We start from the raw sequence: 115,343 nt of genomic DNA on the forward strand, positions 1-115,343 counted from the left end.
AGGATGCGCTGGAACTAGCGGAGCATACAGAGATTTGAGCGAGTGCGGTCCCGCAACCAGCGGGGCCGTGCCTCTTGGGGAAAATGTTCCTGGTTCTTGGAGTTCGATCGAGCGGCTATGCGCCTTCTTCCCAGCCGCCGATCGGTCCGAGAGGCGCCCCCCAAACTGGTCGTGCATTCATTCGGGTTGTCAAAACAGGCGAGCCAACCCCTTTGGCGTTCATCCTTACCCGGTTATTTCGTGAATGAGGTCGATGAGCGCGCGCAGCCGAGCCGGAATATGCCTCCGGCCGGCGAAATAGAGGCAAAGGCCCGGATAGGCCGGCGTCCAGTCGCCGAGCACCTCCAGCAGGCGCCCGTCACGCAGATGCTCGGCGACCGAAAACTCGGACACATAGGCGAGGCCGGCACCGCCGAGCGCCGCGTCGACCATCAGGCCGCTTTCGTCGAGCGTCAGGATGCCGGGCGCATCGATCGTCATGCTTTCCCCGCGCCGCTCGAATTCCCAGTGATAGAGCTTGCCGCTTGCCATACGCGCGCGGATGCATCGGTGGCGCGCCAGATCGGTCGGCACGACGGGCGGCGGATGATCAGCGAAATAGGCGGGCGAGCCGACCACGATCGAGCGGATCGAAGGGATGATCGGGATCGCGATCATGTCGGGCGGAACGGCTTCGGCGATCCGGATGCCGGCATCGAAGCCCTGGCCCATGACGTCGACCAGGGCGCCCTCGGTGGCGATCTCCAGCTCGACCCTGGGATAACGCCGGCCATATTCGAGGATGAGCGGCCGCAGCAGCATCCGGGCGGCGCCGAGCGAAGTGTTGAGCCGGAGCGTGCCGGTCGGTTCGCCGCCATGCTCGCCCGCGGTTTCCACGGCTGCATCGATGGCGGCCAGTGCGGGCGTCACCTGGGCGAGGAACTGCTCACCCGCAGCGGTCAGCGCCACGCTCCGCGTCGTACGATTGAAGAGCCGGACGCCAATGCGCGCTTCGAGCCCGGCAATGGCGTGGCTGACGGCTGAGCTGGTCAATCCGAGCTCGCGTGCGGCCGAGCGGAAGCCACCGCTGCGGGCAACCGTCGCGACCGCCTCAAGCTCGATCATGCTCGCTTTGGGCATTGAATAATTTTTCTCACCAGACTGTGCAGGATTGAGTAGCTTATCAGATCAAGTGTGCCGGCGTATATCCCTGTTCCAACGTATCGACGGAGCACCCCCAATGCGTGACATCGACACCATCTACATCAACGGCGCTTTCGTGACACCCCATGGACAGGAGCGAGCGCTTCTCTTCAATCCCTCGACTGAGGAGCAGATCGGAACCGTCCGTCTGGGTGACGAGCAGGACGTGGACGTAGCGGTCGCGGCAGCCAAGCGCGCCTTCCCTGCCTTTTCGCGCACGACCAAGGCCGAGCGCATCGCGATGCTGGAGCGGCTGGCGGCGGCCGTGACCGCCCGGGCCGGCGATCTCACCGCGGCGATGGCCGAGGAATATGGCGCGCCGGTCATTTTCACCGACTTCTCCGTGCCGCACGCTGCGTCGGTCTTCCTCGCCATGGCGAAGACGCTCGACGAATATGAATTCCGCCGGACCATCGGGCGCGCCGAAGTCGAGATGAAGCCGGCAGGGGTCGCGGTCGCGATCACCCCGTGGAACAGCAATATCGGTTTCATCGCTTCGAAGCTCGCCACCGCAATCGCAGCCGGGACGACGATCGTCATCAAGCCCTCGGAAATGAGCGCGATCCAGACGCAGGTGTTGACCGAATGCCTGCATGCGGCCGGCCTGCCCGTCGGTGTGTTCAGCATCGTCAACGGCACCGGCGCCGTGGTGGGCGCGGCGCTCAGCGCTAATCCCGACATCGCCAAGATCAGCTTCACCGGCTCCACCACGACCGGTCGCGCGATCCTCGCGGCCGCCGCGCAGCGCCTGGCGCGCGTGACGCTGGAGCTGGGCGGCAAAAGCCCCTCGATCATCCTCGACGACGCGGATCTCGACACCGTCATCCCGCAGGCGTTGACGACCGGCTTCATGAACAGCGGACAGGCCTGCGTCGCGGGCACGCGGCTGCTGGTCCCGGCTACGCGCATGGAAGGGGTCGCCGAGCGCATCAAGGCGGCGGTCGTTGGGCTGAAGGTGGGGGCGCCGACCGATCCTGAAGCGATGATCGGCCCGATGGTGAGCCGGAAGCAGTGGGATCGTGTCCAGTCCTATATCCGCCTCGGCCAAGAGGAAGGCGCGACCTTGCTGGCCGGGGGCGAAGGCCGTCCGGAGGGCCTCGCCCAGGGCTGGTTCGTGCGGCCGACTGTCTTCAGCGGCGTGAGCAACCGGATGCGCATCGCGCGCGAGGAGATATTCGGCCCCGTCCTGTGCCTGATCCCCTACCGCGACGAGGCGGAGGCGATCGCAATCGCCAACGACACCGATTACGGCCTTTCGAGCTATGTCTTCGGCGCCGACACCAAGCGCGCGCGGCGGATCGCCGAGCAGTTGGAAGCGGGCCGCGTCGTTATCAACGGCGCACCGCACGAGCCGCTCGCGCCGTTCGGTGGTTTCAAACAGTCGGGGATCGGCCGGGAATTTGGCGTGTTCGGGCTCGAGTCCTTCCTCGAACCGCGTGCTGTCCTGATCTGAGGGCGGCGGATAGTGGGGCCGGCGCGCGAATGCTCGCCCGCCCCGATACGCATCGGATCTGTGACCCCCGGGCTGCGTGAAAGTCGGGGCACGCCAATGGCTGCTGTCGTCGATCCCGATCCTGAAAGCCGCTGGGCCACTTGCGGCCTCTCAGTGGCATCTCAAAGTTCTACACCGCAAATTCTATGAGTATAAAAACGCCTATGGTGCTAGGTGGTGATGCGGGGCCGTCTAGTCGAGGTCGGTCTGGATCCAATGCGGCGAATGGTGGACGTCTATAGTCTGTAAGCGCCCTGGTCCGAGATTTTCGAACCGGTGTGGGGTGCCAGCCGGGCCAAACACAACCTGACCGGCAGTCGCGTCGAGAACGGTGTCTCCAACGAAAAAGCGGGCCCGCCCCTCGATCACGACAAACACCTCATCATAGGGATGCACGTGAAGACGTGGGCCTTCGCCAGTGCGGTTAGTGCCGTAAGCGAGCACGGTCACCGGTGCTCCGAGTGCGTCACCCGGCAAAGAGCCACGCCAGGGACCTTCAGCACCTGGATCAAAAAGCGTTGCCTGAGCAGGCGCGCTGCCGCTTGGCCTGACCGAATTGACGTCGAAATCTTTGCGCGTCATGTCATCTCTCGCGAATTGTCCATCTCTGTGTCTCGCAGTTCAGTATGAAGCCCGCCGGCGTATCCAGGGCCGCAACCGAATTGCCCTGCATCGCGGTTCCAATCTCCGGAAATCTGGCGCAGCAAAGTGCGCTACGTGATCGTCCCTTCCTTACGTCGGTGGAGCCGCTCATGCGCTGTTCAGATGGAGGATGTTGCCGTCAGGATCCTTGAACCAGACCATCTTAAACCCGTTCGCATCGTGGAGCCCGTCCTTGTATGACACGCCCTCCATCTCATAGCGCTCGAACGTCACACCCTTGGAACCCAAGTCGGCAACGATGGCGTCGATGTCTGGTCCGCAGTCCCACACCACGGCATTGGCCTTGTTGGTGCCAGCAAATTCCGAAGGGTAGACGACGAGATACGTCGCACCCGTCTTGTAGACCAGCACGCCTTCCATGCCTTCGTCGTTGAGTTCAAGCCCCAGTATATCACTGTAGAAACGCCTCGCCCGATCGATGTCGCTCACCGCGACAATGGCCGAGGAAGACTTGTCGTTGAGTGCGTTCATGGAATGTCTCCTTGATTGACGTCCAAAGGACGCATGACCTGCTTCGGTTCCGACACCGAAGAGGCAGGTCTCGGCAAATATGCAGAAAGTCACACAAACAAACGAGGCTGCATCGGAGATGCCAAATGTCCGCTATTCGCCTCCCGGCCCCGAAAGCTGACGGTCAACTTACGGCCCCGAACACGACGCTAGAGGTCTCGATTGGCAACAACCGCTGCTGGCGCACTTTACTCGTTCCATGGACGGGTCGAACGGCAAAGTTCGCCCCTGAGACGATCGGAAGCCGCCAACATGACGCGGTGCTCCGCCCTCCGCGTGCCCCCCAAATGAGAATTCCGCGTGCCACGAGGTCGTTGATGTCGCGCAGTGCGGTGTCCGGTGAGGTCTGCGTTAGTTTGGCCCGCTTGGATGATCCTCAACGCCCTCGAGAGTCGATTAAGGACCTTGCGCTGACCCCCAGAAGCGCGCCTTGCGGAGCACATTGGCGAGAATTTTTTCCGCCCCGTCAAAGGCGCGATTGAGACAGCCAAGAAACCACAGAATCCAGCCGGTGAAGGCGAAAGGCCGCGAACCTGACGCAAGCGGACGTCGGCACAGCGGATCGACCAACCGCAAACCTGCCTCCAATTTTGAGCTCGAAGATCGTCGCCTAGACGCAGCCTTTTAGACGTCCAGAAAACCTTGCTCTCTGCGATAAATCGTAATAATTGAAGTTACATGAAACACGATAGTCGCCTCTCTTCAGTCCTCCATGCGCTCCTTCACATGGCCGAGCGCGAAGGCTCCATGACTTCGGAAGCGCTGGCGCAGTGCATGAACACCAATCCCGTCGTCGTGCGCCGCACGATGGGACTCCTGCGACAGGCAGGACTCGTCGCCTCCGCACGCGGGCCTGCCGGGGGCTGGACCATCACCGCCGATCTCGGCACCGTCACACTGCGCCAATTGCATGAGGTGTTGGGAGAGCCTGCCATCTTCGCCATCGGCAACCGGAACGAAACGCCGGATTGTCTCGTCGAGCAATCGGTGAACGCCGCGCTCGACGCCGCCTTCGCAGACGCAGAAGCGCTTCTGCTCGACCGTTTTGCCCATGTCACCCTGGCCGACCTCGCCGCCGACTTTGCCCGTCGGCACGCAGAGCGGCGCGCCAGATCACGATGATTCTAATAGTTGAGAGCGGGATGCGGGCGGAAAACCGCAAACCGTTTTCCTCATCCCGCGCGAGAAAGGAACAATCCATGCAGCATGACGTGATCATCGTCGGCGGCAGCTACGCCGGAATGGCCGCCGCCCTCCAGCTTCTGCGCGCCCGTCGCACGGTCCTGGTGATCGACGCGGGGCTCCGGCGCAACCGCTTCGCCAGCCATTCCCACGGATTTCTCGGGCAGGACGGCGTGGACCCGGCCGAAATTGCCGCGAAGGCGCGAGCGCAACTCTTCGCCTATCCGACGCTGACATGGATCGACGGCCGCGCAGAAGCCGCCAAGGGGGTCAAGGACGCCTTCAGCATCACGACCGCGGATGGCAACCGGCATGACGCGCGGCGGCTGCTGTTTGCCGTCGGCGTGACCGACCGTCTGCCTGAGATCGACGGCATGGCGGAACGCTGGGGGAGAAGCATTTTTCATTGCCCCTATTGCCACGGCTACGAACTGGAACGGGGTCGGATCGGGGTGATCGCGACGGGGCCGATGTCGGTGCATCAAGCGCAGCTCATTCCCGAATGGGGCGAGGTGACCTTTTTCACCAATGGTGCGCTGACGCTCGACGACGATGCCCGCGCCGACCTGAACTCACGGGGCGTCACGATAGAGGATAGGCCGATCGGGCGGATCGACGGCCATGCCGAGGTGCTTCTTGCGGACGGACGGGCCTTCTCGTTTGCCGGGCTCTTTACTGCTTCGCGCAACGCCCCTGCGACGCCGATCGCCGGAACGCTCGGTTGCGAGATCGAAGAAACACCATTCGGCACGCAGATCCGCACCGACGCCACGAAGGAAACCACGGTCTCCGGCGCTTTCGCCTGTGGCGACGCGGCGCGAATGCCCCATTCGGTCTCGCTCGCCGTCGCCGACGGAGCCTGGGCGGGCGCGCAGTTGCATCGTTCGCTGGTCTTTTGACAAAAGTCGACCCTGGAGTAAGCGGCAGTTCGGGACCCTTTGTTGACGATGCACGGCGCCCCGATGCGACCGCCATTTTCGGGAAGTCGACTGCGCATCCCTCGCCTTGATGGAAGCAGCACTGCAGACCCCGATGGGGTCCAGATTGCGCATTCCTCTCCTGTGACACGCAGACTGAACACCGTCCAGGACGAGTTTTTTGTTACATCGCCATCGGCTGATTGCTGCCTGCCTGAGTGAAGGATATCTTGAAGCATCCGCATATGGCGAGTTACTGAAAAGAATGAATGACGCGCAAGATTTTCAGCACTCTCGACTGCAGCGCATTCCAGTCGATGACGATTGGTTCGACGTTCTGAAGATCTTCGACCATCTGTTCGCAATTTCCGAGCCTCGTCATTACGAGCACACCGTCATTTATCTGGTGCTCGGCAGCGACCGTGCCGTGCTGATCGACACCGGCTGCGGTATTGGAAACCTGCGCCGCGTTGTAGAGCAACTGACCACACTTCCGATCACCGTCGTCAACACACATTCTCATCTGGACCATCTCGGCAGCAACCAGCAGTTTGCAGAGATTTTCATGTTCGATCATCCGCGCTCGCGCGATATATCGCGCTACGGCGCTCCACCTGAAGTCTTGCTGTGGGAGCTTCATAGGCAAGAGCTCGTGATACCGCCCTGGCCGCATGGCTTTCAGGGGGGAGCACTCCCGCCCTTCAATGTATCGCGGTGGCTCAAGCATGATGATGTTGTGGAGCGTGGCGGTCTTCGCTTGAGGGTACTGCATACGCCCGGCGAAGCGCCGGATCACATCTGCCTGCTCGATCAAACGCATCGAATCTTATTTAGCGGCGATATCCTGTTAAATGGCCCGGTATGGTCCCACCTGGATGGTGGCGATGTCGGCCAATTGTATCAGAGCTACGAGTTTCTGATGCGCCACTACGATGAGTTTGACCTTATCATGCCGAGCCATAATGCGCCGTGCCAGCACAAAGATCTTTTGCCGGTCGCATTGGCCGCATCGAAAGACGTGCTTTCCGGGAAAGCGCAAACCCAAGCCGGAATTGACCCGTGGGGCCGACATTACAAGAGGTATGATTTCAATAGGATATCGATCCTTTCAAAGTAGGCGCACTCTTTCGCTTCAGATCATGAACAAGATGTGGAATCAAACCACCGGCGCTGCCATTTTGCGGTCACACCTTCCTGAGATTCGAACCGGAGGTCCGTTTAGGAAACTGTCGAGTCTCCGGGAATGGTCAATCGCCGGGCTTCGGGAGAATTGAATGAAGCTTTTTTGGGCTGCAGCTGGGTAATGACTCGCCTTATGACGACTCTTGTCCCTGCACCAGATAGTAGTTACACCTCCTTACTTCAGAGCTGAAGGAACGAATCCGAGCCGCCCGGCTCAAGGCGGCTGTTGCCGTCAACCGAGAGCCGATCCTCCTCTATTGGAGCATCGGCCGCGACATCCTCGCCCGCCAGACGCGGAGGGATGGGGAGCTCGCGTGATCGATCGGCTGGCAGCAGACCTTCGACGCGATTTTCCCGAAATGACGGGCCTTTCGCCTCGAAACCTCAAATATATGCGTGCCTTTGCTGAGGCATTCCCTGACGAAGAAATCGTGCAACAGCTTGTTGCACACTTGCCCTGGGGCCATAACGTCTTGTGCCAGGCGGGATCAAGGGCAATGGCTTGGCGAGGGAAAACGGGTCGATGATGAAGCGGCCAAGGCCGCTGAAGCCGGCGTGCGCTTGGTCCCATTCAGCGAATTGCTCTTCAGCTTCCGCTCTCGACCCGTTCCGGAATTTCGGGTCGAGTGCACTACGCCGGAAGTCGGTCCCATTGCAGACGTTCCCGGACCGACTTCCCTCCTAAAGCCCGACATTGAATGCGACCAACTCTCATGACCCGATTCGGACCTCCTAATGGGCGAGATCACCGGTCTCAATGAGGTTTCACCCGCTGGGACAGACATGGACAAAGCTGCCGACCGATGCCACTAATACACGAGCTGTGGCTCTCGATCACGCTAACCTACCAGGGCCCGTCATGGGCGAGGGTTACCCGGCGAGGTGAACAGGATGCGGCGGCGTGAGGTTCTCGTCTTTCTCGGTAGTAGTGTCGCGTTTTGTCGCGTCGCCCCGGCTGGAGAACAAAGCCGTGTCCGTCGAATCGGCTTGTTAATGGCCAGCGCGGAGAGTGATCCAGACGGCCAAGACCGCATGAAAGCATTCCGAGATGCTCTCCAAGATTTAGGCTGGGTGGAGGGTCGCAATCTCCAACTTGATCGACGTTGGGCGGCAGGTAGCGTGGACCGTTTCCGGACGTATGCGGCTGAATTGGTCGCGCTGGCACCGGACCTAGTGCTTGGTGATGCGACACCATCTGTCGCCGCACTCCTCCGTGAGACAAAGACTATTCCAATCGTATTCTGCAGGGTTGGTGACCCGGTCGGATCGGGGTTTGTGGAAAGTTTGGCCCGACCCGGCGGGAACGTGACCGGCTTCACCGCCTTCGAGGCCTCCATGGGCCCGAAGTGGTTGGAACTCCTGAAGGACGCTTCGCCGGGTCTTGCACACGTTGCCCTCCTCTTCAATCCGAAGACAGCTCCACACGTCGAGTCGTTGTTCTTGCGCTCGATCGAGGCCGCTGCGCCTTCTCTCGGGATTGCCGCTGTGCCCGCACGTGTGCAGAGCAGCGCTGCGATTGAAGATGCGATCCGCGCCATCGGCCAAACGAACGGTGGGCTGGCTGCAATGCCGGATACGTTTTTGGTGGATCATCGTAGGCTCATCATCAAAATGGCCGCACAGCACCATGTGCCTGCGATATACACGAACCGGGTTTTTGCTGCTGAAGGCGGTCTCCTATCCTACGGATTTGATGTGCCTGACATGTATCGACGAGCTGCGTCTTATGCTGACCGGCTTCTGCGCGGCGCTCGTCCGAGTGAACTCCCAGTCCAGGCGCCCACTAGGTTTCAGCTCGTGATCAATCTCAAGACTGCGAATGCCCTTGGGCTCACAATTCCGCCGACACTCCTTGCTCGTGCCGATGAGGTGATCGAATGAGACAGCAGGGCAGGTCCTAGGCGGCCGAAGGCCGCTTGTCGAAGGATATGCCGAACACGGGCAGTTCCTCGTCATAACCCTTAAGAAGACGCGAACCGAGCGAGATCAAGGGGCGCTTGTCCCCCACGGTCTCCGCTACCTTCGCATCCATCAAGATCTCGCCGTCAGGAGCCGACGCGCACAGCCGGGCAGCCAGATTCACAACATTACCGATGGCCGTGTACTCGAACCGACTCTCATATCCAATCCGTCCAACTGTCGCCAGGCCCATCGCCATGCCCACTCCAAATCCAACTCGGTGGCCGCGCGCTCGCCAGCTGATGATGAGTTCCTGCACGCTCCTCTGCATCTCCACTGCCAAATCCACCGCCCGGAGCGCCGGCTCCCCAACCGGAACGGGCGCGTTAACGAGCACCATAAGGCCATCGCCCGAGAAGCTCGTGAGCGTCGCGGCATAGTCAGTGATGATCCTTCCGAGCGCTTGGTAGTACTCGGCGAGCACGCCGATGACCTCCTCAGGCGTGGCTCTTGCCGAGAAGGCAGTGAAGCCGCGCAAATCGCAGAACACCGCAACCACCTCGGCACGCCGGCCCTCCAGCACATCGTCGTCGCCTGTGCGGTCGACGAGCTCGGCGACCTGCGGCGCAAGAAACCGCTTGAGCTTAGCAATGCGCTCCTGGCGTTCCTGTGAGACGGCAAGTTCGGCGGCCATGGTGTTGAAACTGTCGGCGAGCAGCTGGAACTCGTCGCCCGTTCTGATTTCGATGCGGTGGTCGAACTGCCTGGCGCCAATGCGCTCGGTGCCTCGCTGGAGCAATTGGATCGGTTGGGTCATCCGGCGTGCCAAGGCGAAGGCGAGTAGGCCAGCAAGGATGCCGCCGGCCAGGAGAAGGCCTCCGGTCCGCCACAGGGCGGCATAGATAGGCCCAAAGGCCTCGGAGAGAAGCTGCTCGACGACGACCGTCCAGTCAGGTCCGGCCACCGGTGCGGCTGCGGCGGCGATGGCATTACCCTGGGCATCTTGAGCCGTTGCGACTGCCGCACCAGCGCGTACGACCGCCTCTCGGATCATCCGGAATGGTCTCAGCGTAGCCTCGTCCGCTCCCCGCAGGACAAGGCTGATGTCCGGGTGGGCAACGAGCCGGCCTGGGCCATCCAGTACAAAGGCGTAGCCTGTCTCGCCGACCTTGATGGCCGAAATCACGTCCCAGATCAGCTTCAGGTTGACCTCGGCAACAACGATTCCGACGGTCGGGCGATTCCCGGCGAGCGCGAGCGTCAGGTACGGCTCGGACCCGCGGTAGTATCTGACCTCGCCATACCAAATCCGCGCAGCACGAGCTCCCGCCACAGGCGCCTCACCGGAGCGATCCGTCCGGCTCTCGGTCCGGTTCAGACCAATTTGCGAGACGTACAGTCGCTCTCGTCCGGCATTGTCGACAAGTGTGAGACTGACAATGGCAGGTACCTGGTGGAGAAGGCGTAGGGTATCGATGCGTCGCTGCTCGTCCGGCTCCTCGCTCCAGGGGAACTGCACGAGCCAGCCGAGCTGATTGGTGATGCTTTCGAGAAATCCCTGGATTTTGGCGGAGGCTGACCTCGCCTCGATGCCGAGCAATTGGTCGAGTCTGGCGCGCTGGTCGCGATAACCGAACCAAGCCTCACTGGCGCCGTTGGCAGCGAGCGGAAGGACCACGGCGAGAAATAACACGACGAAGTACTTTTGGAACAGACCTCGGAATCGCGGACGCAGACCACTCATGGCCTGGCGCCCTTCAGCAGATCCGAATGATGCAATGCCTTTTCACACACCAACATCTCGCCACGAAGCGCCTGATGACGTCCGCACCTGGTACACGTCACATGTCGGCCTGCCATTTTGCTCGTACTACCAGCAATTATTGTAACCGTAGCATTTGCGAGATGTCGGGAACTCGGCACGACTGCGGATCGCAACATAAATAGCAGTCTGGCTGCTTCCGCACTTCGGACAACGGGTATTGGAAATCATCACCACCCTGCTTAGCACGGAAGAAAAATAGCACCATCCGATGTTGAACGCGAGTTGGTCGCATCCCACTGGCCGCGACCAGACCCCGCAGTGGGGGTGGCGAACCGGCGTGAGGGCTTCCATGAGAGCGGCCGTATACCAAGCGGCTTCCTTCACAATGGCAAGGAGATCGATGAGATCATGATGGCACGTCGCATCAGCGGCTGAAACGCGAAGCATCGTCACAGCAGGTTGATGTTTTCGCTCGGGGAACGGCAGCAACGGGTCGTCTCCTGCCGCGGGGCGAATCTCGGCTTCAGAGCAACGGTCGGAACGTCTGCAATTTGGCGTTTCGTGCTTGTACCTATCGGCGAGGCAGACGGCAAAGAACCACCCAATTTTCGAGTTCAGCGCGCCATCACAGAAGTTGTGAATGGGCTCGTTCGCGACCTCAATCCCAACAGGTTGAACGTATGCAATCGCCAATTCTGCCGAGCAGCTTGGCGCCCCCATGTCGGTCGTAGAGCTCAGCTTTGTCACTTCCCGTAAGTAGACATTGCCCGCGACGAAGCCGCAGCTCGGTTGCGGACTTCCAGACATTCGGATTCGCGATTGGTACGGACGCGTTCGACCCGAAGCGGTAGTTCGCTCAGTGAGCAGAACCGCTAGCTTGACCCCGGATCGGACGTTCAGGGGCTCTAATTCGTTTCCGGAAAGCGGACGGCTACTGAACGGTAACATTCCATCACACACACCCTTGCCGTCCCACGTGCTGTCAGCGCCGCCTAGGGTGAAACATTGCGACTCGGCTGACTAGTCGGATGACTTGGTCGTGCCGTTGAAACCGGCTGTCTCACGAAGCACCCGCTGAGCCGATTGCAGATCCGATGTCGCCAATCCCTCGGTAAATTTGTCGCAGAGTGGCGCAAGCAGATGATGAGCGTCGCCGAACCGGTTCTGCACGATCCATAGCCGTGCCAGGCTTGTCGCCGCGCGCAACTCCCACAAGCCAGCGCTTTGCCCTCGCGCCAGTTCGGCCGCTTGCTGGAGTTGTACTTCCACCTCGGCACGATCAAACGCGGGCAGCGTAAGCATCAGCTCGCCCGTCAACCGATGCAATTCCGCCTCGAACCACCGCTCGCCGGTTTCGCGCGCTCGGACCAGCGCGTCGGTCAGCAAATCCAAGCCCCGCCTTGCTCCCCCGGCATGGGTTTCGACGCTTGCGAGCAAGCTCAAAAAGAATGGAACCAGGAATCTCGCTCCAGTCATCTGCCACGACGCCAAGCCTTCTCGAACCTGCGTGATGGCCGCCGGTAATTCACCCATCTCTGCCAGCGTCCAGCCTCGAACGATCGTGCCTGCGCCGAGGAAGTGCGGAGAGCCCTGCGCTCTTGCGAGCGTGATCAGTGAATCCGCCCGATCTCGGGCTTCTCGCCAGTCGCCGCGAAGCTGCGACAGGATGCAGCCGTAAAGCAGCGCGTAACCGAGTGTGTTGCGGTGGGAAAGTTCCCTTGCGTCCGCCAATGCCTCATTGCTCCTGGCTTGGGCCTGCTCGGGATAACCAAGGGCGAAAAGGGTCCAGGAGAGGACCGACAGTCCCGCCACCCGAGGGTCCTGGGCGAACAGGAACGCGAGGGAGCGGTGTTGCTGCGGGTCATAAAGGGCGAGCGACCGTTCCAGATATTCACGGGCAGTAGCGATCTCGCCGCGAAGGAAGGCATCGGTTCCCACGATGCGGTTGCCGACGGTCTCACCGGATACCTCCCGTTCTTCCTGCGCGCGCCGGAGCAGTTCCTCTCCCGCTTTCCTCCCCGCCTCCAGTTCAGCGCGCACGACATGGAAGACCCACTCCCCGTAGAGGACAGGGAAGAGCCTGCTTTTATTCCCCATCCGCTCGCATAATTCGCGTGCTCGCGCGTTGGCCCGGCCGACCTCTGGCGCTGCCCAACCCTTGGCGGTCATCAGGGCGACGCTCAGAGCGACCTGCAATTCGAGTTCCTGCCCCCATCGTGCAGCATCATCAGGCAGTCCTTCAAGCAGCTCCAGCCCTCTTGTCAGATGGGTAATCGCTTCGGCCGTTGCGGAGCGCGCAATCTCTGCTTGCCCGGCCCTGAGCCAGTAATTAACCGCAGGTTCTAGCCGCCCCGCCTCCGCATAGTGCTGGGCTAGAAGTTCGGGCTGCGTCTGAACCGTTTCGGGGAAGCGTTGCTCGATCGCTGTGGCAATCGCCGCGTGCAACCGTTGTCGTTTCGTGCGCACAAGAGTCGCATAGGCGGCGTCGCGTACGAGCGCGTGCTTGAAGCTGTAGCTCACCTGCGGCGGAGTCCCGTGCCGGAATACCAATCCCGACGCAATGAGGTCGCCCAGTGCTTCCTCTACCTCGCTCGTCTGCAAAGGGGCGGCGGTCACGAGCAACTCATGCGAGAATTCTCGACCGATTGCGGCCGCCACCTGCGCTACCTCCCTGGCGGGCGCAAGTCGGTCGAGCCGGGCCAATAGCGACTCCTGAAGCGTAGCTGGAATTGCGATTGCCGACAGCGGGCTCGCGAGAGCGTAGTGATCACCCTCGTCTTTAAGCAAGTTGGTCTCCAAAAGCGCCCGCGTCAGCTCTTCCACGAAGAGCGGTACGCCATCTGTCTTTCCGACGATCACGTTGAGCACTTCGGTGGGCAGAGCCCTGCCGCCGGTCAGGCCCTTGACCATATCTGCGCCTTGCCGACGGCTCAAACGACCAAGCGTCAATGCTGTGACGTGGGGATAGCGTATCCACGGTGAGAGAAACTCGGAGCGGAATGTGATGAGCACCAGCACTGCCGATTCTTGCACGCGGTCAACAACAAGATCCAGCAGCTCGAGCGAAGTGGGATCTGCCCAATGCACGTCCTCGTATACTGCCAGGACCGGCCGATGTGCCGCGAGCCCGATGAGCTGATCGACGAGTACCTCCAGCGTCCGCTTCTTCTGCCGGTGCGGGCTTAACTCCAACGGCCGATAGCGATCGTCCGCTGGAACCGATAGCAACGCCGCGAGCAGCGGGGCCGCGTCGGCGACGTCTTCGGTCGACTGCGTGAGCAGCGCTTCGAGCTTGCTCAGTTTCACTTCGGGGGGATCCTCCGCCGCGAAGCCGGCTGCCCGCTCCAGAAGGCGGATAACGGGATGAAGCGGACTGGTCTGATGATAGGGCGAGCAGTAGTGACTTACAGTAGTATGCGGCTCGCCTTCCAGACGCCGCCGCAGGGCACGAACGAGGCGCGACTTGCCGATGCCGGGCTCGCCCGCTAGCAACACCACGCGGCCTTCCCCTTCCTTGACTGCTTCCCAGCGCTTCAGCAGGAGTCCGATCTCGTGCTCGCGACCGACGAGCGAGGTCAGGCTCGCCCCGTGCAGGGCTTCGAAACGGCTTTCCGCGGAGCTTTCACCGAGCACGCGCCAAGCGGGTACGGAAGCAGTAAAGCCCTTCAACGGGCGGAAGCCGAGCTCGGCGAGATCGAACAGGCCACGGATCAGCTGCCGGGTGGTGGATGCCACAACCACAGTTCCGGGCTCGGCGACACCTTGCAGTCGTGCCGCTAAATTGGGCGTCTGGCCGATTGCCGTCTCCTCACGCGCTGCACCTTCGCCAATCAGTTCGCCGACAACAACCAGGCCGGTCGCGATGCCGACGCGAGCTTGCAGCGTCTCCCCATGCGGTGGCTGCAGGTTCCGCACTGCGTCGATGGCCGCAAGCCCCGCTCGCACCGCTCGTTCGGCCTCATCCTCGTGAGCGCGCGGATAGCCAAAATAAGCGAGCACGCCATCGCCCATGTACTTAGCAATGTGGCCCTCGAATCGCGCGATAGCACCCGCCACCGCACCCTGATAGCCTCGCAGCAGTTCGCCCATCTCCTCTGGATCGAGTCGTGAGGAAAGCCTGGTCGAGTCGACAAGGTCGACGAACATCACGGTGAGCTGGCGGCGCTCCGCCTCCGGCAGGATTGAAGATGTCCCGCCAACCCCGGCTGAGCCGCTCGGCTGTTGAGCGACCTCTCGCAGTGCGGCGATGGCAGCAAGCAGTTTACGACGGTGCCCTACTGAAGCAACGCCAAGCCCAATCAGGTCCTCGGCCGTAAGATCTCTTAGGACTTCAGGATCGATGTCGTTTTGGCGGAACGTTTCTTGGTACTGTCCCAGCCCTTGATCGCGCAGCCAGGCACCGACGTCCATGGCTCCTCCTCCATCTACTCGGAGTCCAAGGTTCTTCAGCATACTCCACAAGTCTCTAAGCCGCACGACCCCAAGCAAAGAGGAACGCATGGACTGCGTCGTTCGACGGCGGGTTGAAATGGCCAACTGTGAGTCCGATGCTCGCGCGTCTATCGAGCGCGCGGCTGGTCCGAGGTGACCTTCTGGGGCGTTCGGGCATGGGGCGCGCGGCCAACGATGGATCAAGGCGTGTGGTTGGACTTTATCGATGGGATGCACCGGACGATCGATTCACGCCGTAGCAGTGAAGGTCCGGTGCAAATCAGTGCCTGGAACGGCTGCTCATGGCGCAACGTGTTCATTCTGGCAGACCAGCCGAACCGCAACTTTCCGCGCAATGCGGTCGCTCGTAGATACGGGCCGGAATTCCGGTGCCGGCCCTTCGCAGACCTTCCATCGGACCTGAGGCTAAGGCAAACTTCTGACCCAAACGGGCCGTTCCCGAACGCCTCCGGTCGCCCAGAGGAACCGGCCCCAAAGACTATCGGTCAGGCAGCACCGGTAGATGGCAGCACCTTCCATGGACGGAAGTGTTTTCGGTTTTCTTCGCCGTCTCCTTGTATTGTGCTGCGCGAGCCGCAGCGATGCTGTATGTTATTACCTTGAGGGTCGTTCTGGGAGGGGCGACGGTGAACGTCGGGTCATGGCTCGAGAGCTTGGGCTTTGGGCAGTATGCCGCAGCCTTCGACAGCAATGCCATCGACGCCGAGATGCTGCCGAAGCTCACGGCAGAAGACCTTAAAGAAATCGGCGTCAGCGCTCTCGCACACAGAAAGAAAATTCTCGAAGCAATCGCTGCACTCGGCGGTGGCCAGGCGACTGCATCCGTCATCAATCCCCCCCACCGACCGACGCCGACCCGCCCGCGCGAAGCCGAGAGACGCCAACTCACGGTAATGTTCGCCGATCTCGTCGGGTCGACAGGTCTGTCCACCCAGCTCGACCCGGAGGAAATGGGTGCATTACTGCGCCAGTTCCAAAACACAATAGCCGGCGAAGTTGTGCGTTTCGACGGATATGTCGCCAAACTGATGGGAGACGGCGTCTTAGCATATTTCGGCTGGCCGCAGGCGCATGAGGAAGATGCCGAACGCGCCGTCCGAGCAGGGCTGGCAGTCGTCGATTCCATCAAGGCGCTGTCTGAGAAGGACGGTCAGCAACTTTCTGTCCGCATCGGCATAGCGACTGGCCTGGTGGTCGTCGGGGATCTGGTCGGCGCGGGTGCCGCGCAGGAGAACGCTGTGGTCGGCGAAACACCAAATCTCGCTGCCCGCCTGCAGAAATTGGCCGAGCCGAACACGGTGGTGATTTCGGAGCTCACGTGTCGGCTGATCGGGAAGCTTTTTGAAGTGAAGCGAATCCGGCCGCAGAAGCTGCCGGGTTTCGAGACCCCCACCAGTTCGTACGTCGTCCTTGGGGAGGGCCGGGCTGAAGGCCGCTTCGAGGCTCTCCACTCCGGCGGTACAGCGCCGTTGGTGGGCCGCGATCTCGATATTGCACTGCTGATTGAACGATGGACCCTTTCTGCTTCCGGTGAAGGCCAAGTCGTCGAACTGTTCGGGGAGGCAGGAATAGGCAAGTCGCGAATTCTTCAGGAACTGCGCGAGCGGCTGAAACAGGAAGCCGTCACCTATTTGCGCTACTTCTGCTCGCCTTACCACGCGCAGAGCGCGCTTCATCCCGTCGCCGACCAGCTGCTCAGGGCCGCACGCATCGACCGAACCGACCCGCCGGACAAGCAGCTGGCATACCTGGAGGAGGTGCTTGCGGCGACGCGAGACCCGCAGGAGGCAATCCCCTTGATTGCGTCTCTGCTCTCAATCCCCACCGGTGACCGATACCCGAAGCTTGACCTGATGCCGCAGGTGCAAAAACGACGCACTTTCGAGGTGTTGATCGAACAACTTGAAGCACTGGCGAGGACCAAGCCGGTTCTCATGCTGCTTGAGGACGCCCACTATCTTGATCCGGTTTCGGCCGAACTGTTCGATATCATTGTCGATCGTATTCAACGGCTGCCCGTCATGCTGATCACCACGTCGCGTCCGGAAAGATCTCCTCGCTGGAATGGTTTCCCCCACGCCACGCTGCTGACGTTGAACCGCTTGAGCCGCTCCCAAGCGGCCTCAATCGTCACCGCGATGACTGGAGGAAAGCAGCTGCCGATATCCATGCTTGACCAAGTCCTCTCCAAGACAGAAGGCGTGCCGCTTTTTATAGAGGAGTTAACGAAGGTCGTAGTGGAATCAGGCCTGCTCAAGGAGAGCGGCCCGGATTACGTGTTGTCCGGGCCGTTGCCCCCACTTGCCGTCCCGGCGACACTGCACGACTCCTTGATGGCACGCCTCGACCGGCTCGCCTCCGTCAGGGAGGTTGCCCAGGTTGGCGCGGTCATGGGGCGGGAATTCAGTCACGAGCTGTTGGCATTGGCCGCCGGAATGGCGGAAGCCGAATTGGAGCGGGCGACGGAACAACTTGTCAATGCAGGCCTCGTGTTCCGCCGTGGAGGCGAAGGCCAAGTCACGTATGCATTTAAGCATGCTCTGGTGCGGGACGCGGCTTACGGGAGCCTGCTCTTGAGCAGGCGGCAGCAGCTGCATGCCCGCATTGCCCAGATCCTGGAAGACCGTTTCCCGGAGACGGTCGCCGCTGAACCGGAGTTGCTCGCCTATCATTTCAGCCAGGCTTCCCTCATCGAGAAGGCCGTTGAATACCACGAGCAGGCCGGACGGCGGGCACTGTCGCGTTCTGCCTTGTCGGAGGCCCTCCTGCGCTTTGAGAATGCATTGAATGGACTGGCTTCACTTCCGCCTTCTCGGCAGCGCTCGCGCCGCGAGCTTTCCCTGCAACTGGCCCTGGGCAGCGCACAAGTGGCGGCGCATGGGTTTGCAGCGCCGGAAACGGGGGCTACCTACGCAAGGGCAAAGGATCTGTGCGAGGAGTTGGGCGAAGTGCGGGAGGCGTTTCCGGTCCTCTACGGCCTTTGTTTGTACCATCTATACGCCGCCGAACTGACTGAGGCCCGTCGCGCCACCGACAGGCTGCTGGAGCTCGCCCGCAGCAGTAACGACCGGGGACTTTCCTTCTTCGCACACAGGGCCGCCGGGGTGAGCGCCGTTCCAGCCGGCGAATTTGTGCGTGCCCGTGCTCACTTGAAGGAAGCGCTGGCACTCTATGACCCGCAGGAGGATCGGTCGCCCGCATTCGTGTATGCCTTCGACCCGCGTGTCGTATGCCTGGATTATTTGGCGCGCACGCTGTTGGCACTCGGCTCGCCCGATCAGGCGCTTGCCACCAATGATGAGGCGGTGGCCGAAGCAAGAAGCATGGGGCACCGCAACAGTCTCGCCTTACCGCTGTTCTTCGGCGGTGTGATCCGCCAGATCATTGGCGACCGGGAAGCTGTGAAGCTTCGTGCCGCCGAACTATTCCAAATATCAGGAGAGGCAGGATTCCGGTTTTGGCAGGCGGGCGCGACAATCCTCCAGGCGTGGGTGGCCGCGGAGGATGGCGACATGCATTGTGCCCGGACGGAGTTGGAGAGGGGCATCGGCGGGTGGCTGGCCACCGGGGCGCGGTATATGTGCCCATACTTCGCGGCTCTTCGTGCTCAGATCGAAATGAAAGCCGAAAACCCAGAAGCGGCTCTCCGATTGCTCGAGGAAGCCGAGGAAATGATCGAGCGAACCAACGAGCGTTGGTTCGCGGCCGAAGTGTTCCGCCTTCAAGGGGAGGCGATCCTTTTAATCGGATCCGAGAAGGGAAAGGTGGCTACCGAACGCTTCCGCGACGCGCTGGCAACAGCGCGTGCACAGGGCGCACGGTTTTGGGAGCTTCGTGCAGCGATAGGACTGGCTCGCGCCGACCCTGAAGCGGATGCACGGGAAGACCTTGCCGAGATTTTGTCGAGCTTCACCGAAGGAGCAGGGTTACCGGATCTGCAAACCGCTCAAAAGCTCGTGGCAACGTTGGGGTAGTCAACATCCAGGGAGGATGTGATGTCGGAGATAGATGCCCGTGCGATTGTAAGAGCAGGTTCGCACTTCAGAAGAGTTCTTCCAGGAGCGGATCATTGCCGCCGTACAAGCCCTGCGCAGCGATGATCTTCAAAGAGTGGCGATCATGATCGAAGCTCTTGCCTCCGCGCGAAAAGACGCAGCCGGTTAGGCACGCAGTCCGGCGCAGTCTCTCTAGTTCCACACGATAGATTATGCAATAATTGTGTGCAGGGGCTATTTAGTAATGCGACAGTTGGGCCAGTTAGAGATGCGACACTCTCGCCTCTCGACGCGCTGGTCAAACGTCAACGTTGGGAGCAGGATCGCTACCTCCCGCCTAGTGCAGCATCGTCATCTTGGTACCCCAGTCGGTCGGCCAGCCGTCCATCGATTTCCAGATTCTGCGGAATGGCGAAGCGCTTGTCGTCAGCGACGCCGTTCCCGCTGCGAGGGTCGCTCTCGTGGACGAGCTACTGACCCCGGCGGCGTCCGAAAAGTGAGCATCAACACGGCCATTTAGGCGGTGTCAGCGCCGGACTTGTCCACGTCAGGTGCGATCAGTTCCACGCTGTTGTGCTGAGCCGCTATTGTGCCATGACCTAGCAGACTGTGCCCTGGATACAATCACCTCGGCTCTGGCGACGCATGGACAAGCCCGTGCGGTCAAAAACGTGCAGGCTCTCGCTGTTTACAGAGAAAGCGACTTGGGTACCGGGAGTTGGCGCTGTTGCTGCAGGCACCAATGCCCCGATTTCTCTTCCTGCGGCGTGGAAGGTTACCAGTGCGTCGTCCCCGTGGAACTCAACGAGATCGATCGCGCCGGATAACAAGTTCTCGGTCCCGACAACGTCGGGGCAGGAAACAAGTGCCGATGGACGTACGCCGAGCGTCAGATCTTGCCCGTCCCTCAGATCAAATACCTGGCGAGACGCGCGAAAGCGGAACCCGTCGCCTTCAAGCCTCCACGACTCCCCATCGGAGTGCGCCGTGACATCGAGAAAGTTCATGTTCGGCGTACCTATGAATCCCGCTACGAAAAGCGTACGCGGCCGTTCGTAGATTTCGGCGGGCGTGCCGACCTGTTCGATCGCGCCGCCCTTCATCAGGACGATGCGGTCGGCGAGCGTCATCGCCTCCAGTTGGTCATGCGTCACGTAGATCGTCGTCGTCTGCAGTTTCTGGTGCAGGCGGGCAATCTCGATGCGCATGTGGTTACGCAGCTTCGCGTCGAGGTTTGACAGGGGTTCGTCGAACAGGAACACCTTGGGCGTCTTGATCATGGCGCGGGCGATCGCCACGCGCTGCTGCTGGCCGCCGGATAGTTCTGTCGGCTTGCGTTCCAGGTACGCATCCAGGCCGAGCGTCGCCGAAACAGCGCGGATGCGCTGGTCGATCTCGACCTTCGGCACCTTCATGCGTTTCAAGCCGAAGGCGATGTTGTCGTAGATCGTCATGTGCGGGTAGAGCGCGTAATTCTGGAACACCATGGCAACGCCGCGATCACGCGGTTCCAGATCGTTGACGCGCGTTCCGCCGATCATGACGTCGCCGCCCGAGATCTCCTCGAGACCGGCGACCATGCGCAGAAGCGTGGACTTGCCGCAGCCGGACGGTCCGAGGAAGACGATGAACTCGCGATCGGCGACCTCGAGGTTGAAATCCTTGATGACGTTTATGGCGCCATAGTTCTTGTCGACGTTCGCGCAGACGATGTTCGACATCTCATTTGCCTCCACTTTCCATGAGGATCTGCAGCTTCACATCGCTGGGGATGGCAGAGGCCGCGCGCTCGAAGGCCTGGATACTGTCCTTGAAGTCATAGGTGTCGGTGATCAGCGGCTTCAGGTCTACCTTGCCGGATGCGATGAGCTGCAGGGCGCGGTCGAAGATGTTGGCGTAGCGGAACACGGTTTCGAGCCGCACTTCCTTGGCGATGGCGCCGGATACCTCGAAATTCACCGGCTCGACCGGCAGGCCGACCAGCACCAGGGTGCCGCCCGGTCGCACGAGGTCGAAGATGCCGTTATAGGCCTTGGCGCTGCCGCTGGCCTCGAACACGATGTCGGCGCCCCACATGTCGGTTTCGCGGGCAACGACGTCCTTCAGCGATTGCTCGCCGATATTGATTGGTGTGATGCCGGCATAGCCACCGGCGATCGCCAGCTTCTCGGCGCTGAAATCGGAGATGAACACGCGGCTGCAGCCGCCGGCGAGCGCGGCAAGCGCCACCATGATGCCGATCGGTCCACAGCCGATGACGACGGCGACATCGCCCGGGGCGATATGCGCCCGTGCGGCCGCCTGCATGCCGATGGCGAAGGGTTCGACCATGGCGCCTTCGGCGAAGCTGACATTATCGGGCAGCCTGTAGGTGAAGGCGGCGGGGTGAACCGTGTAGGGGGTCAGCACACCATGGATCGGCGGCGTTGCCCAGAAGCGTACGCTCGGATCGACGTTGTAGATGCCGAGCTTGGAGGCCCGCGAGGTGAGGTCTGGAATGCCAGGCTCCATGCAGACGCGGTCGCCCACGGCGAAACCCTTCACATTGCTGCCGACCTCGACGATCGTGCCTGCGGCCTCGTGGCCGAGCACCATGGGCTCGCGCACGACGAAGGGACCGATGGCGCCGTGCGTGTAATAGTGCACGTCGCTCCCGCAAACGCCGACGGTATTGATCCTGATCTTCACGTCATCGGGGCCGAGTTCGAGCGGCAGGTCGATGTCGCGCATCGAGAGGACGCCCTTTTGCTCAAGAACCAGAGCTTGCATCGAGAAATTCCTTTTTACGAAGACTTGCGCTTGAAGGCGCTGTTGAGCATTCCGCTGAGGACCCCGATGAAGAGCAGCGGAGGAATGGAGAGCAGCACGACCGAGGCGTTGAGGATGCCCCAGGGTACGTCACGGCCGAGCTGGGTTAGTTCGGAGGCGACGATCGGCAGCGTTTTGGCGTCGGAGGTCGTCAGCATCAATGCGATCAGGAATTCGTTCCAGACGAGCACGAAGGCAAAGGCCACGGCGCCGATCAGCGAGCGCGAGGCGATCGGCACCGCGATCAGGAAGAAGATCGCATAGGAGCTGTAGCCATCGACACGGGCAGCTTCCTCAACCTCCTTCGGTACGCGGGCAAAGGCCGGGACCGAAAGCCAGACGACGGTTGCAAGCGTCAGCAGCGTATAGGTGATGATAAGCGACAGCCTCGTGTCGTAAAGTTCAAGCTGCAGCCAGATCACCATCAGCGGAATGGCGATGGCAACCGGCGGCAGAAAGCGCAGCGACAGCACGAAGAACTGAATGTCCTTTGACCAACGGTTCGGATAGCGCGCGATCGCATAGGCGGCCGGCAGGCCGAGCACTGCGCCGATTACCACGGCGGCGCCCGAGGTCACCAACGAATTGAAGAGCCCGTCGAAGACGCTGTCGCGACCGAGCACGTAGGCGAAATTGTCGAGCGTCGGGGTGAAGATGAAGAGCGGCGTAGGCGTGACGATGTCCACGCGGTTCTTGAAGGCGTTGAGTGCGGTCCAGAACGCCGGGAACACGGCCGAGAGCGCTGCGAGGAAGAGGACGGCGCGGCCAACGAGGCGGCCGGTCGAACGGCGGCTCATATCTTCGCCCTCTTCCAGATGACGGTGAAGGCAATGGAGGTCGCGATCATCATCAGAACGGCCATGCCGGATGCATAGGAAATGCGGCCGGATTCGATGAAGCCTTGCGAGAATGCGTACATGTCGAGCGTCTCGGTGGAGATGCCGGGGCCGCCCCGGGTCATCACGTAGATGAGGTCGAAGGCACGCAGCGATTCGATCATCTTGACGAAGGCGAGCGAGATGAGCGGCGCCTTCAACATCGGCAGCGCCACATAGGCATAGACTTCCCAGGCGCGCGCATGGTCGAGCCGGGCGGCCTCGAACGGCTGCGGCGGCAGGGTCTCCAAAAGCTTCAGCACGATGACCGAGAAGAACAGGCCCCATTGCCAGACGTCGACGAGGGCGACCGTTCCGAGCGCTGTCAGCGGATTGGACAGGAGATCAAGCGGCTGGCCGGTGATCGCCTTGTAAGGATAGGTGGCGATGCCATAGAGCGGATGGAATGCGAACTTCCAGACGAAGGCGGCCGAGACGCGCGGCAGGATAACCGGCACGATGAACAGCACCGCCAGAATATTGCGGGTGCGCGGCGAGACGCATTCGAACAGCAGGATGCCGAGGCCGACCGCGATCAGCATGGTGAAGCCAACTGTGATGACCTCCCAGCTTAGCGAAACCGTAATGGCGTTGACGAAGCGCCGGTCCGAAAACAGCGCGAGATAGTTGTCGAAGCCGACGAAGTTTCCATCCGGTCTGCTGAGTTCGCGATCCTCGAAGGATATGACGATCGCGCAGACGGTCGGCACCAGCGCCAAGACGGCGAGCACGACCATGGCAGGCGTCAGGAACACCCAGGGCAATGTGGTTTTGTTCTTCATGAGGTCCCTCCGGCGACGCAGCGCGCGTCGCCTTGGATGGAAAGCCCCGACGCTGCCTAAGCCAGCGCCGGGACGGGAGGATATCTGTTCAGTCTGGATTACTGGCTGCGGGCGACGAGGTCGGTGGCAAAGCCGTTGAGCTCATCCAAGCCTTCCTTGATGTCCGTGCGGGTGCCGGTGATCAGTTCTTCCAGGATGATGCCCCAGCGGTCGCCCAGGTCCGGCCACGACGCGTTCTGCCAGAAGTTAACCGCCGTGACCTTGCCGGTGTCGGCGAGCGCCTTGCCGAGGTCGGGACCATAGAGCTCGGCGAACTTCGGGCTGGTCATGACGCTGGTGCGGTTGAGTTCGCTAAATTGGCCTTCTTCGAGACGGCGCTGTTCGTTTTCCTTCGAGGTTGCCCAGGCGATGAACAGGCCGGCGCACTGCTTGGCCTCTTCCGTCTTGTTCGCCTTGGTGCCGATGGCGAGGCCGTGGCCGTAGCCACCGCCGGTCAGCGGGGTCGGCGGCGGGAGGTAGCCGATCTTGTCGGCGACCTGCGAGGACTTCGGATCGAGCGCCATGCCGACCAGCGGCGTGGATTCGATGAGCAGGGCGACCTGGCCGGAGGTGAATGCGCCGACGGCCTCGTCCCAGCCGCCGGTCTGGCTGCCTGGTGCGGAATACTTGAAGATCTCGAGGTAGGTTTCGGTCGCCTTCACGGCCGCGTCGCCGTCGAAGACCGGCTTGTCCCCCTCGAACCAGTTACCACCAAAGCCCTTGAAGTAGGGCATCCAGCGCCACACATTGGCGCCCGAGCCGCGCTGGCCGCGCAGGGCGGTGCCGTAGATGCCCTTGTCGGGCTGATGCAGCGCCCTCACGGCAGCGATGTATTCGTCGAGCGTGGTCGGCGGCTTGATGCCGGCTGCTTCGAGCAGGTCCTTGCGGTAGACCATCAAGTCGCCTCCGCCGGTCAAAGGCGCGAACCAGACCTTGCCGTCATAGGTGGCGACCTTCTGGCGGCCCGGATCGAAATCGGCATAATCGTAGTCGGCCGGGTAGTAGTCGGTCAGCGGAGCGACCCAGCCGGACTTTGCGAAGAGCGCGACGTTGGCTTCGTCAATATAGTACACATTGTACTTGCCGATCGTCGATGCATCGGCCTTGGTCTTGGCCCGGCGATCGTTCTCGTTCAGATAGTCGATCTGGAAATCCGCACCGCCGGAGAGCTTGGCGAATTCATCCTTGTAGTTTTCAAGCAGCGTCAGCCCGTCTCGCGGCTGCGCGATAACCCGGATAGTGTCGGTGCATTGTGCAGCCGCAGCAATTGACGACGCCGAGCTCGCGAGAGCGCAAGCGATAGCAATGCTCGAAACGAGCGCTTTCAGGTCTTTCATGTTTTGAACCTCCCCTAAAGGTCTGCCGAGCAGGCTTCAGAATCTCCCGATTCCGCTCGCCTGCTCCTCCCGTGCGAGCTTGCTCGCTGAGGGGATCCTATGAAATACGGCGCCGTGAGCTAGCGCCCCTCATGCACCGAATCTATACTTTAATGCGAGTTGGCATGCTGGGCATCCAGTGTGCGGACCGGTCTCCTCTGTCCCGTCAACCGCCGATAGGCGGAGGGTGTCATCTTGTGATGACGCAGAAATGTGCGGTTGAAATTGGAAATGTTGAGATAGCCGACCTCGAAGCAGATGTCGGTGATCGGCATGTCGCTTTCGGCAAGCAGCTTGCAGGCCTGCCAGATGCGCAGCTTGTTGACGTGATCGGTGAAGCTGTTGCCGGTGTTCTTCTTGAAGAAGCGGGAAAACGCGCTCTCGCTCATGCCGGCGAGCGCCGCCACGTCGGCAAGGTGAATATCGGTCGCGATATGCTCGAAAATATAGATGAGCACGCGCTGCAGCACATCGAGGGTCTCTGCGTCGAGCTTCGGTGCGAATTCCGGCGACGACAGGATTTCATACTCGTGGCTGCCGGACAGGAGATCCAGGAGCTCGGCGAATGCGGCGAAGCGGGAGAAACCGCTGAGGGCGCCCATGCCCTCCATGAGCTCCGCGCCGCGCTGGCGCGTCTCGCCGTGAAAGACGAGGCCTTGTTCGGCGAGCCGGAAGAAGGCGTCGAGCTGGGCGAATTCCGGTGCCAATTTGCTGAGCTCGCCGAACCGCTCCTGGTCGAACTGGATGACGATATCGCGGCCCTCGATGATCTCGCCCGGCTCGGTGGCTGTTACCCAGTCATGCGGCAGGTTGCGGCCGACGACGGTGAGATAGCCGGGGCCGAATTCGCCTATGTAGTCACCGACAAAGGCCATGCCTGCGGCATTGCGGATCAGGTGGATTTCGATCTCGGGATGGAAGTTCCAGACATTGCGCTCCCAGGGATAGTTGTCCTTGCGCCAGAGAAAGGTCTCGTTCACGCCGGTGACGATATGCTCGAACGTCGGCGGGTTGTTGGCCATTGCCTCCGTCTTGACGCCAAGGGCCCTCCCCGCCTCCGTCCCTCTCGCATTCCGCAGCATTGTTCCTCGCAGCCTCCTTGCCGAGGGCGGATGCACCGCCATTGCAGTGTGTCTACGTTGCGGCCAGCCAAGTACTATGCCGTGCCCTTCGACGTGAGGGACGCTAGAGTCATAGACATGCAGATCATGGATTTCATGTTTAATTTGATTTGTTTTGACAAGCGGCCATCAGCCGTAGCTTCACGCCTGCGTGCTCATGTGGGCGAGCAAATCTCGCGCACCGTTGCGGCTTTCGTGAGAAAAGGCGCGAGCGATGTCCTTTGTCTATCCAAACCGCCCGCACTCGCTAAGAGCGTGCTTTTTCGTCCGGCTGCTCAGGATGGGCCTCCCAGCCAAAGATGCTGCGACCATCCCATTCGGGGGACCGGCGGAACTCCCCGGCGACAATTTCTTTTAGATCTGGGCCGGTAACGTATTTCTCCAACTGCCTGGCCTGATCGTCCAAGCGTCTCAGCGCTTGTAGCTCCTCATCACGGCCCAGCCGCGCCTTGGTCACGGCCGACTTCATGACTTGGATCGTCTGATCGTAGACTTTGAGCGGCACGGGAAACGGGTGGCGATCCTTTCCGCCGTGCGCAAGCGAGAATCGCGCGGGATCGGCAAAACGGCAGGGCGCGCCATGCACCACTTCTGCGACCATCGCGAGCGCGTTGACCGTTCGCGCACCGACGCCCGGGACGAGCAGGAGTTGTTCGAAATCTTCAGGCCCGCGGTCGGCGGCCGCTGCAAGCGTTGCATGCAACCGCTTCATGTTGATGTTTTCTTCTCTGACCTCATGATGCGCCGGCATTACAAGGTGCGGCAGCAGGGGTTGCGCGACTTCCTTCGTTCTGGCCTTCGGGTCAATCCGGACTATCTCGCGGACGATTTGGTCCGGCCCGAGCGTGGCCAGAAGGTCAAGCTGACTATCTCGCGATGCTGTGGCACGCCTGTCGGCGAGATTGACGATTTCGCCCTGGCGCTTTCCTTCTATCGCTGTATGGGGAGAATCGACGAAACTGGAAACGCCTTCCGATAGCCAATGGTAGCGCCGGGCCTGTCTTTTATCGCCATTCATGCCCTGCTGCACGACCACCCATTTGCCGTCGTCGGCCACGATGAAGCCGTGCAGGTAAAGATCGAATCCATCTTGAACCGCTGCGCTGTCAATCTTTGCGACGAGCCGGCTGGTGGTTGCAAGACGCCCGCCGTCGATGCCGACACGGTTGCCGATGTCGATCAATTCGCCAGGTGTCTGCCTCGAATTTCGCCCACGGCCTCCACACACATGAATACCTAGTTCCCGCGAAAGGGGCGCGAGACCGCGCTTCAGAGCGCCGATGACGCTGGTTGTGATTCCGGAAGAATGCCAATCCATGCCCATGACGCAGCCAAAGGACTGAAACCAGAAAGGATGCGCCAACCGCCGGAGAAACTCGTCGCGGCCATATTCGATCACGATCGCTTCAGTGATGACCGCGCCAAGCTTTGTCATACGGTCGCCCAGCCATCGGGGAACCTTGCCGCCATGAAGCGGGAGATCTGCACTGCCTGCTCTTTGAACCATGCGTTCCTTATAAACCGGCAGTCGCAGCTATGACAGGGAGAAGTTCTTCAAATGTTCTCTATTGTGCAGATTCATAAGGAACGGAACGTGCAAGTGGGTGCCTTGAAGGGGATCTATACCGACAAACAGCCAATCGAGCGCAGCGCTCCGCAAACGTTCGGGCAAGTTCCTGACTCCACTGCGGAATGCCTCGTTGTCACTTTTTGAGCGGCTGGCTTGGTGAAGCAGGTCACGCGCGTCTCGCGCCCATACATGGCGATGGTTCGACCCGGTCGGCAAGATCAGCGTGCAGGATGCCGCCCAAGCCGGCAGCCGAGACATTGTGAGTACCTTGCACCATGCACCGCCCTGCCGCCCGACGTCGTCCGACCGCCTGTCGAAACACGCTTCCTGTTTAATGGCCAGAGTGGCGACACTAGATGATCACCTGCTCGCCCATTTCGACAACGCGGTTTGCCGGAAGATGGAAGTAATCGGTCGGATCGATCGCCGATTCCGCCATGGCAATGAAAAGCTTGTCCTGCCACTTCGGCATGCCCGACTGGGGATCTGAGACTAGTTTGCGCCGTCCGAGATAGAAGGACGTCGTCATGATCTCGAACCTGAAGCCTTCCTTCCGACAGCGCGCCAGTGCCCTTGACACATTCGGATCATCCATGAATCCGAATCTGAGCTCCAGTTTGCTGAACCGATCGGTAAGCTTAGTAAGCGTGTAGCGGTTCGTTTCCGGGATATAAGGCACTTTGGCGGTCTTGATGGTTAGGATGACGTTCTGCTCATGCAGCACATGATTGTGCTTGAGGTTATGCAGGAGAACTCCTGGGGTGGTCTCAGGTGTCGCAGTGAGAAAGATCGCCGTTCCCGGTACGTCGACCGGGGCGTGCTCGGATTTTCGTTCGATCGCCGTTATGAACCGCTCGAGAGGGATGTCCTGGCGGCTCGTCTTTTCGCGAACGAGCCTAACGCCAGTTCGCCAGGTCCACATCAGCGTCATTAGCGAGCCAGCGAAGAGGATGGGCACGTAGCCCCCATGGTGGAGCTTGAACAAGTTGGCGCCGAGGAAAACCAGTTCGAGCAAGAACAGAGGAAGCAGGAAAGCGGTCGCGGCCAAAACGGGCCAGTTCCACAGATATCGGAGGAATGCGAAGGCGAGAATGGTATCGATCACCATGGCGCCGGTAATTGAGACACCATAGGCCGGGGCAAGAGCTTCGGAACTACCGAATACAAACATCAGCACAAGCACGCCGGCGAGCAGTGCGGAGTTGACCAAAGGCAGATAAATCTGCCCCGTTTGCGTCTCCGACGTGTAACAGATCTCAAATCTTGGCAGGAATCCGAGGTGGATCGCTTGCCGTACGAGTGAAAACGCTCCCGTGATCACTGACTGGCTGGCGATGATTGTTGCGGCCGTGGCGAGGATTACCACCGGCAGCAGCGCCCATTTCGGGAACATCAAGAAAAATGGATCCGAAATGGCGTCGGGATGCGACAGCACCATCGCGCCCTGTCCGAGATAGTTCAACGTCAGTGCGGGAAACACGATTGCAAACCAAGCCGCCTGGATAGGCTGGCGACCGAAGTGGCCGAGATCAGCATAAAGCGCCTCGGCTCCTGTCACTGTGAGGAAGATGGCGCCGAGCACGATGAAGCCAACAAGCCCGGCATTCCATAAAAAGGTGACAGCGTAGATAGGATTGAATGCAGCGAGGATTGCCATGTCATCACCGATATGGGCGACACCGGCGGCTCCCATGACAACAAACCAGACGAGAGTAACTGGGCCAAAGAAGCTCGAGACTGCGCCCGTACCGCGGGACTGCACTGCAAACAGCAGCACCATGATGGCGACGGAGATGAGCAGAACGTAATCTTGAAGTGTTGGCGTGACGAGTTTCAGCCCCTCAACGGCCGAGAACACTGAAAGCGCCGGAGTGATCATCGCATCGCCGATAAAAAGGGCGGCACCCAGGATACCTGCGACGAACATCCCCATCGTATGTCCTGACGCTCTTTTCATGAGCAAGGCGAGCAGGGACAGGGTACCACCCTCCCCGTCATTGTCGGCACGAAGCAGGAACAGGACATATTTGCACGTGACGATCATCGTCAGGGTCCAGATCACCAGTGAAATGAGCCCCACCACCTCATCGCGCCCCACACCGCCTGCCGCAAACGGGCGAAGCGCTTCGCGGAAGGCATAGAGCGGGCTCGTTCCAATGTCGCCGTATACCACCCCCACCGAACCGAGGACCATCGCCAGGAACTGGCGCGCATTGCTTGCCTGTGCAGGCACATGATCGAGAGAGGCGGTCATCGGTTCCCCTTTTGCCGCAGCCGGTCTGTTACAGCCCATACGCCTTTGAACGCTCAGTGTGACAGGAAGTTTCCGACTTTAAAGTGGGGCAGCCGGCTGCTGGAAAGAATTGTGCGAGATGTGCGGCGCCTCGGGCTGTGCTCGCCCGCCAAGGCCAACATGTCCGCTGGCTTGTTGACGAATGCGGTCGCTTCGGTTCCCTCCAGGGTCGGGGACAGCACAGAAAGTCAGATCAGCTGCCTGCAGCGGTTCGGGGATTGGCGGCAACGTCATGCGATCTCCCTTAGCGCCAACCGAGAACAATGAGCCGTTTGAGGCATAATGTGATTTATGCAACTAACGAGCTGATTCAGCAGACCATTTACAAGGGTGCCCTGGCTCACCGACGCCTTGAATCCTCCGCATTTGCTGCCTAGATAACCACCATCGCAGCACCAACAGGATGGTTGAACATGGATACTGCCCAGATCGCAATGCCGCTTCGCCTTGCAATCCGGGATTCTCTCCATGCCTTCCATCACCCTTGCCAATCTTTCGTGGTCAACGCCTGACGGCCGATCGCTCTTCTCAAACCTCGCTATCAGCTTCGGTCCCGAACGCACCGGGGTCGTCGGCCGCAACGGCGTCGGAAAAACGACGCTGCTGAAGCTCATTACCGGTGAACTTTCACCCGGATCCGGCACGGTGTCGGTCTCCGGCACGCTCGACGTGCTGCGCCAGAGTGTGCAGGTGGCAGCAGCCGAGACGATTGCTGACCTATTTGGAGTGCGCGACGCGCTCGCCTTGCTTTCCCGCGCCGGAAGGGGCAACGCGACGGCGCAAGAACTCGCCGATGCCGATTGGATGCTAGAAGCCCGCATAGCCGGGGCGCTGGCGCGCGCCGGGCTTGAGGCGACGGCCGAAACGCCGCTTTCAAAGCTGTCTGGCGGCCAACGCACCCGCGCGGCTCTCGCGGCACTGATCTTCCGCGAACCGGATTTCCTCATCCTAGACGAACCGACCAATAATCTCGACCGCAGTGGCAGGCGGGCAGTGATCGATCTTCTCGCCGGCTGGCAAGGTGGGGCGATCGTCGTCAGTCATGACCGTGAACTGCTCGACACCGTCGATGGGATCGTTGAGATGACCACCCTCGGCGCCACCCGCTACGGCGGCAACTGGAGCCGTTATCGGGAACGCAAGGCGGTGGAGTTGGCGGCCGCCAAGCACGATCTCGCGGATGCCGAAAAGCGGATCGCGGACGCGAACCGCTCTGCGCAAGAGACCGCCGAGCGCAAGGCTCGCAAAGACAGCACCGGCAATAAGAAGGCGGCCAGGGGCGACATGCCGCGCATCATCGCCGGCGGGCTGCGACGCAAGGCCGAGAACACCAGCGGCGCGAACGCGCGATTGGCCGAACGGATGAGAACACGCGCAATGGAGGATGTCGACGCCGCGCGGCAAAAGATCGAGATTCAGCAACCGCTGGCGGTGACCCTGGCGCCGACAGGGCTGCCAGCGAACCGCACCGTCCTGAGGATCGACGATGTCACGGCCGGCTATGATCCGCAAAAGCCGGTACTGCGAAACCTTTCGCTTGAGATCGTCGGACCGGAACGGATCGCCGTCACAGGAGCGAACGGATCTGGCAAGACCACGCTGCTTTCGATGTTGGCTGGGGCGTTGCAGCCGTTTGCTGGTGAGGTACGGGTGCCGGCGAAATCCGCCATGCTGGATCAGCGGGTAAGCCTGCTCGACCCAGCCCTCACAATCCGCGACAATTTTCAACGGCTCAACCCCGGCGCAGACGAAAATGCCAGCCGCGCGGCGCTGGCGCGCTTTATGTTCCGGGCCGACGCGGCGCTGCAGGTCGCCGGCACGCTTTCGGGCGGGCAGATGCTGCGCGCCGGCTTGGCTTGCGTGCTCGGCGGGCCGGAGCCGCCGTTACTCCTGATCCTCGACGAGCCGACCAACCATCTCGATATCGATTCCATATCAGCGGTGGAGGCGGGGATACGCGCTTATGACGGCGCACTCGTCGTCGTCAGTCATGACGAGCTGTTCCTCGAAGCGATCGGCATCACCCGTCGGCTGGAGCTCGGCGTCAGCAGCGCATGAGCTTCTCATGTTCCTGACTGCAGTCGGCGAAGGGGCGCACTACTCGATCGTAGCGGTAGGACATGGATTGTTGCGCGTGACCTTCGCTATCGATCTTAGCCACTCTCGCAGAATCAGCGTCGCAGACGAGAGCTCGCGATGCGAGTTCCATGTTAAGTAGTATCCGCCCGGCGAACGGATCACCAGATCGGTGAAGCGAACCAGGGTACCTTGCTCGACCAAGTCACCCACAATGCGGTGCCAGCCGATCACCACCCCCTGATCGGCCATCGCCGCTTGCAGGGCGACGTTGAACTTTCCGAACCGCTTTCCGTCGAACGCTGTGTGAGGAAGGCCCGCCCGGCGAAGCGCTTCCTCCCAACCAACCCAGTCAGGGCCAACCCAGTTGACGTCCAACAGCGGCAAGTCGGGAAGATCGGCCATGGTCGCGCCTTCGAAGCGCGCCGCAAAGTTGGGGCTGCAAACGGGATAGACGCATTCATCGAAGAGGAATTCCGAGGTCTCGTCGCTCCAGGCGCCAGGCCCGAAGCGAACCCTGAGTTCGACCTCGGCACGGCGAAAGTTCCGCATGTCGTCCGAGATCAAGTGATCGACCATTATGTCCGGATGGCGACGCCAGAAATCGGGCATCTGCGGGATCAGCCACATGGTTGCGAACACATCGCTGCAGGCGAACTTCACGTTTCGCGCTTTATCACGTCGCTTGATGGACCTGGCAATATCAGAGATGCGCGAAAACGAATTCGCGAGAACGTCGTAGAGCTCTTCTCCTTCGGCAGTCAGCGCCACGCCCTTTCCGCTGCGAACGAACAGCTGGACGCCAAGCTCCTCTTCGATCGCCTTTATCTGCCTGCTGACGGCACTGGGCGTCACATTGAGTTCGCTTGCAGCAAGTTTGAGACTGGAATGGCGCGCCGAGGCTTCGAAAACAGCCAGCGCAGTCAGCGACGGTAGCTCATAGTACCGACGAACCATCGGGAATTACCTACCTCCCTGCAAGAGCGCCCCAGCAGTCTTATTGCACATCCGGATAGATATCACACCCGGACCGGCCGGTCTGCCCGAAGCCGGACTTCGGATAATCCCCGGGTCGTGCTCGGGACAGAGAGGCCGGTCACGACCTGAGTGAACCTGAAGTCAATTGCGGATGAGAATTAAGCGCATTGTCATTCACGGCGGGATGGCCTCAGATTTAAGGACAAGGCAGGCAGTCAGCACCCAGTGAGACAACGACTGACACAGCCTGCATGACCGACATCACGAATAATACATTGCGGGAATCCAAGACGGTGAACAGAGTTTCTCTTCGCCCGGACGACACTCGTTTGTCCGCAATTCCAGAACGTATGAGCGGGGTCGTCCTCGTCGGTCACGGCGGATTCGACAAGCTCGAGTATCGCAATGACCTTCCGGTACCGAAGCCGGATCGAAACGAAGTTCTCATCAGGGTGGCGGGCGCCGCCGTCAACAACACCGACGTCAATACGCGCATCGGCTGGTATTCGAAGGTCGTGACGAGTGAAACCGGCCATGGCGCGGCACAGGGCATCGAAGACCTGCGCGATACGGACGCGAGCTGGTCTGGAGAAGCCATGAAATTTCCCCGCATCCAGGGTGCCGACTGCTGCGGCCACATCGCTGCCGTAGGATTAGACGTCGATCCGGCGCGGATCGGCGAACGGGTTATCGTTCGCAACATGCTTCGCTCGTACGTCGATTACCGACCGATGGAATGCTGGACGTTCGGGTCCGAGTGCGATGGCGCGTTCGCTCAGTATACGAAAGCACCTTCCCGCGAGACGTTCCGGGTCGATTGCGACTGGAGCGACCTCGAACTTGCTTCCCTCCCCTGCGCGTTTTCCACCGCCGAGGGCATGATGCACCGCGCAAATGTCGGCGCCGGTGAACATGTCCTGATCACCGGCGCTTCGGGTGGGGTCGGCTCCGCCGCCGTTCAGTTGGCCAAGCGTCGTGGCGCGATCGTGACTGCCATCGCCGGCGGGGAAAAGGCCGCCCATGTGCGCAGTCTTGGCGCAGACCGAGTTATTGATCGGCACGAAAGCCTGATCGAGAAGCTAGGCCCCATGAGCGTCGACGTCGCGATTGACGTCACGGCCGGCCCTGCCTTCCCCGAGGTCCTGGAGGTGCTCAGGAAGGGCGGGCGCTATGCCGTCGCCGGAGCGATCGCGGGCCCCATCGTGGAGCTCGATGTCCGAACCTTGTACCTCAAAGACCTCAGCTTCTTCGGCTGCACGTTTCAGGACGACGTCGTCTTCGAAAATCTCGTGCGCTACGTGGAACGAGGCGAGATCCGTCCGATGATCAGCAAGACCTACCCGCTCGAAAACATCGTCGAGGCGCAGAAAGACTTCATCTCAAAGAAGTTCAGCGGAAAGCTTGTCCTTACCATCTCGTGACGGAAGAACCATGGCAGATATTAAGATAAAACAGATAGATGTGTTTCGAGTGGACCTGCCCTACGCAGGTGGGGTCTACACCCTCTCTGGCGGGCGGGAGTACCGCAGCTTCGACGCTACCATCGTAAGGGTGACAACGGACAGCGGCCTTGAAGGCTGGGGTGAAAGCACGCCGTTTGGATCGACGTACATCGCATCTCACGCGCTCGGAGTTCGCGCGGGCATCGCGGAAATCGCGCCTCACCTGATTGGCCTCGATCCACGGCGCGTCGACCGCATCAATGAGACCATGGACGCGGCGCTTGTGGGGCACGAGCATGCGAAGACCGCAATCGACGTTGCCTGCTGGGACGTATTCGGAAAATCCGTTGGGCTTCCCATTTGCGACCTGTTGGGCGGACGCACGAATGTCCGCATGCCGGTCATTTCATCAATCTACATGGGCGATCCAGAGGACATGCGAAGGCGCATCGCCGAACATCGGGCGATGGGCTACGTGGGCCATTCCGTCAAGATTGGCGGAGAGCCAGCGGTCGACGCCGCTCGCATCGCCGCCGCACTGGCGGACAAGCAGCCAGGCGAGTTCTTCATCGTGGATGCAAATGGGGGAATGCTCGTCGAAAACGCTTTGCGCATGCTCAGGCTGCTGCCGCCTGGCCTGGATTTCGTGCTTGAGGCTCCCTGCGCGACCTGGCGGGAATGCGTGTCGCTGCGGCGGCGCACCGATGTCCCGATCATCTTTGATGAGCTCGCAACCAGCGATTCTTCGATCGCCCAACTCATCGGCGACGATGCAGCCGAGGGGATCGGCCTCAAGATCTCAAAGAACGGAGGCCTCACGAAAGGTCGTCGGCATCGGGATATGTGCCTGGCCGCCGGCTACACCGTCAGTGTCCAGGAGACGACGGGGTCCGACATAGCGTTTGCTGCGATCGTGCATCTGGGCCAGACCGTGCCCGAGCGAAATCTTCGATGTGTCCTGGAGAGCCGCGACATGGTGTCGGTGAAGACGGCTGACGGATCCTACGAGGTGGTTGAGGGACGTGTCGTGGCACCTGCCCTCCCCGGCCTCGGGATAACGCCACGGCTCGACGTGCTCGGGGAGCCAGTCGCGAGCTACGCCTAAGTCTTGAGGCTGAAATCCAGTCACGCGAACGAAAGCGGCAGCCCGCGTGAAGAAAGCGTGCCGCTGAAAAAGGGGAACGAAAAAATGAAAAAGTATTTGCTTTCGACATCGACGATCTTCGGACTGCTGTGGGGCATCACAGCAGCAAATGCCGCCGACTGCGGCGACGTCACCCTTGCGGTGCATAATGTCCAGAGCGCCGAAGTGCTCACCTTCGTCGACAAGTTCATCCTGGAAAACGGCTACGATTGTAATGTCCAAACCGTTCCCGGCGATACCGTGCCGACCACAACCTCGATGGTCGAAAAAGGGGATCCCGACGTGTCCTCGGAGACGTGGATCGACCTCTTGCCTGAGATCGTTCCGCGTGGCGTTGCCGATGGGAAGATTGTGCTGGGAGCGGCGGCACTACCGGATGGCGGTATTCAAGGCTTATGGATTCCAAAATATCTGGCAGATGCGCATCCTGACATCAAAACCATCGATGATGCGCTCAAACATCCTGAATTGTTTCCGGATCCGGAAGATGCAAGTAAGGGCGTGATCTTCAACGGCGCTGCCGGCTGGGGTGCGACAATCGTGACCGCGCAGTTGTTCAAGGCATACGATGCGAGCGAAAAGGGCTTCAGGCTTCTCGATCCTGGCTCTGCCGCAGGCCTCGACGGTGCCATTGCGAAGGCCTACGAGCGCAAGGAAGGCTTCATCACATACTACTGGGCTCCGACGGCGTTGCTCGGAAAGTATGAGATGGTGATGCTGCAGCCAACCGTCCCACACGATGCCGCGGAATGGAAGCGCTGCAACACCAACCTGGAATGCCCCGATCCCAAGGTAAATGCCTGGCCTGTCGACAAGGTCTATACCGTCGTGACCAAGGCATTCGCGGATCGAACCAGCCCGGAAGTCATGGCGTATTTCAATACGCGCGGTTGGAGTAACGATACCGTCGGCAAGCTGATGGCGTGGCAGACGGAAAATCAAGCGGCCGGAGAGGAAGGCGCTCAACACTTCCTGGAGCAAAACAAGGACATCTGGTCGAAATGGGTGCCGGCGGACGTCGCTGAAAAAGTCCAAGCGGCCCTCTGAACCGAGCTCGGGAAGCGCGTGGTTCTCAAACCGCGCGCTTCCTTTCGCTTCTTATGATCACGGCTGGACCAAGACTCGCGCCAAGGTTCCGTAGGCCCCCTCGGAGCGTGAAGAGTCACGATCGTGATCGATGCCATCCGAGTTCACCTCGATCCACTCACCATTCTCCTCCACTGTAGTGGAGGCCCGATGTTCAGATCCCTCGCCTCGAACTGCCGCCCTAAGCCAACGCTCATTGCCGATCTTTGGCTTTAGTACTCATACGAGTGTACGAGTGCTGAACGCCGCGAGAGAACATTCTTCGCTCGGGATCCTTCTTCACGCTAGCGTCGACCACGGACAAGCTGGGTCTGATAGCGCGGCGGTTCGACCCGTTCGAAGCCTGCCTTACGCTTGTTCCACTCCTCGGTCGGAAGAAACAGTGCGTCCGGTTCGCGCAGATTGGCCTTTACTGCCTCCAGATTGAGTTCGATGCCAAGCCCTGGCAGATCAGGAACCTTAACGTAGCCTTCGTCGAGATATTTGGGATCGAGACCCGTGACCAGTTCCTCCCAGAACGGCACGTCAAGGCCATGATGTTCGACCGCCAGCAGGCTGTTGATCGCAGCACCGCAGTGGACGTTCGCCATGAAGCCGATCGGCGAGCAGCACGAATGCAGTGCCGTAGCCAGGCCGTAGCGCGCGCCGTAGTCGGCGATGCGCTTTGTCTCCAGCATGCCGCCCGACGTCAGGAGATCGGGGTGCAGGATATCGAAGGCCTGGGTTTCGATCGCCTCGCGGAAACCGTCGACAAGATAGAGATCCTCACCGCCCGCGACCGGCGTCAGCAGGGCGTCCGCAACCTTTTTGTGTCCCTTGATATCGTGCCAGATGACCGGGTCCTCGATCCACGCAAGGTTGAACGGTTCAAGCGCCTTGCCGATGCGGATCGCCTCATCCGCAGTGACGTAGCCTTCGCCGAAGTGATCGACGCAGAGCGAGATCTCACTGCCGACCTCGGCACGAACCGCCCGCACGATTTCGACCGCGGTTTCGATCCCCTTTTCCGAAATCTTGGCGCCGCGTCCGGAGCCCGGCGCGCGGGTGCTCCTGCCGAGATCGTATTCGTGTTTCGTAGCCGAGCCGATGAGCGCACCTTCCGTCGTTTCGAAGAGCTTGGGCGGCAGGTCGAACTTGATGAAGGTGAGACCCATGTCGGCGCGCGCGCGGACAGCCTTGGCGTAGGCCTCGGGCGTCAGCTCTGCGGGCGCGGGCGTATCGCCGTAGATGCGGACGCTGTCGCGATACTTTCCTCCGAAGAACTGGTGGCAGGGCACGCCGTAGATCTTGCCGACAAGATCCCAGAGCGCGATCTCGATGCCTGAAATTCCGCCCCCTTCGCGCCCGTCACCGCCGTAGAGCCGCAGCGCGTTGAAGATCATGTCGACATTGCAGGGATTCTGGCCGAGCAGGAAATGCTTGAGCCGCAGCGCACTTTCCGGATGGCCGCCGTCGCGAACCTCGCCAAGCCCGTAGACGCCCTGATTGGTGTCGATGCGGATGATCGGGTAATAGCATATCCCCGTCACGACGGCGATGCGCATGTCGGTGATGCGGATGTCCGAGGGGCGAGAATGCGTCCGCACGGCATTCTCGACCGCCTCCAGCGTGGAGGCCGCGTTGATGGGCTTGTTCACTGTCAATCTCCTGGTTTGAAGGCCGACCTTCGGAACCGGCCCTTGAAATCGGTTTCGCCTCGAGGTTCCGGCTAGGCCGCGTTCAGTCGCATCCCGGACTGGCGATCAAAGACATGGACGAGTTCCGGCGCGACCGAAACCTCGAAAGCCTGGCCGGTCGCCACTTGATGCTCACCATCGATGACAGCGACGATATTGTGCCCGCCGACATCGAAGGTGACATGCGTCAGCGCCCCCGTGGGCTCCACGAAGCGCGCCGGGCCTTTAAGCCTGGCGCCGGCACCATGGGTCGCGAGATGCTCTGGACGGAATCCGAGTGTCACCGGCCTGCCCTCGTCCAGTCGCACGCCATCGACACGGATCGCTTCGCCGCCCGGCAGCTTCGCCAGGGGACCTCGATCGTCACTGCCACCGACGGCATCCACGAAATTCATTGCCGGAGTACCGATGAAGCCCGCAACGAACAGGTTGGCAGGCCTGCGATAAAGCTCCATCGGATGTCCCTGCTGCTCGATGCGGCCTCCATGCATGACGACGATATGGTCCGCGAGCGTCATTGCCTCGATCTGGTCGTGGGTGACATAGATGGAAGTTGTCCTGACCTTCTGGTGCAAGCCCTTGATCTCGGAACGCATTTGGACGCGCAGTTTGGCGTCGAGGTTGGATAGCGGTTCGTCGAACAGGAAGACTTGCGGTTTGCGCACCACGGCGCGCCCCATAGCGACGCGCTGGCGCTGGCCGCCGGACAGTTGCGAGGGGCGGCGGTCGAGCAGCGGGGTGAGGCCGAGCATCCTGGCCGCTTCGCTCACGCGAGCATCGATCTCGGCCTGCGGCTTCTTGGCGAGCTTCAGATTGAAGCCCATGTTTTCCGCAACCGTCATATGCGGATAGAGCGCATAATTCTGGAAAACCATCGCGATATTGCGCTCGCGAGGCGTCAGATCGTTGACCACCCGATTGCCGATGGCGATTTCCCCGCCCGACGTTTCCTCGAGCCCCGCGATCATCCGCAGAAGGGTCGACTTCCCGCAACCGGACGGACCGACCAACGCCACGAAGGCGCCATCCTCGATCATGAGATCAATACCATGAATGACATCCACCGCGCCGAAGCTCTTCCTGACATCTGTCATCTGAACGGAAGCCATGGCCCTCTCCTTTCTGTATGGGATGAGCCGGGCGGGCGATATTCCGCCCGGCTATTCGATCAGCCGGCGCGGCGCATCGTGCGCTCCCAGCCGGTCGCGACCTCGTCCATTGCGTCCTTCGGCGACGCCTCACCGAGCAGCGCTTTGGAAAGACCGGCGCGAAGCTGCGCCTCCACGGCGCCCCAGAACGCGTCGCGCGGATTGGCGATCGCGGTCTTCAGCTGGTCGGCCATCACGCTTGTGAAGCCGTAGGTGTTGACGACCTCCGGATCCGTGAGGACGGAAAGGCGTGCGGAGGCGTTGCCCTTTTCCATCGAACGCTTCGCCCATTCGCGGCTGGTGATGAACTGCACGAACTCGAAGGCCCAGCCGGTATGAGCACCCTTGGACGGAACCGCAAAACTCCAGCCGCCGAGCGAGGAGCGGCTGTCGGCCGCGCTCTCAAGACCCGGAACCATCGCCCATTTCCACTTGCCCTTGGTCTTGGACTTTTCGGATCTGTTGATGGGGGTGGCGGAGGCGTTGAGCGTGATCGCCATCGCGTAACGGTCGTTCTGGCCGTTGGCGATGATTTCATCCCATTCCCACGTGAGCGCGTCCTGCGGCACCACATTGTGCTTGTTGAGCAGGCTTGCGTAGAATTCGAGGCCGGCCAGCGACTTCGCGTTGTTGATCCAGATGTCCTTCGTCTTGCTGTCGTAAAAGCCGCCGCCTGCCGAGAGAAGGTAGGGACCGAAATGATCGACGATAGCGCCACCCTGGCGGGCGCAGTAGCCCACACCGAAACGGTTCGGCTTGCCTGCCTCGGTCAGCTTCTGGGCCGCATCGAGATATTCGGCGAATGTGGTCGGCGGGGTCTTGATGCCGACCGCTTCCAGGAGAGCCGGCTGGTAGTGCAGGATATAGGTGGTGCTGCGGTAGGGCACGCCGCGCAGCACGCCGTCGATGCTGGCGAGGTCGAGCGATGCCTGCGAGAATTCGTCCATGCCGAAATCGGCGGCGTACTTCCCGCCGGCCTTCTTCAGGAGCTCGTTGACGTCCTCCATATACGGATGCATCCAGCCGATCATCGAGGCGCCCATCTGCATAACGTCGAAGCTCGTCGTGCTCCCGCTGGTCAATTCGGCGCGAGCACGGGTAATGAGCGGCTCGTTCGGCAACTGGATGTATTCGACCTCGATGCCTGTCTCCTTGGTGAAGGCCGGAATCGCATCTTCAACGATCGTGCCCTTCCACGGCGCGCTGTCGCCGAGCACGGTGAGCTTCTGCGGCTTGCTCTGGGCAAGCGCCGGCGTGAAGAGCGCCGAGCGCATCAGCCCCGCGCCGGCGATGGTCGCCGCCGAACCGATCATCATGCTGCGGCGGTTGATAGCTGGTCCGCCGTACTTTCCCTTGTTCTTCTCCATTCCCATTTCCTCCTCCGTTGCTTGCAGACACATTCACTTCACGGTTCCCGACGACAGTCCCTGCACCAGGTGCTTCTGGACGATCAGCGAGAAGATGATGACGGGGATGACGACGAGCACGCCCGAGGCCGTGATCGCTCCCCAGTTGGTGCCGGTCTCCCCACCGGCATAGCTTGCGAGCAGCACCGGCGAGGTACGCGTCGCATTGTTTGTGAGGATCGCCGCAAAGATGAAGTCGTTCCAGGCGAGCAGCAGCGACAGGATCGCGGCGGTAACGATGCCCGGCCGGGCGAGCGGCAGCACGATTCTGCGGAAGGCGAGCATCCTCGAAGCGCCGTCGATATAGGCCGCCTCCTCAAGCTCCTTCGGCAGGTTGGCGAAATAGTCCTTCATCACCCAGACGATCAGCGGGAGACTGAAGGTCGTGTAGGCGATGATGACCGAAATGCGCGTGTTGGACAGTCCGACTGCCTTGAAGAGCACGAAGAGTGGAAGGAGGATCGCTACCGGCGGCAGCATCCGCATGATCAGGAGCGTGATCATCGCCACACCACGGCCCGGAAAATGGAAGCGCGCGAAGGTGTAGGACGCCGGGATTCCTATAAGCAGGGAAAGCGTCACCGAGGCCGTCGTGACGACGAGCGAATTGCCGAAGGACGCCAGGAAGTCCGACTGCGTCAGCACGTGCACATAGTTCTCAAAGGTCGGTATCCAGAAGAACACCGGCGGGTTGGTGAAGATCTGCTCGCGCGTCTTGAGCGAGATACCGACGATCCATAGAAGCGGGAAGACGAAAACCAGGAAAAGGCTTACGAGACCCGCGTAGGTCAGCACGTAGCTGGTGAACTTGCGGCGCTTGCCGCGGGCGAAACCGGACATCACTGGATCTCCTTCCGCTTGGTGGCGAGGATGAAGAAAACGCAGAAGATCAGCACGATGAAGAGCATGACCCAGGACGAGGCAGCCGCGAGCGTCAGATCGAAGGATAGGAACGACGCCTCGAAGGTGTAGACGGAGAGCAGCTTCGTCGCATTCGCCGGGCCGCCGCCCGTCATCACCCAGATGTTCTCGAAGGAGCGAAACTCGAAGATCGTGCGGAGAAGGACTGCCACGACCACATAGGGCATAAGGAGTGGCAGCGTCACGTGGCGGAAGGTCTGCCAGGAGTTCGCGCCATCGACGGCGGCCGCCTCGACCGGCTCACTCGGCAGCGACTGCAGCCCGGCGAGCAGCAGGATCGCGACGAAAGGCGTGTTCTGCCAGATGTTGACGATGCCGACGGCAATCAGTGCCAGATTGGGGTCTCCAAGCCAGACCGTCCTGGTGCCGAGGATGGCGTTGACTAGCCCGTAGCTCGGATCGAGTAGCAGCTTCCAGGTCAGTGCGGCCACGATCGGCGTGATCATCATGGGAATGATGAGCGCGGTGCGGAAGATGCGCACGAAAGGCACGCGGCTGTTGAGAAGAAGCGCCACGCCAAGACCGAAGAGCAGTTCCAGCGTCACTGTCGAGAGCGTGTAGCCAATCGTCAGCAGGAGGCTCGACCGAAACAGCGGATCGGTGAAGAGATCCTCGTAGTTGGCGAGACCGACGAATCTGCCGGCCAGCAGCGCGCTGTCGATTGTCCAGCCCTGAAAGCTCAGCAACAGCGAGAAAGTGAGCGGAATGCCGAAGACGAGAAGGCTGGCGATGATCGTCGGAACGGTCGTCAGCGGTACGAACATCCGGTCCTGAAATTTGATCCACGCATTGCGACGTTCGGACATGGCGTCCTCGCCGACCATGTCGACATATCCGCCTGTCGGCTCGAACTGCTGAGCCACCATTTTTTCCTCCTCCTACAGTCGGTCGCTCCAGACCGTCCGTCGCCTTCAGCTTACCTAACGTCCAGCGTCAACACTCAAACTATTTACCTAACAAAATGCAAGAAGAAATTTGCATTTTGTTATTTTATTTAGCGTTGCCCGCTCTTTTCCCAATGCTGATAGGCAGAAACCACGGTCACCGACGACTCGCCTCGCGTGAAAATACGTCGATAACGCAGTGAAGTGTGCCGAGTTTGTTAGGTTGTTAGGTTGCGTTTTGCGGTAATTCCGCCACCGCCTTTGTCAACGCGACAAAAGCCAACATGCCGGGATCGTCGAGACCCACACTTTTCTCGGCAAAGAACTTTGCCCGCCCCATACGACAAGGCCGGCCGCGGAACTCAAGTATAACCCGGTCGACCGCCTCCCGGGCGGCACGCGCAGCTCCTTCGGCATCGACCTCTCCGGCCACCGCGGCAGCAACGGCATCCAGCGCATCCAGCACCGTCTTGTCGCCGAGCTTGGCGTTGCCCCTCGCCATCATCCCGTCGCGCGCCGCGGCAAGGAGACTGGAAAGGTCCTCCCAATCGACGCGTTCCCATTCTCTTGTCTGCTTCGACAAACCTAGGAGCGAACTGGCGAAAAGCGTCCCCAGGCTGGAGCCCGTTGCCGACATGCCGGCGCGGGCAAGCCTGCCGAAGACGTCGCTCACCGATCCTGCCGCTTGCGGCTCCGATGCTGCCATGGCGCCAATAACGCGGGCGAGCATGGAGCCCGTGTCGCCATCACCCAGCTTCGCGTCGGCGGCGTTCAATTCCTGCTCCAGGCCGGCCATGGCCCGGGCGGCGCGGCTGACGCCCTCGGCGATCTGGAAAACTGTCAGTTCCATCAGGAGACCCTCCAGAACGGGCATTCAGCCGGGGCGCACAGCAGCGTCTTCAATTCCTCGTCCAGGTGGAAGAGGCTGACCGATGCTCCCTGCATTTCCATCGAAGTCACGTAGTTGCCGACGAGCGGCTGAAAGACGTTCAGCCTCGCATCGTCAAGCCGTTTCCTGACCCGCCGATAAAGGATGAAGAGTTCCTCCAGAGGAGTGGCGCCGAGACCGTTGACCAGAACCGACACCTCGCTGCCTGCATGCGCGGGCAGATCGGCCAGCAACCGATCCACCATTTCGTCGGCGATCGCATCCGCGGGCCGGAGTCTGTCGCGCCATATTCCCGGTTCTCCATGGATACCGATCCCCATTTCGATCTCGTCTTCCGCAAGCTCGAAGCTGGGCTTAGCCGCCGACGGCAGCCGGCAGGGAGCAAGCCCGACACCGATCGTGCGGGTCGCAGCGACCGCTTTTGCGGCGACCCGCGTCACCTCCTCCAGGTCGGCCCCTCTGTCGGCGGAGGCTCCGGCAGCCTTGTAGGCATAGATCAACCCGGCCACACCGCGCCGACGGCCGATCTCGTCTGGGCCGCCACTGGCGATGTCGTCAGTGCCGAGCACGGTCGTGCAACGGATGCCTTCGTCCTCGAGCACCTCGCCGGCCATGTCGAAATTCATCCTGTCGCCGCCGTAATTGCCGTAAAGCCGCAGCACACCCCGACCACCATCGGCGAGCCGGATCGCATCTACGCAGCTGTCGATGTTTGGCCCCTCGAAAACGTTGCCGATCGAGCAGGTGTCGATGAGGCCACGGCCAACATAGCCGGTGAAAAGCGGCAGATGGCCGAAGCCGCCACCGGAAGCTATGCCGACCTTCCCGCTGGTCACGCCTTCCGCGCGCCGTATGACCCGGCCAGCCGCGCCGTCGCGCGCGAGCGACGGAAATGCGAGCGTGAGGCCATCGAGAGCTTCGTCGACATAATGTGCGGGATCGTTGATGAGCTTCTTCATGAAACAGGTCTTTCAATCGAGATTGGCATAGAAATTCATGGCGTTGTCATGGAACAGCATCTGCCGCTCGGCGGGGGTCATCGGCATTACGATCGCACGCTGTGGATCGTCGAAGTCCCAATGCGGATAGTCGGTCGCAAACATCATGCGGTCGAAACCGATGAGGTCGAAGAGCAGGCGCAGTTCTTCGCGGCGCTCCGGCTCTTCGGCGGGCTGGGTGGTGAACCAGACGTTCTGCCTGAGATATTCGGAGGGTGGCCTTTTGCAGCGCGGTGTTTCGCTTCGCATCTTCCGCCAATGATTGTCGAGCCGCCAGCCTAGCGACGGCACCCAGGCAAAGCCGGCCTCGATCATCACTATGCGGAGCTTTGGGAAAAGCTCGAAAACGCCTTCGAGGATCATGCTCGCAACCTGCGCGTGGGCGCTATGGGTCAACACATGATGGTCTTCGATATAGTAATCAGGCCAGCCGCTTGGCGACGGCGCATAGGGCGACGGCCCACCGACATGGAAGCCGATCGGCATGTCGTTGCGCTCAGCGGCCTCGAAGATCGGCCAGTAGCGCTTGCGGCCGATCGGCTCGACGGAGCGCGAACCGAGCTGGATCTGGGCGAAATTCCTGTCTCCGGCCCGACGCTCGATTTCCTCGACGGCAAGTTCGGCGTCCTCCGCACCGATGTGGATCGATGCCTTCAGCCGCTTGTCCTTCGAAGTAAACTCGTCCACCTGCCAGTCGTTGGTTGCCGTGCAGAGTGCCGCCGACAGGTCCGTGTTGCGGGCATTGTTGGCGCCGACGATCGGTTGCAGGATGCCGAACTTGACGTTGTGCGCGTCGAGATGCTGGACCTGCATAAACTCCAGGTCAGAACCGGGCGGGTTGCCGTTCGGCGGCCACGCATCGCGGCGCGCCGTCTCGGGCGTGAAGCGCGGATAGGGACCGCCTCGTCCGGCATACACGCAATGCGCCAGGCTGCCATAGGCATCGAGGTGATCGCGCCAGTGCTTCTCGAGATAGGGGTGCAGCGCCTTTTTATGCTTCAGCGATGGATGAATATCGCAGTCGACTAACTGAAACCTCGTGTCGCCCTGTACCTGCCGCTCAAGGACTTGATCGACCGCACTCATTGGATCGTCTCCCTCAGTCTCGGGTAGGTTGCGAGCGGATTGTCACGCGCCATCTTCTCGACGAGGCGAGCCGGTACGCCCTCGGGAAGCACGCGATCGGCGTCGAACTGCCAGTGCGGGTAGTCGGTGGCGAAGAGCAGCATGTCGTCCGAGCCGATCTGGTCCAGCACCCGCTCAAGAACTGCCGGGTCGCCGGGGGCATCGATGGGCTGCGCCGTAAGGCGCACGTGCCGGCGCACGATGTCGATCGGGGATTCGTCCACCCACGGCACTTCCGGACGCACTGCGCGCCATGTCTTGCGCGCGCGCCAGAGGAAGCCTGGAAGCCAGGTCACGCCGCTTTCAATCAAAACGATCTTCAGTTCGGGGAACTTGACGAACACGCCCTGGAAAATGAGGCTGAGAAGCTGGCTCTCGAAGGCATGATTGTTGCTGACATAGTCCTGCAGATAGTGGCTCGGCCAGCCATTCGTCGTCGGGGCGTAACGGTAAAGGCTGCCGGCGTGGAGGCCGATCGGCAAGTCGTGGCGGGTCGCCGCCTCGAAAATGGGCCAGTAGTGCTGCTTGCCGAGCATCATGTCGAGCGCCACCGGCATCAGGACCTGTACGAAACGGCGATCCCCGGCCAATCGTTCGATTTCCTCGACAGCAAGCCGCGGGTTCTGGCTCGGCACCACGATCGACGCGCGCAGCCGGGGATCGCGCGCGAGCCATTCCGCCCTCACCCAGTCGTTGACTGCCGAGCAGATGGCGGCCCCCATCGTTTCGCTGATCGTGAAAGACCCGCCGTAAAGGACATTGCAGATCGCAAAGCGCGCACCGAAACCATCCAGGGCATGTTTTTGCAGGAGATCGAAATTGCTGCCGGGAATGGCGTCGCCATCACGCCAGTCGGGCCGGCAGGCAATCGGCGAGTTCGGCAGGTAGCTTGCCGGTTGGAAGTTATCCTGCCCGCGCGCAATGAACGCCTCTCGCCAATAGTCGTTCATGTAGGGCAGCAGCGCCTTGATCGTTGGCACCCCTGGATGAATATCGCAATCGATGGCATCGGAAATCGACAAAACGGAACCTCCTCATTCCGGGCCTGGTGGTCTAGAGTTCGACGACGATGTACTGGTCCTCGACGGAAACGCCGAACGTCTCGGCGACATACGGACCTGCGACCAGTGTCTCGCCGGACTCGACACTGAGGTCGTAGGGCCTCGCCCGGAATTTCCGCGGATCACACCAGGATTTCCCCGTGCGCAGATCGAATTCCCAGCTGTGCCATGGGCAGCGGATGAACTCTCCCGGACGGGAATGACAGAACTTTCCCGGTTCCGTCGAGGTCGTCAGCCCAACGGTCGCGCCGGCTGCGAGGCTGCCGCCCTGGTGAGGGCAGGTGTCGGAAATGCCGAACAGTTCGCCGTTGACGTTGAAGACGGCGATGGACCGCCCCTCAACATGGACAAGCTTCTGCGATCCCGAAGGGATCTCCGCCAAAGCGGCGACTATATGCCTCGCCACGATTTCCTCCCGGAATGGCAACCAGGACAGTCCTCCACCGAGGCCGCCCTTTAACTTTGTTAGGGGCGGAAGCTAACATTACAAAGCAAATAGCGCAACATTGTTTTGTACTTTGCTGCACACCTTGACGTTAAGCCTCTCCTGCGTCACAACAAAACCGACAAAGAACAGAGTTTGCCGATGGCTTCCAACCGCGTTACCATTCAGGACCTTGCCGACAGTCTCGGTCTTTCGAAGTTTTCCGTGTCGCGCGCCCTGTCGGGAAAACCCGGCGTTGGGGAGGCAACCCGGAACCGGGTGATCCGGGCCGCCCATTCGATGGGTTATCGCGTCAACCAGGACGTCAACTACACGGCAGGACACATTCTCTTCATCCGGCAGGAGATCGATCCCGTCAGCAGCGAGCTTTGGCTCAACATCATGCATGGCGCGGAACAGGAAGGAGAGAAGCTCGGATTTTCCATTCTTCCCCGCCAGGCGCGCCATCTGAACGACGCAGCGCCGCTGGATTCGTCAATCGTCGGCATCATACTGGCGGTGCCCCGCCCATCCGAATGGTCCGCCCTTGCCGCGCGGACCGGCTTGCCGGTTGTCTGCGCGAGCTATGCGAGCCCGATGGAGCAGATCGACCAGGTGGTGGGTGCCGACTGGGAATCCGGCTACGGGGTTGCACGGATGTTGGCCGGCCTCGGTCACCGCAACATGGCATTCGTGCATGGCAGCGCAACACCCATGGGCCGCGCGGAACGCTTTCGGGGCTTCCGTGACGGCGCCTCGACCGTGGAAGACGCCGTGGTAGACGATATCGTCTTCGACGAATCGGAAGGATTCCGCAGCACATTCTTCCGCTATCTTCGCTCCGGCAAGCAGCCGACAGCACTCTTTTGCGCCCATGACGGGATTGCGATCGCCGTGATATCTGAATTGCTGCGCCTCGGCATCCGGGTTCCGGAAGACGTTTCGGTCGTGGGTTTCAATGACTTCGCCTCCGCTACCCATATGTCGCCGCGCATGACAACGGTCAGGACGCCGCAGGTGGAGATGGGCGCCGCCATGGTGCGCTGCATCGCCGAGCGCATGGCAAGCGCCGACGCCCGCAACCGGCCGCCGGTGCGGCTTGCACTGGTTTCCGAAATCATCGAGCGTGAATCCGCAGCACAGGCGGGCAAGACCGATTGGCTTGCGCGCGTTCTTGAAGCGGCCGGGTGACTTGATCGCGCCCGCCCGCGCCCTTTCCTGCCAAACCTGCCCTACCCCAGCTTCACGAGGCGCTCTTGCGCCGTCGTTTGGCCTTGACAATTTTCGACACGCTTGCAATTCTAATCAGAATTGTTTCGGTTCATATTTGAACTAACTCAATACCCGCACGGAACGCCGCATCGGGCGATGCGGAGCGTGATGGGTGAAGTGGCGTCGAAGGAACCTAACGACTGTAGAAATTACCGCAATATTGTTGCGGTAAATATTGACTGAAAGGGCGAATGGAGCATACGCTGCCTACGGACGAGGAGGAGGAGAACCTTATCCACGACAGGTTCGACTAAAGCCCGGGCGCTGCCAGGTCAGCGTGCCGGCACGGCTATGGGAGAGGATAAAATGCTGCAGAAATATCGCGCCTTGATAGGCGCAAACGCCCTGGCACTCGCACTGGCTCAGTCCGCCTTTGCCGCCGAGAAGGCCGAGGTGCTGCATTGGTGGACGACGGAAGCGCAGTCGAAGGCGGTGAAGGTTTTTGCCGATGCGTTCAACGCTGCGGGCGGGGAATGGGTGGACAACGCGATCGTCAACGGCGATGTCGCGAAGCCGACCGGGATCAACCGGATCGTTGGCGGCAACCCGCCAACCGTGATGATGATGAATGCCGGCAAGCAGTTCGGCGAACTTGCCGACCAGGGGCTTCTCAACAATCTCGATGATGTTGCCGCCGCCGGCGACTGGAAGAAGTCGCTTCCGGCCGACGTGCTGGAGGCAGTAAGCCGCGACGGACACATCTATGCCGTCCCGGTGAACCTGCAGACCCCGAACTGGCTCTGGTACAACAAGGCACTGTTCGAGAAATTCGGCGTCCAGGAACCGAAAACCTGGGAGGACTTCTTCGCCGCGGCCGACAAGTTCCAGGCCGGCGGCATCATCCCGCTCGCCTTCGGCGCACAGCCCTGGCAGCAGCACCAGCTCTTCAATGGCGTGCTCGCGGGAGCCGGCGGTCGCGATCTCTACCTCTCGATCTTCCGCGACAAGAACCCGGAAGCGACCAAGACGCCGGAGTTCAAACGCGTCGCCGAAACCTATGCGAAGATCCGGAGCTATACGGATCCCGGCACGCCGAACCGTTCGTTCAACGAGGCCGCGTCGATGCTGACCACCGGCAAGGCGGCTATGCATATCATGGGCGACTGGGAAAAGGGCGAGTTCACCGCCGCCGGCTGGGTTGCGGGCGAGGACTATGGTTGTGTTCTAGGGCTGGGCCAGCAGAACTTCCTGATGGATTCCAACGTCTTCATCATGCCGAAAGGCGAGTCGGAAGCCGCCGCCAAGGCGCAAGCCCTTATGGCGGAAGTCATGCTGGACAAGGATGTGCAGGTCAAGTTCAACAACCTCAAGGGTTCCATGCCAGTCCGCAACGACGTTGACACGTCCGGCCTCGACGCCTGCTCCAAGGTGGGTCTCGAAGTGCTCGAGGACCCGGGCAAGCAACTCGCAGGCCCTGACTGGCTGGCAGGCGCCGACATGCTGAATTCGCTCGCCGACGTCGTAGTCGAATATTGGGCGACACCGTCAGAAACGCCGGACGAGTTCGCCGACAAATATGCGGCCGTGCTCTCCGAATTCCAGGAATAGAAACGTCCAGCCACGCGGGCGGCAGGACACCGCCGCCCGTTTTTTCTTACGCATATCCGGGAAATACCGATGAAACAGCGTCCAATCCGCTGGAGCGTTTATGCTGGCCTGACGCCCGCGATCCTGATCGTCGTGTTTGCCTACATTGGCACGATCATCTGGACAGTCGGCATTTCCTTCACCGATTCCCGTATGTTGCCCGTCGCCCGTTTTGCAGGCTTCAACCAGTATGTGCGCCTCTTCGCCACCGAGCGCTGGCTAACGTCAGTCCAGAACATGGTGATAGTCGGCGTGCTGATGATCGCCATCTCGCTCGCGCTGGGCTTCCTGCTTGCCGTCGCCTTGGATCAACGTATCCGGGCCGAGGGGTTTCTGCGCACCATCATTCTTTATCCCTATGCCATGAGCTTCATCGTCACCGGTCTCGTGTGGCAATGGATCCTAAACCCGACGCTCGGCATCGAGCAGACCGTTCGTGGCTGGGGTTTCGAGAACTTCCGCTTCGACTGGATCATCCAGAAGGAAACGGCGATCTATTGCGTCGTTCTCGCCGCCGTCTGGCATGCGGCCGGGCTTGTGATGGCGATCATGCTTGCGGGGCTTCGCGGCATCGATCAGGATCTCTGGAAGGCCTCGCGCATCGACGGCATAAAGCCCTGGCGCTTCTACTGGCACATCGTTGTGCCGATCCTGCGGCCGAGTTTCATTAGCGCGACCGTTCTACTTTCTCTCGGCGTCGTCAAATTGTACGACCTTGTGCTGGTGCTGACGGGGGGCGGGCCGGGATTCTCGTCCGACGTTCCGGCGAAATTCGTGATGGACTACCTTTTCCAACGCCAGAACATCGGGCTGGCGACTGCCGCCGCGACGACGCTGCTGATCACGGTGCTCTGCGCCCTCACCCCCTGGCTCTACGCGGAATATTTCCGCGCCGAAAAGCGGAAGGACTGAGCCGATGAGCACTCCACCGGCAAAGATCCATAACGTACCCATGGGCGAAGGCCCAAGCGGCCGAGCTCCCAAAGGCGTCGGTCCCGCCCGTATCGGCATCTATGCCTTTCTCGTCATTTCCGCATTGTTCTTCCTGTTGCCGCTCTACGTGATGATCGTCACCTCCATCAAGCCGATGGAGGAAATCCGTCTTGGCGGTCTTTTTACCCTGCCCACGACAATAACGTTCGAACCTTGGGCAAAGGCGTGGTCCAGCGCATGCACCGGTCTCGATTGCCGGGGCATCAGCCCGGGGTTCTGGAACTCCGTGAAAATACTTGTGCCGTCGGTGTTCTGCTCGATCTTCGTCGGCGCGCTAACGGGCTATGCGCTCTCGTTCTGGCGCGTCCGCTGTGCCAATCTGCTGTTTGCCGCTCTCCTGCTCGGAGCCTTCCTGCCCTATCAAGTCTTCATCTATCCGCTGGTGCGCATCTATTCTGCGACAGGCCTGTTCAGCACGATCTATGCATTGGTTCTGACGCATGTCATCTTCGGCCTCCCGGTGATGACTCTGCTCTTCCGCAACTATTATGCGGGAATACCGATCGATCTCTTCAAGGCGGCGCGCGTCGATGGCGGACGGTTCTTCTCGATCTTCTTCCGTTTGATGCTGCCGATGTCGATCCCCATGCTGGTGGTCGCGGTTATCCTGCAGGTCACCGGAATCTGGAACGATTTCATCATGGGGCTCACCTTCGGTGGCCTCGCCAATCGCCCGATGACGGTGCAGCTCACCAACCTCGTCGCGCCGACGGAGGGCGAGATCGCCTACAACGTCAACATGGCGGCCACAATCATGACCGCCGCCGTCCCGCTCATCGTCTATTTCGTTTCGGGCCGCTGGTTCGTGCGCGGCATCGCCGCTGGCGCAGTCAAAGGGTAAGCATTCATGTCCAGCGTTTCCATCCGGAATCTGCAGATCTCCTTCGGTGTCTTGAACGTCCTCGAAAAGCTCAACCTCGAGGTGGAAGAAGGCGAATTCCTCGTGCTTCTCGGCCCTTCCGGCTGCGGAAAATCCACACTGCTCAACGCCATCGCCGGGCTTCTCGATATCGCCGAGGGTCAAATCTGGATCGGCGACCGCAACGTCACCTGGTCCGAACCGCACGAACGCGGCATCGGTATGGTCTTCCAGTCCTATGCCCTTTATCCGCGCCTCACAGTGGAAGCAAACCTCTCCTTCGGGCTGAAAATGTCCGGAATGCCGAAAGCCGAGATCGCCCGGCGCGTCTCGGAGGCCGCGCGCATCCTCCAGCTCGAGCCGCTGCTGCAGCGCCAGCCGGCGCAGCTTTCAGGCGGACAGCGCCAGCGTGTCGCGATCGGCCGCGCGCTTGTGCGCGACGCGAAGGTGCTGCTCTTCGACGAGCCGCTTTCCAACCTCGATGCCAAGCTGCGGACGGAACTGCGCGTCGAAATCAAGCGGCTGCATAAGAGGCTGGGCTCGACGATGATCTTCGTCACCCACGACCAAGTGGAGGCGCTGACGCTCGCCGACCGCGTCGCGGTCATGCACAAGGGCGTCATCCAGCAACTCGCGACGCCGAAGGAAATCTACCAGCGCCCCGTCAACCGCTTCGTTGCGGGCTTCGTTGGTTCCCCGCAGATGAACTTCCTCCCTGGAACCCTGGTCCGAAAAGACGCCGGCGCAAGCTTCCGCCTTGCAGGCGGCAGTGAGATCGACCTGACCGGTTATGAGTTCTCCCGGCCGTTTCACGACAGGCAAAATGCGACGCTGGGGTTGCGCCCCGAACAGGCGCAGTTGCGTCGATCGGAACAGCATTCCGCAAGACTGGAGGCGATCTTTACCATCGAGGAGCCGATGGGGCCGGATACGCTCCTCTGGGGCACGCTCGCCGGCGAGAATTTTTCGGTGAGGATTTCCTCGGATCAGGCGGCCTCCATCGGCGCTCCTATCGGCATCCACGTGAACATCGCCCAGGCATCGCTGTTTGACGAGGCGGGGGACCGATTGTGAGCCCTCGCCCCCATACTCTCCAGTCCGGCCTGCCGCTGTCAGCGCAGCAGGCTCTGACCACCGTCGATCCAGACCGGCGATCCGGTAATGTGGCGCGCGTGGTCGGACGCCAGGAACGTTACGATTTCGGCGACGTCCTCGCTCGTTCCCGCCTTGCCGCCGGTAATAGGAATATCGCCTTCCGGCCAGACGACCGGAATGCGTACGGCGTCTTGATTGCGCTTGATCGTGCTGTCGGGAATGTTGGTGGCGATCAGGCCGGGGCAGACGGCGTTGATGCGGATGCGGGATTTGCCGAGCTCAAGCGCGAGCTGCTGCACCATGGCAAGCTGCGCCGCCTTGGTGGCGGAATATGCTGTCGCGCCCGCCGTCGTGAAGGTGCGGGTACCATTGATCGAGGAGATGACGACGATCGAGCCGCCGCCCGCCAGTTTCAAGTGCGGCACGGCGCAATGAATGGTGAGGTAGGTACCGCGCAGATTAACGGCGATCGTCTTGTCCCATTCATGCGGCTGCAGATCGTCGATTGGGGCCCACACTCCGTTGATGCCGGCATTAGCGACCACGATGTCGAGCCGTCCCCAGGTCGAGACGAGCGTTTCAACCGCGCCCTTCATGTCGTCCTCGAAGCTGACGTCGCCGGTGAGCGCCAGCGCCTCGCCCCCGGCCGCCTCAATCTCCTCCTTCGCCTTCAGTGTCTCGCTCCCGGTCCTGCTCAGCACCGCGACCCTCGCGCCTCGAGCAGCCAGCATGAGGGCCGATGCCTTTCCGATGCCGGAGCCTGCACCCGTCACGAGCGCCACCTTGCCTGTCAAATCCATAGCCGTTCCTCCATCCGGACCACGCGGAAACGCTGTTATTGCACTCCGCAACACATGAATGGTTTTACATAACAAAATTCTCGCTTTCCAGGGTAAGTTTTTGTTTCGGAAAGATTTTTTCACCAGTAGCTACGGCGTAGCCGCCTTATCACCATAGAGGAGACAGACAATGGCGCCAGCCACCCAGACTGCCAAGCCACCGAGGATCATGCACACGATGATCCGTGTCGGCGATCTGCAGCGATCGATCGGCTTCTACTCGAAGCACTTCGGCATGGATGTCATCCGCACGATCGATGTGCCGGAAGGCAACTACACCAACGTCTTCATCGGCTACGGTGCCGAAAAGACCGATCCGATGATCGAGCTGACCTACAACTACGGCGTCGCGAGCTACGAAAAGGGCAGCGGCTTCGGCCATCTCGCCGTCGGCGTTCCGGATATCTACGCCGCCTGCGAGGCCATGCGAAAGGAAGGGGTCAAGATCGTTCGCGAGCCCGGCCCGGTCAAATTCGGTACCACCGTGATCGCCTTCGTCGACGATCCGGATGGCTATCGCATCGAACTTATCCAGGAAAGCAAATAATCGGAGTCTTGACGATGGAATATACCAGACTGGGCAATTCGGGGCTCGAGGTCTCGCGCATCTGCCTCGGATGCATGACCTTCGGCGAACCCGATCGCGGCAATCCGAAATGGACACTCGTAGAAGAGGACAGCCGACCGCTGATCAAGAAGGCGATCGAGCTCGGCGTCAATTTCTTCGACACGGCCAACATCTACTCCAACGGCTCCAGCGAGGAGATTGTCGGCCGGGCCCTCAAGGACTTTGCCAAGCGTGATGAGATCGTGCTGGCAACCAAGATCAATTCTCCGCTGCGCGACGGCCCGAATGCAAAGGGCCTTTCGCGCAAGGCGATCATGCAAGAAATCGACCATAGCCTGCGCCGCCTCGGGACCGACTACGTGGATCTCTACCAGATCCATCGCTGGGATCCGGTAACGCCGATCGAAGAGACGCTCGAAGCCCTGACGGATCTCGTGAGGGTCGGAAAGGTTCGCTATATTGGCGCCTCTTCCATGCATGCCTGGAAGTTTGCTAAGTCGCTCTACCTTTCGGACCGCAAGGGTTGGGCGCGCTTCATCTCGATGCAGAATCATTACAACTTGCTCAACCGCGAGGAGGAGCGGGAAATGGTGCCGCTTTGCGCGGCGGAAGGTGTCGGCCTCATCCCATGGAGCCCGCTAGCCCGCGGCCTTCTCGCCCGCGAGGACGGGCACGAATCGCTCCGCAAGGGCACCGACATCCTACGACCGGTCCTGTATGGCGATACGGAAGAGGCCGATGCGAAGGTCATCAATGCGGTCGCCAATGTCGCCCGGCGCCATGGCGTGCCCCGCGCCCGCATCGCCATAGCGTGGCTTCTGTCCAACCCGGCCGTTGCTGCTCCGATCGTCGGCGTCAGCCGCGAGAGCCAGATCGTCGATGCCGCCGAGGCGGTCACGATCAAGCTGACGCCGGAAGACCTGAAGGAATTGACGGAGCATTATGTGCCCCACAAGATCATGGGCTTCGAATAGGAAGAAAGGCCGGCCACTCAGGTGGCCGGCCTCTCGCCAGATCGTCGAAGAAAACCGGCCTTGCGACCGGCTTTTTCATCAGATGTCTTCGTCGAAGAATGGCTCAGGCAGACCTGCAACCGGTGCCCGCATGGCAAACAGGCTGCCGGATGTGGGGAATTGGGACATCTCCTCTGGAGGTCTGCGGCTGCCCGCCGTCGTCACGAACAGGGTACGCATGTCCGGGCCGCCGAAGGCCGGCATCGTGGGGCACTTCACCGGCACAGGATATTCGGCCATCAACTCGCCCTTCGGCGAGAAGCGTCGGACCACGGCCGCGCCGAAGATCGCCACCCAGTAGCAGCCTTCCGCATCGATCACGCTGCCGTCCGGCCGCGCGGCCGGGTTGTCAGGGATCTCGATCAACAGACGCCCGCCTGAAATCGCACCCGCCGATTTGTCGAAATCATGGGCCGTGACCTTCGAAACGGGAGAGTCCACATGGTAAAGCGTCCCTCCGTCCGGCGAGAACGCAAGCCCATTGGAGGTCATGAGCCCGTCCATCAGGGGCGAAAGCCCGTTGCTGTCATAGCGATATAGCTTGGCCCTGTGCTGCCTGCTTTCATCCACCGTTCCCGCATAGAACCGGCCGTCCGGACCGACCCGGCCATCGTTGAAGCGGCTCGTTTCGGTGCCTTCCGGGTTGTCCGCAAGCTTCAGTATCGGCTTGCCAAGAGAGTCAAGCCGCCAGATGCCGGATCGCAGGCCGGCAATGAAGCCGCCGCCACGGACGAGACCGATACAACCGATCTCTTCGGACTGCATGAAGCGCTGGAGTTCTCCGGTCGCGGGGTCGAAGCGATTGATCGACGGCCCGCGGATGTCGACGAAGTAGAGCACCTGTTCGGCCTCGCTCCAGACTGGGCTCTCGCCGAGTTGCGAACGGCAGTCGCAGACCAGGCTGAACGTCCGGTCATCGAGTGTCGCCTTTTCCATGGGAGACGATCTCACTTCGCGTTTTTGTTGCGCAGCCACTGCTCGTATTCGGGCCGTGCGTCGTCATGTAGCGGGTAGTAGCGCTTGAGCTCGCCGCCGGCGAGCAGCTTCTCCTTGGAGAATTCCTCCCATTCGTGGTGGGTTGAGGCGCGTCTGATCAGCTCTTCCGCATGCGAAACGGGTACGACGACCGCACCGTCGTCATCGGCTATAATGATGTCGCCCGGCATGATGAACACGCCGCCGCAGGAGATCGGCACGTTGACGCCCCAGGGCATGAGATCCGTCTGGGTGTGGAAGTTCGGGGTGAGCCCGCGGATCCACATGCCGAGATCGAGATGCTTGGCGTTCGGATAATCTCGCAGGCACCCGTCGATCACTACGCCGGCACCGCCCTTGCCTTGGAAATAGGTGAGCATCATCTCCCCGAAGATGCCGCTCTTCATGTCGCCGCGCGCATCCACAACCACAACGTCACCCGGCTGGGTGTGGTAGAGGACATGCCTGTGCAGCTGTTTTTCCGGCTGGGCATACTCGTCCGCGTCCTGAAGGTCCTCGCGCTTGGGTACGAACTGGAGGGTGAGCGCTGGGCCGCACATCACTTGTCCTTCCCGGCGGGAAACCGGTCCGCAGATATGCGTGTTGCGGATGCCCATCTTGCTCAGCTGGCTGGAGGACGTGGCGGCGCCGATTTCTTTGATCGCCTCGACCCATTCGCGCGGCGGCCGTTTGATGTCCTGTGTCTGAATCATGGATGTTTTCCTGTATCTCGTCTTCGCCGGTCCGGCGGAGAGGCTGAAAATTTTTCATGTGGTTGAAAATCTTAAAGCCGCGGCATCCGCCGCCGGCGCCCGAGCGGCCGGAAAGCGGGCGCGGCGTGGCGTCACCATCGGCCTATTTCAATGTCATCCCTCCTCCAGACTGGCGCCCACCAGTCAGATCAGTTCATATTTAAACTGCATTAATTCATTTCAGAATGAATGTTGACAAAGCCGGTGTCAATGATGGAATGGTGTTGGTGATGAAAAAATCGGGTATTGCTCCAAATAGGAATTTATTTCATTCGTAACTGAATGAGGGCCAAGGATATTTGATGAGCGACGAAAATAGCCAAGACGACAAGGACAAGAACGGCGTCCCGGTGCTGGAGCGGATGATGGAGATCCTGTCTTCGCTCGAACTGCAGCCTGCCGGCGAAACTATTCGCGGCCTTTCCGAGCAACTTTCTGTGCCGCGTAGCACGGTCTATCGTATTCTGAACACGCTGCACGCCCACAATGTGGTCCAGCGCCGGCTCGACGGGACTTATGTCCTGGGGCCACGCCTGCTCAGCCTCGCCTCCAAGGTCCGCTCCGAAGCGACGTTCGATCTCTTGGCCGTGGCGCAGCCCACCATGAAGAAGCTGGCCGACTTGACCGGCGAGGCCAATAAGCTCTCCGTACTCGACAACCAAGCGGTCGTCGTGGTCTCAGCCTTTGCCGGACAGGGCCAATACGCCCTCAATCCGGCGGTCGGACAGGCGTTTCCTCTTCATGCCGGCGCAGCCAGCAAGCTGCTGCTCGCCCATATGGACCCCGACGCGATAGCCAAGTTCCTCGCAACACCCCTTCAGAAATACACACCCCGTACCATTACGGACGCGGCCAAGCTTTCGACCGAACTCAACCGCATTCGCAAGCAGGGATGGGCAAGCGACCGCGGCGAACATGGCGGCAGCGTCTGGGCGATCGCGGCGCCTATCACGGCACCATCGGGAAGCGTGATTGCCGCATTGAGCATCCCCTACCTGGCTGCCGACAAGGAAAATGACGAGCGCGACAGGCTGCGCGACCTGGTCATCGAGTCCGCCGCCGAAATTTCCAGCCGCATTCCGGATATCTGAGCACGCCACCAGCCGGTGGCAGCGGGAGGACGAATTTGAAGATCATCGATGTCAGATGCGCGCTTTTCGGGCGCCACCCTGTCGTGCGGCTCGTCACCGACGAGGGTCTTTCCGGCTACGGGCAAATCGAGTTCTGGAAACCTTACGCCAGGGAACACGTCCTACTCCTGCGCGACATGATCCTCGGCATGGATCCGACCGACGTGGAGCGCGTCATGCTGCGCATCCGCCACCGCGGCGCGTTCAAGCCCTGGGGTAGCGCCATCAGCGCCATCGAGATGGCCTGCTGGGATCTTGCCGGCAAGGCTGCGGGCATACCTGTCTACAAGCTGCTCGGCGGCAAGGTGCGTGACAGGGTTCGGGTCTATAATGGCGGCGTCCGCTTTCCGATGGCAGGCTGGGGACCGGAGGATTATGCCGCCGACTGCAGGAAGATGATGGCTTCACCCGAAGGCTTCACCATCATCAAGCAGCCAATCGCATTCCACAGCCCCATGGCTCGCCAGGTACCGGATTTTCACTACGGCGAGGTCACAACAAAGCCGATGCCGGGACTACGGGATACCGGCTATCTCACCGAAAAGGGTTTTAATCATGTGGTCGCCTGCGTCGAGGCGATGAAGGAGGTCACCGGCGACAAGGTAGGCCTCGCTCTCGACTGCGGCCCAGGTTGGACTCTGCCGGATGCGAAGAAATTCGCAAAGGCCGTGGAGCCGCTCAATCTGATGTGGATCGAGGATATCCTCACCGGCGACCAGTCGCCCTATGTCGGCGCGCCCGCCTACCGAGATCTCACCATAAGCACGTCGACGCCGATCCATACTGGCGAGCAGATCTATCTGCGCCAGAACTTTCGCGAACTTATCGAAACCCGTGCCGTCAACATTCTCGGGCCCGACCCTTGCGATGTCGGCGGCATCGCCGAACTGAAGCGCGTCGCGGAATATGCCGAGATCCATGGGCTGCTGTTCGCGCCGCATGGTACGGCCAACGGTCTGCTGGGACTTGCCGCGCTCGTGCAGGTGTCGGCCACCCTTCCGCAGAACTACATCGCCTTCGAAATACCGATGGGCGAACCGGACTGGTGGTACGAGATCGTCGAAGGGCTGCCGAACCCGATCGTCAGGGACGGTTTCGTGGAGGTCTGGGACAAGCCGGGAATGGGCGTCGACTTTATTGTAGACAAGGCGGTCGCCTACCTGGCGGAAGAGGACCGCAACTTCTTCGACTAGAGCGCCTTGCGTTCAAATGAACGCGCAAAGGACGCGCTCGGGGTTTATGCGCACAAGTCCGCATCTACGTGGCGCCGGTTGGCACCGCGGCAATCCTCCATTGCCCGCGCGGACAAGAAGGGTCTGGGGTTTTACCGCAGGCTTTTACGTCGTCGCTTTCCCGTCCGATACCGCTTGACAGATCAAAAATCCCACCTCATTCTTATTAGAACAATGCAAGTTCATATTTGAACTGCTTGGGATGCAAAGGAGGAATGCATGCCCATCCGAGTTGGGATGACGCTCTCGGGCGAACGGCTGAACCGCGACAACGCCAAGTTTGCGCAGCAGCTCGGCATAGAGGACGTCGTCGTTCATCTCGGCCGTTACAGTCGCGTCGAAGACCCGGCTCCCTATCTTGCCGGTGGCCGGCCGGGACCGATCCTCGGCGATTGCAGCGCTGAGACGCTCTGGAGCTACGACTACATGAAGAGCGTCGTCGACATACTCGGCGAGTACGGCCTGAAAATTGCTGCGATGGAGAATTTCGCGCCGAATTTCTGGTCCGACATCCTGCTGGATGGGCCGGCAAAGGTGCGGCAGATGGATGGATTGAAAAGGCTCGTCGAGGATGCCGCCCGCGCCGGGATCAAGATCATCGGCTATAACTTCTCGATCGCCGGTGTCTGGGGCTGGCGGCGCCTGCCAGTTGGCCGCGGCGGTGCGGTGACGTCCGTTTTCGATGCGTCGAGCTTCGATGCGCAGGCGCCGATCCCGGACGGCATGGTGTGGAACATGCGCTATCGCCCGGCCGTCGCGGGTGCGCCACCGCTGACGGTTTCCGACGCGGAACTTTGGCAGCGGCTCGAATGGTTCTTGAAGGAACTGGTGCCGGTGGCTGAAGCGGCGGGCGTGCGGCTGGCCGCCCATCCCGACGATCCGCCGGTGGAGACGCTGCGTGGCACCGCACGCCTCGTCAACCAGCCATCGAAATACGACCGGCTGGCTTCGATTGTCGACAGTCCCGCCAATGCGCTGGAATTCTGCGTCGGTTCGCTTCAGGAGATGACGATGGGCAACGTCTACGAGGCGACGCGCCGCTTCGCCCGCGCGAAAAAGATCGCCTATGTCCATTTCCGCAACGTGCGCGGCAAGGTTCCCCATTACGAGGAGACCTTCATCGACAACGGCGACGTCGATATGGCCGAGATCATCCGAATCCTGCGGGACGAGGACTTCGACGGCATCATGGTTCCCGACCACGTGCCGGATGTTCACAGCAACGCGCCTTGGCACGCCGGCATGGCCTACACCATCGGCTACATGCGCGCGCTCGTCGCCCAGGCGCATCTGCTCGGCGCGTCGAAGACGCCGGTTTCCATCTCGGACGCGATGACCAGGGAGGCGGTTTGAACGTTCGTTTCTGACGAAGAGCTAGGGAGAAGAATGACCATGAAACGCATGACGAAGACACTGGCAGCCGGCTTTGCCCTGCTGCTTTCGCAGGCAAGTCTGGCATCCGCAGCAGACCTCGTCTGGTGGACGATGAACTGGAACGAGCAGAAGGCGAAGGATTACGCCGCCGAATTCATGAAGGAGAACCCTGACGTCAAGATCCGCGTCGAGGCGAACGTCGCAGGCGGCCTTCAAAGCCGCATCCTCGTCGCGCTGCAATCCGGCAGCACGCCGGACCTGATCGACGTTCAGAACGGCGCCAACATTCCGCTCGCCCAGACGGGCAAGCTCGAGCCTCTGCGCGACAAGTTGACGGCGGCCGGCGTTGAGTTCGACAACATTCTTCCCGCAAGCCTCGATACAGCAACCTATGAAGGCCAGCTCTACGGCCTGCCCTTCCAGGCGGAAGCCCATGCACTGATCTATAACAAGGGCGCATTCAAGGAAGCAGGCCTCGACCCGGAAAAGCCGCCGCAGACCTGGACCGAGTTCATCGACTACGCCAAGAAGCTGACCCGTACGAACAGCAAGGGCCAGCAGGTCTTCGGTTATGGGGTTTCCGGCGGCGGCGCGGATCAACCCGGCAACGCGTTGTTCCGCTCCCTGCCATTCATGTGGATGAACGGTGGCGGGATACTCAGCCCCGACAACAAGGATGTTATCGTCAATTCGTCGGCCTCGGTGGAAGGCGTAAAGCTGTATGTCGATCTCTTCACGACCTACAAGGTTTCGCCGCCATCGACCCTGGAAAACGACTCCAACGGCCTCCGCCGCCTCTTCCAGGTCGGCAACGTGGCGATGATCCCGGGTGCGACCTCCGACATCGAGCGCATTCGCGCGGCGGCGCCAGACATCGAGATCGGTGTCGGTCAGCTCCCCCATCCAGAAGGAAAACAGACCGCCGTCATACTCGGCGGCTGGAACTTCATCATTCCAAAGGATGCGCCGAATAAGGAAGCCGCCATCAGGCTCGCCGCCTTTATGTCGAAGCCCGAGCGCCAGGCCCTCTATACGACGACGTTCCCCGCCGCCATGTCAGGCCTCGACGACAAACGTTTCGCCGACCCGATCATGAATGCGCATAAGGAGATGCTGAAACACGCCCGCCCGCAACCGACCATCCCCCAATGGGGACAGATCGGCCAGATCTACTACAACCACCTCCAGGAAGCGCTGCTGCAGAGCAGCACGGTCCAGGAGGCCATGGATTCCGCCGCAAGCGAGATCGAGACGCTGTTGTCGCAGTGAAGCCTGCCAACGGTCCACATGAACTGAGCTGGAGCGCCCTGGCCGTCTGGTGGGGGCGCGCAACATCCGGAATCTCCATGACAATGCGAAATATCAGCCCCGGCGTCTGGTTCATCCTGCCGACCATGCTGCTTCTTGCAGCGCTAATCGTCTATCCGATGCTGTCGACAGCCGAGCTCAGCGTAACGGACGCGAACGGCGCCTTCGCGGGCATGCGGAATTTCAACGTCGCGATCAGCGCGCCATCGACGAGGCTGATCCTCTTCAACACCGCCTACTATGTGATCGGTTCGGTGGTATTCCAGCTTCTGCTCGGCATTCTGGCCGGCATCCTGCTCAATCAGCATTTTGCCGGCCGCGCGCTCGTGCGCTCTCTCATGCTAATTCCCTGGGTCGTGCCCGGCATCGTTGCGGCCATGACCTGGGCCTGGATGTTCCATACCGACTACGGCATCATCAACTATATAATGACCCAGGTCGGCGTCATCTCCGAGCCGATCGGCTGGCTGACCAATCCCAACACTGTCATGCCCGCGCTCATCGCGGTGAACGCCTGGAAGATGTTCCCTTTTGTGGCGGTCATGGTACTCGCCGGCCTGCAATCCGTGCCGGAGGAACTTTATGAGGCGGTCCGTGTTGACGGCGCCAATTTCTGGCACGAGATCTGGCACATCATGCTGCCGCAACTGCGGCCGGTGCTCGTCTCGATCACGCTGCTCCTGACCATCTGGGCACTGGATGGCATCACGATCATCTACTCCATTACCGGTGGCGGCCCCGCCAACCGCTCGATGATCTTTCCGATCCAGATCTACGTTCAGGCTTTCGAGTATTTCGAATTCAACCGGGCGGCCGCACTTTCGGTCCTCTACTTCCTATTCCTCTCGGTGATCATCGTACTCTACATGCGCGTCTTCGCGGCGCAGGAAAAGGACTGAGCCATGCGCGACAGACGCCGCACGCTTCTCATCTCGCTGCCAGTCGCGATCCTGGTTATCGTCGCGGTCTTCCCGTTCCTCTGGATGGCAGTCTCGGCGTTCAAGCCGCTAGCGCAGCTTTATACGATCCCGCCGCAATGGCTGCCCGACCCACCGACGCTCGAGAACTTCAAGAACGTTGTCTTCCAGTCGAATATCCCGCGGTATTTTATCAACAGCCTGATCATCTCGATCGGCTCTACCTTCTTGGCGCTCGTCTTCGCGATCTTCGCCGCATATGGCTTCGCCCGGTTCGATTTCCGCGGCCGGTCGGCGGCGCTGGCCTTCGTGCTGATCGGCCAACTCCTGCCGACGGCGACCGTTATCGTTCCGCTTTACATCGTCCTGAACTACCTCGGGCTCATCAATACCTATCTTGGCCTGATCCTCGTCTATCTCATTCTTACGCTACCGTTGAGTGTCTGGATGCTGACGGGTTATTTCCGGGGGATTCCGAAGGAACTGGAGGACGCGGCCATCATTGACGGCGCGTCCCAGCTCGGTGTTCTGTTCCGCATCTCGCTGCCGCTCGTCACGCCGGGCATTATTGCGGTGACGCTCTATTCCTTCGTCGCCACCTGGAACGAGTTCGTGTTCGCCCTCTCCTTCGCCACGGAAAAGGAAATGAAGACGCTGCCGATCGGACTGGCGGAGTTCTCCACCGAATTCGATACGGACTGGGGCGCGGTCATGGCCGCATCCTTCGTCATGACACTGCCGATCGCGCTCATCTTCCTGGTGATGCAGCGCATGTTCGTCGGGGGTCTCATGTCCGGCGCCACCAAAGGCTGACGGATAACAAAGAATTGGAGGATAGATTTTGGCTCAGGTTGCATTGAACGGACTGGTGAAGAGGTACGGAGCCTATCAGGCGCTGCACGAGGTCGACATGACCGTGGAGGACGGCGAGTTCGTCGTGCTTGTCGGCCCCTCGGGCTGCGGAAAATCGACACTGCTCAGGATGATCGCCGGACTGGAGGAGATTTCGGACGGTACGATCAGCATCGACGGCCGCATCGTCAATACGGTCCGTCCCAAAGAACGCGACATCGCCATGGTCTTCCAGTCTTATGCACTCTATCCGCATATGACGGTCCGCAAGAACATGAGTTTCGCCCTGAAACTTGCAGGCACGGCCCAGTCGGAAATCGACAAAGCAGTCGAGCGGGCGGCCTCAATCCTCGGGCTCGAGCCTTTGCTCGACAGAAAGCCGAAGCAGCTTTCTGGCGGTCAGCGCCAACGCGTCGCCATGGGGCGCGCGATCGTTCGGAACCCTCGGGTCTTTCTGTTCGACGAACCGCTGTCCAACCTAGATGCCAAGCTCAGGGTGCAGATGCGTGCGGAGATCAAGGAACTGCACCAGAGACTCGGCGCGACCACCGTCTATGTCACTCATGACCAGATCGAAGCCATGACCATGGCAGACAAGATCGTTGTGATGCGTGACGGCCATATCGAACAGATGGGCCACCCGCTAGACCTTTACGACCGTCCGGCCAATCGCTTCGTGGCCGGCTTTATTGGTTCGCCAGCCATGAATTTCATCGACGGACGAATAGATGGTTCCGGTACGACCTGCTTTGTCGCATCCGATGGCACGACAATTCCGATTTCCGGCCGGCCAGGCCTATCGAAGGGCGTCGAAACTGTTCTGGCGATCCGTCCGGAGGATTTGACCATCGTACCGGAAAACCATAGTGGGGCCTTTCCCGCTCTTGTGTCGGTCGTGGAGTCCACGGGGCCGGAAACCATCGTAATCCTGGCAAGTTGCGGAACGCGTCTCTCCGTCGTCGTGAAGGAACGCTCTCACCTGAAGATTGGCGAGAAAGTCTGGCTGCACGCTGAGCCGGAGAAAATGCATTTCTTCGAATCCACGGGAGATGGTTGCAGGATGAATATTTGATACCAAATCAATACTCGGCGAGGGCAGATGCTTGTCAACCATGCGGGGCTCAGGCCGTGCGCCCTGCGGCCCAGGAGGGCTTACCCAAGGGCGCGCCGCCCTCTGGACCCCGCCTCCTTGCCATTAATGGCTGAGACATGCCATTAAAGTTTGACCCGCAAAGCGGCCGCAATGGAGGTTTTGCAGCGCACGCAGACATTGCAAGGTGCGCAGCGGGGCATGCGCCGGCTGTCTCTCCATCAAGCAGACCCACACATTTCAGGAGAACTCATGTTTGACCACGTCAAATTCGGCGTCAGCGACTATGAAGCCAGCAAGGCGTTCTTCCTCAAGGCACTTGAACCGCTCGGCGTAGCTGTTGTCTCGGAGGGGCCGCCGACGTACGGTGTCGAGCTTAGCTCTGACGGCAGGGTTTCATTGTGCCTATACCAAACCGAGGAGAAGCCGGCGCATCTTCACGTGGCGTTCACGGCCGAGACGCGCCAGCAAGTCGAAGCTTTCTATCGCGCGGCTCTGGAGGCGGGTGGCAACGACAATGGTGCGCCTGGTCTGCGCCCGCATTACCACGCGAACTACTATGCAGCTTTCGTCATTGGTCCGGACGGGCACAACATCGAAGCGGTTTGCCACGAATCTGAGGCCTAACCCTTCCATCAAGGACCTCTGCTTCCAGCGGGAAAAGTCCGCTCATGTCGCTGCAGCCCGGCGACATAGTCTCCACCGCCACGCCTCCGCGGATCGGCATGGAAGCCGCCGCGCCAGCTGGTGCCTGGTGACGTCGTTGAACTCGGCACACAGAAGCAGACCTTCAGGGCCGACGTCTGATCGAGATGAGATTTGAAGGAAGCGGTGGCGCGCCGCCCCTATTTTGGGGCCCTACCCCATCGCTCTTGGCTTTTGCGCAAACTTATAATACAGGTTTTCAAAAGTCATAGGATAGAGAATGAGCGAGAAGTTACCGACCACTCCGTCTTCCGGCGACCTCGTCGCAGGCGCGGTCTCGCAGATTTCCGCCTTCATCCGCAAAAACCAGCTGAAGCCAGGGGATCGCCTGCCCTCCGAAGCGGCCCTGACGGAGAGCCTTAACGTGTCCCGCACCGTGGTTCGCGAGGCTCTGCGTTCGCTCGCCGCGATGCGACTGATCGATCTCGGCGCCGGCAAGCGGCCCACCGTCGCCGAACTCGACGACAGTTCCATCGCCATGACCTTCCGGCACGGCCTGTTCACCGACCAGATCGACATCCGCCAGATCTATGACGCGCGCCGCACCATCGAGGGACGTACGGCAACGCTGGCCGCCCTGCTGCGCACCGAGAAGGAGGCGGACGAGATGCTCGGCTTCGCCCGCGCCATGCAGAACCGCCTCGACCAACCGGCCGTCGTCATGGAAAACGACCTCGCACTTCATCTGGCAATTGCGCGCGCCTCGAAGAACCCCGTCTTCGCCCTCATGATCGGCGCCTTTCAGGGCGTGATCGTCGAGAGTTGGCCGATCGGCTGGAGGGCCCGCGCCACCGACGACGAACGCGAAGCCATGAACCGCCTGCACCTCGACCTCGCCGAGGCGATCGCCGCCTCCGATCCCCAGGCGGCCTCGACCATCATGGACCGGCATTTCGACCAGAGCCTCAGGGCTCTCGCCCGTGCCGGCCTGACCTGAATCAAGAAACTGGAGTTCCCATGAAAATCACAGGTCTCGAAACCGTGCGCGTCGCCGAGCGCGCCAATCTCCTCTGGCTGCTCGTGCACACCGACGAAGGCATAACCGGCCTCGGGGAAACCTTCTTCGGCGCGGAGACCGTCGAAGCCTATATCCACGAATACATCGCGCCCCGCGTGATCGGCCGTGATCCGCTGGAGATCGACCGCCTCGCGGCCGACCTCGTCGGCTATATCGGCTTCCGTTCCTCCGGCGCCGAAGTGCGCGGCAACTCCGCCTTCGACATCGCGCTCTGGGACATTTTCGGAAAGGCGACCGGGCAGCCGATCGCCCAGCTTCTGGGCGGCTTCACGCGCCGGGAGATCCGCACCTACAACACCTGTGCCGGCACCGAATACATCAAGAAGGCGACCGGCCAGACGACCTCCAACTACGGCCTTTCGACCGGCAAGGACTATGACGACCTGAACGGTTTCCTGCACCGCGCCGACGAACTGGCGCTCTCGTTGCTCGAAGACGGCATCACCGCCATGAAGATCTGGCCGTTCGACGCGGCCGCCGAAAAGATGCGCGGCCAGTACATCTCGGTCCCCGATCTCAAGCAGGCGCTCGTTCCCTTCGAAAAGATCCGCGCAGCCGTCGGTGACAAGATGGACATCATGGTCGAGTTCCACTCCATGTGGCAGTTGCTGCCGGCCATGCAGATCGCCAAGGCGCTCGCTCCCTTCAACACCTTCTGGCATGAAGATCCGATCAAGATGGATAGCCTTTCGAGCCTGAAGCGCTATGCCGAGGTCTCCCCGGCCCCGATCTCGGCGTCCGAAACGCTCGCCACCCGGTGGGGTTTCCGCGACTACCTCGAGACTGGCGCGGCCGGCATCGTCATGCTCGACATATCCTGGTGCGGCGGGCTCTCGGAAGCCCGCAAGATCGCGTCGATGGCCGAAGCCTGGCACCTGCCTGTCGCTCCGCATGACTGCACCGGCCCGGTGGTGCTCTGCGCCTCGACCCATCTGTCGCTCAATGCCCCCAATGCGCTGGTCCAGGAAAGCGTGCGCGCCTTCTACAACACCTGGTATCGCGACCTGGTCACCGCACTGCCGGAGGTGAAGCACGGAATGATCACGGTGCCCCCCGGTCCAGGGCTTGGCATGGAGCTTCATCCCGACATAGAGAAGACGTTCACGGTCAGCCGCCGCATGTCCGACGCCTCGAGCCTCTGACGACGGCAAGCCAATAGAGCGTCGGCGGCAGCTCTTGAGCTCGCCGCCTTCGCCAGCGCTCCGCGGTAATGCTGCTCGGAAGGTGCTGTTCAGGCTGAACGACGCGATGCCAAAGCCGGCGCCGGCCTCCTCGGGAGACACAACATAAGAAAGTAGCCCGCAGCGGTCTCCACTGCGGGCTACTTTTTTGGCGCGGTCCCGAAGACCGCCGCTACAGCGCCGTGCGTCTTATCAGACGCGCCAAGGACGCTGTAGCACTTTGAATTGCCGCATGTTTCAAATCTTAAATCGGCTACGATTTAAGGAAACATGCAGTAGGGAGACTACTTGCGGATCTCGGTGAGTTCGGCAAGGACTGCGTCCACGACGTCAGCACCGATCTCGTCCATGTGCTTTTGGTAGACAACCATCGACTTCTCGCGGATGCGGGCCTGTTCTTCCGGAGACAGGACGTTCACTTCGAGGCCGGCAGCCTTGATCTTCTCCAGCGACTTCTTGTTCAGGTCGGCGATGACCTGACGCTCGACGTCGCGGCCGACGACCGCGCATTCACGAAGGGCCGCCTGCTCTTCCGGGGTGTAGGTGTCGAAGATGGCCTTCGAGAACAGGAAGAGGAACGGCGTGTAGGCGTGGTTGGTCTCGGTGACGTATTTCTGCACTTCGAAGAACTTCGAAGTGTCGATCGTCACATACGGGTTTTCCTGGGCGTCGATCGTTTTGGTTTCGAGAGCCGAGAACACTTCGCCGAATGCCATCGGCGTGGCGTTCGCACCAAGGTTCTGGAAGGTGTCGAGGAAGATGTTGTTCTGCATGACGCGAACCTTCAGGCCCTCGAAGTCTTCCCACTTGGTGACCGGGCGAACGGAGTTCGACAGGTTACGGAAGCCGTTTTCCCAGTAAGCAAGGTTGACGAGGCCGACGGCCGCCAGCTTCTCGTCCATCATCTTGCCGAACTTGCCGTCGAGAACCTTGTAGGCTTCCTGGGCATTGGCGAAGAGGAACGGCAGGTCGAAGACGCCGAGAGCCGGCTCGATGCCGACGAGCGGCGACGACGAGGTGACGACAGCTTCCTGAACGCCCGAACGGAGCGCCTGGGTGGCCTGCAGGTCGCCGCCGAGAGCGCCGCCCCAGAATGCCGTCAGCTTGAGCTTGCCGCCGGACTTTTCGTCCAGGCACTTCTGCATGGCCTCGATACCATTGCCGACCGGGTGGTCGGCGTTGATGCCGTTCGACACACGGATGTTGCGGTCATTGAATTCCGCGAGTGCCGGAGCCGAAGCCGTGCAGGCGAAAGCGATGGCAGTCGTGGCGAGTAGAAGTTTTCTCATATTTTCCTCCCAATGGATTGTTGAGTGAGAAGGTTGGACGTGCCGGCTGTCAGTGCAGCCAGCGCGCCGGTACGATGACCAGGTCCGGGAACAGGACCAGGAGAAAGAGCACGATCGTCTGCGCCGCGAGGAACGGCCACACACCCGCCGTGACCTTTCCGAGCGGGATACGGCCGACGCCGCTGACGACGTTGAGAACGACGCCGACCGGTGGGGTCAGAAGACCGATGCAGTTGTTCATGATGAACAGGACACCGAAGTAGACCGGATCGATACCCGCCTGTTTGATGATCGGCATGAGTACCGGCGTCAGGATCAGGATTGTCGGCGTCAGGTCCAGAGCGGTGCCGACGATCAGCACCAGGATCATGATAACGAACATCAGCAGGATCGGACGGTCGATCAGCGGTTCGATCAAGCCGGTGATTTCGCCCGGAATGTTCGCGGCGGTTATCAACCAGGCTGAAACCAGCGCGGCGCACACCAGGAACATGATCACGGACGTCGTCTTCGCTGCCTGCAGGATCACGCGCGGAAGCTCTTTCCATGTCAACTCACGGTAAATGAACAGGCCGACGAACAGCGCGTAGGCCGCGGCGATGACGGCCGCTTCCGTGGGGGTGACCATGCCCGCCTTGATGCCGCCGAGAATGATGACCGGCATGCCGAGCGCCCAGAGTGCCCGGCCGGTCACCTGGAGGCGTTCCTTCATCGACGCGCGCGGAAGGGCCTCGACCTTGTCCTTGCGCACCACGATCAGCCAGGTGCCGATCAATGCAAAGCCCATCATGAGGCCGGGAACGATGCCCGCCATGAAGAGCTGCGTGATCGAAACGTTGGCCGCGACGCCGAAGACGATGAAGGCCATGGACGGCGGAATGACCGGGGCGATGATGCCGCCGGCGGCAATGAGGCCGGCCGAACGCGGGACATTGTAGCCCGCCTTGGCCATCATCGGGATGAGGATGGCGGCGAGCGCGGCGGTGTCCGCGGCCGCGGAGCCGGAAATGCTGGCCATGATCAGCGCGGCGACGATCGCCACGATGCCGAGACCGCCGCGAATGTGGCCCACGCAGGCGATGGCGAAATCGATGATACGGCGCGAAAGGCCGCCGGCGTTCATCAGCTCGCCCGCCAGAATGAAGAAGGGAATGGCGAGCAGGGTGAAGGTGTCAGCCCCGGCGATCATGTTCTGGGCGATGATCTGGGTGTTGAACATACCCATGTACCACATGAGCACGACGCCGCAGAACATCAGCGAAAATGCAACCGGCACCCCGATCGCCATGGCTCCCAGCAGGGAACCAACAAAAACGAAAAGGGTCATCAGCTACGCTCCGCCATCTGTTCGAGAGTGAGGTTTTCGCCAGCGAAAGCCTCGATTTCTTCCTGGGTCACGCGACCGGTAAGGAGACGAACAAGACGTTCAAGCGCGATGATCACGCAGCCAGCGCCGGTAAAAAAGCCGATGCCGTAGACGAAGCCCATCGACAGGCCGGTCACAGGAGCCTTCATGCTCCAGTTGATCGGAAGCTGCTTCCAGGTGCCCCAGAAGAAGATCGCCGAACAGCCGATGATCACCAGGTTGCTCAGGATCATGCAGACGATGCGCCCCTTGCGACCGAGAAGCGCGACCAGCGTTTCGACGCCCAGGTGCCCGTGTTCGCGGAAGGTCACGACGGCACCGATGAAGGTTACCCAGACGAAGAAATAACGCGCCAGTTCGTCCGACACGGTCAGGCCGGAATTCATGGCGTAACGCATGACAACGTTAACGAAAACCATGATCGCCATTCCTGACATAAGGACGATCAGCAGGATTTCGAGAACCCTGTAGAATAGATCAGTTGCCTTTTGCACTCGTTCCTCTCCCGGTTGCTTTACAAGAGGCCGCGCTTGGCAAGATTTCGCATGAGGGCGCCGACCCCAAAGGTCCATTCCGGGCAGGCATCACAGCGATCAACCCAGTTCACCAGACGCCCGAGCTTCGACGTCGATATTTCCACCCGATCGCCCACTTCGTGCGTGAAGCCCTGTCCGGCGCCACGGCGATCCTTCACCGGCGCGAACATCGTGCCGAGGAAGAGCACCGCTCCGTCCGGATACTGGTGATTGCGGTTGCGCAGTTGTGACACCAGGTTTTCCGGGCTGCGGCTGATCGCTTCCATCGGGCTTTCGCCAGCCATCTCGAAACCGTCCTCGCCCTTGACCAGCAGCGAGACGCGAACCTTGCGCAGGTCGTCGATGGTGAAGTTGTCATCGAACAGGCGAATGAACGGGCCGATCGAGCAGGACGCATTGTTGTCCTTCGCCTTGCCGAGCAGCAGGGCAGAACGGCCTTCAACATCACGAAGGTTCACGTCGTTGCCGAGCGTGGCGCCGAGGATCGTACCGTCAGAACGAACGGCGAGCACGACTTCGGGCTCGGGATTGTTCCACTGCGAGATCGGATGAATGCCGACCGTGTCGCCACAGCCGACGGACGACATGGGCTGCGACTTGGTGAAGATTTCGGCATCGGGGCCGATTCCGACTTCGAGGTACTGCGACCAGAGGTTCATGTCCTGCAGCAGCGCCTTGACCTTCGCCGCCTGCTCCGAACCGGCAACGAGACCGCGCAAGCTATCGCCGAGCACCGGCGCCAGCCGTTCGCGGATTTCTTGTGCCCGGGAGGAATCGCCCTTGGCCTGCTCCTCGATCACGCGCTCGAGCATGCTGTCGGCGAAGGTGACGCCCGCCGCCTTGATCGACTGAAGGTCGATCGGCGCCAGAAGCTCGCCCGCCTTGCCGGAGAGGAAATCATCGAGAGAGCCGAGATCGGCAAGACCGGTCGCGGATTTCAGCCTGCCGACCAGCCCATCCTGCTCGAACAGGAAAGAAACGGTGGCAGCGATGGTTGTCAGGTCAAGCAAGCGTCCGTCGCGCAGCAGTACCGGGCAAGGGCCATCGATAGCCTTCGACCACACACGCCCGACCAGAACGGCCTGCGCTGCGTCTTCCGGCAAAATTGCGGCCGCGGATAGTGAATGCTTGGAAACCAAGTCCATCCTCCCTTTTCGAATGTCTCCCAGGCAGCGACCTCCCGCTACCTTGCCTTATTGTCTGGATGTCTGACAACGTTGCTCAATCGTTTTAATCGGACTCCGTCGCACTGTCCAGCGTCCAAATGACGGCTTGTTCAGAAAGCCACCACGATTGAGGTTCTCACCACCATTTCCTAGGATTCTCGACCATTCGGGGCTCGATATTAATAAAATGCGTCCTTAATAGGCCTCAAGCGTCAGGTCGAGCCGCTTCGCCGCCCCCAACAGGTGCGTCTTCATCGCCTCCCTCGCCCGTTTCGGATCCCGGCTGGCAATGGCGTCCCGCAAGGCGACATGCTCCTCGATCGTCACTTCGACGATCTCCTCGAGAACGGCGGCCGCGCGCGCCGCATTGATCGCCAAGCTGATGCGCTCCGCGATGAATCCGATGAAGACCGAGAAGTATTCGTTTCCGGTGGCGGCGGCGACTGCGCGGTGAAACGCAAGGTCGGCGACGATGCCTTCCGCTGTCCACTTTTCCGCGCCACTCATGCCGGCGAGCGTCTCGTCGATACGCTGAAGATCATCGGCCGTATGGTGCAGCGCGGCCAAGCCCGCAGCCTCGATCTCCAGCGGCACACGCAACTGAAAGAGATCGCGGAAACTTTGGTGGTCGGCCAGATCATCCTGCTCGATGCGAATCGGCCGTGCGTGGGGCTCGGTGACGAAGGCGCCGACACCCTGGCGCGTCTCGACCAGTCCTTCGTTGCGCAGCTGCGCAATCGCCTCACGCACCACGGAGCGGCTCACGCCCAGCGCCTTGGCCAGAAAGTGTTCGGTCGGCAGCTTTTCGCCGGGGCGCATCCGGCCTTCGGTGATGTCGCGCGCGATCTGAGCGGCAATACGCGCCGGCAGATGTTCACTTCGCCTGATGTGTCCGAATTCCATCGTCTTTACGCCCGCCTCCTCCGCGTCACGTGGGGGTTGTCTCTCAATCCCTCGCGAAACTCAATTGGCAACCGGGATTCATCCGAAGATCCGGATCGATCGCCGTCTTCGCCGCGGTCAGCAGCTTGCGCCGAACTTCGGACAGACGCGTATCGAAGTCGGACTTCTTCAAGCGACCGATGCCGTGCTCGGCGCTGATCGAGCCGTGATAACCGTCGAGCACTTCGTTGATGATCTTCTTCGCCTTGTAGATCCGCGCATCGGTCTCACTGCGCGGCAAGTCACTCGGCGGCAGCACGTTCAGGTGCACGTTGCCGTCGCCGACATGGCCGTAGGAGACGCAGACGCATTCCGGAAGCGCGTCGTAGACGGCCTTCTCAGCATCGCGGACGAAATTGGCAACCCGCGAAAGCGGAACAGAAACATCGGTGCGCAAGTGCGGACCGCGCTTCGCCTGCCCCTCGTTCATGCCCTCGCGGAAAAGCCAGAGATTGCGCGCCTGCGCCTTGGACGTGGCGACGACCCCGTCGATCACGAGACCGTCGCCCATGACACCTTCGAGGAAACGTTCCATCAGGTCCGCCACGTCGACCAGCCCCGAGCCCGAGATTTCGAGCAGCGCATAGGCCGCGTGGTCGCCCGACATCGGCATGGCGAGGTCCGGCATCGCCTCGCGCGCCAGTGTGAAGGCGAGCGGCGGCATGAACTCGAAGGCCGACAAAAGATCGCAGCAGTCGCGACGGGCGCGGCGGTAGAGCGCGATCACATCATCGAGCGCATTCAATCCCAGGAGGGCGGTGGCCACCTGATCCGGCATCGGCGCAAGCTTCACAGCGACTGCCGTGATGATCCCGAGCGTGCCTTCGGCGCCGATGAACAACTGCTTCAGATCAATGCCCCGATTGTCCTTGCGCAGTGTCGACAACCCGTCGAAAACCGAACCGTCGGGCAAAACGACTTCCAGCCCCAGCACCAGTTCGCGCGTCATGCCGTAGCGCAGGACATTGATGCCGCCGGCATTGGTGGAGACATTGCCGCCGATTCGGCAGGACCCTTGCGCACCGAGCGCGAGCGGGAAGAACATTCCAGCTTGCTCGACCTTGTCCTTGAATTCGGACAGAACGGCGCCCGCCTCGACGACGGCCGAGAAATCGTCGACGTCAAGCCGGCGGATGGCATTCATCCGCTCGAGGCTGAGCACGACCTGACTTTCCGGCGCATCCGGCGTAGCACCCAGCACGAGGCCAGTGTTGCCGCCCTGGGGCACGATTGCGACGCCGAGTTCGGCGCAGACGCGCACCGCCTTCGATACGTCATCGGTGGAGCGCGGACGAAGGACCGCGATCGCTCCTGTGGTCACATCGCCGTGCCAGTCGCGGCAATAGCGCGCTACCTCTTCCCCGAGGAGAACCAGGTCCGCCCCGAGGGCGTCCACGAATTTCTGCTGATATGACTGGATGCTCACGCTCACGTGTCCCTCCCGGCCGCGGCGCTCCAGGGCCCAGCCGAAACTGTGACGACCTGTGCGGGATGCCAACTATTCTGTTTTCAAACGCACCATATAAGGTTATCAGACAACCTTACAATGTCTTTTTTCGGCCGAATGGTTCGCATCTTCGTCGGAAGGTGGGAACAAAAGCATGGAGGAGGTAATCACGTGCATATTCTGATCATCGGCGCCGCCGGCATGGTGGGTCGCAAGCTCGCGGCACGTCTTGCGACGGACGGAAACCTCGACGGCCGCGCCATCGACGTGATGACGCTGGTCGACGTCGTCACCCCGGAAGCTCCGGCTGCTTTCACCGGCAAGGCCGTCCTTGAAACCGTCGACCTTTCGTCTGCCGGCGAAGCCGATCGCCTCGTCGCCGGACGGCCGGACGTGATCTTCCACCTCGCCGCCATCGTGTCGGGTGAAGCCGAACTCGACTTCGACAAGGGCTACCGAATCAACCTCGACGGCACCCGTTACCTGTTCGACGCGATCCGCATCGCCCACGGCCAGGACGGCTACAAGCCGCGCGTCGTCTTCACCTCGTCGATCGCCGTCTTCGGCGCTCCCCTGCCCTATCCGATCCCGGACGAGTTCCACACCACGCCGCTGACCAGCTACGGCACCCAGAAGGCCATCTGCGAACTCCTGCTGTCGGACTATTCGCGTCGCGGCTTCTTCGACGGCATCGGCATCCGCCTTCCGACCATCTGCATCCGTCCGGGTAAGCCGAACAAGGCTGCCTCCGGCTTCTTCTCCAACATCCTGCGCGAGCCGCTGGTCGGCCAGGAAGCCGTACTTCCGGTCTCTGAGGACGTCCGCCACTGGCACGCCTCGCCGCGCTCGGCCGTCGGCTTCCTGATCCACGGCGCGACCATCGGCGTCGAAAAGGTCGGCCCGCGCCGTAACCTATCGATGCCGGGCCTCAGCGCCACCGTCGGCGAACAGATCGAGGCTCTGCGCCGCGTCGCCGGCGAGAAGGCGGTGTCGCTCATCCGTCGCGAGCCCGACGAGATGATCATGCGTATGTGCGCCGGCTGGGCACCCGGTTTCGAAGCCAAGCGCGCTATCGAACTCGGCTTCACCGCTGAAAAATCCTTCGACGAGATCATCAAGGTCCACATCGAGGACGAACTGGGAGGCAAGTTCTGATGAACGCGGACAGACGGACTGCGTCCCGCCGCATTGCCTTTCTCGGCACCGGGCTCATGGGCGCGCCGATGGCACGCCGCCTGCTGAAGGCAGGTTTTTCCGTCACCGTCTGGAACCGTGACGCCTCCAAGGCCGAAGCCCTGGCGGCCGACGGCGCAAACCTCGCCGCCACGGCCGCCGACGCTGCGCGTGATGCCGATATCGTCTTCACCATGCTGAGCGACGGAAACGCGGTCGGCCAAGTTCTGTTCGAAGCCGGCGTCGCCGAAGTCCTGCAGGTCGGCGCAATCGTTGTCGATTCCTCGTCGATTACCCCGCCGATCGCCCGCGATCACGCCGCCCGCCTCGCTGAGCTCGACGTCGCCCACGTCGATGCCCCGGTTTCCGGCGGCGTCGTCGGCGCCGAAGCCGGGACACTCGCCATCATGGCCGGCGGCAAGGCCGAGGTTATCGCAGACCTTGCGGACGTCTTTGCCGCGCTTGGGCGCGTCACCCATGTCGGCCCCGCCGGCGCCGGTCAGATCTGCAAGCTCGCCAACCAGCAGATCGTTGCCATCACGATCGGCGCGGTCGCCGAGGCGATGATCCTCGTGGAAGCCGGCGGGGCGGATCGCGGCAGGTTCCGCGACGCCATTCGCGGCGGCTTCGCCGAGAGCCGGATTCTTGACCTGCACGGCGCCCGCATGGCGAACCGCACCTTCGCCCCCGGCGGTCCCTCCCGGCTGCAGCTGAAGGATCTGGATGCGGTTGCCGCCATGGCCGATCTCCTGGATCTGGAATTGCCGTTGACGGCCATGGTACGCAGCGAATTCCGTGACTTCGTCGCCGATGGCGGCGGCGAAAAGGATCATAGCGCGCTTCTATTGCATCTGGAGAAGGCCAACGGGAGCGAACGGAAGGAAGATCAATGACCGACGACAAGAAAGCCACCCGACGGCTGCGCTCGCAGGACTGGTTCGATAACCCCGAGCACCTGGACCTGACCGCGCTCTATCTGGAGCGCTTCATGAACTACGGCACCACACCGGAAGAATTGCGGTCCGGCAAGCCGATCATCGGCATCGCCCAGTCGGGCAGCGACCTCAACCCCTGCAACCGCCACCATCTGGAGCTGGCGAAGCGCCTGCGCGACGGCATTCGCGATGCGGGCGGCATTCCGATCGAGTTCCCGACCCATCCGCTGTTCGAGAACTGCAAGAGGCCGACGGCGGCGCTCGACCGCAACCTCGCCTATCTCGGACTGGTCGAGATCCTCTACGGCTATCCGCTCGACGGCGTGATTCTGACCACCGGCTGCGACAAGACCACTCCGTCGGCACTGATGGCCGCCTCGACGGTCGACATTCCGGCGATCGTCTTCTCCGGCGGGCCGATGCTCGACGGCTGGAACGACGGCGATCTCGTCGGCTCCGGCACCGTGATCTGGCGTTCGCGCCGCAAGTATGCCGCCGGCGAAATAACCCGCGAGCAGTTCCTCGAAGCAGCCTTGGATTCCGCTCCCTCGGTTGGCCATTGCAACACCATGGGCACGGCATCCACGATGAATGCCATGGCAGAAGCGCTCGGCATGTCGCTGACCGGCTGTGCGGCGATCCCGGCAGCTTACCGCGAACGCGGCCAAATGGCCTATCGCACCGGCCGCCGCGCCGTCGAGCTCGTAATGGAGGACGTCAAGCCGTCCGACATTCTGACGCGCGAGGCATTCCTGAACGCGATCAAGGTCAACTCCGCCATCGGTGGCTCGACCAATGCCCAGCCGCACCTGATGGCAATGGCCAAGCACGCGGGAGTGACGCTCAAGCCGGACGATTGGCAGGTACATGGCTACGACATACCGTTGCTCGCCAATGTCCAGCCGGCGGGTGCCTATCTCGGTGAACGTTTCCATCGTGCCGGCGGTGTGCCCGCCATCATGTGGGAACTGCTCAAGGCCGGCAAGATCGACGGCGGCTGTCCGACGGTGACCGGCAAGACAATGGCAGAAAACCTCGAAGGCCGCGAATCGGAAGATCGCGAAGTAATCAGGCCTTTTGCCGAGCCGCTGCGCGAACGCGCGGGCTTCCTCGTCCTCAAGGGTAATCTCTTCGACTTCGCCATCATGAAGATGAGCGTCGTTTCCGACAGCTTCCGCCAGCGCTACCTGCAGGAGCCGGGACGCGAGGGCGTGTTCGAGGGGCGCGCCATCGTTTTCGACGGGTCAGAGGACTACCACAAGCGGATCAACGACCCTTCGCTCGACATCGACGAGAACTGCATCCTGGTGATCCGCGGCGCCGGTCCCAAGGGTTGGCCGGGCTCGGCCGAAGTGGTCAACATGCAGCCACCGGATCACCTGCTGAAGCGCGGCATCATGAGCCTTCCTACGATCGGCGACGGCCGCCAGTCCGGCACGGCCGACAGCCCGTCGATCCTGAACGCCTCGCCCGAAAGCGCGGCCGGCGGCGGCCTTGCCTGGGTACGTACCGGCGACACCATCCGCATCGACTTCAACGAAGGCCTCTGCGACATGTTGGTGGACGGTGCCGAGATCGAGCGCCGCAAGGCCGAGGGTATTCCAAAGGTACCGGGTGACGCCACCCCTTGGCAGATGATCTACCGCCAGACCGTGACAGAGCTCGCCGACGGCGCGACGATCAGGGATGCGGACGCTTTCCGCCAGATCTCCAAGACACCACCGCGGCACAACCACTGACGATCTCGCGATCGCACGGGGCAAACCGCCCCCGTGCGATCGCCACTTCCAATCGACGGGCTTTTTGCTGTTTGATGTGCCCGGTGGCTACCCGATCGGCCAATAGCCCTATCTAGCCAAGCACGAACAGCGCCGGGCGAGGATACGGGTAATTCCTAAAAGCGTAGCACCAGCCCGAGGATCGGCCCCTGCTGGATGACGTCGAAAACGAATCCGTCATCACTGTAATCCACTCCTAATGCACGGTAGCCGGCAACGGCCGATACGCTGTTGCTGAACCGATAGCCGACCGCTGCGGCGACGTCCCAATCGAGATCGGCGCCACCGGCACCGACGAGCCCCCATCCCGTGAGGTAGATTTCGGGTGTGAGCGAATAAGTACCGCGAAAGCCGGCCAGACCGTCCACCCAGGTGGCATCGTCTTTTCTGGAGCGCCCATCGAGAATACCGCCGCGGAAGGAAAGCTCGCTCTCAACCGACCACACGCGCATGCCGCCGACGACGTCCAACCGGGCGGCACCGCTCTCGAAGACAGAGTATCCTGCGCCGAGCAGCCCGGCGAACGTCTCGGATGTGAGCTCCACGTCCGTGGCAAGGACGCCTCTTGGCGTGCCGGCCTGCCCCGAAATCTTCGTATAGATCGCATCACCGAAGATGCTGTACGGACCGTTGCGGGCTTCGCCTGTCGCCATCGCACCGAACTCGAGATGGTCGAAGAGGTCGCTGAAACTGGCATCGACATCCACCGCCGGCAGCCCGAACTGCGCGACGTCTCCCGACAATCCAGCCGCCCAGAAATAGGGAGCAAAGGACAAGCTCCATCCGCTTTCGGTGGTCGTCTGCTGAACCTCCGGCGTCATCGGGGAATAGATGTCCGCGGCCCAGGCGCTCCCAGCAACGAGGCAAGTTCCAACTGCGGCGAGCGTATGAATGACGCAGATCTTCATGATATCTCCCAATAGCGGCCGCTGTTGCGACCGATCTCGCTTCGCGGCCCCAGTTCAGACTCGGTTGAGGGCCGCAGGTTGGTCAAATGCACGATGGATGCCGTTTCCTGTCGGGCTATTGGCTACATCCAGACGTCGCACGGCTTCTTTTCCCGCACTCGCTGCCGGCCATGTTGGCTCCATTGGCCGGGCCGACGAGTGCCTCGATATGGTGGGCGTAGTTCTGCCGGGTGTTTTGATCGACTATTGCAGCCGGCGCCGAAACCACCAGGCCCGCAGCGGTTCCAACGGTCTGCGCGGCCCCGGCTGTCGCGGCCACGATATGATCGCCAAGGCCGAGCCTGCTGTCGGTCAAAGTCTGGCCGTCGGAGAGACGGTTACCAATCAGTTGGACGATCTCAGGCGATTCCGCGAACTTGGTGTGATGGAGACTGTCACCCTCTTTGATCTTGGTGAGATCGATGACGGAGATGTTATTCGCCGACAGTTCCTCTTTGTAGGGCGACTGCTCCGGATCGATCGCTCCCAACCGGGAGACATTGCCCCAGACGCGACGAGAAACTGCGAGCGCACGGTCATCACGAGAGACGAAGAGCGTGAAGCGCGGCCGTCGCTTGCCCATGTCGGCAATCTGCGATCGGAAAACGTCGACGTCGACGTCAGGCGCTGCCAACATGACGTTCTTGAACTTGGCCGGAAGTCCGTCATTGCGGATGGCCATCTGGCGCAAGGATTCCAGCGCCAGCCAGTTGCCCATGGAATGGGCCAGAATCGAGACTTCCTTGACCTCGGAGTCACGAGCTAGGTACTGGAACAAACGTTCTACCGCGTTTCGCGTATAGTTGGTGCTTTCGCGATCGTAGCCATAGGCCAGCAGACTCCCGCGTGACGGCCACGTCGCAAGGACTGGCACGCTGTGCGCGCCCGAATCGTGCATGATCTGCGCGAAACGGAAGACTGCATCCTCGAAATGGTTGTTGAACCCGTGGATAAAGACGAGAACGCTAGCGTCCGGGCTCTTGCGCACATGACTGCTCAACCATTTCTCGGCTGCAATGCGCTCGATCTCCTCAGCCTTGAGCGTCGCGAAATCCGTCGCGGGATTAGGCGGCAGCTTGCGTGGCCAAGCGACTTCGCCCGCCTTACGGACGGTGCCGGGCGGAATCGACACCGTGATGTCCGCGAAAGTCGGGCTGGGCGCGCGCTCGCCGCTGAACATCTCGCCCGGTGTTTCAGCGCGGTCTCGGGTCGTCGTGACCAGCATCTCAACTTGTGCGGCTGATGGAACGGCCGCTACCGGCTCCAGCACACCAGTCGGTCGACCTGCACATGCAGCGAGCAACGCCAGGCTCAAGCCCACGACGCCCGGCAAGTGCAGCCATGCTCCCATCGAAGAGGCTCGGCAAGCGGCGAAGATCATGCCTACGCGCGTGCGTTCGGCAGCGACTGTTCCCAAAGTCGATTCCAGAGTCACGCTTCCCCCTGACCCTCACGGCCACAACGCTCGATTACAGCGTTACAGCAAGCGCAATCGTGTCGCTTGCCATTTCATGCCACGCCGGCTTCGGAAATCCGCCAATGCAAGTCTGCCCAACCTTTGGATAATCGCAGGAGCCGATCGTTGCAGTTCTCCGCCGCCTTCGTCAGCCCGGACCTGGCGCTGCGGTCGTTCCTGGAAGCTGACGCGCCACGAGAGCGGCGGCTGTATCCTTGTCATCTCCGCTGACTTGAACCGTCGGCTGGGCGAAGTCGATCCCGTTGTCACGGAAAGCCTGCATCAGCATTGCGTAAGCCTTTCGACGGATCATGGTCTGTTCTCCGGGCTTGCAGGTAAAGGCCACGCCGAGTTCGATGCCGTATTCGCCGATCTGCTCCACGCCCTTGAGCTTGAGTGGCTCGATAAAGGACGAGCCGAATTCCGGATCCGCCTGCAACTGCCTGCCGATATCCTTGATGAGCTGGCGCACTCTATCGAGGTCGGTTTTGAAGGGGACACGGATGCGGAACTTATCGACTGTCCAGTCGCGGCTCGCATTCTTGATCGCACCAAGCGAACCGAAGGGTACCGTGAAGATGGGGCCACGGTGGTGTCGCAGTCGCACGGAACGAAGGCTGAAGGATTCTACGACGCCCGTGTAGCTTCCCGCCTCGATGTACTCGCCGACGCGGAACGCATCGTCCAGAAGGTAGAAAATGCCGCTGACAACGTCCTTGACGAGGGTCTGTGAGCCGAAGCCGATTGCAACGCCGAAGACGCCCGCGCCTGCGATTAATGGGCCGATTTGAACCCCCATCTGCGAAAGTACCGTAAGAACGGCTACAGAGAGAAGCCCCGCTGCCAAGCCGTTGCGGAAAACGGGCAGCAAGGTGCGAAGCCGGCTTTGTCGTGCGGCCTCATTCGGTGTGAGCGCTGCTTCATCACCGCGATCGCTGAGCTTGCGGGTAATATAAGCATTCGCAAGTTGCCAAGAGAGGTCGATGAGCAGCAGGATGACGATGCTGTTGAATGCCCCGCCGATGATCGTCTGGGCCAAGGTCATGTGACCGGCGAGGAACTGGAAATTATGTCGCCAGACGAATCCGACCCAATCGACCGCCGCGATAATAACGATCGCCCGCATGCCCCGCGCGAGCAGCACGGTCTTAGGGTCTGAAGCACGCTCTCCATCTCCGCGTGATGCCGCCCACGCATGGATCAAACTGTCGGTTGCTGACAAGGCGCGCGGCACAACGATGAGCATTATTCCAAGCCAGAACAGCGCCACGAAGCCACCGCACCAGAGCAGCCAGAGCAAGACGGCTCCGGTGATCCCGATTGCACGGGCGGCGCGACGCTGCGGCGGCTGCCCGCCATCCGAGCCGTTGCGCCAAATTCCGTCGATCGAGATCAGCAAAAGCAGGACCGAAAATCCAATTGCCAGAACTGAACGGACATCGGGGTCAACGCTGAGGCGCTGGCATATCGCTGAGAACGCCACCGCCATGAAGAGCACCGCGGCGAATATACGGACTCGTGAATAGGCCCGAGCCGATAGTACAGACGTAAACAAGGCGAGCCGGCAGAGCGCGGTCGCGAATCGATAGGCGATGATTGCTAGGAGAGAATGGAGCACGACCACACGTGCGAGCGGCGGCCAAGCGAAGAGGAGAAAGAGGACGGCAGCTGTCGCCGTGGATGCCAGTAGCGGCAAGAACTCGGCGTGGATTTGCATCAAAGGACGCTTGGGCAAGAGGGACTCTTGCACTGCAAGACGAACGAACCAGTCAGCGCCAAAGGCAATGCCTGCAATGATGCCGAGCATGAGTACTGCAGGTGCCAGACCGCTGTTGCGCGCCTCTTGCCGTAGCCCAGACGCGACGCGGGAGAGTTCATTGCCTACCCGCGGCACTGCAGAGAGCACTGCGTTGAGACGGTTGCGCGAGCGCGCTTCCCACTCTTCGATCAGCAGCACTGGAGCCGTATGCTCAAGAGCTTTCTCTGTCGGTGCTTGTGCATGCAATGTTGCCGCACCAGACAGACAGAAACACAAGACCAGCAATGGCGACAAGAACCGAAGGAAGGACATAGAGCTTCACCGCAACGGGATGGCAGATCTGGAGATACCAAGGTTGATTCAAGCTCGACTCGCCAGTGGCGCAGACTCGATATTCCGAGGCACTATAGGTAAGCCCCCACCCTCTTGGCAGCCGGTGAGGCATGTGACCTCCGCAGAGATCTGACCTACCGCGTTCGCCGGCGCGCAGAAAAGCCCGTGAACGAGGCGGGTCGGATCCGCCTCAGTTCCCGGGTGTAACTGATCATCCAGACTGGATGCGGACCTTCTTAGCGAATCAGCTCACCTTTCTGACTGGCGGTATCGTCCAGGAACCATCGATGATGGACGGATTGCTCTCGTTAGGCCAATACAGGCGCATCATGAGGATGAATTTTCCCTTGGGCGCTGGCAGCCAGTTTGATTCCATGTCCGCTCCGGGGGATTCATGCTGGATCAACAGGTCAATCGAGCCATCCGGATTGGCCTTGAGCGGTTGCCGTGCGCTGATCGAGTAGCGATTCAGCGGATTGTCGACAAAGAAGTAGTCCGCATCATACATGGTCAATGACCAGAAACCTGCGACGGGCGGTGTAAGACCCTTTTTGAATGTCAGTACGTATTTCTCGGATCCATTGTATGCCCGCTTGATCACGCCGCTGTCGGCCTTCTGCGATGTTGGGTAGATCGCATCCTGCGGCCGGTTTGCCCCCAGACCGATCGCGGTGACCAAGGCACGCTGGAGATAGTTGGTGCCGTAAAGACCGGTCTTTGTCGTGAAGCCCCAACCGTCAATATCCTGAACGTCGCCGTCGCTGAATTTGAAATGCATCATGATGCGTGCGAAACCGAGCTGCGGGACGCGCTTCGCAAACGCGGGATCGAACTTGGTCTTGTCGAAGTCCTGACCAGGAACGATGCCCAGTTCAGCGAGCTTGGCGACCATGGGCGCATCCGCGTCGGTCGGCGGATTTCTTTTCAGGAGCTCGGCGAACAGGCTGAAATATTCGATGGCGTCCATATTGTTGACCTGGTCGCGAACCGCGGTCTTCATGTCGATCGCCGGATCTACCTTGCCCTTGGGTGCCGTCCAGTCCTTCCCCCATGCGCTTAAGGGATAGAGCTTCACTTCATCCTGCAGCTTGTGGACTTCGGCGTAGTCTTCCGGGGTACCGGTGCAGTAGATGCGCCCAAGCAACCAGACGATGCTTGTCGGAGACTTGTATTGCTTAACTCCTTCCGGGAGCGTCCCTTCCCATCCGGGACCTGTAACCACGAAAGTCTGCGCCCCTGTGCCCGTCGTCCGCTTTCCGGGAACGTCGAACACGGTCGTCCAGCCATCGAGCATCGGAAACAAGGCATAGCGATCTTTCAGGTCCGGCAGGCTAACCACCCAAGGCTCATCACCCACGTCAAAGAAGGCGGTCGTGTAGAGCGTATCGGCATTGGGCGCCGTCACGTCTCGGAACTTGGCGTCCGGGTATTGGCGCAGCTTGATGACGTGCCCCATCGGGCCGCGGCTTCCTTCCGGCTCGGCGACGTTGGTGATCACGCGTCTGGTGATCTCCATTGTCACAAGAGGATAGGCGTAGATGTAGGCCTCCACGGCCAATGCGAACTCGTCGAGACCCTCTGGCAAATTCGCTACCAGCCCATCGCGGGCGGTCACCGGCGACACTATGGAGCCAGCTGCCATCAGGCCGAGACCGGCCACCGTCAAGTCACGGCGCGTAATGTTCATTCTATCCCTCCGAAAAAATCGATTTGTGACGAAATGCGTCCAGTTCAGTCGATGTAGACGACGACGTAACGGTCGCCATAAGGTTGGTAGTAGGCCCCGCCACAACGCCACACGACAGCGCCGCTGACGCTGGTCCTGACGCAGCCGGCAGGGAGAGCGGCGACATACACCGAGGAGCGGCGGATGACGCGGCGCGTGGTACGGCGGGCGACACCAGCGACACTTGCCGGCGTCAATGGTCGCCCTACGATCGCCTGCGCCTCGGATACGAACGAGCCGAATTGCATGGGAATGAGATCGTCTGCCGCGAGCACGGCTAGACAAGCTATTACAACTGAAAGGGCTTTGCGGTGCAGCTTGCGCATCTTCATTGGTCAGCCTCCAGCGAAAGTTCGCCGGTTACATCGGCGTGAACGTGTTCGAGCTTGGCCGCGTCCGCTGGCGGCGTGAACTTAAACTGGGCGGCTTCGAGCCCATCCGACTTCCAGTTGCTGAGCCGCAGCGAATACTGCGGCGCCCCCGTCACCCATTTGGTCGTGATGACATATTTGAGGGGCAACGGCTTACTGCCTTTGCTGATCCAGATTTGCCAGTCGACCAGATCAGCCCTGAAGGCGAGATGGTCACATTCGACCCCGTTGACGAAGGCCGTTCCAACTACGGCTCCGTCGGTCACGCCGTCGCTGAGGACGGCATATGGGTCGCTCGCCAACAGCTCGGCCCCCGGAGCATCAAGTCCGGTAACGGCGCGAAGCTCCTCGGTCGCGTCTTCAACGCCGCGGCCGGGACTTTGCAGTTGCGCGTAAGCGTTCCCGACTTTGTCATGGAGCGATATGGTCTTGCCGTCAAATATCACCTCCGCCTCACCAAAAGGCCCCATGCGCTTCATCCGGAAACCCTTCGCGCGATCGAGTACAATGGAGCCGGATGCGCTGTACTGGATCTTCTGGCCCTGAAGGCTGAGGACTTCCTGATCCGCGTCGAAGTCGACCCGAAGTGTCGGCATCGATTTGAGATTGTCGCTCATCGCAGCCAGAATCCGATTGGCCTCCGGATCGATCCTGTCTTGCGCGGCCGCCGGCCACGCAGCCGCGCTGACTGCGACCGTCAGAACTAGCATGTACCGGCGCCGTGCTGCACCAGGCCATCTCAGTATGGGTCCACTCATCTGCTCACCTAAAGAACCAGGTTCTCCCACCGACCAAAACGCCGCAGAGTTCTTGCTAGCTACGGACAACTTTATCGCGAAGGCCTTCCAAAGAAGTTGCATACTGCTATAGTGCGCGAACTTCGTCTTGCCTTTTCATGCCAACTTTGTTCTCCGGATGTTGAATCCCGCACCCTCGATCAGGATCAGGGCTTTCCTGCCGATAGCGCCCTATCTGGCCAAACGCGACGTCTCGGCGATCGAGTTCTGCGAACGCGTCGGCATCTCGCCAAACGTGTTCCAGAACGCGGATGGCTGGCTTCCGCGCGCGGAGTGCTTTCGTATGGCAAACGAGTTGGCGAATGTTGCGGGGGACCCGTTCGCGGGCGCGCATGTCGGCTTCATGACCGAACTCTGCGATCTCGGCGTGTGGGGGCAATCCGTTCTGGCAGCAGAGAATGTGGCCGCTGCATGCGCGCTCGCGACCGCCAACGCGCCGACGATTCACCGCGGATCGGAGGTGCGCTTGCTTGCGGAAGGCAAAACGGCTCGAATCGTCTTCCGCTTCGCTGACCGTTACGAGTTCGATCCCCGGCAGTTCATCTTCGGGAGCCTCGCGGTACTACGGAAAGTGCCGCTCATGGCGGGCGAACCCTCCGGAATAAGGGTTCGATTGACGGCGTCGAAGACGCAAGGAATCCAAGCGCTTGAGGAATTTCTGGGATCCAACATCGAACTGGGATGCGAGCATGACATGATCGAATTTGACCGTGAGTTACTCGAGCTCCCTCTCAAACATGCAACAAATCGGCCTTCGAAGGTGACAATCGCGTTAAACACGACGGTGGAGGCGGCAAAGCTGCTCAGCAGCAGGCTCTGCGATGATCAGGAACTTAAACTGGCTGCACTGGCACGAAGCGTTGGAGTATCGACCCGGACCCTGCAGAGGCGCCTGAAGTTTTGCGGCGTCGATTTCGAGGAGCTGCTCGACGAGACTCGTCGCAGTGAGGCGATCCGATTGATCTGCGAAGGCGTTCATAGCATGACCGAGATCGGCTTCAGGGTAGGCTACAGCGATCCCGCCCATTTCACGCGCGCGTTCAAGCGCTGGACGGGAATGTCGCCATCCGGCTTCCGAGCAATGAAAAGTCGGTAGCGGGTTGTACGGTTGTCTATGCTGGCAAGCCAATCGTCGGCGAGGCGCGCCTGTTCCAAGTCAGCTGCCGGCACGCAGCCGCGACCTCTCCAGCTCGTCGTCGCAATCCCCGCCAAACGCCAGGACGAGCGTCAGCTCCAATTCCTGACGCGAGATAGAAGTACCAAGCGCAACGATGCGTGGACATTTTTATCGCGATTCTAAGCGATACCGGGGGGCGCGTGCAAGGCGTGTCAGGTCGGCGTCGACCCCATGACCAAACCTTCAATATCATGCTTCTGCGTAACCGGGATCAACTCTTCGACAACCCTGCAGACCAGATGTTTCTTTACCGCTTCCGGCAGGGCGTCGTAATAGTCCTTGGTCACCATCATGTCGTGCAATTCCGCATGGCCTGCGCCGGGTGCATCGGCGCCGAGAACCATGACGGGGCGGGCGATCGGAGAGCCGTGTTCCGTCCCGCGATGGATGGTAAGCGCAGAGCGGCACGAAATATCGCCGAGCTTCGGGTACTTGCGGGTCGCGAGATTCTGAAACTCCGGCCACCCCTCCTTGGGCGGAAACATCTCGTGTTTCCATTCCCGACCGTCGAGCCACTGTGTGCCTGGAGCGATCTCGAACGGGCCCATATCCTCGGTGACGTCCACGCCCGTCAGATTGAAGGCAAGCGAGGTGATGTGGCGCCCGACATAGGTGTCGGGCGGCGAAGGGAAGTCGCGATGCCACGGCTGGTATTTGGCGCCCTGAAACGGCACGTCGAAACCGATCTCGACGATCTGGTAGTCGGGGCCGAGGACCGCTTCGCACATACCGACGACCCAGGGATGGGTGACGAGATCGACGAAGCCGGAAAAATCCTGCGGATGGATCTCGACATACCAACGCCGCGGGCCGCGACCGACGGCGCCGCCCGGCCGCTGGATGGCGGACCAGAAAGCGGTCATCATGTCTTCGCGCATCGCTTCCGCCCATTCACGCGAGAAGGCGCTCTTCAGCCCGGTGATGCCGTCGCGCTGCAGAACGTCGACGCAGGCGCCGAGGTCATAGTCGGCGCCTCGTGTTATTGCCGTTTGCATTGTATCTCCTCTTCGCTTGGGACCCACCCGACGGGGGACTCGGTATCGACTACGTCTCAGGCCTTTTCCTCGCGGCGCGACATCAACCGTGCCTGAAGCACGACGACGATCAGCAGGAAGCCGCCCCGGATGACGGATTGCCAATAGGCGGAAAGCGAAATCCACCCGAGGCCGTTCTCGAAATTCAGGATGTTGAACACCATCGCGAGGAGCAGCGCGCCCGCCAGCGTCGCGCCGATGGAACCGGATCCACCGGTCAGAAGCGTCCCGCCGACCACCACGGAAGCAATCGCAAAGAGTTCCCAGCCGACACCCTCAGTCGGCTGGCCGGCGCCGAACTGCGAGGCAAGAATGACTCCGGCAAGGCCGGCAAGCGCGCCGGAACCGAGATAGACGGCGATGAGCGTTCGCCTGACCTTGAGACCCATCAGCGCCGCCGTCGCCTCGCCGTCTCCGATCGCCAGCACGTGGCGGCCGATGGGCAGGCGCTCCAGCACCAGCCACCCCGCGACATAGGCCAGGAGGGCAATCCAGGCCGGAATCGGGAAGCCGAGAAAGTCGTCTTGGCCAATCGCCGTGAAGCCGCTGTCGTAGGAAACCGACACCGACTGATTGCCGGCAAGCAGCAAGGCGGTGCCATAGGCCGCGAGCATGGTCGCGAGCGTCGCGATGAAGGGCTGGATGCGCATGGCAGTGACGATGAAGCCGTTCAGCGCGCCGACAGCAAGACCCGCCGCGATACCGCCGACGAGACCCGCCGCCCAGTGATGGGGCGACAGAAGCGCTGCGATGACGCTCGCCATGGCCGCCGTTCCGCCGACGGAGAGATCGATGCCGCCGGTCATGATGACAAACGCCATGCCGAGCGCGATCAGGGCGAACATCGAATTGTAACGCAGGAAGCTCAGGATGTTATATTGAGACAGGAAATTGTCGTAGCGCAGCGCCCCGAACAGGATCAGGCCGAACAGCGCCAGGATGACGCCGAGGCGGGCCATGTCGCCGGGGGATCGGAGCGCAAGAGCCTTGAGCAACGCGTTCATCTACACCCCCTCACGACTTGCCGGCGCGCTGCTGGATGAACACCGCGAGCACGATCAGGGCCGCCTTGACGATCAGCGCGGCGGCATCAGGGACACCGTTTGCAAGCAGGGTGTAGCGCACGAGCTGGATGACCAGCGCGCCGATTACCGTACCGATGATATTCGCCCGGCCGCCGGTCAGTAGCGTGCCGCCGACGGCGACTGCGGCGATCGCATCGAGCTCCATGCCGAGGCCGACAAGGTTGGCGTCGCTTGCGGAATTGCGCGCGACGACGATCAGGCCGGCCACTCCCGCAAGGGCGCCGCTGATCATGTAGACGAGCAGCTTGACGCGGTGCACGGGCATGCCGGTCAGCCGGGCTGCCTTCTCGTTGCCGCCGACCGCGATGATCTGCCGCCCGAAGACCGTGTAGCGGATCGCTGCCCAGGCGATCGCCGCGATCACCACCATCAGGATCACCTGCGCGGGAATGCCGGCGACACGTCCCATTGCGACGAACTGGAATCCTTCATTCCTGAAGACCTGCAGGTTGCCGTTGGTCATGACTTGGGCAATGCCGCGCCCGGCGATAAAGAGCACGAGGGTCGCGATGATCGGCTGGATTGCGAAACGGGTGACCAGAAAACCGTTGAACAGGCCGAAGAGTCCGGTGACGGCGACAGGCAGAACGAGCGCAAGTGCCACGGCGACCGGCATGTTGGGAACCGGAAAGAGCGTTCCCATGAAGATCATCGGTGCAAGGGCGCCGGCAATCGCCATCAGGGAGCCGACGGAGAGATCGATACCGCCGGTGGCGATCACCAACGTCATGCCGATCGCGACGATCACAATGGTCGCAACCTGGGTGAGATTGACGTTGAGCGTCTGCAGCGACAGGAAGTTCGGCGTGAAGATGACGTTGAACAGGATCAGCGCCAGGAAGGCGACGAACGTGCCATAGCGCCCGGCCAAACTGAAGAAACGTTTGCCCGAGGGGACGGTGTTTGCGCCGGCCTGCGTCTCGATCGTCGTCATGCTATTCCACCTGGTGCGCCATGGCGGCGAAAAGTGCCGCCTCGCTCAAGTCCTTGCGTGGGAGGACGGCGACCGAGGCGCCGTCGCTGAGGACGGTGACCTGGTCGGCTGCGGCCAACAGCTCCTCAAGTTCCGACGAAATCATCAGGACCCCCAGACCCTCGTCGGCGAGCCGGCGTAAGAGGCGGAGAATTTCCGATTTCGCACCGATGTCGATGCCGCGGGTCGGCTCATCGACGATCAGGAGCTTGGGATCCGTGCAGAGCCATCGGCCAAGCAGGACCTTCTGCTGGTTCCCGCCGGAGAGTTCCTTGATCGGCTGGTCGGGGGAGACGCATTTGATCCCGAGCGCGGAGATATAGCGCTCGACGATTTCGTCCTGTCGCGCACGGTCGATGATGCCGGCGCGGTTCAGTTTCGGCAAAAGCGCGAGCGTCATGTTTTCGCGGATGCTCATGTCGGGGATGATGCCGTCGACCTTCCGGTCTTCGGAAAGAAGCCCGATGCCGTCGGCGATGGCGTCCGCGGGCTGGCGATACGAACGCGGTTCGCCATTGTACCGGATTTCGCCACGTTCCATCCGATCGGCGCCGAAGATCAGATTGGCGGTTTCTGTTCGGCCGGAGCCGAGCAAGCCGGCAAGGCCTGAGATTTCCCCTGCGCGAACGGTAAGACTGACGTCCCGGACACGGACGCCGGAGCCGGCATTCTCCACCGACAATCGCACGGATCTCTGCGTGCTTTCGTCGGCGTCCTTCGCAATCGCTTCGAAAGCCGCGAGTTCTTTTCCAAGCATGTGCCGCACCAGGGCCAGCTTCGGCATGTCCGCCATTGCGCTCGTGGCGACGGTCTTCCCGTCACGCATGATCGTCACTCGGTCGCAGATCCGGTAGAGCTCGTCGAGGCGATGGCCGATGAAGATGACCGACACGCCGCTGCGTTTCAGCGTTCGGATCGTGTCGAAAAGAATGGCCACTTCCCGTTCATCGAGAGACGAGGTTGGCTCGTCCATGATGACCAGCCGCGCGTTTTGCGTGACGGCCCGCGCGATCGCCACCATCTGACGGGTGGCGGCGCTGAAGCGTGCGACTGGCGCCTCGACATCGATCTCCAGATTGAAAGTTCGCAGGACGGCAGCCGCACCCTCTCGCATCGCCCGGCGATCGATCAAGCCGTACCGGCGCGGCTCACGCGATAGATAGATGTTCTCCGCAACGGAACGTTGCGGAGCGAGGTTGATCTCCTGGTAGATGGTCGCAATGCCCTGGGCCTGGCTCTCCGCCGGCATGGTGAAGGAGACCTCGTTTCCGCCAAGGAGAATCGAGCCCTCGTCCCGCCGGTAGGCGCCGGTGAGAATCTTGATCAATGTCGACTTGCCGGCACCGTTCTGGCCGACAAGCGCCATCACCTCCGCCTGTCCCACCTCGAGCGACGCCGAGCGTAGCGCGGGAATGCCGTTGAACGACTTGGAAATGCCCTGCATGGACAGAAGCATTAGTCCCTCCGGATGCCAATCTGTCTTCTGCCGCCGACCGCCGATAACTGCCGCCTGGGCATAGCTGATTGTATCACGCCGAGCTTCCATTACACCTCGCCAATGGCAGGAGCGGCGTTGCCGCCCCGGCCAGAGAAGGCATGTGTCAGTAAGCGTTGGCGAGTTCGGCAGCCGCGTTGGACGAGTCGTAGAACTTGTCCTCGTTTATGACCCAGGGATCGATCTTCTCACCCTTGGCATAGCGCAGCATCGTCTCGAAAGCCTTGGGTCCGAAGCGCGGGTTGCACTCGACGACCGCGGCGATCTTTCCGTCGATTACGGCCTGAACCGCCTCCTTGCCGCCGTCGATCGACAGGACCAACACGTCCTTGCCCGGGACCTTGCCGGCCGCTTCGATGGCGGCAATGGCGCCGATCGCCATCTCGTCATTGTGCGCATAGACGATATCGGCATCCGGGTGTGCCTGCAGCAGGGCTTCGGCGACCTGTCTGCCCTTGTCACGTGCGAAATCGCCCGTTTGAGAGGCAACAATCTCGAAGCCACCAGCCGTCTTGATGGCTTCGTCGAATCCTTTCTTGCGGTCATTGGCGGGTGACGAGCCGGTCGTCCCTTCAAGCTCGATGATCTTGGATTTGCCGTTGGCATTCTTGACCAGCCACTCGGCAACGCGCTTCCCCTCCTCGATGAAATCCGAGCCGATGAATGTGACGTAGTCCTCGCCGGCCTTGGCAAGCGCCGGGTCGACGCTGCGGTCGAGCAGGATGACGGGAATGCCGGCCTTCTTGGCGGCCATGACCGCCGGGATCAATGGCTTTTCTTCGCGCGGTGCGAGGAAGATCAGATCGACGCCCTGGGCGATCATCGAGTTGACGTCGGCCACCTGCTTGGCGGCGGATCCCGCGGCATCGGTGTAGACGAGTTGATGGCCGAGCTTCTCAGCCTCCGCTTTCATGCTGTTGGTCTGGGCGATGCGCCAGGGATTGTTGGACTCCGTTTGTGCGAAGCCGACCTTATAGGTCTCCTTCTGTGCCAGCGTCGGCAGTTCAGCGAAGGCGACCGTGCCGGCAACGGCAATTGCGCCGGCCGCCGTAGCGGCAAGCATGAAGGCGCGACGTGAAATCCTGTTCATCGTGAGTTCTCCTCCCGGTTTGCCGGTACTCCTCTACCGGATGCGAGCACTTTGTGCTTCACATGGGCAAACCTTGCGCTAATAATATTAGCAGTCAAGGCTAAAGTTATTAGCGCTTGCAAAAAATCAATGCGGCGCTGCAGCGCCGGCAGGGGACCGAAATGGCAAAAGACAACGGACGCAACGTGACGCGGAAGGAAACGAGCGGTGGCCGGCCGACGATGACGGACGTGGCGCGCATCGCCGGTGTGTCGCAGTCAAGCGTGTCCCTTGTCCTCAATGACATGTCCGGTGCCCGCATCTCGGCCGAAACCAGGGAGCGTGTGCGCGAAGCGGCGCAAAAGATCGGTTACAGGCTGCCGAGTACCCGCCAGGACCCCGCCCAGGCACCGGCGATCGAGAAGGACACGATCGCTTTCATTGTCGACGAGATATCGACGAGCCCGCATCCGGTGGTCAGCCTCGACGGAATTCGCGACTATGCCTTCGAGCAGGGGCTGCTCGTCTCCGCCCATGCGACCCGATCCAATCCTGACCTCGAGAGCGCGGTATTACGCGCCGTCCTGCGCGACCCGGCAATCGCTGGCGTGATCTACGCAACCATCTTCACCCGCAAGGTGAGCGTCCCGCCTGAGCTCGAAGGCATTCCGACAGTGCTGTTGAACTGCTATGCCGAGCCGCGCCAGCATATGGCGATAGTGCCGGGAGAGGTGGCCGGCGGCTTCGCGGCAACGGCGCATCTGACGTCACTGGGGCATCGACGCATCGGCTTCATCAACGGCGAACCGTGGATGGACGCAGCGGTCGACCGCCTCAAAGGCTACAAGCAGGCGCTTGCCACGGCCGACATCGCCTTCGACGAGGCGTTGGTGCGCGACGGCGACTGGCTGCCGCTGCGCGGTTACCAGGCGGGCCTGGACCTGCTCGCCATGGAAAATCCCCCGACCGCGATCTTGTGCGGCAATGATCTGATGGCGATCGGAGTCCTCGAGGCAGCTTCCGAGCGCGGCCTGCGCGTACCCGAGGACCTGTCGGTGATGGGCTATGACGATCAGGAACTCGCGCGCTACACGCATCCGCCGCTTTCGACACTGGTGCTGCCGAACTACGAAATGGGTCAGAGGGCAGCGGAAATACTGATCGATATGGCGATCCACGGAAAAAGGCCGCGTCCCATGACGATCAAGATCGATGGGCCGCTGGTCCAGCGGGGGACGACCGCAATGATCTCGCACGTGGCTGCACGCGGGCGCTGACGCCGAGGAGCCGGACGTCACGTCACAGCCATCCCCCTCCACGCTCATAACTGACGCGCGGACGTTGCGGATTTCGGGCGCATGACGGTTTCGCTCCTTCCGCCTTGGACGCGGATAACATCCGTGCCGGACGACGGCCGGCGGGTGTTCCCGCCGGCGTAAAGTTCCCTGGCAAGAGCCACATGTCCATGAAGATACTGCTGGCTTCCACCGGTATGCCATTGAAGACGGTGGGCCATTTGCTCGAAAGCTGCCGGGTGGCTTAGATCCAACAACTCAATAGGTTAGAGATATCGCTTTAAGCTTTTGTTTGTCGCGACCTCATCCGAAAGGCCTCCAACTTTTCGGTAGATGTGCCAGTGACTGCTCCCGTCGGATCAAAATTCGATGCCGTCCATTCGAGCTACGAGAGCGACCGTACGGACTCCATCACGAAAATTCCAATCAACTTCAGGCCAAATTCATTTGCCTGCGAGCCGGAATAGCGGAAAATTCAAGGGAAGCTGCCCGCTAACCGCGCGTCGCAATGGGCGATACCGGCAGCTGCCCTTTGAGGGAGGAGAAAATGGCCGGTAACCATTCACACCCGAGCGGACCCGATCTGGCCCTCGGCATTGCGCTCGCCGATCTCCCCGATGGTGGAAAGCTGGTCGGCCATCGCGACGGCGAGCCCGTGCTTCTGGTGCGCCGCGGGACGGAGATATTCGCCGTTGCTGCCGCCTGTTCGCACTATGGTGGTCCGCTGGTCGACGGCCTCGTCGCCGATGACAGCGTCCGCTGCCCCTGGCATCACGCCTGCTTCGACCTGCGTACTGGAGAGGCTCTGCGCGCGCCTGCCCTGTCGCCGCTCACCTGCTGGTCCGTTGAGCAGCGAGGCGAAAGGATTTTCGTTGGCGAGAAACGCAAGAAACCGTCGCCGGCCTCGCGCGAAAGCGATACCGTAGCGTCTCCGGAAAGGATCGTCATCGTCGGCGGTGGTGCGGCGGGTTTTGCCGCCGCCGAAAGGTTGCGGCGTGAACAATATCAGGGCGCCATCGTCATGATCAGCGACGACGAGGCCCTGCCCGTCGACCGCCCCAACCTTTCGAAGGACTACCTCGCGGGCAAGGCTCCCGAAGACTGGATCCCGCTTCGCAAGGAAGGCTTTTATGCGAGGAACGGCATCGATCTGCGCCTCGGAACCAAGGTTGCCGCCATCGATGCCCGTGCCAGCGAGGTCGTGATCGCCGACGGGGCACGGGTCGCCTTCGACAAATTGCTGCTGGCGACCGGCGCAGAACCGGTGCGCCTGACCATACCCGGCGCCGACCAGCCTCACGTCCACACGCTGCGCTCGCTGGCCGATTGCCGCAGGATCATCGCGCAGAGCGGCGCGGCGCGCCACGCCGTCGTGCTCGGTGCCAGCTTCATCGGCCTCGAGGTTGCCGCCTCTCTTCGCAGCCGCGGTGTCGAAGTGCATGTGGTGGCGCCCGAGGAACGGCCGATGGAACGGGTGCTAGGCCCTGAAATGGGCGACTTCATCCGCTCCCTGCATGAGAAAAACGGCGTTGTCTTCCACCTTAGGGATACCGCGGCGAGCATCGGCGCGGGCGAGGTCATGCTGAGCAGCGGCAGTGCGCTCGCTGCCGAGATGGTCGTCGCCGGCATCGGCGTGCGGCCGCGCGTCGATCTCGCCGAGAGAGCCGGTCTCGCCATCGATCGGGGCGTCCGGGTCGATGCCTATCTCGAGACCAGCGTACCGGGGATATATGCTGCCGGCGATATCGCGCGATGGCCCGACCCCCACAGCGGCGAGAACATCCGGGTGGAGCACTGGGTGGTGGCACAGCGGCAGGGTGCTGCCGCTGCGCTCAACATGCTCGGACGCCGGAAGAAGTTCACGGACGTGCCGTTCTTCTGGAGCCAGCATTACGATATTCCGATCAACTATGTCGGACACGCCGAGGGATGGGACGCGATCGAGATTGACGGCGACGTTGCCGCGAGGGACTGCCTCCTACGCTTCAAGCGCGGCGGACGCGTTCTGGCGGTTGCCACGATCTTCCGCGATACCGAAAGCCTCGAGGCAGAGCTGGCGATGGAGCAAAGCGAGGCATAGAGCATGGTGGATCATGCCGCATGACCTCGGTCGGCAAATTGGCAATCCGAACAAACTTCAGGCGATGCGCGGAGCTAATGCACCGTGGACCGCGGCGTTCCACCTGGAAACAGCGACAGAAGCGCGATGCCGTGCTGCAAGAGAAGCTCAGCCGCAGGCAGGTTGCTTGTCACGACGTCGCCAGCGCAGCCGCTTATGATCCTGGCCAGACTGATCGAGTTCGCCGCAAACCTGTCATTCCCGATCTCGTGCGCCTTCTCGGCCGTCGCCTCAAGCGCATCAGCGACTGACATCATCAAATCCGAGCGCTCGCGGAGTGTCATTGCATTGTCGGTCCTGGCCGATTCCCGCATCGCTCCCCCTCTGTTCGTCGGGTGGGAATCGGTCGTCCGCGGCTAGTCAGCCGGGACGGACGTCTACCACCTTGATTGATCGATTATTGGAGTCCGGGAGTTCCAGAGCCGGATCCCCTAATAGATCGGGGTTCGGCACGGCTAATGCAAGGAATGGCTACTATGCGCATCCTGCATGCCAAGCAGTCCACACTTCTGAGAGCTTGGGTGTAAGCAGCCGGATCGCTGGGGCCACTTTTCGCCTTTTGATCTTGCTATCGTATATCCATGGTCCTTTAATGTTGAGAGGCCTGTCTGGCGGCCAACTGTCAGAGGAGGGTCCGCCCTCATGAAGCCAATGAACGAAGAGCACCTCGCAATTCTGCGCAGGCACATGGTCGAGGTGATTGCAATCTATGCCGACCTTGAAAGCGAAGAACTGGGCAAGGCGGCGCTCGATGAACGGGTTATGGCAGCGATGCTGCGGGTGCCCCGACACCTCTTCGTACCCGCTGCGGCGGCGCCCTTTGCCTACCAGGACATGCCACTGCCGATCGGCTTCGATAAAACCGTGTCGCAGCCCTTCATGGTCGCCCTCATGACCGATCTCCTTGCTCCCCAACCGCATGAGGCAGTGCTCGAGATCGGCACTGGCCTGGGCTACCAAACCGCAATTCTCGCGGAACTCGCCGGGCAAGTTTGGAGCGTCGAAATCATCGAAGAATTCGCAAGCCATGCCGAGGCTCTCCTGCAGGGGCTTGGCGTTTCAAATATCGGCATTCGTATCGGCGACGGGACGCGCGGCTGGCCTGAGCACGCGCCATTCGACAAGATCCTGGTCACGGCGGCGGCTGAGGAGGCACCCCCCGCTTTGCTTGAGCAGCTGAAGCCAATGGGTCGTCTGGTTCTTCCCGTGGGATCTGAAGAACAGGTGCTGACGATCATCGACAAGGATTCGGCAGGACAACTCGAGGCGCGGCAACTCATCCCGGTTCGGTTCAGCCGGCTCGAGGCGGCCTAACGCATGCGTGGACATCGGGCTCAAGAGCCATCATAGACTCCCCCCGCCGGCTTCGATACTGCCGCGGCGACATGCCCGTCACCCTTCGGAACATGGCGCTGAATCCGCTGTCCGTCGCAAATCCAAGTTCCATTGCGATGCTTGATATAGGGGCGTCACTTCTACGCAGCCGGGCAGTTGCCAATCGTACGCGCCAGCGCGCGAGATACTCGATAGGCGACAGCCCCACACGGGCGCGAAATCTGGCGGCAAATCCGGAGCGCGATTGCCCTGCGATACGCGCTAACTCGCTTACGGTCCAGGCGCGCATCGGCTCGGCATGAATGGCTTGCATTGCTGGCGCCAGGTTTCGGTCGATCAAGCCGTGCGGCCATCCAACACCCTCACCGAGTTTCGCCAAATGGGCGCGCAACCCGTGAATGAAGGCAAGGCGCATGAGGTCGTTGCTGGCCAACCGAGCTCCCGGCATGCCGCTGTTCCATTCGCGATCTAACTGTTCCAAAAGCCATCCGACCGGTGCCATTTCATCGGCTCGCATCACCGCGACCGAAGGCAGTACACCAGTTACAAAGAGACTATCGACGGCGTCGAGTTGAAGCGTTCCGCCGAGGACAGCGAAATCCGGCGTGTCGCCAATTTGTGCGATGCCGCCTGTCGCAAACAGCTCTTGCGCGGGGATCGCGGGTGTATCCGGATCACTCGCAAGCTCATAAGGCACACCTGCCACGATGACGCAATCACCGGCACCAATCCGCACTGGTTCGGCGTCCGAAAGGCGCAACCAGCATTCGCCGCGCCGGACCACGTCAAACTTCACCACCCGCGGGAGGGGAAAATGGATGGCCCATCTCCCGGCGGCCTCCAACCGCATCGAGCAAAGCGCCCGCGCGTGCAGGCATTCTAGAACGGACGAAAGTACATCTTCTTTAGGCTTTTGGACGATCACGACAGTAACTTGGCGTCTTGACGATGGATCCTCCAGACTTAGTGCCGATATGTGGGTGACACAAGCATCACGGAGATATCCATGCATAGTCAGCATTCCATTGCGACGCGTTTTGGCATCGCCAGCACCGCGAGCGAGGTGGTCACCGGGCTCGATCTCAACGGGACCACTGCGGTCATCACCGGCGGCTATTCGGGCCTTGGACTCGAGGCGACCCGGGCCCTTGCTGGCGCCGGCGCCGCTGTGATCGTTCCCGCCCGTGATCGGCTAAAGGCCGAGCGCAATCTCGCCGACCTGCCCAACGTTTCGATCGTCGATCTCGACCTCACCGATTCTGGCCAAATCGCAGCATTCGGAGCCGGGCTCGTCGCCTCTGGGCGCCCTGTATCGATGCTGATAAACAGCGCCGGCGTCATGGCGACACCATTGTGGCGTAACGCGGAGGGTCACGAGGGCCAGTTTGCGATCAATCACCTCGGCCACTTCCGGCTAACGGCTGCAGTATGGCCCGCGCTTGTGCGCGCCAACGGCGCGCGCGTCGTGAGCGTTTCCTCTCGGGCCCATCAGGCGGGAGGCATCGATTTCGAGGACATTCATTTCTTGCGCCGAGCCTATGACAGCGTGCTCGCGTACGGCCAGGCCAAAACGGCGAACGCGCTGTTCGCAGTTGAGCTCGACAGGCGCGGCCGCGACGTCGGCGTGCGTGCTTTCTCGCTCCACCCGGGTCAGATTCTGACGGATATCGTCAGACACCTGACACCCGAGCACCTGGCACGCTTTGATGCATATGACGAGCTTGGAAACTTGCGCATTGATCCGGCGAACGGACGCAAAACCCCTGAACAGGGTGCTGCGACCATGGTCTGGGCAGCAGTCAGCTCTGAACTCGATGGTCTTGGAGGCTACTATCTCGAAGACTTCGACGTCGCCCAACTCTACAGCGGCGAATTGGGCAGTAAGGGAGTTGCCAGTTGGGCAATCGATCCTGACGTCGCGCGGCGCCTCTGGGACGTTTCAGTCTCCATGACGGGAGCCTTCGCCTGATCCTCACAGGTTTCAGAACGCTATGCCTCACGAAATCGCCAATAGCCTTAGCAGCACGATCACATAAGGGGCTGCGATCGCGCTCTCTGACTGGCTTTCCCAGACCGTTGCGGCCTAGCGATCGGCCCGATGTCAATTCTTTCGTTCCCGAGGATTGGGCGGCGTGCGGTGCGCCGCCCTTCTTTCCGGTTAGGATACCCCGTCAAGCTTTACTCGGCAGAGGGGCCATTTGCTGCCCGCGAGTGCATGCCCAGGCCGTGGCTGCGATGCCAAAGAGTGCCGGCAGGCTCACGGCCGGAAAATCGCGCGCAATGACGGAGGCGGAGCATATCCCGACCGCCACTTCCCAGAAGTGAAAGATGGCGTGCGCGATCAGCCAGAGAGTGGCAGCTCCCCAAAGCTCAAGTCGCCGGCCTGGCTTGAACCAGCCGATCGCAAATGCCAGGGCGATGAATCCCTGGATGATGCCGATGTCACGAATAAAATGTTGGTTGTAGAAGCCCGTGTCGGTCACTCCAGGGACGAAGTAATACCATCCCTCCGGGTCGTAGAGCATGTGTATCGAGAGCCACGTCGCGAGTAACACATTAAACCAGACCATAATAAAGACAGCGTATCTCAAGGTTTGCACTTCTTGCCTCCTGCTTTCGGTAAAGCAACAGGGTAGCACCGAGATTTGGCTGAGGCCTCCCAAACCAAGGTTTAGGAGATGGTGGACTGATTTGGGCGCCGCCAAAGGGAGATGATTGAGAAGCTCGGCAAAAGAATGAGCGAGCATCGAAGCCGCCTGGTGCGATTTCACACGGTGGCTCCTTGCCACCGTTGATCCTCTTGCCCGCCCTGACAAACGCGGCCAAAAAGGACGACAGGGAGCAGATGAGGATTGCGATTATGGGTCGTTTAGAAGCGGAATTGACGCGAGCCGATTATGAGTCGCTGGCGACGCTTCGCTATACCTTGCGCAAGTTCCTGGATTTCAGCACTTCGGCTGCCCAGGAAGCGGGCTTACCACCGCAGCAGCATCAGGCGCTACTGGCGATCAAGGGCCTTCCCGTCGGCGAGACCATGACTGTGGGGATGCTTGCCGAGAAGCTGCTCATTGCGCCGCATACAGCAACGGAACTCGCGACCCGTCTCGTGAAGGCAGGTTACGTTTTGCGCACGACGGACGCTGCCGACAAGCGGCGGCAAACTCTCAATCTGACAGAGAAAGCGGAGGCGAGCCTCCGGCACTTGAGCGCCATTCACCTGCGCGAGATCAAGATCATGGCGCCAGAGTTGATCGCCTTGCTCGCGCGACTGAATGACAAGGCTTCCGCCCAAGAGTGACGTCGGGCGAACTCGTGCCAAATACTCGTTCTCCCCTCACCGCTCGCTGCCTTATGGATGGCACAGAAGACGTCATCCCCATCTGCGACTCTTGCCCGATATATCGTATTACGATATAAATTGGCTAATTGGAAAGGGAGAAATTACCTTGGACAATGAAATGCAGCATGCAAGAGCCGAGGGGAGAGCTCTGAATAAGGACTTGGCCCGTTTCCGCGGTGCCCGAGGGTACGTTGCAGCCCCGTCGTTTCGATTGCGGAGTGGCGACGCCCGGTCGGATGAGCTGAGGCAGAGGGTCGAAGCGGAACTTGCGTCTGGCGGAAGGGGCTGGCGCCTGCTCAAACTCGAATGGCAGTACGATCTGGTGATCCTGATCGACAACTTTCGTGCGTGGATGAATCGCCTGGACCAAGATTTTAACAAGGCAGCTTAGCCAAACTCCGCCCCGCGATCGCCACCCTCGCTGTTCCCATTGATGTACCATGGAACGGTTTGAGCGCCGCGAGACCTCGGGGGAGGAAACGCGACCGTACGCTCGCGCTTCCTCCGCGTGATGCTGATGCGCCATCGACAGAATGGCGCCCGGGAACGAGCTCCGGCTATTCGGGAGCCTCATCGGCGTAGGCTACGCCAGAAGCGAGCCAGGCGCTGACCTGTTCTTCCGCATAGCCGTATTCACGCAGGATCTCGCGGGTGTGCTGCCCTACCAGTGGCGCAGGTTTACGGATTGTCGCCGGCGTCTCCGAGAGACGTACCGGGGGCGCTATGACCTTGACAGTGCCCGCTCTAGGATGCTCGTAGCTTGTTACCAGCTCCATGTGGCGCACCTGCGGATCCTCGGCTGCCTGGAGATGCGATTTTACTTCGCCACACCAGATATCTGCCTCCAGCAGGGCCTCCATCAGCGCCGCCGTCGTCCATTTCCCGGTCTCCGCCGCCAGCTTGCGCCAGATCTCGTCGCGTTGCGCAAAGAGCTTTTCGGGTTCGTCGTAGACGAGCAGGTCGTCATTTCCAAGCACGCCAACGAGCGTCCGGTACGGGCTCATCGCAATGGTGACCCAGCCGTCCTGCGTCGGATAGGTGCCGAACGGCGCGTCCATGCCGGGGTGACCGATGCCCGATCGCGGGCGTTGGAAATCCTCGTTGAAGTTCAGCGCCATCACCATTTCCTGGTTCTGGTGGGCGAGCATCCCGGCCATCAGATTCACCTTGACCTCTTGCCCGAGCCCGGACTTCTCGCGCCAGTAAAGCGCCGAAAGGATGCCGTACACCATGTTCATCGCGCCGATCTGGTCCGAGAAGCCGGCCCCGACCGGCGTCGGCGGTGCATCGGCCTGCCCCGTCGCCGCCATGATGCCGGTCAACCCCTGCACCAGCATGTCCTGGCCGGGTCGGTCGACATAGGGGCCGTCCTCGCCATAACCCGAGCCGGAGCAATAGATGATGCGCGGATTGACAGCCCGGAAGTCCTCGTAGCCGTAGCCGAGCGCCTTGAGCACGCCGGGGCGGAAGTTCTGGACCACTATGTCGGCGGTCTTCGCCATCTCCATGATGACGGCTTTCGCCTCCGGCGATTTGAGGTTCAACGCGATCGAGCGCTTGTTGCGGTTCCAGGCAAGGAAGTTCGGGCTCTCGCTGCCGCCGACCCATTTGTTGCGGAAGGTGAGCGAACGGAACAGGTCGCCCTTGCCGGGGCGTTCGATCTTGAGGACATCCGCGCCCATGTCGGCCAGGAGCTGCGTGGCGAAGGGACCCTGCAGCAGATGCGAAAAATCGAGAATCCGGATGCCGGCAAGGGCGGCGGGTGCGGGGCTCTGAGTGTCAGTCATGATCATCCTCTGTGTCGTCGAGCTGTCCCCTTGCCCTCTGGCGCGCGCGGCGCCAGAGGATGCGAAGGGCGACAAGGGTGGTTTCGGGATCCTCGCGCTCATCGAGCGCCACGCGGATCCGGACGGACGCGGCCGTCTGGAAGGCGATGTAGCCATCGAAGCGGGGGCGCAGCAGCGCGGTCTCGGCGGTGGCAAGCGTGTTGCGATAGAAATCGCCCCATTTGCGGTTGACACCCCTATCCTGCCAGGCCGCGCGCGCCGACGGTTGGCCGCCGAAGGCAGGGAAGGTCTCGATCTGCGTCGATGCCGTCAGCAGCGATGCGATATGCGCGAGCAGCTCCGGTGTCGGCCGGCACCGGCGCGAGAAGGCGATGCCGGTACCGCCGATCACGCCGCCCTGGCCTCCGGACGCCCGGATCGTGTCCGAGAAAGTCACGATCCGGGGCGCATGGCCGGGTGCGGCATAGGTGACATAGCCGAAGACCAGCGGGATCAGCGCGATGTCCTCGCTTCGGGCCATGGTCTCGAGGAGCGCGATGGGATTGAGATTTTCGCTGCCGGCAGGCCGCAAGGCGTGAAGCCGCTGCATGGTCTCGAGCGCTGCGGCCGCCTCGGCCTGCGGGAGGAAGTCCTCGCCGCCGACCGAGGCGCCGGTGCCGGCCACCATCGACATCAGGCTGAGCACGGCATGCGGCCCGGCCAGCGACTGCGCCACCGGCAGGCGTGCCGCGACCCCGACCAGTCCCTCCCAGTCAGCCGGCGGCGCCGAGATCCGGTCCGCCCGGCGGGCCATGACCTGCGTTGCCACGTCCAGCGGCAGCGCCCATGTCCTGCCGTCCCAGCGGTAGCTGGCGGCCGAAGGGCCGATGCTGTCGCGCTGCCAGGCCTCAAGCAGTTCGGGCGGATAGAGGTCTTCAAGCGGCAGGAAGCAGCCCTCGGCGACAGCCTCGCCGATATGCGGATGGTCCATCACCAGAAGGTCGTTGCGCTCCGCCAGTTCGGCGATGGGAGCACTTTCGAAACCTTCAAGGGGTTGCTTGTTCCATTGGATCAGCGGCTGCGCGCGTTGCTGATTGATGCGCCGTGCCGTTTCCGCAAGCGCATTGTATCCGCGCGGGTGGTCCCAGGTCAGTCCGATGAACGTCATGCCGTCGCCTTCCAGAGAGGTGCCGCGCCGATGTCGCAATCGATGGCCGCTATGTGCCACCTGCCGAGATTGGCCGCGAACAGCCTTGTCCCGTCGAAGGCGATGTTGGTCGGATGGCAGAGCACATGCGCGGTCGGGTCCTCGGCAAGCACGCGCATGGAGCCGTCAAAACCGATCCGCAGGACGCGCGAGGGTTCGTAAAGCGATATCAGCATGTTGCCCGCCTCGTCGAAGGCGAGCCCGTCCGGATAGCCGGGCAAGTCGGTGACGAAAGGGTCGATCGCTCCCGGGCTGCCGTCGGGCTCGATCACAATCCGCGACACTCTCTGGGCGAAGGTCTCGCAGACGTAGAGCGCATCCAGCTGAGGCCGCATGGCAAGGCCGTTGGCGAAGGTGAAGTCGGCGTCGCACCACAGGCGGCCTGCCCCGCCCGACAAGTCGAAGGACCATATCCCGGGTCCCGGCCGCCCCGGGTCATGGCTGTCGGAGACGAGAAGCCGTCCCCGGCGCCCATCGACGACCGGATAGTTCGGAATACGCAGGCCCGGCGCTTCGAGCCGCTGAAGCTTGCCGCTTGCAAGGTCCAGCCGGAACACCGCGGCATGTTTCAGATCGCAGGCGTAAAGCGCCCGGCCGCCGTCGAAGGCGAGACCGAGGATGAAGCCGCCAGTCGAGGCAACGCGCTCGATGCGGCCGCCGTCGGGCGCGATACGGCAGATGTCGCCGTCCTGGTTGCCGCACCAGATCCAGCCGTCCGGCCCGATCGCCACGCCTTCCGGGTGGCTGAGCCGCGGCGCGCTCCAGATACCGTCGAAGAAGACCCGCATACGGTCCGGCGATAGGATAGGCGCGGCCATCATGCCTCGCCCCTCCGCTCGCCAGTCTCCGTGTCGAAGAGATGCATGCGCCCGGTCTCGAATTTCAGGCTGACCGGCCTGCCCATCTCAAGGCCTGCCTCCGGCGGAAGCTTGGCTGCGATCAACGCGTCGCCGGCCTTGGCGGTGAGGATGGTGCAGTCGCCAAGCAGTTCCGAGGCAAACACCGTGCCGGTGAAATGGCCGGCTCCGTCGGGCGCGAGGCTGACATGTTCGGGGCGAACGCCGAGCGTCAGTTCGCCCTCGGCGTGGTCCAGCCGGAACTTTCCACCCTCGCTCTCGAACGATCCGCCCTCGACGCGTCCGTGCAGGAGATTCATCGGGGGTGAGCCGATGAAGCCCGCAACGAAGGTATTGGCGGGACGGGCGTAGATTTCTGCCGGTGCGCCGATCTGCTGGATCACCGCCTTGTTCAGGACGACGATCCGGTCTGCCAGCGTCATGGCCTCAACCTGGTCATGGGTCACATAGATCGTCGTGACGCCGAGGTCGCGCTGCAGGTTTTTGAGCTCACCGCGCATCACCGTGCGCAGCTTGGCATCGAGGTTGGAGAGTGGCTCGTCCATCAGGAAGACCTGCGGCTTGCGGACGATGGCCCTTGCCAGTGCCACGCGCTGTCGCTGCCCGCCGGAAAGCTCCGCCGGACGCCGGGTCAAGAGATGCAGCATGTCCACCCGCTTCGCGGCGGCCCGGACCAGCTCTTCCCGTTCGGGTCGCGCGAGCTTCCGGAGCTTCAGCGGATAAGCGATATTCTCGCCGACGGTCATATGCGGATAGAGCGCATAGTTCTGAAATACCATGGCAAGGTCGCGGTCACGGGCGGGCACGTCGTTGACGCGGCGCCCGTCGATCAGTATCTCGCCGGAACTCGGTTCCTCCAGGCCAGCGACGATCCGCATGGTCGTCGACTTGCCGCATCCGGAGGGGCCTAGCAGAACCAGGAACTCGCCGTCGCGGATGGCGAGGTCCAGCTCACTGAGCGCGGTATAGGCGCCGAAATGCTTCGAGAGTTTTCGCAACTCGATTGCGGCCATTTCAATTCTGTCCTTTCAGGAAATCGCTGTGCCAGGGCAACGCCAGATGCCGCCCGGCTCCGTCCGCGATCGTGAGCCGATCGCCCTCGACGGAGATCGCGGCTATTTCGGTCCAGCCCGAGGGGCGCGGCACCGCACCCGTCACGTGCCGGACGACGTGTCGACGCTCGTCGGCGAGCGCCAGGCCGGTCGCCACACCCTCGGCGGAAATCGGGTTTACCCGCCCGGCCGCCGCTTCTCCGGCAAGCCCGGGGCAGCAGCCGTCCTCGATGCCGGTCACACCCAGATGCCGCCCATTCCACGGTGCGTAGTCGCGCCCGCCGTTCGAGAACCACAGCATCGTCACCGGGAGGATTGTGGGATCCTTGAGAAAGAAAATGATGTCGTCCTCGTCCTCGCGGATCACCGCCGTCCAGCCCATGTCGGCACCCGGCGCCTCGACGAGCGTCACGAAATCCTCATTGCGGCGACCGATCGGCCACCGCGTCAGGTCCACCGTGCCGCCCTCTGCACCGGCCGCTTTTGCCAGGTCGACCGCGCGCATCGGATAGGCAAGGCAGGACCGTCCCGGCTCCAGCGGCTGTTCGGGCGTGAGGATGGCGCGCTTCTTCGAGGTGAAGAACCGCCCTCGCCCGGAGAGATGCACCATCGGATGGTGGGCGACCGGTAGGATGCCCTGCCCGCCTTCGATCACATGCTCCTGATAGAGGAGCGGTGCATCCTCGGCGATCTCGAGGTTTTTCGTGACCCTTGCCCCGGCGACGTCGCGGGCAAGGACCAGACGCATCCTCCCCGCCTCGTGCTCTTCGAGAAGCCAGGGACTGTTGGCGGTCCAGCCATGGGCGGGCACCGTCGGATCGGCCGCGGCCGCGAAGGGAGCGCAGAAGAAGTCGCCCGCCAGCCGCCGTTCGGCGGGGATAAGAGCCGGGTCTGCCTTTGCCTCCGGCTCGTTCCTCCAAGGGGCGGCATGCAGCGGCTCGATCCGGCGTTCCGCCCATCGAAAGCTGAGCCGGGGAATGTTGCCGACAGCCGGATCGAACTGCAGCGTGCCGCAAGCGCTCGTTATGGCGATAAGATCCTGCATCATTCTCCCCGGATCGCGAGACCGCCGTCGCAACGCACGATCTCGCCGGTGATGAAGCTCGCCTTGTCCGAGGCGAGGAAAGCCACCAGTTCGGCGACTTCCTCCGGCTGGCCGAAGCGGCCGATCGGATGTGCCCGATTCCAGGTGTCGATCAGGGCCTGCGCATCCTCGACCTCGTCGAAGATCTTCTCGTTCATGGGCGTCATGATCGTGCCTGGCGCCACGGCGTTGACGCGGATGCCCGCCTTGGCGAGGTCGATGGCGCATTGCCGGGTGAGTGCGATGATCGCGCCCTTGGTCGCGGCATAGGCCGGCCAACCCTGAAAGCCGATCAGGCCCTGGACCGACGAGAGGTTGACCACCGCCCCACCGCCGCGCTTGCGCAGGAGCGGCACGCAGGCCTTCAGCGTCCGCCAGCAGCCAGTCAAGTTGGTGTCGATGACGGTCGTCCAGCGCTCCTCGTCGATCTCGTCGATGACGCCGTTGAGCGCGACCGCGGCATTGTTCACGACGACATCCAGTCCGCCGAAGCGCGCCTCGGCGAGCGCCGCCATGGCCTGCATGTCCTCGAGTTTTCGCACGTCGCCGCGAATGAAGGCCACGGCGTCGCCGAGCGAGGCGGCAAGCACCTCGCCGCCCGGCTCGTCGATGTCCGAGAACACCACCTGGCCGCCCCGCGCCGCGAACAGCTCGACGCAGGACCGGCCGATACCCTTGGCGCCGCCTGTCACGGCCACGACTTTACCCTTGAATTCCATCGCCTATTCCATCCTGAACTTAGGGTCACGTTTCTCGAGGAAGGCATCGATGCCTTCCTGTCCGTCGGCCGTCGAATAGAGCCGGAACAATGTTTCCTGCTCCAGGCTCTTGGCCGTCTCGATGCCGGCATCCGCGCCCTCGCGCAGCAGCCGCTTCATCTCGGCCGCGGCAAGCGGAGCGATCTTCAGGCAGGCGCGCGCCCGCCGCAGGATCGCCTCGTCCATCCCCTCCGCGGGTGCGACTTCGGCGGCAATTCCGAGGGCCAACGCGCGCTCGGCCGACATCCGCCAGCCCGCAAGCAGCAGATCGGAAGCGGCATATTTGCCGACAGCCCGCAGCAGCCTTTGCGTGCCGCCGCCGCCGGGGCAGAGACCCAGCCGCCCTTCGGGCAGGCCAAGCTGGGCGGTTTCTGAGAGGACGAGGATGTCGCAGCAGAGCGCGATCTCGAAGCCGCCTCCGAGCGCAAAACCGTCGATCGCACAGATCACCGGCTTCGGAATGCGCTCGAGCCGGTCGAAGACGCGGCGGGAGTTGAGCTGGTAGGCGATGAACTCCGCCCGCTTGTGCCCCTGATATTCGGCGATGTCCGCCCCGGCGACGAAGGCCTTGCCGCCCGCGCCGCGGAGCACGATGACCCGCACGTCGGAGTCGGCAGCGGCCTCCTCCAGCGCCGATTCGAATTCGCGCATGAGCGGCGTTGACAGCGCATTCAGCTTATCGGGCCGGTTGAAGAGTATCTGCCGGACGCCGGGGACGAGGTTCGAGGTTTCGATCAACGCCATGACTTATCCTTTCACCGCGCCGGCGGTGATCCCGGCGACGAAATAGCGTTGCAGGAAGAAGAAGACGGCCATGACCGGTAGCGACACCATCACCGAGGAGGCCATGAGTTCGCCGTATCGGATGCCGTATTGGCCGATGAAGTCGTTGAGGCCGACCGGCAGGGTGCGCATCTCCTTCGTCGACGTGAAGGACAGCGCGAAGAGGAACTCCTGCCAGGTGACGATCAGCACATAGACCGCGGTGGCGATCAGTCCGGGACGCGACAGCGGCACGACGATGTCCCAGAACACCCGAAGCGGCGTCGCCCCGTCGATCGCGGCGGATTCCTCCAGTGCTGCCGGAAGCTTGAGCAGGAAGCCCCGCAGCATCCAGATCGCCACCGGCAGCGTGACCGAGACATAGGCGAGGATCAGCGACCAGTAGGTGTTCAGGAGATCCGCGCTGCGCATCATCTTGTAGATCGGGATGATGATCGCGGAATGGGGAAACATCTGCGCCAGGACCACGAGCCCGACCAGTGCCGAGATCGCGACGATCTGTGCCCGGGTGAAGCTGTAGGCGGCAAGCAGGCCGAGCGTCACCGTGATGACCACAGTGGCGAGGGAAACCACCAGCGAGTTCAGGAAATAAGTGCGGAACTCCGGCCGGAAGGCGGAGACGTAGTTCCCGACCGTGGGATGGTCCGGCCAGAGCCTCGCCGGGATCGCGAAGGGCTCGGTCGGCGGTTTCAGGCTGACCGATACCATCCAGAAGAAGGGCAGCAAGACGACGATCGCCAGCAGCACTTGCATCAGCGTCAACACGAGGCGGGTCGATCTCTTTTGCTTCATGCCACCCCCCTCCTGCGGTTGGCCCGACCCTGAACGATCGCATAGAGCGCCACGAGCACAGCCAGCACGAGAATCGAGAACACACCGTAGGTCGCGGCCTCGCCGAAGCGGAACTGGCCGAAGCCGGTCTCGTAAATCTTGGTCGGGAAGATGTGGGTCGCCGATTGCGGCCCGCCGCGGGTCAGCACCCAGATGATGTCGAAATAGTTGAAGGTCAGGATCAGGGTCAGCACGACGTTGACGACGATGACGTCGCGGATCGCGGGCAGTGTGACATCGAGGAGCCGTCGGGTCGGACCTGCACCGTCTAGCGTCGCCGCTTCGATCTGGCTCTGGTCGACGTTCTGTAATGCCGCGAGATAGATCAGCATGGAGAAGGGAAAGCCCTTCCAGACTGCGGCGACGATCACCGAAGCCATGGCCATGCGGCTGTCCGCGAGCCAGGCGACGCTGTTCTCGATCAGGCCCGTTTGCAACAGCAGCGAGTTCACGAGGCCAAGCTGCGGATCGTACATGAAGCGCCATAGGATCGCGGCCACCACGCCCGGAAGGATGAAGGGCAGGAGCACGATAGCGCGCAGGACGCCCTGCATGGGCAGGTTCTGGTTCAAGAGAAGTGCGGTCAGGAAGCCGAGAATGTTCTGCAGCAGCACGACGCCGAAGGTCCAGACGATCGAATTTACCACGACTTCCGCGAACGTGCGGTCGGCGACGATGCGGCGATAGAGAGCGAGTCCGGCGAACTTCGGGTCCGGGCTCAGAAAGCTGGTCTCGTGAAAGCTCTCATAGACCGTTCCGAACATCGGATAGTAGAGCATGACCGCCATCAGTATGAGGGCGGGGGCGAGAAGAAGCCAGTGAAGCCGGCGATCTTTGCGCATCGGGAAAACCTTGTCCTATCGCCGCACCCCGGATCCGGGGTGCGGCAGGCAGTTGGGATCAGTCGAGGGCGTTGATGGCCTCGCAGGCCTTCGCTGCGGCCGCGGCGGGATCGCCGCCGGCATAGATCTCCTGGAACATGGCGATCTGCGCATCGGCGAGCTCGAGGTAGCGCGGAGACAGCGGCCGTGCCTTCGCGTTCTCAAGATGCGCCATGATGACCTTGGGATCCTTGCGGTTCTTCTCGAGGAAGGCCGTGGCGGCCTTCTTGTTCGCCGGGATGAGGTCTACTACGTCGCCGTTCACGTCCTCACGCACCATGAACTGGATGAATTTCCAGGCCGCGTCCTTGTTCGGCGAGGACTCGAAGATCGCGAGGTTCCAGCCGCCGAAGGTCCCGACCGGTGTCTTGCCCTCGGGCGCGGTTCCGCTTACGAAACCCCAGTCGAGCTTGCTTTTCTGCAGCGTCGGCTGTTCCAGCGCCGGCCAGAATTCGATGGCGAGCGAGCCGTTCAGGAACAGTTCGCGCATGTCGCCGGAGGAGGCGTTCAGAATGCCGCCCGGCGCGAACTTCGATAGCTGCTGCAGGTAGGTCAGCGCCTCGACGGCGGGCGCCTCGGTCAGGCCGCAACTGCCGTCGTCGTTCAAGACCTTGCCGCCGTTCGAGAAGATGAAGGAATCGCCGACGACGACCGTATCCTCGCCCTTGTGCCCGAACAGGCCGACACCGAACTTGCCGTTTGTGGTCAGCTTCTCGGCGGCAGCCTTCAGACCGTCAAAGGTGCTGAGGCTCGCCGGATCGATCTTTGCCGCGTCGAGGAGCGCCTTGTTGTAGTAGCTGAACTGCCAGACATCGACGTTGAACGGGATGCCATAGAGCTTTCCACCAAGCACCGCCGAATCCCAGGCTCCGCCGAAGAAGTTGTCGCGTGCGAGAGCCGCGGCACCGGCCTGCTCGGTAAGGTCTGCGACGGCACCGGCCTTGGCGAAGGCGCCGACCCAGATCTGGTCCAGCGTGGCAATGTCGGGCGCATTACCGCCCTGGACCGCCGTCAGCAATCGCTGCTGATATTCGGGATAGGGAACGGTGGTCACCTCGATCTTGATGTCGGGATTTTCCTTCATGAACCGCTCGACGGCGGCTTTCTGCACATCCGAAAGGCCGCTTTCGGTCTGCTGGTTATCCCAGAATTGCAGGGTGACCTGCTGTGCCAGAACCGAGCTGGTGCCAAGCAGCATTGCTCCCATCGTCACGGCCGTTAATAATGATCGCTTCATGGTTCTCCTCCCTCGCGATTGAATTGTTTCAGGGTTGGTTTCGATAATTCCCGACCGTGTCGAAGGCCGGTTCGGGAAGCACTTCGCCGGCGATCAGCACGTCGACGCCGACCGACCGGAAACGCTGGCGGTCCTCGGGCAAGGCGCCGTCGTCAGTCAGCACCGACCGGATCTGGGCGGCTCCGGCGATGCGATGGTTCGCATCCGAGCCGAGCGCCACGCTGTCCGCCAGAACGATGCTGACCTCAGCCGCGTCGATGAGCCGCTGGGCAGCAAGCGCTCGCCGTTCGTCGAGCGACGAGAGGCCGAAGCCCGGTGTCGCGCCGTCGACCGCGATGAAGGCGAGATGCGGGCGCACCCGCTCGAAGATCGCGCCGAGGCTCGGTCCGACAAGGCAGCGGTCGGCCTTCTGGTATTCACCGCCCGTCAGGATCACCTTGATCGTGGGGATATCCTCGAGCGCGTTGAGGACGTCGAAGGAATTGGTCACGACGGTAACGCCCTGCAGGCGCTCCGGCTTGCCGGCGGCAAGGCTTCTGAGCTCTTCGGCAAGGAAGAGGCTCGCCTGCCCCTCGTTGAGCGCGACCACCGTGCCGGGCCGGACGAGCTGCGTCGCGCTCTGGGCGATCTCGCGGCGCAGCCGGGCGATCTCGGCCGAGATCCCGTGGTGGGGTGGCGAGACCACGAGCGTTGCGCCATAATCCTGGCAGCGCGCCTGCATCGCGCTCGCCATGCTGCGGTACCAGTCATGCGCCGGGTAATGCGGCAGGAAACCGATCCGCCGTGAGCGCAAAAGCTTCGCATTGAACCCGAGCCGAACGCTGCTCAGTCGATCGAGGACATTTTCCTTGAGGCGCCACCCGTCCGAGCCGTCCTCGAAATAGTCGCCGAGGGTCCTCGGGGTGATGATCGCATGCGGCGTGACGGTGTCGGACAAGGACTGTCCAAGGATTCCGAGTACGGCCATGTCGATGCCGAGCCGGCCGACGACTTCGGGAAACAGCGCGCCGACCGCCTTGAGCGGGCCGGATTCGGCAAGCCGCGCCATGAAGCCCGCGCTCTCGCCTCCCATCGAATAGACGGCAACCTGCCTGTCGAGACGCTGGGCCGCCTCGATGCCTGCGATGGCCGCATGGTCGTTGACGGCGAAGACGAGGTTGATCGTCTCATCGGCGACGAAGGCGTCATGGGCGACGCGCAGGCCGATCCTGTAGCTGCCCTGGCCGTTGACCCGATGGATCGCCGCTGGCTTGACACCGGCCTCGGCGAGACCGGTCTCGAAGCCCGCCACGCGCTCACGCGTATTGGGAAGTTCGGCCACGCTGATCACCAGCATCGAGAACGGCCTGCCCTCGACCTCCCGCGCCGCCAGCCGGCCGAGTTCCACGCCCGCGGCAAAGTTGTCCGGACCGAGATAGACGCCGCCCGGCTGGGGAGCGCTTTCTGCGATGAAGGGAATGCCGCGCCGGATGATATCCCGCCGCAGCGCCTCGCTCCCCCTGCCCGAGATCGGCGGCAGGATGACCGCATTCAGGGAAGCGAGATCGGAGGCGAGCGGGCTCGCCTCCGCTCCCGGCAGTGGGCCCTTGGAGCGCACCAGCGACTCGTCTGGCAGCACGGCCCCGCCGTGACGTCTCCGGATCGCGCCGAGTTCGTCCAGCTGCGCAAGGTCGCGTCTGAGCGTCACCGCGGCGACATCGGGCATGCAACGGCGCAGTTCTTCCATACTCACGACGCCCTGCTTTCGGAGTATTGAGAGAATTCTTGCATGTCGCTGCTCTCTGATCATTCGATCTCCTTTGCACTCAGGTTTTGCGTAGTTTCGTTCGCGCATCAACGGACAAGGCGGTCATAGCACGCAGTACTGCGGATCATTCGAAGTAAAACGATCAAAAATGATCACCGGTCCTCAGGTCACACAGGCCCGTCCCGTAGAACGGTCGTTGCGCGCTCTGCGGTGGGGCTGGTCGCTCCGCCGGACGCAATTTCGAGCATTTCCTCAAATGGTCGGGTGAGGCAGAATCTCGGTGGGCCATGAGCGCACCGAGTTGTCTTCGCGTAGAAGGAGTTGCATCGTCGCTAATGCAGCCCAGCCGCGCTGAAAGCGCGAGCGGACACCTGAAGGAGCCACCCATGTTCGACCTGATCATCCGCAATGCGAACCTTCCGGACGGCCGCCAAGGAGTCGATCTGGGCCTTAAGGGCGGCAAGATCACCGCGATCGAGAAATCCATTCCCGCAACCGGCGGCAAGGAGATCGACGCGACCGGTCGATTGGTCAGTCCACCGTTCTGCGACCCGCATTTTCATATGGACGCGACGCTGTCGCTCGGCAGACCGCGAATGAACGTCTCCGGCACGTTGCTGGAGGGTATCTCGCTTTGGGGGGAATTGCGCCCACTGCTGACGAAGGAGGCGGTCGTCGGGCGGGCCCTGCGCTATTGTGATCTCGCCGTCAGTCAGGGCCTTCTTTACATCCGCAGCCACGTGGATACGTCCGATCCGCGCCTTGTGACGGCCGAAGCACTGCTGGAGGTCAAGGAGAAGGTCGCGCCCTATATTGATCTGCAACTCGTCGCCTTCCCGCAGGACGGCTATTACCGCGCCCCCGACAGCGTCCGCTCGCTCGAGCGTGCACTCGATATGGGCGTCGGCATCGTCGGCGGCATTCCGCATTTCGAACGGACGATGGAAGACGGCACCCGCTCGGTCGAGGCGCTGTGCCGGATCGCCGCCGACCGCGGTCTGCCGGTCGACATGCATTGCGACGAAACCGACGATCCGATGTCGCGCCACATCGAAACGCTGGCGGCCCAGACGGTGCGCTTCGGACTTAAGGGACGCGTTGCTGGTTCGCATCTCACCTCGATGCACTCGATGGACAACTATTACGTTTCGAAGCTCATCCCGCTTATGGCGGAGGCTGAGATCAACGTGATCCCCAATCCGCTGATCAACATCATCCTGCAGGGTCGTCACGACACTTATCCGAAGCGGCGCGGCATGACGCGGGTGCGGGAGTTGATGGCCGCCGGGCTCAACGTCTCCTTCGGGCATGACTGCGTCATGGACCCGTGGTACTCAATGGGCTCGGGTGACATGCTGGAGGTCGCCCACATGGCAATTCACGTCGCGCAGATGGCCGGTATCGAGGACAAGCACAAGATCTTCGACGCGATTACGGTCAATTCGGCGAAGACGATGGGGCTCGAAGGTTACGGGCTCGAAATCGGCTGCAAGGCAGATCTCATCGTGCTGCAGGCGGCCGACGTCACCGAAGCGCTAAGGCTGAAACCGAACCGGTTGTTCGTCATCAAGGCGGGCAAGGTGATCGCAAGGACCGCGCCGCGCATCGGCGAGTTGTTTCTAAACGGCCGTCCGGCTTCTATCGATGTCGCGCGAGATTACGTGCCGCAAACGCCGCAGCACTGAGCGGCATCTTCGTACGGCTCGCGCTGGGCCGCGACACTCATGGACGAGGACGTCGTCACGGGCGTCGCTCATCATCGCCCTCGGGGGATCGTACGTATCCGCCTTGCGAATATCCGCCGCAAGTGTCCTCTCCCCTACCCTTCCACGACGGTCAGGCGTTCAAGCAATCAGGCTACGTCGCGGCACGCATCGCCGCGGCTATCGAGTGCGCCGCCGCCTCGAAGCAACCTGGATTGCCAATAGTAGGCGCTGTAGGGGGCTGCAGTCGATTATACAAAAGATTGGATATCATTAGGCACGAATTTCAATCTTCATGGGAGATCCTGGAAGCATTACAGTCATGAAGGTCGCTGACTAGCGCCTTCATGGCTACCTGAAGGCTGTAGCAACA

Annotated in this window: 95 protein-coding genes and 2 pseudogenes; 39 read left to right on the forward strand and 58 right to left on the reverse strand. The window is 61.5% G+C overall.

Translation table 11 applies throughout. The features are described from left to right. Window positions 1-225: 225 nt before the first annotated feature. Complete coding sequence (locus QN222_RS03910; protein ID WP_283961119.1) at window positions 226-1,119, reverse strand: LysR family transcriptional regulator; 894 nt, start codon at window positions 1,117-1,119, stop codon at window positions 226-228. A gap of 100 nt (window positions 1,120-1,219) precedes the next feature. Here QN222_RS03910 and QN222_RS03915 point away from each other — a divergent pair, with 100 nt between their 5' ends. Further along, window positions 1,220-2,635, forward strand: a complete 1,416-nt coding sequence (locus QN222_RS03915; protein WP_283961118.1) for an aldehyde dehydrogenase family protein — start codon at window positions 1,220-1,222, stop codon at window positions 2,633-2,635. 231 nt (window positions 2,636-2,866) lie between these two features. Here the strand turns inward: QN222_RS03915 and QN222_RS03920 are convergent, their stop codons facing one another. Together QN222_RS03920 and QN222_RS03925 are read right to left on the reverse strand one after the other, a co-directional pair. After that, entirely contained in the window at window positions 2,867-3,256 is a 390-nt protein-coding gene (locus QN222_RS03920) for a cupin domain-containing protein (protein ID WP_283961117.1), read from the reverse strand. A 168-nt stretch (window positions 3,257-3,424) separates the two neighbouring features. After that, the gene (locus tag QN222_RS03925; RefSeq protein ID WP_283961116.1) at window positions 3,425-3,808 is read right to left on the reverse strand and encodes a VOC family protein; all 384 of its coding nucleotides are present in this window, start codon (window positions 3,806-3,808) and stop codon (window positions 3,425-3,427) included. A 717-nt stretch (window positions 3,809-4,525) separates the two neighbouring features. On the opposite strand from QN222_RS03925, the gene QN222_RS03930 reads away from it, so the two are divergent. From QN222_RS03930 to QN222_RS03950, 5 genes and pseudogenes are all read left to right on the forward strand, one after another. Further along, the gene (locus QN222_RS03930; RefSeq protein ID WP_283961115.1) at window positions 4,526-4,969 is read left to right on the forward strand and encodes an Rrf2 family transcriptional regulator; all 444 of its coding nucleotides are present in this window, start codon (window positions 4,526-4,528) and stop codon (window positions 4,967-4,969) included. A gap of 77 nt (window positions 4,970-5,046) precedes the next feature. Beyond that, a complete protein-coding gene (locus QN222_RS03935) occupies window positions 5,047-5,928 on the forward strand; it encodes an NAD(P)/FAD-dependent oxidoreductase (protein WP_283961114.1) in 882 nt (293 codons plus the stop codon). Between the two features lie 199 nt (window positions 5,929-6,127). After that, window positions 6,128-7,063 carry an MBL fold metallo-hydrolase gene (locus QN222_RS03940; RefSeq protein ID WP_283961113.1) on the forward strand — a complete coding sequence of 312 codons (936 nt, stop codon included), beginning with the start codon at window positions 6,128-6,130 and terminating at the stop codon, window positions 7,061-7,063. Window positions 7,064-7,326: 263 nt separating this feature from the next. Continuing rightward, a pseudogene (locus QN222_RS03945) lies at window positions 7,327-7,655 on the forward strand (DUF1016 N-terminal domain-containing protein). 505 nt (window positions 7,656-8,160) lie between these two features. Next, entirely contained in the window at window positions 8,161-9,009 is an 849-nt protein-coding gene (locus QN222_RS03950; protein ID WP_283961111.1) for an ABC transporter substrate-binding protein, read from the forward strand. Window positions 9,010-9,025: 16 nt separating this feature from the next. On the opposite strand, the gene QN222_RS03955 is transcribed toward QN222_RS03950, so the two are convergent. After that, entirely contained in the window at window positions 9,026-10,771 is a 1,746-nt protein-coding gene (locus tag QN222_RS03955) for an adenylate/guanylate cyclase domain-containing protein (RefSeq protein ID WP_283961110.1), read from the reverse strand. Between the two features lie 354 nt (window positions 10,772-11,125). Here QN222_RS03955 and QN222_RS03960 point away from each other — a divergent pair. Next, a pseudogene (locus QN222_RS03960) lies at window positions 11,126-11,227 on the forward strand (GNAT family N-acetyltransferase); the annotation flags it as partial. 585 nt (window positions 11,228-11,812) lie between these two features. Here QN222_RS03960 and QN222_RS03965 read toward each other — a convergent pair. Then, window positions 11,813-15,202, reverse strand: a complete 3,390-nt coding sequence (locus QN222_RS03965; RefSeq protein WP_284005253.1) for an AAA family ATPase — start codon at window positions 15,200-15,202, stop codon at window positions 11,813-11,815. Window positions 15,203-15,870: 668 nt separating this feature from the next. Here QN222_RS03965 and QN222_RS03970 point away from each other — a divergent pair. Continuing rightward, window positions 15,871-19,218 carry an adenylate/guanylate cyclase domain-containing protein gene (locus QN222_RS03970; protein WP_283961108.1) on the forward strand — a complete coding sequence of 1,116 codons (3,348 nt, stop codon included), beginning with the start codon at window positions 15,871-15,873 and terminating at the stop codon, window positions 19,216-19,218. Window positions 19,219-19,838: 620 nt separating this feature from the next. Here QN222_RS03970 and QN222_RS03975 read toward each other — a convergent pair. From QN222_RS03975 to QN222_RS04010, 8 genes are all read right to left on the reverse strand, one after another. Next, window positions 19,839-20,960 carry a sn-glycerol-3-phosphate ABC transporter ATP-binding protein UgpC gene (locus QN222_RS03975; RefSeq protein ID WP_283961107.1) on the reverse strand — a complete coding sequence of 374 codons (1,122 nt, stop codon included), beginning with the start codon at window positions 20,958-20,960 and terminating at the stop codon, window positions 19,839-19,841. Between the two features lies 1 nt (window position 20,961). After that, complete coding sequence (locus QN222_RS03980; RefSeq protein ID WP_283961106.1) at window positions 20,962-22,008, reverse strand: NAD(P)-dependent alcohol dehydrogenase; 1,047 nt, start codon at window positions 22,006-22,008, stop codon at window positions 20,962-20,964. A 14-nt stretch (window positions 22,009-22,022) separates the two neighbouring features. Next, window positions 22,023-22,844, reverse strand: coding sequence for a carbohydrate ABC transporter permease (locus tag QN222_RS03985; RefSeq protein WP_283961105.1), 822 nt, complete (start codon window positions 22,842-22,844; stop codon window positions 22,023-22,025). After that, on the reverse strand, window positions 22,841-23,704 hold the full coding sequence (locus QN222_RS03990) for a sugar ABC transporter permease (RefSeq protein ID WP_283961104.1): 864 nt from the start codon (window positions 23,702-23,704) through the stop codon (window positions 22,841-22,843). Before QN222_RS03990 ends, QN222_RS03985 begins: the two co-directional genes overlap by 4 nt. 98 nt (window positions 23,705-23,802) lie before the next feature. Beyond that, the gene (locus QN222_RS03995) at window positions 23,803-25,080 is read right to left on the reverse strand and encodes a sugar ABC transporter substrate-binding protein (RefSeq protein WP_284005255.1); all 1,278 of its coding nucleotides are present in this window, start codon (window positions 25,078-25,080) and stop codon (window positions 23,803-23,805) included. Window positions 25,081-25,229: 149 nt separating this feature from the next. Further along, window positions 25,230-26,201: an AraC family transcriptional regulator gene (locus QN222_RS04000; RefSeq protein WP_336621004.1), complete on the reverse strand. Its 972-nt coding sequence runs from the start codon at window positions 26,199-26,201 to the stop codon at window positions 25,230-25,232. A 286-nt stretch (window positions 26,202-26,487) separates the two neighbouring features. Beyond that, on the reverse strand, window positions 26,488-27,747 hold the full coding sequence (locus tag QN222_RS04005) for a DUF763 domain-containing protein (RefSeq protein ID WP_283961102.1): 1,260 nt from the start codon (window positions 27,745-27,747) through the stop codon (window positions 26,488-26,490). A 415-nt stretch (window positions 27,748-28,162) separates the two neighbouring features. Further along, entirely contained in the window at window positions 28,163-30,064 is a 1,902-nt protein-coding gene (locus QN222_RS04010) for a potassium transporter Kup (protein ID WP_283961101.1), read from the reverse strand. A 507-nt stretch (window positions 30,065-30,571) separates the two neighbouring features. Between QN222_RS04010 and QN222_RS04015 the strand changes: the two genes are divergently transcribed. Then, window positions 30,572-32,161 (forward strand): ABC-F family ATP-binding cassette domain-containing protein, encoded by a 1,590-nt coding sequence (locus tag QN222_RS04015; RefSeq protein ID WP_283961100.1) that lies wholly within the window; start codon window positions 30,572-30,574, stop codon window positions 32,159-32,161. Window positions 32,162-32,200: 39 nt separating this feature from the next. Here the strand turns inward: QN222_RS04015 and QN222_RS04020 are convergent, their stop codons facing one another. Continuing rightward, window positions 32,201-33,136, reverse strand: coding sequence for a LysR family transcriptional regulator (locus QN222_RS04020; RefSeq protein WP_283961099.1), 936 nt, complete (start codon window positions 33,134-33,136; stop codon window positions 32,201-32,203). Window positions 33,137-33,507: 371 nt separating this feature from the next. On the opposite strand from QN222_RS04020, the gene QN222_RS04025 reads away from it, so the two are divergent. The 3 genes from QN222_RS04025 (at window position 33,508) to QN222_RS04035 (ending at window position 36,790) form a co-directional block, all read left to right on the forward strand. Beyond that, complete coding sequence (locus QN222_RS04025; protein ID WP_283961098.1) at window positions 33,508-34,578, forward strand: alcohol dehydrogenase family protein; 1,071 nt, start codon at window positions 33,508-33,510, stop codon at window positions 34,576-34,578. 10 nt (window positions 34,579-34,588) lie between these two features. Further along, window positions 34,589-35,704 (forward strand): mandelate racemase/muconate lactonizing enzyme family protein, encoded by a 1,116-nt coding sequence (locus QN222_RS04030; protein ID WP_283961097.1) that lies wholly within the window; start codon window positions 34,589-34,591, stop codon window positions 35,702-35,704. Window positions 35,705-35,788: 84 nt separating this feature from the next. Further along, the gene (locus QN222_RS04035) at window positions 35,789-36,790 is read left to right on the forward strand and encodes a glycine betaine ABC transporter substrate-binding protein (protein ID WP_283961125.1); all 1,002 of its coding nucleotides are present in this window, start codon (window positions 35,789-35,791) and stop codon (window positions 36,788-36,790) included. 323 nt (window positions 36,791-37,113) lie between these two features. On the opposite strand, the gene QN222_RS04040 is transcribed toward QN222_RS04035, so the two are convergent. The 10 genes from QN222_RS04040 to QN222_RS04085 all read right to left on the reverse strand — a co-directional run bounded on the left by QN222_RS04040 (window position 37,114) and on the right by QN222_RS04085 (window position 47,343). After that, window positions 37,114-38,466, reverse strand: a complete 1,353-nt coding sequence (locus QN222_RS04040; RefSeq protein WP_283961096.1) for a mandelate racemase/muconate lactonizing enzyme family protein — start codon at window positions 38,464-38,466, stop codon at window positions 37,114-37,116. A 71-nt stretch (window positions 38,467-38,537) separates the two neighbouring features. Then, complete coding sequence (locus QN222_RS04045; RefSeq protein WP_283961095.1) at window positions 38,538-39,614, reverse strand: sn-glycerol-3-phosphate ABC transporter ATP-binding protein UgpC; 1,077 nt, start codon at window positions 39,612-39,614, stop codon at window positions 38,538-38,540. A 59-nt stretch (window positions 39,615-39,673) separates the two neighbouring features. Next, window positions 39,674-41,020 (reverse strand): sugar ABC transporter substrate-binding protein, encoded by a 1,347-nt coding sequence (locus QN222_RS04050; RefSeq protein WP_283961094.1) that lies wholly within the window; start codon window positions 41,018-41,020, stop codon window positions 39,674-39,676. Window positions 41,021-41,053: 33 nt separating this feature from the next. Then, window positions 41,054-41,899, reverse strand: coding sequence for a carbohydrate ABC transporter permease (locus QN222_RS04055; protein WP_283961093.1), 846 nt, complete (start codon window positions 41,897-41,899; stop codon window positions 41,054-41,056). Continuing rightward, the gene (locus tag QN222_RS04060) at window positions 41,899-42,846 is read right to left on the reverse strand and encodes a sugar ABC transporter permease (RefSeq protein ID WP_283961092.1); all 948 of its coding nucleotides are present in this window, start codon (window positions 42,844-42,846) and stop codon (window positions 41,899-41,901) included. The genes QN222_RS04055 and QN222_RS04060 overlap by 1 nt, the downstream gene beginning before the upstream one ends. 244 nt (window positions 42,847-43,090) lie before the next feature. Beyond that, window positions 43,091-43,714: a DAK2 domain-containing protein gene (locus tag QN222_RS04065; RefSeq protein ID WP_284005257.1), complete on the reverse strand. Its 624-nt coding sequence runs from the start codon at window positions 43,712-43,714 to the stop codon at window positions 43,091-43,093. Further along, window positions 43,714-44,712 (reverse strand): dihydroxyacetone kinase subunit DhaK, encoded by a 999-nt coding sequence (locus tag QN222_RS04070; RefSeq protein WP_283961090.1) that lies wholly within the window; start codon window positions 44,710-44,712, stop codon window positions 43,714-43,716. The genes QN222_RS04065 and QN222_RS04070 overlap by 1 nt, the downstream gene beginning before the upstream one ends. A gap of 12 nt (window positions 44,713-44,724) precedes the next feature. Continuing rightward, complete coding sequence (locus QN222_RS04075; RefSeq protein ID WP_283961089.1) at window positions 44,725-45,837, reverse strand: amidohydrolase family protein; 1,113 nt, start codon at window positions 45,835-45,837, stop codon at window positions 44,725-44,727. After that, window positions 45,834-46,898, reverse strand: coding sequence for an amidohydrolase family protein (locus QN222_RS04080; RefSeq protein WP_284005258.1), 1,065 nt, complete (start codon window positions 46,896-46,898; stop codon window positions 45,834-45,836). Before QN222_RS04080 ends, QN222_RS04075 begins: the two co-directional genes overlap by 4 nt. Before the next feature lie 31 nt (window positions 46,899-46,929). Beyond that, a complete protein-coding gene (locus QN222_RS04085; protein WP_283961088.1) occupies window positions 46,930-47,343 on the reverse strand; it encodes a Rieske (2Fe-2S) protein in 414 nt (137 codons plus the stop codon). A 180-nt stretch (window positions 47,344-47,523) separates the two neighbouring features. Between QN222_RS04085 and QN222_RS04090 the strand changes: the two genes are divergently transcribed. From QN222_RS04090 to QN222_RS04110, 5 genes are all read left to right on the forward strand, one after another. Continuing rightward, on the forward strand, window positions 47,524-48,552 hold the full coding sequence (locus QN222_RS04090; RefSeq protein WP_283961087.1) for a LacI family DNA-binding transcriptional regulator: 1,029 nt from the start codon (window positions 47,524-47,526) through the stop codon (window positions 48,550-48,552). A gap of 387 nt (window positions 48,553-48,939) precedes the next feature. Next, on the forward strand, window positions 48,940-50,181 hold the full coding sequence (locus tag QN222_RS04095) for an ABC transporter substrate-binding protein (protein WP_283961086.1): 1,242 nt from the start codon (window positions 48,940-48,942) through the stop codon (window positions 50,179-50,181). Window positions 50,182-50,250: 69 nt separating this feature from the next. Next, window positions 50,251-51,132, forward strand: a complete 882-nt coding sequence (locus tag QN222_RS04100; protein WP_283961085.1) for a sugar ABC transporter permease — start codon at window positions 50,251-50,253, stop codon at window positions 51,130-51,132. Between the two features lie 40 nt (window positions 51,133-51,172). Further along, a complete protein-coding gene (locus QN222_RS04105) occupies window positions 51,173-52,054 on the forward strand; it encodes a carbohydrate ABC transporter permease (protein ID WP_283961124.1) in 882 nt (293 codons plus the stop codon). A gap of 6 nt (window positions 52,055-52,060) precedes the next feature. Then, window positions 52,061-53,146 (forward strand): sn-glycerol-3-phosphate ABC transporter ATP-binding protein UgpC, encoded by a 1,086-nt coding sequence (locus QN222_RS04110; protein ID WP_284005259.1) that lies wholly within the window; start codon window positions 52,061-52,063, stop codon window positions 53,144-53,146. Window positions 53,147-53,184: 38 nt separating this feature from the next. Here the strand turns inward: QN222_RS04110 and QN222_RS04115 are convergent, their stop codons facing one another. Next, entirely contained in the window at window positions 53,185-53,967 is a 783-nt protein-coding gene (locus QN222_RS04115; RefSeq protein WP_283961083.1) for an SDR family NAD(P)-dependent oxidoreductase, read from the reverse strand. 169 nt (window positions 53,968-54,136) lie between these two features. On the opposite strand from QN222_RS04115, the gene gloA reads away from it, so the two are divergent. Together gloA and QN222_RS04125 are read left to right on the forward strand one after the other, a co-directional pair. Beyond that, the gene (gene gloA, locus QN222_RS04120) at window positions 54,137-54,553 is read left to right on the forward strand and encodes a lactoylglutathione lyase (protein ID WP_283961082.1); all 417 of its coding nucleotides are present in this window, start codon (window positions 54,137-54,139) and stop codon (window positions 54,551-54,553) included. Window positions 54,554-54,567: 14 nt separating this feature from the next. Next, window positions 54,568-55,548 carry an aldo/keto reductase gene (locus QN222_RS04125; protein ID WP_283961081.1) on the forward strand — a complete coding sequence of 327 codons (981 nt, stop codon included), beginning with the start codon at window positions 54,568-54,570 and terminating at the stop codon, window positions 55,546-55,548. Between the two features lie 78 nt (window positions 55,549-55,626). Here QN222_RS04125 and QN222_RS04130 read toward each other — a convergent pair whose 3' ends face one another. Further along, a complete protein-coding gene (locus QN222_RS04130) occupies window positions 55,627-56,523 on the reverse strand; it encodes an SMP-30/gluconolactonase/LRE family protein (RefSeq protein ID WP_283961080.1) in 897 nt (298 codons plus the stop codon). A gap of 11 nt (window positions 56,524-56,534) precedes the next feature. After that, window positions 56,535-57,275 carry a ribonuclease activity regulator RraA gene (locus QN222_RS04135; RefSeq protein ID WP_283961079.1) on the reverse strand — a complete coding sequence of 247 codons (741 nt, stop codon included), beginning with the start codon at window positions 57,273-57,275 and terminating at the stop codon, window positions 56,535-56,537. Window positions 57,276-57,616: 341 nt separating this feature from the next. Between QN222_RS04135 and QN222_RS04140 the strand changes: the two genes are divergently transcribed. The 10 genes from QN222_RS04140 (at window position 57,617) to QN222_RS04185 (ending at window position 68,082) form a co-directional block, all read left to right on the forward strand. Next, entirely contained in the window at window positions 57,617-58,405 is a 789-nt protein-coding gene (locus QN222_RS04140) for an IclR family transcriptional regulator (RefSeq protein ID WP_283961123.1), read from the forward strand. A gap of 35 nt (window positions 58,406-58,440) precedes the next feature. Beyond that, complete coding sequence (locus QN222_RS04145) at window positions 58,441-59,637, forward strand: mandelate racemase/muconate lactonizing enzyme family protein (protein WP_283961078.1); 1,197 nt, start codon at window positions 58,441-58,443, stop codon at window positions 59,635-59,637. Window positions 59,638-59,895: 258 nt separating this feature from the next. After that, window positions 59,896-61,029, forward strand: coding sequence for a mannonate dehydratase (locus tag QN222_RS04150; RefSeq protein WP_283961077.1), 1,134 nt, complete (start codon window positions 59,896-59,898; stop codon window positions 61,027-61,029). 39 nt (window positions 61,030-61,068) lie between these two features. Continuing rightward, a complete protein-coding gene (locus QN222_RS04155) occupies window positions 61,069-62,319 on the forward strand; it encodes an ABC transporter substrate-binding protein (protein WP_283961076.1) in 1,251 nt (416 codons plus the stop codon). A gap of 77 nt (window positions 62,320-62,396) precedes the next feature. Next, window positions 62,397-63,257 carry a sugar ABC transporter permease gene (locus tag QN222_RS04160; protein ID WP_283961075.1) on the forward strand — a complete coding sequence of 287 codons (861 nt, stop codon included), beginning with the start codon at window positions 62,397-62,399 and terminating at the stop codon, window positions 63,255-63,257. A 3-nt stretch (window positions 63,258-63,260) separates the two neighbouring features. Beyond that, window positions 63,261-64,088 (forward strand): carbohydrate ABC transporter permease, encoded by an 828-nt coding sequence (locus tag QN222_RS04165; protein WP_283961074.1) that lies wholly within the window; start codon window positions 63,261-63,263, stop codon window positions 64,086-64,088. A 28-nt stretch (window positions 64,089-64,116) separates the two neighbouring features. After that, entirely contained in the window at window positions 64,117-65,199 is a 1,083-nt protein-coding gene (locus tag QN222_RS04170) for a sn-glycerol-3-phosphate ABC transporter ATP-binding protein UgpC (RefSeq protein ID WP_283961073.1), read from the forward strand. Window positions 65,200-65,469: 270 nt separating this feature from the next. Then, a complete protein-coding gene (locus tag QN222_RS04175) occupies window positions 65,470-65,844 on the forward strand; it encodes a VOC family protein (RefSeq protein ID WP_283961072.1) in 375 nt (124 codons plus the stop codon). Window positions 65,845-66,142: 298 nt separating this feature from the next. After that, window positions 66,143-66,859, forward strand: coding sequence for a FadR/GntR family transcriptional regulator (locus QN222_RS04180; protein ID WP_283961071.1), 717 nt, complete (start codon window positions 66,143-66,145; stop codon window positions 66,857-66,859). A gap of 20 nt (window positions 66,860-66,879) precedes the next feature. Continuing rightward, on the forward strand, window positions 66,880-68,082 hold the full coding sequence (locus QN222_RS04185; protein WP_283961070.1) for a mandelate racemase/muconate lactonizing enzyme family protein: 1,203 nt from the start codon (window positions 66,880-66,882) through the stop codon (window positions 68,080-68,082). Window positions 68,083-68,405: 323 nt separating this feature from the next. Here the strand turns inward: QN222_RS04185 and QN222_RS04190 are convergent, their stop codons facing one another. The 6 genes from QN222_RS04190 to QN222_RS04215 all read right to left on the reverse strand — a co-directional run bounded on the left by QN222_RS04190 (window position 68,406) and on the right by QN222_RS04215 (window position 74,852). Further along, window positions 68,406-69,410 carry a TRAP transporter substrate-binding protein gene (locus tag QN222_RS04190; RefSeq protein WP_283961069.1) on the reverse strand — a complete coding sequence of 335 codons (1,005 nt, stop codon included), beginning with the start codon at window positions 69,408-69,410 and terminating at the stop codon, window positions 68,406-68,408. A gap of 49 nt (window positions 69,411-69,459) precedes the next feature. After that, window positions 69,460-70,737, reverse strand: a complete 1,278-nt coding sequence (locus QN222_RS04195; RefSeq protein WP_284005261.1) for a TRAP transporter large permease subunit — start codon at window positions 70,735-70,737, stop codon at window positions 69,460-69,462. Next, window positions 70,737-71,270, reverse strand: coding sequence for a TRAP transporter small permease (locus tag QN222_RS04200; RefSeq protein ID WP_283961066.1), 534 nt, complete (start codon window positions 71,268-71,270; stop codon window positions 70,737-70,739). The genes QN222_RS04195 and QN222_RS04200 overlap by 1 nt, the downstream gene beginning before the upstream one ends. 20 nt (window positions 71,271-71,290) lie before the next feature. Beyond that, window positions 71,291-72,457 carry a fumarylacetoacetate hydrolase family protein gene (locus QN222_RS04205; protein ID WP_283961065.1) on the reverse strand — a complete coding sequence of 389 codons (1,167 nt, stop codon included), beginning with the start codon at window positions 72,455-72,457 and terminating at the stop codon, window positions 71,291-71,293. 216 nt (window positions 72,458-72,673) lie between these two features. Beyond that, entirely contained in the window at window positions 72,674-73,381 is a 708-nt protein-coding gene (locus QN222_RS04210; protein WP_283961064.1) for a FadR/GntR family transcriptional regulator, read from the reverse strand. Between the two features lie 43 nt (window positions 73,382-73,424). Continuing rightward, window positions 73,425-74,852, reverse strand: a complete 1,428-nt coding sequence (locus QN222_RS04215; RefSeq protein WP_283961063.1) for an FAD-binding oxidoreductase — start codon at window positions 74,850-74,852, stop codon at window positions 73,425-73,427. Window positions 74,853-75,038: 186 nt separating this feature from the next. On the opposite strand from QN222_RS04215, the gene denD reads away from it, so the two are divergent. The 3 genes from denD to QN222_RS04230 are packed head-to-tail and all read left to right on the forward strand — an operon-like array spanning window position 75,039 to window position 78,714. After that, window positions 75,039-76,022, forward strand: coding sequence for a D-erythronate dehydrogenase (denD, locus tag QN222_RS04220; RefSeq protein ID WP_283961062.1), 984 nt, complete (start codon window positions 75,039-75,041; stop codon window positions 76,020-76,022). Continuing rightward, complete coding sequence (locus tag QN222_RS04225; RefSeq protein WP_283961061.1) at window positions 76,022-76,933, forward strand: NAD(P)-dependent oxidoreductase; 912 nt, start codon at window positions 76,022-76,024, stop codon at window positions 76,931-76,933. The genes denD and QN222_RS04225 overlap by 1 nt, the downstream gene beginning before the upstream one ends. Continuing rightward, window positions 76,930-78,714: an IlvD/Edd family dehydratase gene (locus QN222_RS04230; RefSeq protein ID WP_283961060.1), complete on the forward strand. Its 1,785-nt coding sequence runs from the start codon at window positions 76,930-76,932 to the stop codon at window positions 78,712-78,714. Before QN222_RS04225 ends, QN222_RS04230 begins: the two co-directional genes overlap by 4 nt. A 155-nt stretch (window positions 78,715-78,869) precedes the next feature. Here the strand turns inward: QN222_RS04230 and QN222_RS04235 are convergent, their stop codons facing one another. The 6 genes from QN222_RS04235 to QN222_RS04260 form a co-directional block, all read right to left on the reverse strand. Next, window positions 78,870-79,661 carry a hypothetical protein gene (locus tag QN222_RS04235; RefSeq protein ID WP_283961059.1) on the reverse strand — a complete coding sequence of 264 codons (792 nt, stop codon included), beginning with the start codon at window positions 79,659-79,661 and terminating at the stop codon, window positions 78,870-78,872. Between the two features lie 115 nt (window positions 79,662-79,776). Then, window positions 79,777-81,051: an alpha/beta hydrolase gene (locus QN222_RS04240; protein ID WP_283961122.1), complete on the reverse strand. Its 1,275-nt coding sequence runs from the start codon at window positions 81,049-81,051 to the stop codon at window positions 79,777-79,779. 253 nt (window positions 81,052-81,304) lie between these two features. Continuing rightward, a complete protein-coding gene (locus tag QN222_RS04245) occupies window positions 81,305-83,209 on the reverse strand; it encodes a mechanosensitive ion channel family protein (protein WP_283961058.1) in 1,905 nt (634 codons plus the stop codon). Window positions 83,210-83,492: 283 nt separating this feature from the next. Next, the gene (locus QN222_RS04250) at window positions 83,493-84,935 is read right to left on the reverse strand and encodes a DUF1254 domain-containing protein (protein WP_283961057.1); all 1,443 of its coding nucleotides are present in this window, start codon (window positions 84,933-84,935) and stop codon (window positions 83,493-83,495) included. 44 nt (window positions 84,936-84,979) lie between these two features. Continuing rightward, a complete protein-coding gene (locus QN222_RS04255; RefSeq protein WP_283961056.1) occupies window positions 84,980-85,306 on the reverse strand; it encodes a hypothetical protein in 327 nt (108 codons plus the stop codon). After that, window positions 85,303-86,055: a DUF2092 domain-containing protein gene (locus QN222_RS04260; protein WP_283961055.1), complete on the reverse strand. Its 753-nt coding sequence runs from the start codon at window positions 86,053-86,055 to the stop codon at window positions 85,303-85,305. Before QN222_RS04260 ends, QN222_RS04255 begins: the two co-directional genes overlap by 4 nt. A gap of 175 nt (window positions 86,056-86,230) precedes the next feature. Between QN222_RS04260 and QN222_RS04265 the strand changes: the two genes are divergently transcribed. Further along, window positions 86,231-87,238, forward strand: coding sequence for an AraC family transcriptional regulator (locus QN222_RS04265; protein ID WP_283961054.1), 1,008 nt, complete (start codon window positions 86,231-86,233; stop codon window positions 87,236-87,238). A gap of 233 nt (window positions 87,239-87,471) precedes the next feature. Here the strand turns inward: QN222_RS04265 and QN222_RS04270 are convergent, their stop codons facing one another. The 5 genes from QN222_RS04270 to QN222_RS04290 all read right to left on the reverse strand — a co-directional run bounded on the left by QN222_RS04270 (window position 87,472) and on the right by QN222_RS04290 (window position 92,996). Further along, a complete protein-coding gene (locus tag QN222_RS04270) occupies window positions 87,472-88,314 on the reverse strand; it encodes a phytanoyl-CoA dioxygenase family protein (RefSeq protein WP_283961053.1) in 843 nt (280 codons plus the stop codon). Between the two features lie 56 nt (window positions 88,315-88,370). Then, the gene (locus QN222_RS04275; RefSeq protein WP_283961052.1) at window positions 88,371-89,357 is read right to left on the reverse strand and encodes an ABC transporter permease; all 987 of its coding nucleotides are present in this window, start codon (window positions 89,355-89,357) and stop codon (window positions 88,371-88,373) included. Between the two features lie 10 nt (window positions 89,358-89,367). After that, entirely contained in the window at window positions 89,368-90,372 is a 1,005-nt protein-coding gene (locus QN222_RS04280; RefSeq protein WP_283961051.1) for an ABC transporter permease, read from the reverse strand. A 1-nt stretch (window position 90,373) separates the two neighbouring features. Beyond that, window positions 90,374-91,867, reverse strand: coding sequence for a sugar ABC transporter ATP-binding protein (locus QN222_RS04285; RefSeq protein ID WP_283961050.1), 1,494 nt, complete (start codon window positions 91,865-91,867; stop codon window positions 90,374-90,376). Between the two features lie 145 nt (window positions 91,868-92,012). Continuing rightward, window positions 92,013-92,996, reverse strand: coding sequence for an ABC transporter substrate-binding protein (locus QN222_RS04290; protein ID WP_283961049.1), 984 nt, complete (start codon window positions 92,994-92,996; stop codon window positions 92,013-92,015). 161 nt (window positions 92,997-93,157) lie between these two features. Here QN222_RS04290 and QN222_RS04295 point away from each other — a divergent pair, with 161 nt between their 5' ends. Beyond that, window positions 93,158-94,252: a LacI family DNA-binding transcriptional regulator gene (locus QN222_RS04295; protein WP_283961048.1), complete on the forward strand. Its 1,095-nt coding sequence runs from the start codon at window positions 93,158-93,160 to the stop codon at window positions 94,250-94,252. Between the two features lie 565 nt (window positions 94,253-94,817). Beyond that, window positions 94,818-96,350, forward strand: a complete 1,533-nt coding sequence (locus QN222_RS04300; protein WP_283961047.1) for an FAD-dependent oxidoreductase — start codon at window positions 94,818-94,820, stop codon at window positions 96,348-96,350. 74 nt (window positions 96,351-96,424) lie between these two features. Here QN222_RS04300 and QN222_RS04305 read toward each other — a convergent pair whose 3' ends face one another. Then, a complete protein-coding gene (locus tag QN222_RS04305) occupies window positions 96,425-96,703 on the reverse strand; it encodes a hypothetical protein (protein ID WP_336621005.1) in 279 nt (92 codons plus the stop codon). Window positions 96,704-97,031: 328 nt separating this feature from the next. On the opposite strand from QN222_RS04305, the gene QN222_RS04310 reads away from it, so the two are divergent. Beyond that, window positions 97,032-97,703 (forward strand): protein-L-isoaspartate(D-aspartate) O-methyltransferase, encoded by a 672-nt coding sequence (locus QN222_RS04310; protein ID WP_283961046.1) that lies wholly within the window; start codon window positions 97,032-97,034, stop codon window positions 97,701-97,703. Here QN222_RS04310 and QN222_RS04315 read toward each other — a convergent pair. Continuing rightward, window positions 97,681-98,736, reverse strand: coding sequence for an AraC family transcriptional regulator (locus tag QN222_RS04315; RefSeq protein WP_283961045.1), 1,056 nt, complete (start codon window positions 98,734-98,736; stop codon window positions 97,681-97,683). The genes QN222_RS04310 and QN222_RS04315 overlap by 23 nt on opposite strands. Here QN222_RS04315 and QN222_RS04320 point away from each other — a divergent pair. Continuing rightward, window positions 98,731-99,693: an SDR family NAD(P)-dependent oxidoreductase gene (locus QN222_RS04320; protein ID WP_283961044.1), complete on the forward strand. Its 963-nt coding sequence runs from the start codon at window positions 98,731-98,733 to the stop codon at window positions 99,691-99,693. The genes QN222_RS04315 and QN222_RS04320 overlap by 6 nt on opposite strands. 202 nt (window positions 99,694-99,895) lie before the next feature. On the opposite strand, the gene QN222_RS04325 is transcribed toward QN222_RS04320, so the two are convergent. After that, the gene (locus QN222_RS04325; RefSeq protein WP_283961043.1) at window positions 99,896-100,495 is read right to left on the reverse strand and encodes a hypothetical protein; all 600 of its coding nucleotides are present in this window, start codon (window positions 100,493-100,495) and stop codon (window positions 99,896-99,898) included. 89 nt (window positions 100,496-100,584) lie between these two features. Between QN222_RS04325 and QN222_RS04330 the strand changes: the two genes are divergently transcribed. Continuing rightward, the gene (locus QN222_RS04330; protein WP_284005330.1) at window positions 100,585-101,022 is read left to right on the forward strand and encodes a helix-turn-helix domain-containing protein; all 438 of its coding nucleotides are present in this window, start codon (window positions 100,585-100,587) and stop codon (window positions 101,020-101,022) included. Between the two features lie 599 nt (window positions 101,023-101,621). Here QN222_RS04330 and QN222_RS04335 read toward each other — a convergent pair. From QN222_RS04335 to QN222_RS04385, 11 genes are read right to left on the reverse strand one after another with little or no spacing between them, the layout of a single operon-like run. After that, the gene (locus QN222_RS04335; RefSeq protein ID WP_283961042.1) at window positions 101,622-102,851 is read right to left on the reverse strand and encodes a CaiB/BaiF CoA-transferase family protein; all 1,230 of its coding nucleotides are present in this window, start codon (window positions 102,849-102,851) and stop codon (window positions 101,622-101,624) included. After that, window positions 102,844-103,998, reverse strand: a complete 1,155-nt coding sequence (locus QN222_RS04340) for an extracellular solute-binding protein (RefSeq protein WP_284005266.1) — start codon at window positions 103,996-103,998, stop codon at window positions 102,844-102,846. Before QN222_RS04340 ends, QN222_RS04335 begins: the two co-directional genes overlap by 8 nt. Continuing rightward, window positions 103,995-104,858 carry an SMP-30/gluconolactonase/LRE family protein gene (locus QN222_RS04345; protein ID WP_283965792.1) on the reverse strand — a complete coding sequence of 288 codons (864 nt, stop codon included), beginning with the start codon at window positions 104,856-104,858 and terminating at the stop codon, window positions 103,995-103,997. Before QN222_RS04345 ends, QN222_RS04340 begins: the two co-directional genes overlap by 4 nt. Then, window positions 104,855-105,907 (reverse strand): ABC transporter ATP-binding protein, encoded by a 1,053-nt coding sequence (locus tag QN222_RS04350; protein WP_283965791.1) that lies wholly within the window; start codon window positions 105,905-105,907, stop codon window positions 104,855-104,857. Before QN222_RS04350 ends, QN222_RS04345 begins: the two co-directional genes overlap by 4 nt. 1 nt (window position 105,908) lies before the next feature. After that, window positions 105,909-106,991 carry a hypothetical protein gene (locus QN222_RS04355; protein ID WP_283965790.1) on the reverse strand — a complete coding sequence of 361 codons (1,083 nt, stop codon included), beginning with the start codon at window positions 106,989-106,991 and terminating at the stop codon, window positions 105,909-105,911. Then, window positions 106,991-107,749 (reverse strand): SDR family NAD(P)-dependent oxidoreductase, encoded by a 759-nt coding sequence (locus QN222_RS04360; RefSeq protein ID WP_283965789.1) that lies wholly within the window; start codon window positions 107,747-107,749, stop codon window positions 106,991-106,993. The genes QN222_RS04355 and QN222_RS04360 overlap by 1 nt, the downstream gene beginning before the upstream one ends. A gap of 3 nt (window positions 107,750-107,752) precedes the next feature. Then, a complete protein-coding gene (locus tag QN222_RS04365) occupies window positions 107,753-108,532 on the reverse strand; it encodes an enoyl-CoA hydratase/isomerase family protein (protein ID WP_283965788.1) in 780 nt (259 codons plus the stop codon). Window positions 108,533-108,535: 3 nt separating this feature from the next. After that, a complete protein-coding gene (locus tag QN222_RS04370; protein WP_283965787.1) occupies window positions 108,536-109,363 on the reverse strand; it encodes a carbohydrate ABC transporter permease in 828 nt (275 codons plus the stop codon). After that, complete coding sequence (locus QN222_RS04375; RefSeq protein ID WP_283965786.1) at window positions 109,360-110,244, reverse strand: sugar ABC transporter permease; 885 nt, start codon at window positions 110,242-110,244, stop codon at window positions 109,360-109,362. Before QN222_RS04375 ends, QN222_RS04370 begins: the two co-directional genes overlap by 4 nt. 58 nt (window positions 110,245-110,302) lie before the next feature. Continuing rightward, window positions 110,303-111,520, reverse strand: coding sequence for a sugar ABC transporter substrate-binding protein (locus QN222_RS04380; protein ID WP_284005268.1), 1,218 nt, complete (start codon window positions 111,518-111,520; stop codon window positions 110,303-110,305). Window positions 111,521-111,548: 28 nt separating this feature from the next. Then, window positions 111,549-113,354, reverse strand: a complete 1,806-nt coding sequence (locus tag QN222_RS04385; RefSeq protein ID WP_336621006.1) for a substrate-binding domain-containing protein — start codon at window positions 113,352-113,354, stop codon at window positions 111,549-111,551. A gap of 299 nt (window positions 113,355-113,653) precedes the next feature. Here QN222_RS04385 and QN222_RS04390 point away from each other — a divergent pair, with 299 nt between their 5' ends. Further along, window positions 113,654-114,952, forward strand: coding sequence for an amidohydrolase family protein (locus QN222_RS04390; RefSeq protein ID WP_283962007.1), 1,299 nt, complete (start codon window positions 113,654-113,656; stop codon window positions 114,950-114,952). Window positions 114,953-115,343 lie beyond the last annotated feature (391 nt).

This window comes from Sinorhizobium sp. 6-70, from assembly GCF_030124375.1.
Taxonomy (GTDB): Bacteria; Pseudomonadota; Alphaproteobacteria; order Rhizobiales; family Rhizobiaceae; genus Sinorhizobium.

Coding starts and splice junctions, on each gene's coding strand:
- QN222_RS03910 (WP_283961119.1), bottom strand. CDS start 1,119: ATGCCCAAAGCGAGCATGATCGAGCTTGAGGCGGTCGCGACGGTTGCC.
- QN222_RS03915 (WP_283961118.1), top strand. CDS start 1,220: ATGCGTGACATCGACACCATCTACATCAACGGCGCTTTCGTGACACCC.
- QN222_RS03920 (WP_283961117.1), bottom strand. CDS start 3,256: ATGACGCGCAAAGATTTCGACGTCAATTCGGTCAGGCCAAGCGGCAGC.
- QN222_RS03925 (WP_283961116.1), bottom strand. CDS start 3,808: ATGAACGCACTCAACGACAAGTCTTCCTCGGCCATTGTCGCGGTGAGC.
- QN222_RS03930 (WP_283961115.1), top strand. CDS start 4,526: ATGAAACACGATAGTCGCCTCTCTTCAGTCCTCCATGCGCTCCTTCAC.
- QN222_RS03935 (WP_283961114.1), top strand. CDS start 5,047: ATGCAGCATGACGTGATCATCGTCGGCGGCAGCTACGCCGGAATGGCC.
- QN222_RS03950 (WP_283961111.1), top strand. CDS start 8,161: ATGAAAGCATTCCGAGATGCTCTCCAAGATTTAGGCTGGGTGGAGGGT.
- QN222_RS03955 (WP_283961110.1), bottom strand. CDS start 10,771: ATGAGTGGTCTGCGTCCGCGATTCCGAGGTCTGTTCCAAAAGTACTTC.
- QN222_RS03965 (WP_284005253.1), bottom strand. CDS start 15,202: ATGGACGTCGGTGCCTGGCTGCGCGATCAAGGGCTGGGACAGTACCAA.
- QN222_RS03975 (WP_283961107.1), bottom strand. CDS start 20,960: ATGTCGAACATCGTCTGCGCGAACGTCGACAAGAACTATGGCGCCATA.
- QN222_RS03980 (WP_283961106.1), bottom strand. CDS start 22,008: ATGCAAGCTCTGGTTCTTGAGCAAAAGGGCGTCCTCTCGATGCGCGAC.
- QN222_RS03985 (WP_283961105.1), bottom strand. CDS start 22,844: ATGAGCCGCCGTTCGACCGGCCGCCTCGTTGGCCGCGCCGTCCTCTTC.
- QN222_RS03990 (WP_283961104.1), bottom strand. CDS start 23,704: ATGAAGAACAAAACCACATTGCCCTGGGTGTTCCTGACGCCTGCCATG.
- QN222_RS03995 (WP_284005255.1), bottom strand. CDS start 25,080: ATGAAAGACCTGAAAGCGCTCGTTTCGAGCATTGCTATCGCTTGCGCT.
- QN222_RS04000 (WP_336621004.1), bottom strand. CDS start 26,201: ATGCTGCGGAATGCGAGAGGGACGGAGGCGGGGAGGGCCCTTGGCGTC.
- QN222_RS04005 (WP_283961102.1), bottom strand. CDS start 27,747: ATGGTTCAAAGAGCAGGCAGTGCAGATCTCCCGCTTCATGGCGGCAAG.
- QN222_RS04010 (WP_283961101.1), bottom strand. CDS start 30,064: ATGACCGCCTCTCTCGATCATGTGCCTGCACAGGCAAGCAATGCGCGC.
- QN222_RS04015 (WP_283961100.1), top strand. CDS start 30,572: ATGCCTTCCATCACCCTTGCCAATCTTTCGTGGTCAACGCCTGACGGC.
- QN222_RS04020 (WP_283961099.1), bottom strand. CDS start 33,136: ATGGTTCGTCGGTACTATGAGCTACCGTCGCTGACTGCGCTGGCTGTT.
- QN222_RS04025 (WP_283961098.1), top strand. CDS start 33,508: ATGAGCGGGGTCGTCCTCGTCGGTCACGGCGGATTCGACAAGCTCGAG.
- QN222_RS04030 (WP_283961097.1), top strand. CDS start 34,589: ATGGCAGATATTAAGATAAAACAGATAGATGTGTTTCGAGTGGACCTG.
- QN222_RS04035 (WP_283961125.1), top strand. CDS start 35,789: ATGAAAAAGTATTTGCTTTCGACATCGACGATCTTCGGACTGCTGTGG.
- QN222_RS04045 (WP_283961095.1), bottom strand. CDS start 39,614: ATGGCTTCCGTTCAGATGACAGATGTCAGGAAGAGCTTCGGCGCGGTG.
- QN222_RS04050 (WP_283961094.1), bottom strand. CDS start 41,020: ATGGAGAAGAACAAGGGAAAGTACGGCGGACCAGCTATCAACCGCCGC.
- QN222_RS04055 (WP_283961093.1), bottom strand. CDS start 41,899: ATGTCCGGTTTCGCCCGCGGCAAGCGCCGCAAGTTCACCAGCTACGTG.
- QN222_RS04060 (WP_283961092.1), bottom strand. CDS start 42,846: ATGGTGGCTCAGCAGTTCGAGCCGACAGGCGGATATGTCGACATGGTC.
- QN222_RS04065 (WP_284005257.1), bottom strand. CDS start 43,714: ATGGAACTGACAGTTTTCCAGATCGCCGAGGGCGTCAGCCGCGCCGCC.
- QN222_RS04070 (WP_283961090.1), bottom strand. CDS start 44,712: ATGAAGAAGCTCATCAACGATCCCGCACATTATGTCGACGAAGCTCTC.
- QN222_RS04075 (WP_283961089.1), bottom strand. CDS start 45,837: ATGAGTGCGGTCGATCAAGTCCTTGAGCGGCAGGTACAGGGCGACACG.
- QN222_RS04090 (WP_283961087.1), top strand. CDS start 47,524: ATGGCTTCCAACCGCGTTACCATTCAGGACCTTGCCGACAGTCTCGGT.
- QN222_RS04095 (WP_283961086.1), top strand. CDS start 48,940: ATGCTGCAGAAATATCGCGCCTTGATAGGCGCAAACGCCCTGGCACTC.
- QN222_RS04100 (WP_283961085.1), top strand. CDS start 50,251: ATGAAACAGCGTCCAATCCGCTGGAGCGTTTATGCTGGCCTGACGCCC.
- QN222_RS04105 (WP_283961124.1), top strand. CDS start 51,173: ATGGGCGAAGGCCCAAGCGGCCGAGCTCCCAAAGGCGTCGGTCCCGCC.
- QN222_RS04110 (WP_284005259.1), top strand. CDS start 52,061: ATGTCCAGCGTTTCCATCCGGAATCTGCAGATCTCCTTCGGTGTCTTG.
- QN222_RS04115 (WP_283961083.1), bottom strand. CDS start 53,967: ATGGATTTGACAGGCAAGGTGGCGCTCGTGACGGGTGCAGGCTCCGGC.
- gloA (WP_283961082.1), top strand. CDS start 54,137: ATGGCGCCAGCCACCCAGACTGCCAAGCCACCGAGGATCATGCACACG.
- QN222_RS04125 (WP_283961081.1), top strand. CDS start 54,568: ATGGAATATACCAGACTGGGCAATTCGGGGCTCGAGGTCTCGCGCATC.
- QN222_RS04130 (WP_283961080.1), bottom strand. CDS start 56,523: ATGGAAAAGGCGACACTCGATGACCGGACGTTCAGCCTGGTCTGCGAC.
- QN222_RS04135 (WP_283961079.1), bottom strand. CDS start 57,275: ATGATTCAGACACAGGACATCAAACGGCCGCCGCGCGAATGGGTCGAG.
- QN222_RS04140 (WP_283961123.1), top strand. CDS start 57,617: ATGAGCGACGAAAATAGCCAAGACGACAAGGACAAGAACGGCGTCCCG.
- QN222_RS04150 (WP_283961077.1), top strand. CDS start 59,896: ATGCCCATCCGAGTTGGGATGACGCTCTCGGGCGAACGGCTGAACCGC.
- QN222_RS04155 (WP_283961076.1), top strand. CDS start 61,069: ATGAAACGCATGACGAAGACACTGGCAGCCGGCTTTGCCCTGCTGCTT.
- QN222_RS04160 (WP_283961075.1), top strand. CDS start 62,397: ATGACAATGCGAAATATCAGCCCCGGCGTCTGGTTCATCCTGCCGACC.
- QN222_RS04165 (WP_283961074.1), top strand. CDS start 63,261: ATGCGCGACAGACGCCGCACGCTTCTCATCTCGCTGCCAGTCGCGATC.
- QN222_RS04175 (WP_283961072.1), top strand. CDS start 65,470: ATGTTTGACCACGTCAAATTCGGCGTCAGCGACTATGAAGCCAGCAAG.
- QN222_RS04180 (WP_283961071.1), top strand. CDS start 66,143: ATGAGCGAGAAGTTACCGACCACTCCGTCTTCCGGCGACCTCGTCGCA.
- QN222_RS04185 (WP_283961070.1), top strand. CDS start 66,880: ATGAAAATCACAGGTCTCGAAACCGTGCGCGTCGCCGAGCGCGCCAAT.
- QN222_RS04190 (WP_283961069.1), bottom strand. CDS start 69,410: ATGAGAAAACTTCTACTCGCCACGACTGCCATCGCTTTCGCCTGCACG.
- QN222_RS04195 (WP_284005261.1), bottom strand. CDS start 70,737: ATGACCCTTTTCGTTTTTGTTGGTTCCCTGCTGGGAGCCATGGCGATC.
- QN222_RS04205 (WP_283961065.1), bottom strand. CDS start 72,457: ATGGACTTGGTTTCCAAGCATTCACTATCCGCGGCCGCAATTTTGCCG.
- QN222_RS04210 (WP_283961064.1), bottom strand. CDS start 73,381: ATGGAATTCGGACACATCAGGCGAAGTGAACATCTGCCGGCGCGTATT.
- QN222_RS04225 (WP_283961061.1), top strand. CDS start 76,022: ATGAACGCGGACAGACGGACTGCGTCCCGCCGCATTGCCTTTCTCGGC.
- QN222_RS04230 (WP_283961060.1), top strand. CDS start 76,930: ATGACCGACGACAAGAAAGCCACCCGACGGCTGCGCTCGCAGGACTGG.
- QN222_RS04235 (WP_283961059.1), bottom strand. CDS start 79,661: ATGAAGATCTGCGTCATTCATACGCTCGCCGCAGTTGGAACTTGCCTC.
- QN222_RS04240 (WP_283961122.1), bottom strand. CDS start 81,051: ATGGGAGCATGGCTGCACTTGCCGGGCGTCGTGGGCTTGAGCCTGGCG.
- QN222_RS04250 (WP_283961057.1), bottom strand. CDS start 84,935: ATGAACATTACGCGCCGTGACTTGACGGTGGCCGGTCTCGGCCTGATG.
- QN222_RS04255 (WP_283961056.1), bottom strand. CDS start 85,306: ATGAAGATGCGCAAGCTGCACCGCAAAGCCCTTTCAGTTGTAATAGCT.
- QN222_RS04260 (WP_283961055.1), bottom strand. CDS start 86,055: ATGCTAGTTCTGACGGTCGCAGTCAGCGCGGCTGCGTGGCCGGCGGCC.
- QN222_RS04270 (WP_283961053.1), bottom strand. CDS start 88,314: ATGCAAACGGCAATAACACGAGGCGCCGACTATGACCTCGGCGCCTGC.
- QN222_RS04275 (WP_283961052.1), bottom strand. CDS start 89,357: ATGAACGCGTTGCTCAAGGCTCTTGCGCTCCGATCCCCCGGCGACATG.
- QN222_RS04280 (WP_283961051.1), bottom strand. CDS start 90,372: ATGACGACGATCGAGACGCAGGCCGGCGCAAACACCGTCCCCTCGGGC.
- QN222_RS04285 (WP_283961050.1), bottom strand. CDS start 91,867: ATGCTTCTGTCCATGCAGGGCATTTCCAAGTCGTTCAACGGCATTCCC.
- QN222_RS04290 (WP_283961049.1), bottom strand. CDS start 92,996: ATGAACAGGATTTCACGTCGCGCCTTCATGCTTGCCGCTACGGCGGCC.
- QN222_RS04295 (WP_283961048.1), top strand. CDS start 93,158: ATGGCAAAAGACAACGGACGCAACGTGACGCGGAAGGAAACGAGCGGT.
- QN222_RS04300 (WP_283961047.1), top strand. CDS start 94,818: ATGGCCGGTAACCATTCACACCCGAGCGGACCCGATCTGGCCCTCGGC.
- QN222_RS04305 (WP_336621005.1), bottom strand. CDS start 96,703: ATGCGGGAATCGGCCAGGACCGACAATGCAATGACACTCCGCGAGCGC.
- QN222_RS04310 (WP_283961046.1), top strand. CDS start 97,032: ATGAAGCCAATGAACGAAGAGCACCTCGCAATTCTGCGCAGGCACATG.
- QN222_RS04320 (WP_283961044.1), top strand. CDS start 98,731: ATGCATAGTCAGCATTCCATTGCGACGCGTTTTGGCATCGCCAGCACC.
- QN222_RS04315 (WP_283961045.1), bottom strand. CDS start 98,736: ATGCATGGATATCTCCGTGATGCTTGTGTCACCCACATATCGGCACTA.
- QN222_RS04330 (WP_284005330.1), top strand. CDS start 100,585: ATGGGTCGTTTAGAAGCGGAATTGACGCGAGCCGATTATGAGTCGCTG.
- QN222_RS04335 (WP_283961042.1), bottom strand. CDS start 102,851: ATGACTGACACTCAGAGCCCCGCACCCGCCGCCCTTGCCGGCATCCGG.
- QN222_RS04340 (WP_284005266.1), bottom strand. CDS start 103,998: ATGACGTTCATCGGACTGACCTGGGACCACCCGCGCGGATACAATGCG.
- QN222_RS04345 (WP_283965792.1), bottom strand. CDS start 104,858: ATGATGGCCGCGCCTATCCTATCGCCGGACCGTATGCGGGTCTTCTTC.
- QN222_RS04350 (WP_283965791.1), bottom strand. CDS start 105,907: ATGGCCGCAATCGAGTTGCGAAAACTCTCGAAGCATTTCGGCGCCTAT.
- QN222_RS04355 (WP_283965790.1), bottom strand. CDS start 106,991: ATGCAGGATCTTATCGCCATAACGAGCGCTTGCGGCACGCTGCAGTTC.
- QN222_RS04360 (WP_283965789.1), bottom strand. CDS start 107,749: ATGGAATTCAAGGGTAAAGTCGTGGCCGTGACAGGCGGCGCCAAGGGT.
- QN222_RS04365 (WP_283965788.1), bottom strand. CDS start 108,532: ATGGCGTTGATCGAAACCTCGAACCTCGTCCCCGGCGTCCGGCAGATA.
- QN222_RS04370 (WP_283965787.1), bottom strand. CDS start 109,363: ATGAAGCAAAAGAGATCGACCCGCCTCGTGTTGACGCTGATGCAAGTG.
- QN222_RS04375 (WP_283965786.1), bottom strand. CDS start 110,244: ATGCGCAAAGATCGCCGGCTTCACTGGCTTCTTCTCGCCCCCGCCCTC.
- QN222_RS04380 (WP_284005268.1), bottom strand. CDS start 111,520: ATGAAGCGATCATTATTAACGGCCGTGACGATGGGAGCAATGCTGCTT.
- QN222_RS04385 (WP_336621006.1), bottom strand. CDS start 113,354: ATGCGCGAACGAAACTACGCAAAACCTGAGTGCAAAGGAGATCGAATG.
- QN222_RS04390 (WP_283962007.1), top strand. CDS start 113,654: ATGTTCGACCTGATCATCCGCAATGCGAACCTTCCGGACGGCCGCCAA.